At 66.3% G+C, this 115,343-nt stretch carries 96 protein-coding genes and 4 tRNA genes (2 of these 100 cut by a window edge); 31 read left to right on the plus strand and 69 right to left on the minus strand.

Going from position 1 to position 115,343, the window contains the following annotated elements:
* The 21 genes from nusA to tpiA form a co-directional block, all read right to left on the minus strand.
* Nucleotides 1–700, minus strand: partial view of a transcription termination factor NusA gene (gene nusA, locus V3B41_RS12955; RefSeq protein ID WP_006458580.1) — the 5' end (the start) only. 812 nt of this gene lie to the left of the window's left edge; 700 of the gene's 1,512 nt are visible here — the first part of the coding sequence; the start codon lies at nt 698–700; its stop codon lies beyond the left edge, outside the window.
* A 4-nt stretch (nt 701–704) separates the two neighbouring features.
* The gene (rimP, locus tag V3B41_RS12960; protein ID WP_005410450.1) at nt 705–1,295 is read right to left on the minus strand and encodes a ribosome maturation factor RimP; all 591 of its coding nucleotides are present in this window, start codon (nt 1,293–1,295) and stop codon (nt 705–707) included.
* 365 nt (nt 1,296–1,660) lie between these two features.
* Nucleotides 1,661–1,737: transfer RNA gene (locus V3B41_RS12965), tRNA-Met, on the minus strand.
* Between the two features lie 84 nt (nt 1,738–1,821).
* Nucleotides 1,822–1,898: transfer RNA gene (locus tag V3B41_RS12970), tRNA-Met, on the minus strand.
* A gap of 127 nt (nt 1,899–2,025) precedes the next feature.
* Nucleotides 2,026–3,486 (minus strand): NADH-quinone oxidoreductase subunit NuoN, encoded by a 1,461-nt coding sequence (gene nuoN / locus V3B41_RS12975; protein ID WP_005410451.1) that lies wholly within the window; start codon nt 3,484–3,486, stop codon nt 2,026–2,028.
* Between the two features lie 15 nt (nt 3,487–3,501).
* Nucleotides 3,502–5,010, minus strand: coding sequence for an NADH-quinone oxidoreductase subunit M (locus tag V3B41_RS12980; RefSeq protein WP_005410452.1), 1,509 nt, complete (start codon nt 5,008–5,010; stop codon nt 3,502–3,504).
* A gap of 23 nt (nt 5,011–5,033) precedes the next feature.
* Nucleotides 5,034–7,193: an NADH-quinone oxidoreductase subunit L gene (gene nuoL / locus V3B41_RS12985; RefSeq protein WP_049429538.1), complete on the minus strand. Its 2,160-nt coding sequence runs from the start codon at nt 7,191–7,193 to the stop codon at nt 5,034–5,036.
* Between the two features lie 7 nt (nt 7,194–7,200).
* Nucleotides 7,201–7,506: an NADH-quinone oxidoreductase subunit NuoK gene (gene nuoK / locus V3B41_RS12990; RefSeq protein ID WP_005417921.1), complete on the minus strand. Its 306-nt coding sequence runs from the start codon at nt 7,504–7,506 to the stop codon at nt 7,201–7,203.
* The gene (locus tag V3B41_RS12995; RefSeq protein WP_049429537.1) at nt 7,503–8,159 is read right to left on the minus strand and encodes an NADH-quinone oxidoreductase subunit J; all 657 of its coding nucleotides are present in this window, start codon (nt 8,157–8,159) and stop codon (nt 7,503–7,505) included. Before V3B41_RS12995 ends, nuoK begins: the two co-directional genes overlap by 4 nt.
* 9 nt (nt 8,160–8,168) lie before the next feature.
* Nucleotides 8,169–8,657 (minus strand): NADH-quinone oxidoreductase subunit NuoI, encoded by a 489-nt coding sequence (gene nuoI, locus V3B41_RS13000; protein ID WP_005410456.1) that lies wholly within the window; start codon nt 8,655–8,657, stop codon nt 8,169–8,171.
* A 3-nt stretch (nt 8,658–8,660) separates the two neighbouring features.
* A complete protein-coding gene (nuoH, locus tag V3B41_RS13005) occupies nt 8,661–9,755 on the minus strand; it encodes an NADH-quinone oxidoreductase subunit NuoH (RefSeq protein ID WP_049429536.1) in 1,095 nt (364 codons plus the stop codon).
* A complete protein-coding gene (gene nuoG, locus V3B41_RS13010) occupies nt 9,752–11,986 on the minus strand; it encodes an NADH-quinone oxidoreductase subunit NuoG (protein ID WP_049429535.1) in 2,235 nt (744 codons plus the stop codon). Before nuoG ends, nuoH begins: the two co-directional genes overlap by 4 nt.
* Complete coding sequence (nuoF, locus tag V3B41_RS13015) at nt 11,983–13,323, minus strand: NADH-quinone oxidoreductase subunit NuoF (RefSeq protein ID WP_005410459.1); 1,341 nt, start codon at nt 13,321–13,323, stop codon at nt 11,983–11,985. The genes nuoG and nuoF overlap by 4 nt, the downstream gene beginning before the upstream one ends.
* A gap of 4 nt (nt 13,324–13,327) precedes the next feature.
* Nucleotides 13,328–13,855 (minus strand): NADH-quinone oxidoreductase subunit NuoE, encoded by a 528-nt coding sequence (gene nuoE / locus V3B41_RS13020; protein ID WP_006381132.1) that lies wholly within the window; start codon nt 13,853–13,855, stop codon nt 13,328–13,330.
* A gap of 97 nt (nt 13,856–13,952) precedes the next feature.
* Nucleotides 13,953–15,260 (minus strand): NADH-quinone oxidoreductase subunit D, encoded by a 1,308-nt coding sequence (locus V3B41_RS13025; protein WP_049429534.1) that lies wholly within the window; start codon nt 15,258–15,260, stop codon nt 13,953–13,955.
* Entirely contained in the window at nt 15,257–16,006 is a 750-nt protein-coding gene (locus tag V3B41_RS13030) for an NADH-quinone oxidoreductase subunit C (protein ID WP_049429533.1), read from the minus strand. The genes V3B41_RS13025 and V3B41_RS13030 overlap by 4 nt, the downstream gene beginning before the upstream one ends.
* Nucleotides 16,007–16,039: 33 nt before the next feature.
* Entirely contained in the window at nt 16,040–16,594 is a 555-nt protein-coding gene (locus V3B41_RS13035; RefSeq protein WP_005410463.1) for an NADH-quinone oxidoreductase subunit B, read from the minus strand.
* Nucleotides 16,585–16,941: an NADH-quinone oxidoreductase subunit A gene (locus V3B41_RS13040; RefSeq protein ID WP_008265012.1), complete on the minus strand. Its 357-nt coding sequence runs from the start codon at nt 16,939–16,941 to the stop codon at nt 16,585–16,587. The genes V3B41_RS13035 and V3B41_RS13040 overlap by 10 nt, the downstream gene beginning before the upstream one ends.
* A 111-nt stretch (nt 16,942–17,052) precedes the next feature.
* Nucleotides 17,053–17,137 (minus strand) — tRNA-Leu (locus V3B41_RS13045).
* A 51-nt stretch (nt 17,138–17,188) separates the two neighbouring features.
* The gene (gene secG / locus V3B41_RS13050) at nt 17,189–17,626 is read right to left on the minus strand and encodes a preprotein translocase subunit SecG (protein ID WP_049429531.1); all 438 of its coding nucleotides are present in this window, start codon (nt 17,624–17,626) and stop codon (nt 17,189–17,191) included.
* 31 nt (nt 17,627–17,657) lie between these two features.
* Nucleotides 17,658–18,413, minus strand: coding sequence for a triose-phosphate isomerase (gene tpiA, locus V3B41_RS13055; RefSeq protein WP_197620720.1), 756 nt, complete (start codon nt 18,411–18,413; stop codon nt 17,658–17,660).
* 428 nt (nt 18,414–18,841) lie between these two features.
* Here tpiA and V3B41_RS13060 point away from each other — a divergent pair, with 428 nt between their 5' ends.
* Entirely contained in the window at nt 18,842–19,066 is a 225-nt protein-coding gene (locus tag V3B41_RS13060; protein ID WP_152906583.1) for a hypothetical protein, read from the plus strand.
* Here the strand turns inward: V3B41_RS13060 and V3B41_RS13065 are convergent.
* Complete coding sequence (locus tag V3B41_RS13065) at nt 19,053–20,033, minus strand: 2-oxoglutarate and iron-dependent oxygenase domain-containing protein (RefSeq protein ID WP_049429529.1); 981 nt, start codon at nt 20,031–20,033, stop codon at nt 19,053–19,055. The genes V3B41_RS13060 and V3B41_RS13065 overlap by 14 nt on opposite strands.
* A gap of 146 nt (nt 20,034–20,179) precedes the next feature.
* Here V3B41_RS13065 and V3B41_RS13070 point away from each other — a divergent pair, with 146 nt between their 5' ends.
* From V3B41_RS13070 to V3B41_RS13080, 3 genes are read left to right on the plus strand one after another with little or no spacing between them, the layout of a single operon-like run.
* A complete protein-coding gene (locus V3B41_RS13070) occupies nt 20,180–22,057 on the plus strand; it encodes a sulfatase-like hydrolase/transferase (RefSeq protein ID WP_197620073.1) in 1,878 nt (625 codons plus the stop codon).
* Nucleotides 22,058–22,077: 20 nt separating this feature from the next.
* Nucleotides 22,078–23,223: a glycosyltransferase family 4 protein gene (locus tag V3B41_RS13075; RefSeq protein WP_049429527.1), complete on the plus strand. Its 1,146-nt coding sequence runs from the start codon at nt 22,078–22,080 to the stop codon at nt 23,221–23,223.
* Nucleotides 23,216–24,073 carry a polysaccharide deacetylase family protein gene (locus tag V3B41_RS13080; protein ID WP_049429526.1) on the plus strand — a complete coding sequence of 286 codons (858 nt, stop codon included), beginning with the start codon at nt 23,216–23,218 and terminating at the stop codon, nt 24,071–24,073. The genes V3B41_RS13075 and V3B41_RS13080 overlap by 8 nt, the downstream gene beginning before the upstream one ends.
* Nucleotides 24,074–24,153: 80 nt before the next feature.
* Here V3B41_RS13080 and glmM read toward each other — a convergent pair whose 3' ends face one another.
* The 5 genes from glmM to trpB form a co-directional block, all read right to left on the minus strand.
* A complete protein-coding gene (gene glmM, locus V3B41_RS13085) occupies nt 24,154–25,515 on the minus strand; it encodes a phosphoglucosamine mutase (protein ID WP_049429525.1) in 1,362 nt (453 codons plus the stop codon).
* On the minus strand, nt 25,515–26,390 hold the full coding sequence (gene accD / locus V3B41_RS13090) for an acetyl-CoA carboxylase, carboxyltransferase subunit beta (RefSeq protein ID WP_295549140.1): 876 nt from the start codon (nt 26,388–26,390) through the stop codon (nt 25,515–25,517). The genes glmM and accD overlap by 1 nt, the downstream gene beginning before the upstream one ends.
* A 207-nt stretch (nt 26,391–26,597) precedes the next feature.
* Entirely contained in the window at nt 26,598–27,407 is an 810-nt protein-coding gene (trpA, locus tag V3B41_RS13095) for a tryptophan synthase subunit alpha (RefSeq protein ID WP_197633544.1), read from the minus strand.
* 1 nt (nt 27,408) lies between these two features.
* Entirely contained in the window at nt 27,409–28,089 is a 681-nt protein-coding gene (locus V3B41_RS13100; protein ID WP_295549142.1) for a hypothetical protein, read from the minus strand.
* Nucleotides 28,086–29,303, minus strand: coding sequence for a tryptophan synthase subunit beta (gene trpB / locus V3B41_RS13105; protein ID WP_049429522.1), 1,218 nt, complete (start codon nt 29,301–29,303; stop codon nt 28,086–28,088). The genes V3B41_RS13100 and trpB overlap by 4 nt, the downstream gene beginning before the upstream one ends.
* A gap of 96 nt (nt 29,304–29,399) precedes the next feature.
* On the opposite strand from trpB, the gene V3B41_RS13110 reads away from it, so the two are divergent.
* Nucleotides 29,400–30,287, plus strand: a complete 888-nt coding sequence (locus tag V3B41_RS13110) for a LysR family transcriptional regulator (protein ID WP_197620070.1) — start codon at nt 29,400–29,402, stop codon at nt 30,285–30,287.
* A 71-nt stretch (nt 30,288–30,358) separates the two neighbouring features.
* Here the strand turns inward: V3B41_RS13110 and V3B41_RS13115 are convergent, their stop codons facing one another.
* From V3B41_RS13115 to prmB, 13 genes are all read right to left on the minus strand, one after another.
* On the minus strand, nt 30,359–31,468 hold the full coding sequence (locus tag V3B41_RS13115) for a toxic anion resistance protein (protein ID WP_049429520.1): 1,110 nt from the start codon (nt 31,466–31,468) through the stop codon (nt 30,359–30,361).
* 44 nt (nt 31,469–31,512) lie between these two features.
* A complete protein-coding gene (locus V3B41_RS13120) occupies nt 31,513–32,220 on the minus strand; it encodes a hypothetical protein (protein WP_049429519.1) in 708 nt (235 codons plus the stop codon).
* On the minus strand, nt 32,217–37,604 hold the full coding sequence (locus tag V3B41_RS13125; protein WP_329861343.1) for a DNA repair ATPase: 5,388 nt from the start codon (nt 37,602–37,604) through the stop codon (nt 32,217–32,219). The genes V3B41_RS13120 and V3B41_RS13125 overlap by 4 nt, the downstream gene beginning before the upstream one ends.
* 84 nt (nt 37,605–37,688) lie before the next feature.
* Nucleotides 37,689–39,707: a hypothetical protein gene (locus V3B41_RS13130; RefSeq protein WP_180852598.1), complete on the minus strand. Its 2,019-nt coding sequence runs from the start codon at nt 39,705–39,707 to the stop codon at nt 37,689–37,691.
* Nucleotides 39,707–40,378, minus strand: coding sequence for a hypothetical protein (locus V3B41_RS13135; RefSeq protein ID WP_329861345.1), 672 nt, complete (start codon nt 40,376–40,378; stop codon nt 39,707–39,709). Before V3B41_RS13135 ends, V3B41_RS13130 begins: the two co-directional genes overlap by 1 nt.
* A gap of 168 nt (nt 40,379–40,546) precedes the next feature.
* Nucleotides 40,547–41,203, minus strand: coding sequence for a phosphoribosylanthranilate isomerase (locus V3B41_RS13140; protein ID WP_049429515.1), 657 nt, complete (start codon nt 41,201–41,203; stop codon nt 40,547–40,549).
* Nucleotides 41,200–41,970 (minus strand): tRNA pseudouridine(38-40) synthase TruA, encoded by a 771-nt coding sequence (gene truA / locus V3B41_RS13145; protein WP_049429514.1) that lies wholly within the window; start codon nt 41,968–41,970, stop codon nt 41,200–41,202. The genes V3B41_RS13140 and truA overlap by 4 nt, the downstream gene beginning before the upstream one ends.
* 32 nt (nt 41,971–42,002) lie before the next feature.
* Nucleotides 42,003–42,365 (minus strand): VOC family protein, encoded by a 363-nt coding sequence (locus V3B41_RS13150; RefSeq protein ID WP_049429540.1) that lies wholly within the window; start codon nt 42,363–42,365, stop codon nt 42,003–42,005.
* Nucleotides 42,366–42,391: 26 nt separating this feature from the next.
* A complete protein-coding gene (locus tag V3B41_RS13155) occupies nt 42,392–44,434 on the minus strand; it encodes a FimV/HubP family polar landmark protein (protein WP_329861347.1) in 2,043 nt (680 codons plus the stop codon).
* 130 nt (nt 44,435–44,564) lie between these two features.
* Nucleotides 44,565–45,593, minus strand: a complete 1,029-nt coding sequence (locus tag V3B41_RS13160; RefSeq protein WP_012511725.1) for an aspartate-semialdehyde dehydrogenase — start codon at nt 45,591–45,593, stop codon at nt 44,565–44,567.
* A 93-nt stretch (nt 45,594–45,686) separates the two neighbouring features.
* Nucleotides 45,687–46,724 (minus strand): D-glycerate dehydrogenase, encoded by a 1,038-nt coding sequence (locus V3B41_RS13165; RefSeq protein ID WP_049432384.1) that lies wholly within the window; start codon nt 46,722–46,724, stop codon nt 45,687–45,689.
* The gene (gene aroC, locus V3B41_RS13170; protein ID WP_049432386.1) at nt 46,717–47,820 is read right to left on the minus strand and encodes a chorismate synthase; all 1,104 of its coding nucleotides are present in this window, start codon (nt 47,818–47,820) and stop codon (nt 46,717–46,719) included. Before aroC ends, V3B41_RS13165 begins: the two co-directional genes overlap by 8 nt.
* Nucleotides 47,817–48,746, minus strand: coding sequence for a 50S ribosomal protein L3 N(5)-glutamine methyltransferase (gene prmB / locus V3B41_RS13175; RefSeq protein ID WP_005410487.1), 930 nt, complete (start codon nt 48,744–48,746; stop codon nt 47,817–47,819). Before prmB ends, aroC begins: the two co-directional genes overlap by 4 nt.
* Before the next feature lie 122 nt (nt 48,747–48,868).
* Between prmB and V3B41_RS13180 the strand changes: the two genes are divergently transcribed.
* The gene (locus V3B41_RS13180; RefSeq protein WP_049432390.1) at nt 48,869–49,519 is read left to right on the plus strand and encodes an SCO family protein; all 651 of its coding nucleotides are present in this window, start codon (nt 48,869–48,871) and stop codon (nt 49,517–49,519) included.
* Nucleotides 49,516–50,358, plus strand: coding sequence for an archaetidylserine decarboxylase (gene asd, locus V3B41_RS13185; protein ID WP_049432393.1), 843 nt, complete (start codon nt 49,516–49,518; stop codon nt 50,356–50,358). Before V3B41_RS13180 ends, asd begins: the two co-directional genes overlap by 4 nt.
* Nucleotides 50,359–50,499: 141 nt before the next feature.
* Here asd and V3B41_RS13190 read toward each other — a convergent pair whose 3' ends face one another.
* Nucleotides 50,500–50,847, minus strand: a complete 348-nt coding sequence (locus tag V3B41_RS13190; protein WP_049432396.1) for a ribonuclease E inhibitor RraB — start codon at nt 50,845–50,847, stop codon at nt 50,500–50,502.
* 24 nt (nt 50,848–50,871) lie between these two features.
* Nucleotides 50,872–52,476, minus strand: coding sequence for a transglycosylase SLT domain-containing protein (locus V3B41_RS13195; protein ID WP_100443789.1), 1,605 nt, complete (start codon nt 52,474–52,476; stop codon nt 50,872–50,874).
* A gap of 122 nt (nt 52,477–52,598) precedes the next feature.
* Between V3B41_RS13195 and V3B41_RS13200 the strand changes: the two genes are divergently transcribed.
* Both V3B41_RS13200 and greB read left to right on the plus strand, forming a co-directional pair.
* Complete coding sequence (locus tag V3B41_RS13200; protein ID WP_049432398.1) at nt 52,599–54,104, plus strand: helicase HerA-like domain-containing protein; 1,506 nt, start codon at nt 52,599–52,601, stop codon at nt 54,102–54,104.
* A 117-nt stretch (nt 54,105–54,221) separates the two neighbouring features.
* Complete coding sequence (gene greB, locus V3B41_RS13205; RefSeq protein ID WP_049432400.1) at nt 54,222–54,728, plus strand: transcription elongation factor GreB; 507 nt, start codon at nt 54,222–54,224, stop codon at nt 54,726–54,728.
* Nucleotides 54,729–54,815: 87 nt separating this feature from the next.
* Here greB and V3B41_RS13210 read toward each other — a convergent pair whose 3' ends face one another.
* Both V3B41_RS13210 and rimO read right to left on the minus strand, forming a co-directional pair.
* Nucleotides 54,816–55,655, minus strand: coding sequence for a DUF3025 domain-containing protein (locus tag V3B41_RS13210; protein WP_049432402.1), 840 nt, complete (start codon nt 55,653–55,655; stop codon nt 54,816–54,818).
* The gene (rimO, locus tag V3B41_RS13215; RefSeq protein WP_164137232.1) at nt 55,652–57,013 is read right to left on the minus strand and encodes a 30S ribosomal protein S12 methylthiotransferase RimO; all 1,362 of its coding nucleotides are present in this window, start codon (nt 57,011–57,013) and stop codon (nt 55,652–55,654) included. Before rimO ends, V3B41_RS13210 begins: the two co-directional genes overlap by 4 nt.
* 205 nt (nt 57,014–57,218) lie before the next feature.
* Between rimO and V3B41_RS13220 the strand changes: the two genes are divergently transcribed.
* Genes V3B41_RS13220 through V3B41_RS13230 form a run of 3 tightly spaced genes read left to right on the plus strand, consistent with a single transcriptional unit; the run spans nt 57,219 to nt 58,492 of the window.
* The gene (locus tag V3B41_RS13220; RefSeq protein WP_049427120.1) at nt 57,219–57,890 is read left to right on the plus strand and encodes a dienelactone hydrolase family protein; all 672 of its coding nucleotides are present in this window, start codon (nt 57,219–57,221) and stop codon (nt 57,888–57,890) included.
* The gene (locus tag V3B41_RS13225) at nt 57,887–58,309 is read left to right on the plus strand and encodes an HIT family protein (protein ID WP_049427102.1); all 423 of its coding nucleotides are present in this window, start codon (nt 57,887–57,889) and stop codon (nt 58,307–58,309) included. Before V3B41_RS13220 ends, V3B41_RS13225 begins: the two co-directional genes overlap by 4 nt.
* A gap of 15 nt (nt 58,310–58,324) precedes the next feature.
* Nucleotides 58,325–58,492: a DUF5668 domain-containing protein gene (locus V3B41_RS13230; RefSeq protein ID WP_005410498.1), complete on the plus strand. Its 168-nt coding sequence runs from the start codon at nt 58,325–58,327 to the stop codon at nt 58,490–58,492.
* Between the two features lie 86 nt (nt 58,493–58,578).
* Here V3B41_RS13230 and dcd read toward each other — a convergent pair whose 3' ends face one another.
* On the minus strand, nt 58,579–59,151 hold the full coding sequence (gene dcd, locus V3B41_RS13235) for a dCTP deaminase (RefSeq protein WP_005410499.1): 573 nt from the start codon (nt 59,149–59,151) through the stop codon (nt 58,579–58,581).
* A gap of 78 nt (nt 59,152–59,229) precedes the next feature.
* Nucleotides 59,230–60,084 (minus strand): iron-sulfur cluster carrier protein ApbC, encoded by an 855-nt coding sequence (gene apbC / locus V3B41_RS13240; protein WP_005414099.1) that lies wholly within the window; start codon nt 60,082–60,084, stop codon nt 59,230–59,232.
* A gap of 212 nt (nt 60,085–60,296) precedes the next feature.
* Between apbC and V3B41_RS13245 the strand changes: the two genes are divergently transcribed.
* The 5 genes from V3B41_RS13245 to V3B41_RS13265 all read left to right on the plus strand — a co-directional run bounded on the left by V3B41_RS13245 (nt 60,297) and on the right by V3B41_RS13265 (nt 73,084).
* Nucleotides 60,297–63,104 (plus strand): TonB-dependent receptor, encoded by a 2,808-nt coding sequence (locus tag V3B41_RS13245; protein ID WP_049427103.1) that lies wholly within the window; start codon nt 60,297–60,299, stop codon nt 63,102–63,104.
* 383 nt (nt 63,105–63,487) lie between these two features.
* Nucleotides 63,488–66,460 (plus strand): TonB-dependent receptor, encoded by a 2,973-nt coding sequence (locus V3B41_RS13250; RefSeq protein ID WP_049427105.1) that lies wholly within the window; start codon nt 63,488–63,490, stop codon nt 66,458–66,460.
* Between the two features lie 91 nt (nt 66,461–66,551).
* Nucleotides 66,552–68,579, plus strand: coding sequence for a prolyl oligopeptidase family serine peptidase (locus tag V3B41_RS13255; RefSeq protein WP_049427108.1), 2,028 nt, complete (start codon nt 66,552–66,554; stop codon nt 68,577–68,579).
* 170 nt (nt 68,580–68,749) lie between these two features.
* Nucleotides 68,750–70,852, plus strand: coding sequence for a M13-type metalloendopeptidase (locus tag V3B41_RS13260; protein WP_100443862.1), 2,103 nt, complete (start codon nt 68,750–68,752; stop codon nt 70,850–70,852).
* 222 nt (nt 70,853–71,074) lie between these two features.
* Nucleotides 71,075–73,084, plus strand: coding sequence for a M13 family metallopeptidase (locus V3B41_RS13265; protein WP_049430122.1), 2,010 nt, complete (start codon nt 71,075–71,077; stop codon nt 73,082–73,084).
* Nucleotides 73,085–73,215: 131 nt separating this feature from the next.
* Here the strand turns inward: V3B41_RS13265 and V3B41_RS13270 are convergent, their stop codons facing one another.
* The gene (locus V3B41_RS13270) at nt 73,216–76,239 is read right to left on the minus strand and encodes a TonB-dependent receptor (protein ID WP_049430121.1); all 3,024 of its coding nucleotides are present in this window, start codon (nt 76,237–76,239) and stop codon (nt 73,216–73,218) included.
* Between the two features lie 317 nt (nt 76,240–76,556).
* On the opposite strand from V3B41_RS13270, the gene V3B41_RS13275 reads away from it, so the two are divergent.
* Both V3B41_RS13275 and V3B41_RS13280 read left to right on the plus strand, forming a co-directional pair.
* Nucleotides 76,557–77,051: a VOC family protein gene (locus V3B41_RS13275; RefSeq protein ID WP_049430120.1), complete on the plus strand. Its 495-nt coding sequence runs from the start codon at nt 76,557–76,559 to the stop codon at nt 77,049–77,051.
* A 77-nt stretch (nt 77,052–77,128) separates the two neighbouring features.
* The gene (locus tag V3B41_RS13280; protein WP_329861357.1) at nt 77,129–78,712 is read left to right on the plus strand and encodes an NAD(P)/FAD-dependent oxidoreductase; all 1,584 of its coding nucleotides are present in this window, start codon (nt 77,129–77,131) and stop codon (nt 78,710–78,712) included.
* Nucleotides 78,713–78,891: 179 nt separating this feature from the next.
* On the opposite strand, the gene V3B41_RS13285 is transcribed toward V3B41_RS13280, so the two are convergent.
* From V3B41_RS13285 to V3B41_RS13315, 7 genes are all read right to left on the minus strand, one after another.
* Nucleotides 78,892–79,566 carry a rhomboid family intramembrane serine protease gene (locus V3B41_RS13285; RefSeq protein WP_032128229.1) on the minus strand — a complete coding sequence of 225 codons (675 nt, stop codon included), beginning with the start codon at nt 79,564–79,566 and terminating at the stop codon, nt 78,892–78,894.
* A gap of 93 nt (nt 79,567–79,659) precedes the next feature.
* On the minus strand, nt 79,660–79,998 hold the full coding sequence (locus V3B41_RS13290; RefSeq protein ID WP_224329410.1) for an MGMT family protein: 339 nt from the start codon (nt 79,996–79,998) through the stop codon (nt 79,660–79,662).
* Nucleotides 79,995–80,915: a DMT family transporter gene (locus V3B41_RS13295; RefSeq protein WP_049430127.1), complete on the minus strand. Its 921-nt coding sequence runs from the start codon at nt 80,913–80,915 to the stop codon at nt 79,995–79,997. The genes V3B41_RS13290 and V3B41_RS13295 overlap by 4 nt, the downstream gene beginning before the upstream one ends.
* Before the next feature lie 159 nt (nt 80,916–81,074).
* The gene (gene gorA, locus V3B41_RS13300) at nt 81,075–82,433 is read right to left on the minus strand and encodes a glutathione-disulfide reductase (protein ID WP_329861359.1); all 1,359 of its coding nucleotides are present in this window, start codon (nt 82,431–82,433) and stop codon (nt 81,075–81,077) included.
* Complete coding sequence (locus V3B41_RS13305) at nt 82,430–83,680, minus strand: FAD-dependent oxidoreductase (protein ID WP_049430115.1); 1,251 nt, start codon at nt 83,678–83,680, stop codon at nt 82,430–82,432. The genes gorA and V3B41_RS13305 overlap by 4 nt, the downstream gene beginning before the upstream one ends.
* Nucleotides 83,681–83,683: 3 nt before the next feature.
* Nucleotides 83,684–84,928: a DUF418 domain-containing protein gene (locus V3B41_RS13310; protein WP_049430113.1), complete on the minus strand. Its 1,245-nt coding sequence runs from the start codon at nt 84,926–84,928 to the stop codon at nt 83,684–83,686.
* A gap of 99 nt (nt 84,929–85,027) precedes the next feature.
* Nucleotides 85,028–85,510, minus strand: a complete 483-nt coding sequence (locus V3B41_RS13315) for a peptidylprolyl isomerase (protein WP_049430126.1) — start codon at nt 85,508–85,510, stop codon at nt 85,028–85,030.
* Nucleotides 85,511–85,621: 111 nt separating this feature from the next.
* Between V3B41_RS13315 and V3B41_RS13320 the strand changes: the two genes are divergently transcribed.
* A complete protein-coding gene (locus tag V3B41_RS13320; protein WP_049430125.1) occupies nt 85,622–86,161 on the plus strand; it encodes a C40 family peptidase in 540 nt (179 codons plus the stop codon).
* A 131-nt stretch (nt 86,162–86,292) separates the two neighbouring features.
* Entirely contained in the window at nt 86,293–87,066 is a 774-nt protein-coding gene (locus V3B41_RS13325; RefSeq protein WP_053091939.1) for a C40 family peptidase, read from the plus strand.
* Between the two features lie 224 nt (nt 87,067–87,290).
* Here the strand turns inward: V3B41_RS13325 and V3B41_RS13330 are convergent, their stop codons facing one another.
* On the minus strand, nt 87,291–88,625 hold the full coding sequence (locus V3B41_RS13330) for a dicarboxylate/amino acid:cation symporter (protein ID WP_049430111.1): 1,335 nt from the start codon (nt 88,623–88,625) through the stop codon (nt 87,291–87,293).
* A 153-nt stretch (nt 88,626–88,778) separates the two neighbouring features.
* On the opposite strand from V3B41_RS13330, the gene V3B41_RS13335 reads away from it, so the two are divergent.
* The 5 genes from V3B41_RS13335 to V3B41_RS13355 all read left to right on the plus strand — a co-directional run bounded on the left by V3B41_RS13335 (nt 88,779) and on the right by V3B41_RS13355 (nt 94,027).
* A complete protein-coding gene (locus V3B41_RS13335; protein ID WP_329861363.1) occupies nt 88,779–90,485 on the plus strand; it encodes an alkaline phosphatase in 1,707 nt (568 codons plus the stop codon).
* Entirely contained in the window at nt 90,482–91,027 is a 546-nt protein-coding gene (locus V3B41_RS13340) for a WG repeat-containing protein (RefSeq protein WP_197633351.1), read from the plus strand. The genes V3B41_RS13335 and V3B41_RS13340 overlap by 4 nt, the downstream gene beginning before the upstream one ends.
* A 548-nt stretch (nt 91,028–91,575) precedes the next feature.
* Nucleotides 91,576–92,862 (plus strand): tRNA lysidine(34) synthetase TilS, encoded by a 1,287-nt coding sequence (gene tilS, locus V3B41_RS13345; RefSeq protein ID WP_329861365.1) that lies wholly within the window; start codon nt 91,576–91,578, stop codon nt 92,860–92,862.
* Nucleotides 92,863–92,898: 36 nt separating this feature from the next.
* The gene (locus V3B41_RS13350; RefSeq protein ID WP_197633651.1) at nt 92,899–93,159 is read left to right on the plus strand and encodes an exodeoxyribonuclease VII small subunit; all 261 of its coding nucleotides are present in this window, start codon (nt 92,899–92,901) and stop codon (nt 93,157–93,159) included.
* Nucleotides 93,149–94,027, plus strand: coding sequence for a farnesyl diphosphate synthase (locus V3B41_RS13355; RefSeq protein ID WP_049428319.1), 879 nt, complete (start codon nt 93,149–93,151; stop codon nt 94,025–94,027). The genes V3B41_RS13350 and V3B41_RS13355 overlap by 11 nt, the downstream gene beginning before the upstream one ends.
* A gap of 81 nt (nt 94,028–94,108) precedes the next feature.
* On the opposite strand, the gene V3B41_RS13360 is transcribed toward V3B41_RS13355, so the two are convergent.
* Together V3B41_RS13360 and pmbA are read right to left on the minus strand one after the other, a co-directional pair.
* The gene (locus V3B41_RS13360; RefSeq protein ID WP_049428316.1) at nt 94,109–94,480 is read right to left on the minus strand and encodes a DUF4870 domain-containing protein; all 372 of its coding nucleotides are present in this window, start codon (nt 94,478–94,480) and stop codon (nt 94,109–94,111) included.
* An 87-nt stretch (nt 94,481–94,567) separates the two neighbouring features.
* Complete coding sequence (gene pmbA / locus V3B41_RS13365) at nt 94,568–95,935, minus strand: metalloprotease PmbA (protein WP_049428314.1); 1,368 nt, start codon at nt 95,933–95,935, stop codon at nt 94,568–94,570.
* A 68-nt stretch (nt 95,936–96,003) separates the two neighbouring features.
* Here pmbA and yjgA point away from each other — a divergent pair, with 68 nt between their 5' ends.
* Nucleotides 96,004–96,591 (plus strand): ribosome biogenesis factor YjgA, encoded by a 588-nt coding sequence (gene yjgA, locus V3B41_RS13370; protein WP_049428313.1) that lies wholly within the window; start codon nt 96,004–96,006, stop codon nt 96,589–96,591.
* Between the two features lie 41 nt (nt 96,592–96,632).
* On the opposite strand, the gene tldD is transcribed toward yjgA, so the two are convergent.
* Genes tldD through V3B41_RS13390 form a run of 4 tightly spaced genes read right to left on the minus strand, consistent with a single transcriptional unit; the run spans nt 96,633 to nt 104,111 of the window.
* Nucleotides 96,633–98,078, minus strand: a complete 1,446-nt coding sequence (tldD, locus tag V3B41_RS13375) for a metalloprotease TldD (RefSeq protein WP_295548201.1) — start codon at nt 98,076–98,078, stop codon at nt 96,633–96,635.
* 59 nt (nt 98,079–98,137) lie between these two features.
* Complete coding sequence (locus V3B41_RS13380) at nt 98,138–101,992, minus strand: YhdP family protein (protein WP_197620119.1); 3,855 nt, start codon at nt 101,990–101,992, stop codon at nt 98,138–98,140.
* Between the two features lie 30 nt (nt 101,993–102,022).
* Nucleotides 102,023–103,510: a ribonuclease G gene (gene rng / locus V3B41_RS13385; protein WP_049428958.1), complete on the minus strand. Its 1,488-nt coding sequence runs from the start codon at nt 103,508–103,510 to the stop codon at nt 102,023–102,025.
* A complete protein-coding gene (locus V3B41_RS13390; RefSeq protein WP_049428957.1) occupies nt 103,503–104,111 on the minus strand; it encodes a Maf family nucleotide pyrophosphatase in 609 nt (202 codons plus the stop codon). Before V3B41_RS13390 ends, rng begins: the two co-directional genes overlap by 8 nt.
* Nucleotides 104,112–104,240: 129 nt before the next feature.
* On the opposite strand from V3B41_RS13390, the gene V3B41_RS13395 reads away from it, so the two are divergent.
* From V3B41_RS13395 to V3B41_RS13410, 4 genes are all read left to right on the plus strand, one after another.
* Nucleotides 104,241–104,978, plus strand: a complete 738-nt coding sequence (locus V3B41_RS13395) for an SIMPL domain-containing protein (RefSeq protein ID WP_049428956.1) — start codon at nt 104,241–104,243, stop codon at nt 104,976–104,978.
* A gap of 216 nt (nt 104,979–105,194) precedes the next feature.
* A complete protein-coding gene (locus V3B41_RS13400) occupies nt 105,195–105,845 on the plus strand; it encodes an energy transducer TonB (protein ID WP_049428955.1) in 651 nt (216 codons plus the stop codon).
* 197 nt (nt 105,846–106,042) lie between these two features.
* Nucleotides 106,043–108,856 carry a TonB-dependent receptor gene (locus tag V3B41_RS13405; RefSeq protein WP_049428954.1) on the plus strand — a complete coding sequence of 938 codons (2,814 nt, stop codon included), beginning with the start codon at nt 106,043–106,045 and terminating at the stop codon, nt 108,854–108,856.
* A gap of 129 nt (nt 108,857–108,985) precedes the next feature.
* Nucleotides 108,986–110,407 (plus strand): basic amino acid/polyamine antiporter, encoded by a 1,422-nt coding sequence (locus V3B41_RS13410; protein ID WP_049428959.1) that lies wholly within the window; start codon nt 108,986–108,988, stop codon nt 110,405–110,407.
* 49 nt (nt 110,408–110,456) lie between these two features.
* On the opposite strand, the gene V3B41_RS13415 is transcribed toward V3B41_RS13410, so the two are convergent.
* From V3B41_RS13415 to leuS, 8 genes are all read right to left on the minus strand, one after another.
* Nucleotides 110,457–111,431 (minus strand): alpha/beta hydrolase, encoded by a 975-nt coding sequence (locus tag V3B41_RS13415; protein ID WP_049428953.1) that lies wholly within the window; start codon nt 111,429–111,431, stop codon nt 110,457–110,459.
* Between the two features lie 130 nt (nt 111,432–111,561).
* Nucleotides 111,562–111,638 (minus strand) — tRNA-Asn (locus V3B41_RS13420).
* Between the two features lie 22 nt (nt 111,639–111,660).
* The gene (gene rlmH, locus V3B41_RS13425) at nt 111,661–112,131 is read right to left on the minus strand and encodes a 23S rRNA (pseudouridine(1915)-N(3))-methyltransferase RlmH (protein ID WP_049427744.1); all 471 of its coding nucleotides are present in this window, start codon (nt 112,129–112,131) and stop codon (nt 111,661–111,663) included.
* Between the two features lie 64 nt (nt 112,132–112,195).
* Entirely contained in the window at nt 112,196–112,606 is a 411-nt protein-coding gene (gene rsfS / locus V3B41_RS13430) for a ribosome silencing factor (RefSeq protein WP_005410536.1), read from the minus strand.
* A gap of 58 nt (nt 112,607–112,664) precedes the next feature.
* Nucleotides 112,665–113,333, minus strand: coding sequence for a nicotinate-nucleotide adenylyltransferase (nadD, locus tag V3B41_RS13435; protein ID WP_180848985.1), 669 nt, complete (start codon nt 113,331–113,333; stop codon nt 112,665–112,667).
* On the minus strand, nt 113,334–114,371 hold the full coding sequence (gene holA / locus V3B41_RS13440) for a DNA polymerase III subunit delta (protein WP_197650647.1): 1,038 nt from the start codon (nt 114,369–114,371) through the stop codon (nt 113,334–113,336). It lies immediately after the preceding gene.
* 9 nt (nt 114,372–114,380) lie between these two features.
* Nucleotides 114,381–114,965 (minus strand): LPS assembly lipoprotein LptE, encoded by a 585-nt coding sequence (gene lptE / locus V3B41_RS13445; RefSeq protein WP_049427736.1) that lies wholly within the window; start codon nt 114,963–114,965, stop codon nt 114,381–114,383.
* 136 nt (nt 114,966–115,101) lie between these two features.
* A protein-coding gene (leuS, locus tag V3B41_RS13450; protein ID WP_197633447.1) for a leucine--tRNA ligase crosses the window boundary here: on the minus strand, nt 115,102–115,343 show its 3' end. It continues 2,401 nt past the right edge of the window; 242 of the gene's 2,643 nt are visible here — the last part of the coding sequence; the start codon falls outside the window, past its right edge — the gene reads right to left on this strand; the stop codon is at nt 115,102–115,104.

A 115,343-nucleotide genomic window follows, 5' to 3' on the forward strand; every position in this document is an offset into this window, starting at 1 on the left:
GATCGCGGGCACAGGCCTTGATTTCCACCAGGCCCTGGCCGACTTCCGGCACTTCCAGCTTGAACAGCTCGATCATGAATTCCGGGGCGGCGCGGCTGATGAACAGCTGCGGACCACGCGGTTCCGAACGGACTTCTGCCAGGTAGCCGCGCACGCGGTCGCCGGCGCGCAGCACGTCGCGCGGAATGCCCTTGTCCTTCGGGATGAAGCCTTCGGCGTTGCCACCGAGGTCGACGTAGATGTTGCCGCGCTCGGCACGCTTGACCACACCGGTGATCAGTTCGCCGACGCGATCCTTCCACGCATCCACGACCTGCTGGCGCTCGGCTTCGCGCACGCGCTGGACGATGACCTGCTTGGCGGCCTGGGCGGCGATGCGGCCGAAGTCCGGGTTCTCGATCTGCTCTTCGATGTAGTCGCCGACGTCCACGCCTTCGGCTTCATCGACGGCATCCATCAGGCGGATCTGGCGGTCCGGCGATTCCATGACCACGTCATCGGCCACCACTTCCCAGCGGCGGTAGGTTTCGTAGCTGCCATCCTTGTGGTCGATGACCACACGGGTCAGCACTTCCTCGTCGGGATAGCGCTTCTTCGCTGCCGAGGCCAGGGCGGCCTCGATGGCATCGAAGATCACTTCACGCGGCACGCCCTTCTCGTTGGCGACCGCGTCGACTACCAGCAACAGTTCCTTGCTCATTGGCTCACTCCGCGCGCGGCTTCTTTGCCGCCGGCTCGTTGGAAGAAGAATTCGTGTTCGGCTTCGGACGCTTCGGTGCCGGACCGGTCGGCTTGCTCGGGGCCAGCCCCAGCGCCACCCAGTCGGGCATGATCCGTGCCTTGTCGATGTTGTCGGCCGACACCACCACTTCGGTCTTGTCGACGATGAAGGTGATGGTGCCTGCGGCCTCGTCGGTCGCCTCGATACGGCCCTGCAGGCGACGACGGTTGTCCTGCGGCAGCTTCAGCGTGACCTTGGCCGATTCACCCTGGTGGCGAGCGAACTGCTCCAGGTTGAACAGCGGGCGATCCACGCCCGGCGAGGACACTTCCAGCGTGTAATTGCCGCTGATCGGGTCTTCGACGTCCAGCTGCGCCGACACTTCGCGGCTGACCCGCTCGCAGTCGTCGACATTGATGATGCGCTCGGGCTGTTCAGCCAGCGGCACGTCGATGTAAAGGCGCAGGGTCGCACCGCCGGGGGCCGGCAGATACTCAACGCCCAGCAGCTCCAGGCCCAGCGACACAACGGTCGGGGCGAGCAGATTCGCGATGTCGGTTGCCTTGTCGCTCACAGCCTGCCTTAATCTCTTGGTTGGGTGCCGGCCTTGGCCGGCGTGAAAACATGACGCCCCGGAAACGACAAAGGGCCCGCTGGGCCCCTTTTCCGGAAAGACTCCGGTGACTGGATTCCGGTTGCAACCTGCAGTGCCTGCCGGTTGCGGCCCTCCTTCCGGGTCCGGACTCCCGCCGGGAGGCCGCCTTCAGGGGTACTGCTAGGCCGCTGATGATAGCGGCTGCACCGCGCTGGTGCAAGGTGCGGGCCAGGGGTCAGATCCCTTTTCCTCTGGAAAAGGGATCTGACCCCTGGCCAGCGAAAACGACGCAGACCCAAAGAAAAACGCCCTCGAAGCAGGACTTCGAAGGCGATCTCTTTACTTGGTAGCGGGGGCAGGATTTGAACCTGCGACCTTCGGGTTATGAGCCCGACGAGCTGCCAGACTGCTCCACCCCGCATCAGAAGCGGAATTATGAGGCATAACTTCAAAACCTGCAAGCTTTTCCTCATTCATCGAACTGGTTGGCGCCGATTCGATGTGTTGGTAGCGGGGGCAGGATTTGAACCTGCGACCTTCGGGTTATGAGCCCGACGAGCTGCCAGACTGCTCCACCCCGCACCGGAAGTGTTTGAACTGCTGCCCTGCTCTTTCGAGGAGGGCTACCGCAACGATGTTCTGGCTGAACCGCTGCAGTGACAACTCAGGCTGCGCATATTACACGAATCGCGCAGCTTTGTGTCAACTTTTATGCAAGATGCGCAAATGCCTGCTGGCACCAGACCATGATCGGGTTCCAGGCCAGGCCCAGCGCCAGCAGCGCCAGCGCGTTCACGCCCAGCACCAGGCCCAGCACGCGGTCGTTGCTGCGCGGCATGGCCTCGCCCACCGGCTCATCGAAGTACATGACCTTGATGACGCGCAGGTAGTAGAAGCAGCCGACCACGGCGCACAGCACGCCGAGGATGGCCAGCCACAGCAGGCCGCCGTTGACGGCCGCGCCCAGCACCGCCAGCTTGGTCCAGAAGCCCAGGAACGGCGGGATGCCGGCCAGCGACGCCATGATGCACAGCACCAGGCCGGCCATCCATGGGTTGCGGGCATTGAGGCCCTTGAAGTCCTCGATGTTCTCGGCTTCAAAGCCGGCACGCGACAGCGCGATGATCGCGCCGAAGGCGGCGGTGGACATGATGGCGTAGGCCAGTGCGTAGAACAGCGCTGCTGCATAGCCCTGCGCGCCACCACCGGCGATGCCCATCAGCAGGAAGCCGATGTGCGAGACGGTGGAGAACGCCAGCATGCGCTTGAGGTTGCTCTGCGCGATGGCCATCAGGTTGCCGATGACCAGCGAGACCGCGGCCAGGCCGGCGATCAGCAGCTGCAGTTCGGTCGACAGCGGGCCCACGCCCATTTCCAGCAGGCGGTAGGCCATGCCGAAGGCGGCCAGCTTCGGTGCCGAGCTGATGAACAGCGCGATCGGCGCCGGGGCACCCTGGTACACGTCGGGCAGCCACATGTGGAACGGCGCGGCACCCAGCTTGAAGGCAACGCCGGCGATCATGAACACCGCACCGGTGATCAGCAGCACGCGCTCTTCCGAGTGCGGGATGGCGTCACGGATCACGTCCAGGTGCAGGCTGCCGGTGGCGCCGTAGATCAGCGACATGCCGTACAGCAGCAGGCCCGAGGCCAGCGAGCCGAGCACGATGTACTTCATCGCCGCTTCCGAGGCCAGGCCGTTTTCACGGTTGCTGGCGACCAGGGCGTAGGAGCACAGCGCCAGCAGTTCCAGGCCCAGGTAGACCATCAGCAGGCTGCCGGCCGAGACCAGGATCATCATGCCGGCAGTGCCGAACAGGATCAGCACCGGGATCTCGCCCTGGAACAGATTGCGGTCGCGCAGATAGCGCCAGCCGTAGACCAGGGTCAGGCCGCTGAGCAGCACGATCCCGGTCTTCATCACGTCCGCGGCGGTATCGCGCACGAACATGCCATGGAAGACCTCCCCCTGCCCGCCCACGCCGGTGGCCAGCATGAACAGCACCACGGCCAGCGCAGCGAGCGAGAACAGGTGGGTGACGATCTTGTTCCGGTTGCTGACGAACAGGTCGAGGATCATCAGGGCGAAGGCGCTGCCGATCAGCACCAGCTCGGGAGCGAGCGGTGGCAGGTCAGCGGCGGTCAATGGCAGCAGCGGCGAGGTGGTCATCATCAAATCCTGGAATTACAGCAGCTTGCTGGATGCGATCTGCATCGCCAGCTTCGCGATCGAGGGCTCCATCAGGTCGGTCAGCGGCTTGGGGTAGATGCCCAGGGCCAGCACGCCGATGGCGAACACGCCCAGCACCAGCCATTCGCGGCCGTTGATGTCCTTCAGTTCGGCCACGTGGCTGTTGGCCACTTCGCCGAAGAAGATGCGCTTGTACAGCCACAGGGTGTAGGCGGCGCCGATGATCAGGGTGGTGGCCGCGCCCAGTGCGATCCACGGATTACGCTGGAAGGCCGACAGGATGACCATGAACTCGCCGACGAAACCGCTGGTGCCCGGCAGGCCCGCGTTGGCCATGAAGAACAGCATGGCGAAGGTGGCGAACCACGGCATCACGTTGACCACGCCGCCGTAATCGGCGATGCGGCGGCTGTGCATGCGGTCGTACAGCACGCCGACGCAGGAGAACATCGCGCCGGACACGAAGCCATGCGAGATCATCTGCACCATGGCGCCCTGCAGGCCCAGGCGGGCGGCGTCGGCGTTGCCGGCTTCACGCACCAGCCACAGGGCGATGAAGGTGCCCAGGGTGACGAAGCCCATGTGCGCGATCGACGAATAGGCGATCAGCTTCTTCATGTCGTCCTGCACCAGGGCGACCAGGCCGACGTAGATCACCGCGATCAGCGACAGCGCGATCACCAGCCACGCCCATTCCTGCGAGGCGTCCGGAACGATCGGCAGGTTGAAACGCAGGAAACCGTAGCCACCGATCTTCAGCGCGATGGCGGCCAGGATCACCGAACCGGCGGTCGGCGCTTCCACGTGGGCGTCCGGCAGCCAGGTGTGGACCGGGAACATCGGCACCTTGACCGCGAAGGCGATCAGGAAGGCGAAGAAGATCCAGGTCTGTTCCTTGGCCGACAGCGGCAGTGCGTACAGGTCGGCCAGCTGGAAGCTGCCGCCCTTCATGTACAGGTAGATCAGCGCCACCAGCATCAGCACCGAGCCGAGGAAGGTGTACAGGAAGAACTTCAGCGCAGCGTAGATGCGGCGCGGGCCGCCCCAGACACCGATGATCAGGAACATCGGGATCAGCATGGCTTCGAAGAACACGTAGAACAGCATCGCGTCCGTCGCGGCGAAGATGCCGACGGTGACGCCTTCCAGGATCAGGAAGGCCGCCACGTACTGATTCACGCGCTTGTCGATGGCGCTCCAGGCGCCGATCAGGGCAAGCACGCTGACCAGGGTGGTCAGCAGGATCAGCGCCACGGCAATGCCGTCCACGCCCAGGTTGTAGCCGATCTTGTACGCCGGGATCCAGGCATGGGTCTCGACGAACTGCAGACCGTCGATGCCCGCGTTGTAGCCGCTCAGCAGCGAGAGGCTTGCAACGAAGGTGAGCACCGCGACGCCCAGCGACGCCCAGCGGGCAGTCTGTGCATCACGGATCGCAAGGATCAGGGCGCCACCGATGATCGGCAGCCAGATGAGGACACTGAGTAGAGGCCAGTTCGACACGTCTTCTTATTCCGTACAGGTCATCAACGCAGGTAATGCATCAGCACGCCCAGCAGGGCAATCAGGCCGATGATCATCGCGAAGGCGTAGTGATAGAGGAAACCGGATTGGGTACGACGCAGCACGCCGGCTGCAACGTCCACAACACGTGCCGAGAGATTGACCACGCCGTCGACGATGTTGCTGTCGATCCAGCGCGAGACCTTGCCCAGCTTGACGCTGCCGCCGGCAAAGCCATCGATCCACAGCTTGTCGAAGCCGTACTTGTTTTCCAGCACCGAAACGATCGGGGCGAAGGTCTTGCGTGCCTTGCCCGACAGGTCCGGCTTCCACAGGTAGAACAGCGCAGCCAGCAGGAAGCCCGCCAGGGTCAGCCAGAACGGCGGCAGCATCATGCCGTGCAGCGCGAACGCGACCGGGCCATGGAACTCTTCACCCAGGAACGCCACGGTGTTCTTGGCCGGATCGTAGAAATCGACGATGCCGGTGAAGAACGTCTGTGCCTGGCCCTTGATCGCCTCGTGGGCATGGTGGCCAGCCCAGTCGGTGCCGTGCAGCATCGGACCGATGCTGAAGAAACCGATGGCGATCGACGGGATGGCCAGCAGGACCAGCGGCAGGGTCACCACCCACGGAGTTTCATGCGGCTCATGCGGACCGTGGCCATGGCCGTGGTCGTCATGGGCATCGCCATGGTGGGCGTCGGCGGCGTGGTGATCGTCATGGCCATGGCCATGATCGTCATGCGCGTCGCGGAAGCGTTCCTTGCCATGGAAGGTCATGAACAGCAGGCGGAAGCTGTAGAAGCTGGTCACCAGCACGCCACCCAGCACCGCCCAGTAGCCATAGGTGGCCACCCAGCTGTTCTGCATGTGGGCATGGATCTCGGCCGCCTCGATGATGGTGTCCTTCGAGTAGAAGCCGGAGAAGAACGGCGTGCCGACCAGTGCCAGCGTACCGATCCACATGGTGATGAAGGTGATCGGCATGTACTTGCGCAACCCGCCCATCTTGCGCATGTCCTGCTCATGGTGCATCGCGATGATGACCGAGCCGGCGCCCAGGAACAGCAGGGCCTTGAAGAAGGCGTGGGTCATCAGGTGGAACACGGCGGCCGAGTAGGCCGACACGCCCAGGGCGACGGTCATGTAGCCCAGCTGCGACAGCGTGGAGTACGCGACGACGCGCTTGATGTCGTTCTGCACGATGCCGATCAGGCCGGTGAAGAACGCGGTGGTGGCACCGATGAACAGCACGAAGTTCAGCGCGGTCTGCGACAGCTCGAACAGCGGCGACATGCGGGTGACCATGAAGATACCGGCGGTCACCATCGTCGCGGCGTGGATCAGTGCCGAGATCGGGGTCGGGCCTTCCATCGAGTCCGGCAGCCACACATGCAGCGGGACCTGGGCCGACTTGCCCATGGCGCCGATGAACAGGCAGATGCAGATGACGGTGGCGATCGACCAGATCACCGGCTCGTTCAGCAGCTGCATGCCCAGGATCGTGCCGTCCCAGATCTGCAGCTGGGCGCGCGGGTCAGCCAGCATGCCGGCCTGCGAGAACACCTGCGAGTAGTCCAGGGTGCCGAACACCCACAGCACGCCGGCGATGCCCAGCAGGAAGCCGAAGTCGCCAACGCGGTTGACCAGGAACGCCTTCATGTTGGCGAAGATCGCGGTCGGGCGCTTGAACCAGAAGCCGATCAGCAGGTACGACACCAGACCCACCGCTTCCCAGCCGAAGAACAGCTGCAGGAAGTTGTTGCTCATCACCAGGGTGAGCATCGAGAAGGTGAACAGCGAGATGTAGCTGAAGAACCGCTGGTAGCCCGGATCGTCCTGCATGTAGCCGATCGTGTAGATGTGGACCAGCAGCGACACGAAGGTCACCACCACCATCATCATCGCGGTCAGCTTGTCGACCATGAAGCCGACGTGGGCCGAGTACTGGCCAACCTCGAAGAACGTGTAGATGTTCTGGTTGAACGGCTGCGCGCCGCCCCACATCAGCTGGTAGAACGTGTACATCGACAGGCCGCAGGCTACCGCGACGCCGAGGATGGTGATGGTCTGCGCGCCGAAGCGCTTGACCTGGCGACCGAACAGGCCGGCGATGATGCTGCCGAACAGCGGTGCAAGCACCACTGCGATCAACAGACTCTTGGAGAGAGTGATTTCCATCTGTGGATCAGCCCTTCAGCGAATCGACTTCGCCGACATTGATCGTGCGGCGGGTACGGAACAGGGTCACCAGGATCGCCAGGCCGATGGCGGCTTCCGCGGCGGCGACGGTCAGGATGAAGAACACGAACAGCTGGCCGGACGGATCGCCCAGCTGACGCGAGAAGCCGACGAAATTGATGTTCACCGACAGCAGCATCAGTTCGATCGACATCAGCAGGACGATGACGTTCTTCCGGTTGAGGAAGATGCCGGCCAGGCTGATGGCGAACAGCACCGCGCCAAGCGCAAGGATGTGGCCAAGGGTAATCACGGCTGGGTCTCCTCGCCGGTGGCCGGCTTGCTGTTGCTGTGCACGACCGGTGCTTCGGCACCCATCTTGACCATGCGCAGGCGCTGGCCGGCCTTGACCATGGTCTGCTCGCCCGGGTTCTGGCTCTTCACGCCGGTACGGCGGCGCAGGGTCAGCATCACGGCGGCAACCACGGCCACGGTCAGGATGACGGCGGCGAACTCGAACGGCAGCAGGTACTCGGTGAACAGCGTGCGTGCCAGCCAGGTGATGTTGGAGCTGTCGGCAGCGACCGCAGCGGCGTTGTCGGCCGGGAACGGGTTGACCGCCCTGCCCTTCACGCCGATCAGGATCAGCATCTGCACCAGCATCGCCACCGCCACGATCAGACCGACCGGCAGGTAGCGCACCCAGCCTTCACGCATCTTGGTGGGATCGATGTCCAGCATCATCACCACGAACAGGAACAGCACCATCACCGCGCCGACGTAGACCAGCACCAGCGCCACGCCGAGGAACTCGGCGCCCACCAGCAGCCACACGCAGGCAATGGAGAAGAAGGTCAGCACCAGGCACAGCACTGCATGCACCGGGTTGCGCACGCTGATCACCGCACCGGCCGAAACCGTTGCCGCGATGGCGAACACCCAGAAAGCGATATTTACCCAATCCATCTCTCGACCTCAGCGGTAAGCGGCATCGGCGGCACGACGCTCGGCGATCTCGTTTTCGAGACGATCGCCAAGGGCCAGCAGCTGCGGCTTGGTAACGATGTTTTCGCCACGGTTCTCGAAGTGGTACTCGAGGATGTGGGTTTCGACGATCGAGTCCACCGGGCAGCTTTCTTCGCAGAAGCCGCAGAAGATGCACTTGAACAGGTCGATGTCGTAGCGGGTGGTGCGGCGGGTGCCGTCCTCGCGCTTGGCCGAGTCGATGGTGATGGCCAGGGCCGGGCACACCGCTTCGCACAGCTTGCAGGCAATGCAGCGCTCTTCGCCGTTGGGATAACGGCGAAGTGCGTGCAGGCCACGGAAGCGCGGCGACTGCGGGAACTTCTCCATCGGGTACATCATCGTGTACTTCGGCTTGAAGCTGTACTTCAGCGTCAGCCAAAGGCCGGCCAGCAGTTCGAGCAGCAGCAGGCTCTTGAAGTAATGGGTAATCCTGTTCATCACTTAGACGCCCTTTTGAATCACGCCGAAGAACACCATGACGGCGGTAACCGCGATCCACAGAATGGCCAGCGGGATGAAGACCTTCCAGCCCAGGCGCATGATCTGGTCATAGCGGAAGCGCGGGAAGCTGGCACGGAACCAGATGTAGGCACTGGCGAAGAAGAACACCTTGACGAACAGCCACGGTGCACCGCCCTTCCAGATCCAGTCGACCAGCGGCGAGACATCGCCGAAGTTGACCCAGCCCTGGACCGGGCTCAGCCAGCCGCCGAGGAAGAAGATCGAGATCAGGAAGCTGATCAGGATCATGTTCGCGTATTCGGCCAGGAAGAACAGGGCGAAGGCACCGCCGGAGTACTCAACCATGTGGCCGGCGACGATTTCCGACTCGCCTTCCACCACGTCGAACGGCGCGCGGTTGGTTTCAGCCACGCCCGACACCCAGTAGATGACGAACAGCGGGAACAGCGGCAGCAGGAACCAGTCGAAGAAACCGGAATTGCCGGCCTGCGCCATCACGATGTTGCTCAGGTTCAGGCTGCCAGCGGCGATCATCACGCCGACCAGGGCGAAGCCCATGGCGATTTCGTAGCTGATCATCTGCGCCGAGGCGCGCATCGCACCCAGGAAAGCGTACTTCGAGTTGGACGCCCAACCGGCCAGGATGATGCCGTAGATGCCCAGCGAGGTCATCGCCAGCAGGTACAGCAGGCCGGCGTTGGCGTTGGACAGCACGATCTGCGAATCGAAGGGCACCACCGACCAGGCCGCGAAAGCCGGGGCCAGGGTGATCAGCGGCGCCAGCAGGTAGATCGCCTTGTTGGCGCTGCTCGGCTGGACCACTTCCTTGAACAGCAGCTTGAAGACGTCGGCGAAGGCCTGGAAGATGCCCATGCCCACGTACATCGGGCCGTGGCGGACGTGCATCCAGCCGATCAGCTTGCGTTCCCAGACCACGTAGAAGGCCACCGAGACGATCACCGGTACGGTGATCACCAGGATCTTCAGGATGATCCAGATCAGCGCGCCGATGTCACCGAGGCCAAGCAGCCACTGGTGCAGCGGGTCTACCGCGTTCAACAGCAATTCGTTCATGCAGCCACCACCGATACGCGAGCGGCACCCAGCGGCGCGGTCGCGCCGTGGCCCGATTCAATCCAGACCGAACCCGCAGCGACGCGGGCGTCGACCACCACCGGCAGGGTAGCCTTGCCGGCATCGGTGCCGACCTTGGCCATCTGCCCTTCCTGCAGCTGCAGGCGCGCGGCATCGTCAGCGTTCAGCACGATGCGCGGGGCGTTGTTGAGCGGATGCGACTGCAGCGCCGGGGCGCGGCGGACCACCGCATCGGTGCGGTAGATCGCGGCGGTCGAAGCCACTTCCAGGCCTTCACCGGCAACCACCGGCTGCGCCGAAGCGGCAACGGTGACCGACACCGGGGCCAGGCTGGCGCGCAGGCCGGCCAGGTCGGTGAAGTCGAAACCGGCCAGCGCCATGTCGCCGCCCAGGGCGCGCAGCACGCGCCAGCCTTCACGGGCCTCGCCCGGCAGCTTGCCGCCGGCACGCGCCGACTGCTCGCGACCATCGAGGTTGGTCAGGGTGGCATCGATTTCCGGCAGCGCACCGATCGGCAGGATCACGTCGGCAACGTCGCGGGTGGACACGCAGGCGAACTGGCTGAAGGCCACCACCTGGGCGCCGGCCAGCGCCTTGCGCGCGGACGGGGCATCGGCGAAGTCCAGGCCCGGCTCCAGGCCGTAGACCACGTAGGCCTGGCGCGGCTGCGCCAGCATCGCGGCGACGTCCTTGCCGGCCGGCAGCACGCCGGCGCGGGTCAGACCCACGGCATTGGCGCCCTGCGGGATGCGGCACAGCTTGGCACCGGTGGCGGCAGCGAACTCACGCGCAGCGGCGCGGATCGCGGCAGCCTGCGGGTGGTTCTCGGCGATGCCACCGACGATCAGCACGGTGTTGTTGCCGCCCTGCACGGCCGAACGCAGCTCGGCGTTGGCCAGCGCGTCGACGAACTTCGACGGGGCAACGATCTGCTTGCCGGCGATGCTGAAGGCAAAGTCGAAGTCCACCGGGTTGACGACGTGGATCTTCGCGCCCTTGGTGGTCTGCGCCTTGCGCAGGCGGGCGTGCAGCAGCGGCAGTTCGTGGCGGATGTTGCTGCCCAGAACGACGATACGGTCGGCGCCTTCGATCTCGGCCAGCGGCAGGCCGAACACTTCGGCGGTTGCGGCGTCGGAGAAATCGCGGTTGTTGATGCGGTGGTCGATGTTGCTCGAGCCCAGCCCATTGGCCAGGCGGGCCAGCAGCGCGCCTTCCTCGTTCGAGGTGGACGGATGCACCAGCACGCCCAGGTTGTCGCCCTGGTTCGCCTTGAGGATCTCGGCGGCCGCGGCCAGGCCTTCGGCCCAGCTCACTTCCTTCCACTCGCCATTGACCTTGCGCAGCGGCTTGACCGCACGGTCTTCGCTGTACAGGCCCTGGTGCGAGTAGCGGTCACGGTCGGACAGCCAGCACTCGTTCACCGCTTCGTTGTCGCGCGGCACGGTGCGCAGCACTTCGCCGCGACGCACGTGCAGGAACAGGTTCGAACCCATCGCGTCGTGGTAACCCAGCGACTCGCGCGCGGTCAGTTCCCACGGGCGGGCGCGGAACTGGAACACCTTGTTGGTCAGCGCGCCGACCGGGCAGACGTCGACGACGTTGCCGGACAGTTCGGTGGTCAGCGGCTTGCCGTCGAAGGTACCGATCTGCAGGTTCTCACCGCGGTACATGCCACCCAGTTCGTAGGTACCGGCAACGTCGGCGGTGAAGCGGACGCAGCGGGTGCACTGGATGCAGCGGGTCATCTCGGTGGCGACCAGCGGGCCCATGTCTTCGTCGGGCACCACGCGCTTGCGCTCGTTGAAGCGGCTGACCGAACGGCCATAGCCCAGCGACACGTCCTGCAGCTCGCACTCGCCGCCCTGATCGCAGATCGGGCAGTCCAGCGGGTGGTTGATGAGCAGGAACTCCATCACCGAGCGCTGGAACTTCAGTGCCTTCTCGCTGCGGGTGGCGACTTTCATGCCATCCATGACCGGAGTGGCGCAGGCCGGCGCCGGCTTCGGCGACTTCTCCACGTCCACCAGGCACATGCGGCAGTTGGCGGCGATCGGCAGCTTCTCGTGGTAGCAGAAGCGCGGAATGGAGATGCCGGCCTTGTCGGCGGCCTGGATGATCATCGAGCCCTTGGGCACGACCAGCGACTTGCCATCGATCTCGATGGTGACGTGATCGGGTGGGACGCTCGGATTTACGGGTTGCGCGCTCATGCAGCGGCTGCCTCCACCTTCTTGCCGTCAACCATCGAATGACCGTTGACGATGTAGTACTCGAACTCGTCCCAGAACTGGCGCAGGAAGCCCTGGATGGGCCATGCAGCCGCTTCGCCGAACGCACAGATGGTGTGGCCTTCGATCTGGCCGGCCACTGCCTTCAGCTGGTGCAGGTCTTCCATCGTGGCCTTGCCGGCGACGATGCGCTCCAGCACGCGGTGCATCCAGCCGGTACCTTCACGGCACGGGGTGCACTGGCCACAGGATTCCTTGTGGAAGAACTGGCTGATGCGGCAGGCGAACTTGACGCAGCAGACGCTGTCGTCGAGCACCACGATCGCACCCGAACCCAGGCCGGAGCCCAGTGCACGGATGGTGTCGTAGTCCATCGGCAGGTCCTTCAGCTCGGCCGCGGTCAGCACCGGCATCGACACACCGCCCGGGATCGCGCCCTTCAGGGTACGGCCCGGACGCAGGCCACCGGCCATTTCCAGCAGATCGTGGAATTTGGTGCCGAGCGGCACTTCGAAGTTGCCGCCGTTCTGCACGCAGCCGGACACCGAGAAGCACTTCGGGCCGCCGTTGGCGGTCAGGCTCAGGCCCTTGAACCACTCCGGACCGTTGCGGATGATCGCCGGCACCGAACCGTAGGTTTCGGTGTTGTTGATCGTCGACGGCTTGCCGTACAGGCCGAAGTTGGCCGGGAACGGCGGCTTGTAGCGCGGCTGGCCCTTCTTGCCTTCCAGCGATTCCATCAGCGCGGTTTCTTCGCCGCAGATGTATGCGCCGGCGCCCAGCGCACCGTAGATGTCGATGTCCACGCCCGAGCCCATCACGTTCTTGCCCAGCCAGCCGTTCGCATAAGCGTCGGCCAGGGCCTGCTCGAAGTGCTCGAACGGCTCGTGGTGGAACTCACCGCGCAGGTAGTTGTAGCCCACGGTCGAACCGGTGGCGTAGCAGGCGATCGCCATGCCTTCCACCACCGAATGCGGGTTGTAGCGCAGGATGTCACGGTCCTTGCAGGTGCCCGGCTCGGATTCGTCCGAGTTGCAGAGGATGTACTTCTGCATGTTGCCCTTGGGCATGAAGGACCACTTCAGGCCGGTCGGGAAGCCAGCGCCACCGCGGCCACGCAGGCCCGAGGCCTTGACCATCTCGATGACCTGCTCCGGCGGGATCTTCTCTTCGAGGATCTTGCGCAGGGCGGCGTAGCCACCGGTCTTGAGGTAGCTTTCGTACGACCACGGGGTGTCGTAATGCAGGGTGGTGTAGACCACCTGGTGCGGCAGCGGCGCGGGGCCCACCGGACCCTTGGATTCGTGGTGATGTGCCATGCCCTTACTCCAGCCCGTCCAGCAGCTCGTCGACCTTTTCCAGGGTCAGACGCTCATGGTAGTGACCGTTGATGACCATCATCGGCGCGCCACCACAGCCGGCCAGGCACTCTTCCTCGCGCTTGAGGTAGACGCGGCCGTCCGGGGTCGATTCACCGTGCTTGATGCCCAGTTTCTTCTCGCAATGACGCACGATGTCTTCGGCGCCATTGAGCCAGCAGCTGATGTTGGTGCAGATGGCCACGTTGTTGCGGCCCACCTTCTCGGTCTCGAACATCGAGTAGAAGCTGGCCACTTCGTAGGCCCACACCGGCGGCAGGTCCAGGTACTTGGCCACGCCGGCGATCAGCTCGTCGGTCAGCCAGCCCTCGTTCTGCTCCTGGGCCGCATGCAGGCCCTGCAGCACGGCAGAGCGCTTGCGGTCCGGCGGGAACTTGGACAGCCAGTGATCGATGTGAGCGCGGGTCTTGTCGCTCAGCACCACCATCGGGTCGACGTCGCGCGCCGCCTCGAAATTACCTGTCGCCTTCATCGGCCGACCTCAGCGAAATGCATAACGTGAAATTGCAGAAACTGCGGCGCCGGCTTGCGCCGGCTGCCTGCAGCGGGCGTTGGCGTGGCGGACGGCATTACCGGTCAACCTCGCCGAACACCAGATCGTAGGTACCGATCATGGCCACCACGTCGGCCAGCATGTGGCCGCGCACGATCGAATCGATCGAGGACAGGTGGGCAAAGCCCGGTGCACGCAGGTGCACGCGGAACGGCTTGTTGGCGCCATCGGAGACCAGGTAGCAGCCGAACTCACCCTTCGGGGCTTCCACCGCCGAGTAGGTCTCGCCGGCCGGCACGCAGTAGCCTTCGCTGAACAGCTTGAAGTGGTGGATCAGCGCTTCCATGTCGTCCTTCATGTCCTCGCGCTTGGGCGGAGCGACCTTGAAGTTCTTCACCATCACCGGGCCAGGGTTGGCCTTCAGCCAGGCCACGCACTGCTTGATGATGCGGTTGGATTCGCGCATTTCGGCAACGCGGACCAGGTAACGGTCGTAGCAGTCGCCTTCCTTGCCCAGCGGGATGTCGAAATCGACGGCATCGTACTTTGCGTACGGACGCTTCTTGCGCAGGTCCCAGGCAACGCCCGAGCCGCGCAGCATCACGCCGGTCATGCCCCACTGGTGGGCCAGTTCCGGGCTGACCACGCCGATGCCGACCGTACGCTGCTTCCAGATACGGTTGTCGGTCAGCAGGGTTTCGTATTCATCAATGCGCTTGGGGAACTCGACGGTGAAGTTCTCCAGGAAGTCCAGCAACGAGCCTTCGCGCGAAGCATTGAGCTGCTTCAGCGCCTTGCCCTTGTGCCAGCGCGATTCCTTGTACTTCGGCATGTGGTCCGGCAGGTCGCGGTAGACACCGCCCGGACGGTAGTACGCCGCGTGCATGCGCGCGCCGGAGACCGCTTCATAGCAGTCCATCAGTTCTTCACGCTCGCGGAAGGCGTACAGCATCACCGCCATCGCACCCAGGTCGAGTGCGTTGGAGCCCAGCCACATCAGGTGGTTGAGGATGCGGGTGATTTCGTCGTACATGGTGCGGATGTACTGCGCACGCTCCGGCGCTTCGATACCCATCAGGGTCTCGATCGCGCGCACGTAGGCGTGCTCGTTGCACATCATCGACACGTAATCCAGGCGATCCATGTAGCCGATCGACTGGTTGAACGGCTTGGATTCGGCCAGCTTTTCGGTACCACGGTGCAGCAGACCCACGTGCGGGTCGGCGCGCATGATGGTTTCGCCGTCCATTTCCAGGATCAGGCGCAGCACACCGTGCGCGGCCGGATGCTGCGGGCCGAAGTTCATGGTGTAGTTGCGGATTTCCTGCCGTGCTTCGGCCGGATTGCTCGCGAACGCTTCGCGGGCCTGGTGGAACTCGCTCACTTCACTGCCTCCTGCGCGCGCTCACCTTCTGCGGTCTGCAGACGGGCGTCGTCACGGATCACGCGCGGCACGCCGACGCGCGGCTCCACCGAGGTGACCGGTTCGTAGATCACGCGCTTCTTTTCTTCGTCGTAGCGGACTTCGACATTGCCGATCAGCGGGAAGTCCTTGCGGAACGGATGACCGACGAAACCGTAGTCGGTCAGGATCCGGCGCAGGTCCGGGTGGCCTTCGAAGATCACGCCATACAGGTCGAACGCTTCGCGCTCGAACCAGTTCAGGCCCGGCCAGATGCCGGTCAGCGAGGACACCACCGGCAATGCTTCGTCAGGGGCGAAGCAGCGCAGGTGCATCATCAGGTTGTGCTGGTACGAACGCAGCTGGGCGACCACGGCAAAACGCTGGGTCGGCATGTGCTGCGGGCGGGCGCCCTCGGCACCGCTTTCCTCGGTGGGGAATTCACCCCACGCGAAACGGCCCTGGGCCTTGCCTTCGACACCGCGGCTGAAGCCCTGCGAGGACACGTCAGCGGTGTCCCATTCGTCGGAGCCATAGCCCAGGTAATCGACGCCGCAGAGATCCACGGCCTGTTCGAAACCAAACTCGTCACGCAGCGCCAGGGCGGTGGCGTGCCACTCGGCGGCAGGCACTTCCAGCGTCACTTCGCCGCGGGGTTCGACCACGATGACCTTCGCACCTGCGAAACGTGCGGAGAGTCGGTCGATGAAGGATGCTTGCTCTGCCATGGGGGCTTGGCGCGCTCTTGTCAGGTGAAGGGGTCAGCGGGCGATGGTCTGTGTACGCCAGATCTTCTTCTGCAGCTGCAGGATCCCGTACACCAGCGCCTCGGCGGTCGGCGGGCAGCCCGGGACGTAGACGTCCACCGGCACCACGCGATCACAGCCGCGCACGACAGAATAGGAGTAGTGGTAATAGCCACCGCCGTTGGCGCAGCTACCCATGGAGATGACCCACTTCGGGTCCGGCATCTGGTCGTAGACCTTGCGCAGCGCCGGGGCCATCTTGTTGACCAGGGTACCGGCCACGATCATCACGTCGGACTGACGCGGCGACGGGCGGAACACCACGCCGTAGCGGTCGAGGTCCAGGCGCGCGGCGCCTGCGTGCATCATCTCGACCGCGCAGCAGGCCAGGCCGAAGGTCATCGGCCACATCGAGCCGGTGCGCGCCCAGTTCAGCAGTGCATCGACGCTGGTGGTGACGAAGCCCTTCTCCAGCAGCGGGTTGTCGCCTTCCGGCCGCAGGATGTCATCAACCCGACCTTCCGGCGTGGGGTTGTTCATGAGGCCATCGAGAGTCTGAATCACTCCCATTCCAGCGCTCCCTTCTTCCAGACGTAAATGAAACCGAGGAACAGCATGCCGACGAACAGGCCCATGGTGATGAGCGAACGGGCGCCCAGCTCCATGAAGACCTGGGTCCACGGCACGATGAAGATGATTTCCAGGTCGAAGACGATGAACTGGATCGCGATCAGGTAGTAGCGCACGTCGAACTTCATGCGCGCGTCTTCGAAGGCCTCGAAGCCGCACTCATACGGCGACAGCTTTTCCAGATCGGGGCGGCGGGGACCGAGGAATCGACCAACCAGCATCAGCGTAATGCCGATACCGGTGGCAACGATCAGAAACAGCAGAGACGGCAAATATTCGGCCAGCACAGCGATTCTCTCTTGCCTCTGCCGCTGCGCCTGCAGGCGCTTTGGCATGGGGGAGTGGACGGGAATCTACCTGGCGCCTTGCGCGCCAGGCGAACCCGCTTTACTTACAAATGGTGCCCAAGAGGGGACTCGAACCCCTACGACCTAAGTCGCTACCACCTCAAGGTAGTGCGTCTACCAATTCCGCCACCTGGGCAAACGATCACATCAGACTATCTTCCCGATGCGCCGCGTATTGTAACCGGCTTCAGTGTTTCTGGGAGCCTTCCGAAGGCTTTTCTTCACCAGAAACCGAAGATTCCGCCTGAGCCGGCACATTCGCGGCCGGAACCGGGGCTGCCGGGACCGCATCGGCCTTCGGAACGGCCGGCAATTCGCCTGCCGGAGCCGCCGGAGCAGTCACCGCCGGGGCGGACATCAAGCCCAGATCCTGGTCGGCCGCCGGACGGCTGCCATGACCGGCATACCAGGCCATGAAGAGACTGATGCCGAAGAACACGACAGCCAGCCACTTGGTCGACTTGGACAGGAAGTTCGAGGCGCCACGCGCACCGAACACCGTACCCGAGGCGCCGGCACCAAAGCCCGAACCCGCCGCCGCACCCGAGCCACGCTGCATCAGGATCAGCGCGATCATGGCCACAGCGACCAGCACGTAGACGACATTGAGGATCAACATCAGCATTGGAAACCGCCCTCGGACAATACTTCTAGGATTAGTTCGCGGCCGCCGCCCTTGCGATGGCCAGGAAGTCCGCGGCCACCAGGGAGGCGCCGCCGACCAGCCCACCATCGACATCCGGCTGCGCGAACAGTTCCCCGGCATTGTCGGGCTTCACGCTACCGCCGTAAACAATGGGCAGTGAATCAGCGATTCTAGCATCGATGCGCGCGACTTCGCCACGGATGAACGCGTGCACCTGCTGTGCCTGCTCCTTGCTGGCGGTACGGCCGGTACCGATGGCCCAGACCGGCTCATAGGCAACCACCGCCTGGGCAAAGCCGGCGGCACCCACCAGCTCCAGCACCGGTGCCAGCTGGCTGGCGATGACCGCCTCGGTCTGCCCCGCTTCGCGCTGCTCCAGGGTCTCACCCACGCACAGCACCGGCACCAGGCCGGCATGCAGGGCCGCGGCGAACTTGCGTGCGACCAGTTCGCTGCTTTCATGGTGGTACTGGCGGCGCTCGGAGTGGCCGACCAGGCCATAGCGGGCCCCGACCTCGTGCAGCATGGCGGCACAGACCTCGCCGGTGTAGGCGCCCTTCTCGTTGCTGCTCACGTCCTGGGCACCGAACACCAGGCCGGTGTCACCAAAGTCCTCGACCAGTTCACCCAGATACGGCAGCGGCGGCAGGATCACCACGTCCACCCCGTCCAGCGGCAGCCCGGCGGCCACCTGCCCCAGCAGTTCATTGGCGAATTGACGGCTGCCATGCAGCTTCCAGTTTCCGGCGACGATCTTGCGGCGCATGAGCGGGTGGCTCCTGTGTGAAGTCAGCCGGTCATGATACCCGTTACGGCAAAAATCCGTTTCCGTGTAAGCGGTTACATGGATTTTCAGCCAACGGCGCAGCCCTTCGTGGCGGGGTGGGGTTGGTCGAGGAGAGCCCCGGTTGGATTGGTGGGCTTGGCCGGGGGGGGGGGGGGGGGGGGGGGGGGGGGGGGGGGGCGCCCGCCGGGGGGGGGGGGGGGGGGGCGCGCCCCCCCCCCCCCCCCCCCCCCCCCCCCCCCCCCCCCCCCCCCCCCCCGGCCCCTGACACATTCCGGCGGTTCCGCCCGCCACGGAAAGAAAAAGAAGATCAAAAGCAAAAGCGGCATTCCGGGTGGCTGCCGGGTTGGACCAGCCCCCTACCCCGCTTCGATCTGACAGATCTCAACCACGCATGGCGTGGATCTACCGTGCCGACCAAGGTCGACACCTACCGGAAATCACGATTTGCCAACCGTCACCGGGAAACTGTCGAAGGCGCAGAAATCCAGAGCCGCTTTGGCTTTGGCTTTGGCCTCTGCGGGTGCAGGGTGCAACCCTGCCGAACACCCTCCGCTGCGCTCGCCGGGCATGGCCCTGCGCTACCCGTAATGAAAAAGCCGCCTTTCGGCGGCTTCTTCATTATTTCAGCTTGATCTCGCGCAGGCGTTCCTCGAGGAAGCCGTGGGCGGTGATCGGCTCCGGGTACCGGCTCGGGTTCTCCGGGGTGATGCAGGACGGCAGCACGTCGATCAGGAAATCCGGGTTCGGGTGCAGGAAGAACGGCACCGAGTAGCGCGGCTGGCGGGCCAGCTCGCCCGGGGGGTTGACCACGCGGTGGATGGTCGACGGGTACACATGGTTGGTCAGGCGCTGCAGCATGTCGCCGATGTTGACCACGATGGTGTCCGCGTCCGAGGTGAACGGCACCCACTCACCATCATGCGACTGCACTTCCAGGCCCGCGGCACTGGCACCGACCAGCAGAGTGATGAAGTTGATGTCGCCATGGGCGCCGGCACGCACGTTCGGAATGTCGTCGGTGGTGATCGGCGGGTAATGGATCGGGCGCAGGATCGAATTACCGAAGTTGGTCTTGTCGGCGAAGAAGTCCTCCGGCAGGCCAATGTGCAGGGCCAGCGCCGACAGCACGCGCGAGCCCAGGTTGTCCAGCGCCTGGTACAGGCCGTAGCCGCGCTCACGGAAGCCCTCGACCTCGGTCGGCCACAGGTTCGGCGCCATCACGTCACGGTACTTGGAGTCATCGGCGATCTCGCGACCGATGTGCCAGAACTCCTTCAGGTCGAAGTGCTTGGAGCCCTTGGCGGTTTCCACGCCGAACGGGGTGTAGCCGCGGGCGCCGCCGCTGCCAGCCACGTGGTACTTGCGCTTGACCTCGTCCGGCAGGGCGAAGAAGGCCTTGAAGACATCGTAGGCCGCGTCGATGTCGGCCTGCGGGATGCCGTGGTTGCGGATGCCCGCGAATCCCCATTGGCGGTAGGCCGCGCCCAGCTCGGCCACGAAGGCCTCGCGGTCGCTGTCGAAACGGGTGATGTCGAGGGTGGGGATCTGGCTCACAGCGATTCCTGGCTTGTCATTGGGTCTGGGGGCCCGCGTATTCATGGCCCGCCTGAACATTGTGCCAGATCGCCCGGGGGACGCCACTCGATACGAAGAAACAAACCGATACAATGCGCGACCCGCGCGCGGATTAACGCTTCCGTCACGTTGGGCCCGACCCTTTGCCCGCTCCTTGAATCCGCCCCGCCATGTCCGCAGCCGCCCCTGCCGCACCCGCCCTTGAAGGTTCCACCCGGCGTTGGCGCCGGCTGGCCTGGTGGTCGCTGTTCGTCGCCGGCAATGCGGCCCTGGCTGCGGCGATCACACTGGGCAACGTGCCGCTGCGGGACAATCCAGGCGGCAGCGCGGGCCTGGCCTACCTCGCGATCGCCCTGCCCGGCCACCTGCTCGCGTTCGGCGCGCTGGCCGGCCTGCTGCCGTTGCTGCTGGGGCTGTGGCCACGCACTGCCCGTACGCTGAGCATCAGCGCCGTTCTCCTGCAGGGCCTGTGGCTGTGCCTGCTGCTGGTCGACGCCAAGGTGTTCACCCTGTACCGCTTCCACCTCAACGCCATGGTCATCAATATGGTGTTCGGCGGCGCCCTGCAGGACCAGGTCGCCCTGTCCTGGAAGACCTGGCTGCAGGTCGCGCTGCTGGTCGCCGCGGTCTTTGCCGCCGAAGGCCTGCTGGCCTGGGCGTGCTGGAAGCTGCTGCCGGCAGCGCCGCGCCGGCGACGGGTGCTGCAGACGTGGGCAGCGGTCGCGCTTCTGATGGCTGGCGGCCAGGTCGCCACCGCCTACTACGACGCCCGCGGCGACCGCGATGTGATCGGGCAGTGGAACTACCTGCCGTGGGCGCAACCGATCACCGCCAAGAGCTTCATGCGGCGCCTGGGCGTGGTCAGCCAGCAGCAGGCCGGCCTGCCCGACCCGCGGCATGCGCAGCTGCAGTACCCACTGCACCCGCTGCGCTGCCAGAACCCGCATCGTCCCAATGTGCTGATGGTGGTGCTGGAATCGCTGCGCCAGGACGTGCTGACACCGCAGCTGATGCCCAACACGTCGGCGCTGGCGCAGGACGCGCGCGTGTTCGACCACCACTTCAGCACCGGCAATGCCACCCGCTACGGCCTGTTCGGGCTGCTGTACGGCCTGCCCGGTGGTTACTGGCCAAGCATGCTCGACGAGCAGCGCGGCTCGCAGCTGTTCCAGGTGCTGGGCCAGCAGGGCTACGACCTGCACCTGTACGGCAGTGCGCCGTTGTACAGCCCGGAATTCGATCGCACGGCATTCGCCGATGTGCGCGACCAGCTGCACCAGGGGCCATCGGCACTGAAGTCCGACGGCCGCGACCGCGCGATCATCAGTGCACTGCAGCAGGACATCCGCGCCAGCCAGGCGGCGCAGCGCCCGTGGTTCGGCTTCGTGTTCCTCGACTCCACCCACGCGCCCTACCACATGCCCGACGGTTACCCGCCAGTGGCGACGCCGATGGCCGCGGACATCGACTTCCTCAAATTCGGCCCGGAGCATGACCCTACGCCGGAACTCAACCGCTACCGCACCGCGGTGCACTACGCAGACAGCCTGATCGGCTCGCTGCTGGACGACCTGCGCGCACAGGGCCTGGCCGAGGACACCATCGTGCTGGTCACCGGCGACCATGCCGAAGAGTTCAACGACCTCAAGCTGAACTATTGGGGCCACAACGGCAACTTCTCCGACTACCAGCTGCAGGTCCCGTTCGTGCTGCACTGGCCCGGCCAGGGCAGCGGCCGCGAAGCACGCATCAGTTCGCATGAGGACTGGGTACCGACCCTGATGCGCCATGCCCTGGGCTGCGAGAACGCACTGGGCGACTTCAGCACCGGCCAGGATCTGCTGGCCGAACCGCAGGGCCCGCGTGCCCTGGTGGTCGAAAGCTGGTCGCAGCGCGCGATACGCCATGGCGAGGCGATCTACGTGTTCGACAAGTTCGGCAACGCCACAGCCCTGGACCGGCACTACCTCCCGCTGCCCCAGCAGGCCCCTGATGCGGCTGCCGTACGCACTGCATGGGAAGCGTTGACCCGCTTCCGCAACCGCTGACCTTCAAGGATCGATCCCGCATGAACCGTCCGCTGCGCATCCTGCACACCGAAGCCGCCAAGGGAATGGGCGGACAGGAGATCTACATCTTTCGCCACATGCAGGTGATGCGCGCGCGTGGCCATGAGGTGGCGCTGCTGTGCCAGCCCGAAGCGCGACTGGCCAAGCTGGCCCGCGACGACGGTTTCACCGTGCACACCCTGCGCATGGGCGGCCTGCTGCGCCTGCTGCGCGGCATCTGGTCAGTCTCGCGCCTGGTGCGGCGCGAGCGCTACGATGTGGTCAACACCACCAGCCGCCGTGACACGTTGATCGCCGCCGCCGGCGCACGCCTGGGCGGCACGCCGCTGGTAGTACGCTCGCGCCACCTGATGAGCCCGGTCAACTCGCTGCTGACCTATACCGGCCTGCCGCACCGGGTGCTGACCGTCAGCAGCTTCGTCAAGCAGCTGCTGGCCGAGCGCGGCATTGCGGCCGAGCACATCGGCATCGTGCCGCCAATGGCAGTCCCGCCGCGCTGGAGCGAGATCCGCAAGGCCGATCCCTGGCAATGCCTGCAGGAGGTGCGCGCGGAAGTGCGCGCCGAGCTCGGCTTCGGCGAACAGGACATCGTGGTCGGCTGCGTGGCGGTGCTGCGCGAACCCAAGGGTCATGCCGACCTCCTGCAGGCGATGGTGCCGCTGTGCAGGACGCATCCGAACCTGCATCTGGTGGTGATCGGCGATGGCCAGCCGGTCATGGATCGGCTGCAGGCGCTGCGCGACGAGCACGGGCTGCAGCAGCAGGTCCACCTGCTCGGCTATCGTGACGGCGCGTGCCGGCTGATGGCCGGCTTCGACATCTTCGCGCTGGCTTCGCACAAGGAAGCGGCCGGCACCGTGTTCCTGGAGGCCGCCTATGTCGGGGTGCCGATCGTGGCCACGCGCGTGGGTGGCGTGCCGGAGATGGTGGTCGATGGCAGCAATGCCATCCTCACCCGATTGGGCGACAATGCAGCCCTGACAGGCGCACTGCGCCTGCTGGTGGAAGATCCGGAACGGCGGCGGCAGATGGGCCGCGCCGGGTGGGACTGGATGCACGGCGCGCACCGGTTCACCCCCGATGGCCACGGTGAGACCACCGAACACTACTACCGCCAGTGGCTGAGGGAGCTGGGACATGGCTGATGCCCGAACCGTACCGGTGCTCATGCACCACCACGTCAGTCCGTCGCCGGGCATGATCACCGTGTCACCGGAGAATTTCGAAAGCCAGATCGCCTGGTTGGCCGGCAACGGCTGGACTTCGCTGACACTGGACCAGTACGCCGGCTTCCTGGCCGGCAAGCCGGTGCCGCGCAAGTCGATCGTGATCACCTTCGACGATGGCTACCTGGACAACTGGGTATATGCGCACCCGATCCTGCAGAAGTACGGCATGCACGCAGTGGTGTTCGTGGTCACCGGCTGGATGGGCGAAGGCTCGGAGCGGCCCCATGCGGGGCTTGCTGGGGCAGTGCTGCCTGCCACGCCGGACCACCGCGGCTGCGAAGCGGCGATCTACGAGCATAACCGCAGCGACGACGTGATGATGCGCTGGAGCGAAGCGCGCGCGGCCATCGCCGCCGGCACCTTCGAAGTGCATTGCCACACCCATACCCACACCCGCTGGCTGCGCCGCGATGACCTGGACCGCGCACAGCGCCGTGCGGGCCTGAGCCACGATCTGGCAGTCTCGCGCGAAGTCCTGCGGGACAAGCTCGGCGAGGTGTCCGATACGTTGTGCTGGCCTTATGGCGATTTCGACCAGGACCACATCGAGGTGGCACGCGAGCACGGCTTCCGCTACCTGCACACCACCCACCCGTTCGGCCGCAACGTTGTGGGCGGCGATCCGGAACGCATCTACCGCTTCGCGATCCGCAACCGCCCTGCGAGCTGGTTGCGCAAGCGCATCGCCCAGAGCTACAGCCCCCTGATCGCGCCGCTGTTCAATGGTTTCAAGGCGCGGCAGAAGAAGATGGTGCCGGGGCCGTGAGCCTCGCGCAGCCCTGCCGCCTGAACGAAAAACGCCCCGACTTTACGGGGCGTTCTTGTTTGGGCCAATGCACAGCTGCCTCAGGCAGCGGCTTCGCGCACCGCTGCAGACAGCCGATCCAGCGTTTCCTGCATCAGCGTGGCGTCATCGGCCTCCACGGTAACCCGCACCACCGGCTCGGTACCGGACGGGCGCAGGAACGCGCGACCGCGACCGGCCACCGACTGCTGCGCGGCCGCCAGCGCGGCCTGCACGCTGTCGGCCTGCACCGTGGCCTTGGCCGAGACATTGCCCAACCGCACGTTGACCGTCTTCTGTGGTACCCGCTCCAGTCCCTTCAGCGCCTGGCGCAGGGTCTGGCCGCTGTTGCGCAGTGCCACCAGCAACTGCAGCGCGCTCACGATGCCATCCCCCGTGGTGGCCCGGTCCAGGCACAGCAGGTGGCCGGAGGCTTCGCCACCAAGCACCCCACCACCTTCCACCAGCGCCTGGTGCACGTAACGATCACCAACGTTGCTGCGCACGAACGGTATCTGCAGGTCGGCGAACGCCTTCTCCACGCCGTAATTGCTCATCAGCGTACCGACCACCGGGCCGCGCAGGCGGCCTTCGGCCTTCCACGCACGGGCCAGGATGTACAGCAGGTCATCGCCGTCCACCGGGTTGCCCTGGTCGTCAGCCATCAGCACGCGATCGCCATCACCGTCGAACGCGATGCCGAGATCGGCACGCGTCTCGCGGACCTTGGCCGCCAGGTTGTCGATATGGGTGGAACCGACGCCGGCGTTGATGTTCACGCCATTGGGCTCGGCACCGATGCCGATCACCTCGGCACCCAGTTCGCGGAACAGCAGCGGCGCGATCTGGTAGGTGGCACCGTGCGCGCAATCCAGCACCAGGCGCAGGCCACGCAGGTCGAATGTGCGCGGCACGCTGGCCTTGCAGAACTCGATGTAGCGGCCGACCGCCTCGCGCGCGCGCGATGCCTTGCCCAGTTTTTCCGACTCAACGGTGGTGAACGGAACGTCCAGTGCCGCTTCCAGGGCCAGTTCGGTGGCATCGTCGAGCTTCTCGCCCTGGGCGGAGAAGAACTTGATGCCGTTGTCGTAATGCGGATTGTGCGAGGCACTGATGACGATGCCGGCGTCCACGCCCAGCGTGCGGGTCAGGAACGCCACTGCCGGCGTCGGCATCGGTCCCAGCAGCTGCACATCGGCACCGGCAGCGACCAGGCCGGCCTCCAGCGCCGCCTCGAACATGTAGCCGGAAATGCGGGTGTCCTTGCCGATCACCACGATCGGTCGGCGCCCGTCCTGGCCGCGCTGGGCCACCAGGACACGGCCCAGGGCATTGCCCAGCCGCAGCACGAAGTCCGCCGAGATCACGCCCTGGCCGACCCGTCCGCGGATGCCGTCAGTACCGAAGTACTTGCGGCCTCCCATCAAGCCACCTCCGGCGCCGGCTGGCGACCCAGCATGGCCAGCAGATCGGACAGGCGGTCACGCATCTCGCGGCGGTCGCAGATCTGGTCGATGGCACCGTGCTCCAGCAGGAACTCCGAACGCTGGAAGCCTTCCGGCAGCTTCTCGCGCACGGTCTGCTCGATCACGCGCGGGCCGGCAAAGCCGATCAGCGCCTGCGGTTCGGCGATGTTGATGTCGCCCAGCATTGCGAAGGAGGCCGACACGCCACCGGTGGTCGGGTGGGTCAGCACCGAGATGTACGGCAGGCCAGCTTCGCGCAGCTTGCCCAGCGCGGCCGAGGTCTTGGCCATCTGCATCAGCGAGAACAGGCCTTCCTGCATGCGCGCGCCGCCGCTCTGCGAGAAGCACACGTAAGGCGCACCGATCTCCACTGCGATTTCAGCAGCCAGCGCGAAACGCTCACCCACCACCGAGCCCATCGAGCCGCCCATGAAGGCGAAATCGAACGACGAGGCGACCAACGCACGGCCCTTGAGCAGGCCGCGCATGGCGATCAGCGCGTCGTACTCACCCGTGTTCTTCTGCGCGATCTTGATGCGCTCGCTGTACTTCTTCTGGTCCTTGAACTTGAGCAGGTCAGTCGGCCCCAGGCGCGCACCGATCTCGGTGGTGCTGTCGGCGTCGAACAGGGCGGCCAGGCGCGCGCGCGCGCGGATCGCCATGTGATGGCCGCACTTCGGGCAGACCTCCAGGTTTTCTTCCAGTTCCGGACGGTACAACGCGCTGCCGCAGTTGCTGCACTTTTCCCACAGGCCCTCGGGGACACTGCGCTTCTTGCTGGGGGTGTTGTCGGTGCGGATGCCGGACGGCATCAACTTGCTGAGCCAACTCATGCGGGAGGACACTTCCGTTCAGGGCGGCCCGGGGGCCGCAAAGGCGGACAGTCTAGCTCCGCTTTCCCTGCCCGTGCACCCCCTTGCCGGGCATGGGGGTGCTGGAAAAAACCATGCTGGGACGTACGTTTAGGTGCTGGGTAGCACCGGGCCATGCCCGGCGGATGTCCCGCCTGCCGCACCGCCGGGCGTGGCCCGGCGCTACCATTACGCGTCCAGCGCCTGGCGCAACGGGGCCAGGAAGGTCCGAGCGCGCAGGGCTGCGTCTTCGGCCGAATCCGCTTCGGCCAGCGCCGCCACCAGCGCGCTGCCCACCACCACGCCGTCGGCCTGGCGGGCCATGGCCGCGGCACTGTCGGCATCCTTGATGCCGAAGCCGGCCACCACCGGCACCGAGGCGCGCGCGCGCAGCGCCTGCAGACGGGCACTGGCGGCATCACTGTCCAGGCGCTCGGAAGCGCCGGTGACACCGGCAAAGCTGACGTAATAGAGATAGCCACGCGCCAGCGCCAGCAGCTTGTCGGCACGCGCCTCGCTGGTGGTCGGCGAGGCCAGCAGCACCAGCGCCAGGCCGGCTGCATCGAAGGCCTGCTGCGCTTCACCGGCTTCTTCCGGTGGCAGGTCGACCAGCAGCACACCATCCACACCGGCCTCCACGGCCGCCTTGGCGAAGGCCGCGTAGCCGTGGATCTCCACCGGGTTCAGGTAGCCCATCAGTACCACCGGCGTGTGCGCGTCACGCTCGCGGAACTGCGCCACGGCCTGCAGCACGTAGCGGCTGCCGGCTCCCCGCGCCAGCGCGCGTTCGGAGCTGCGCTGGATGGTCGGGCCGTCGGCCATGGGATCAGAGAACGGCACGCCCAGCTCGATCACATCGGCACCGGCCTCGACCAGCGCATGCATGACCGGCACAGTGGCCTCCAAGGAGGGATCACCGGCGGTGACGAAGGGGATAAGTGCCTTGCGCTGCTGCTCGCGCAGGCGCTGGAAACAGGCATCGAGTCGGGATACAGGCATCTCAGGCACATCCTTCAATCAGTTCAATCGCATCACTGGTCCCCCAGTACATCCGGGTGACCTTCCCTTCATACAGTTCCAGGCGGATGCCCAGGTCCGAACCCGGATCCTGCCAGGTGAGGTACTCAGCCTGGTCACCGTCGTAGGCATGCGGGCTGGATACCGGCGGCTTCGGGAACAGGGCCATGGCCTGGGCACGGGTCATGCCGATGCGCAGGCCGAACGGACCGGGCTGTTCAACCGGCAGCTCCGGGTCGTCGCCCGGCTTCAGGTCAAAACGGACCACGCGGTCGTCGTTGGTCATCATCGACACGCCCGGCGGCAGCCCCCTGCCGTCGTAGTACTCGCAGTCGCCTTCGAAGAACTCTTTCGCGCCCTGTGCCTGCCAAGGTCCCAGTGACTTCAGGTCCCCCATATGCTGGCCAACCAGCACGTCACCGGCGTGGTCCAGCGCCACCGACGCCACCGCCGGCGCGTCATCGCTGTTCGTCTCCTCTTCGGAGGGCGGATCGACGATCGGCGTACGCGCCATCGGATCCAGGTCATCATTGGCGGCCGGCTGCTGTGCGGGCTGCGTGGTGGCCTTGGCAGCCGGCGCAAGCACTGGTGGTTCCGGCGGCTGGCACGCGGCCAGGCCCAGTGCCAGCAGAAGCACGCCGCTGTTCCGCAGCAGCGCGCTCACAGTACCAGCCCTTCGCGCGCGGCAATTGTATGCACGTCCTTGTCACCACGGCCGGACAGATTGCAGAGAACGATCTGGTCGTGCGGACGCTCACGCGCCAGCTTGATCGCCTGCGCCAGCGCGTGGCTGGACTCCAGCGCCGGCAGGATGCCTTCGGTGTGGGCCAGCAGATGGAATGCCTGCAGCGCTTCCTCGTCAGTGATGCCGAGATAGCGTGCGCGACCGGTATCGGCCAGGAACGCGTGCTCCGGACCGACGCCAGGATAGTCCAGGCCTGCCGACACCGAATGGGTCTCGATGATCTGGCCGTCGTCATCGCACAGCACATAGGTGCGGTTGCCGTGCAGCACGCCCGGGCGACCGGCAGCGATCGAGGCGGCGTGACGGCCGGTGCTGATGCCATCACCTGCCGCTTCAGCGCCGACGATCTCGACCTGGCGGTCGTTGAGGAAGGCATGGAACAGGCCGATCGCGTTGCTGCCGCCGCCCACGCAGGCGGTGATCGCATCCGGCAGGCGGCCGTACTCGGCCAGCATCTGCTCGCGCGCTTCACGACCGACGATGGCATTGAAGTCACGGACCATGCGCGGATACGGATCCGGGCCGGCCACGGTGCCGATGATGTAGAACGTGTCCTGCACGTTGGTCACCCAGTCGCGCATGGCTTCGTTGAGCGCGTCCTTCAGGGTGGCCGAGCCGGAGGTGACCGGCACCACCGTCGCGCCCAGCAGCTTCATGCGGTAGACGTTGATCTTCTGCCGCTCGATGTCGGTGGCGCCCATGTACACCACGCATTCGAGGCCCAGCCGCGCTGCGACCGTGGCGCTGGCCACGCCATGCTGGCCGGCGCCGGTCTCGGCAATGATGCGCTTCTTGCCCATCCGCGCCGCCAGCAGGGCCTGGCCGATGGTGTTGTTGATCTTGTGCGCGCCGGTGTGGTTCAGGTCCTCGCGCTTGAGCAGGATCTGCGCGCCGCCGACGTGATCGCTCAGGCGCTGGGCGTGATAGATCGGGCTTGGCCGGCCCACGTAATGGGCCAGGTCGCGGTCGTAGGCCAGCTGGAATGCGGGATCCTGGCGCGCCTGGTCATAGGCCTGGGCCAGTTCCTGCAGCGGGCCGACCAGGGTTTCGGCAACGAAACTGCCGCCGTAGCGGCCGAAGTGGCCCTGGGCATCCGGGAAAGCGTGATAGTCGGCAATGGGGGAGGCAGACATGGATACGACCGGTGGTTCAGACAGGTGGATACTCTAGCGCACGGGTCGTGACCGGAAAATGGATATTATCTGGCGCATATCGTCAGGAAATCTCACGTGAGCCGTTCCCTGCTGCCTCCACTCAATGCACTGCGCGCGTTCGAGGCCACGGCCCGTCTCGGCGGCGTTGGTCGCGCCGCGCAGGACCTGCACGTCACCCATGGTGCGGTCAGTCGGCAATTGAAGCTGCTGGAGGATCACCTTGGCCTGGCCTTGTTCCAGCGGGCCGGTCGTGGCCTGCGCCTGACCGCTGCGGGCACGCGGCTGCAGGCAGCGTGCAGCGAGGCCTTCGGCGGCATCGAAGACTGCGTGCGCGAACTGCGGCGGCCGGCGGCGGCCCCGGCGCTGGTACTGGGCTGCAGCGGCAGCGTGCTGGCGCGCTGGATGATCCCGCGCCTGCCTGCGCTGCAGGCCGCCCTGCCCGGCGTGCGCCTGCAGTGGTCAGCGCTGGATGGCAGCTTCACCGAAGCACAGGCGGCACTGGATGCGGTATTGCTGCTGGCGCAGGGGCCGTGGCCGCGCGGCTGGCAGGTGCGTGAGCTGGCCCCGGAACGGGTCGGCGTGGTGGTGGCCCCCTCGCATCCGGCCGCGCAGCGCCTGCGGCATGTACCGCCCGCAGCGCTGCTTCAGGAGACGCTGCTGCACACCAGCTCGCGGCCGCAGGCGTGGCCGGCGTGGGCGCAGGCGCACGCTCTGGACCCCGCGAAGCTGCAGCTGGGGACGGCCTTCGAGCATCTGTACTACCTGCTGGAGGCAGCGGTGGCCGGGCTGGGCCCGGCGATCGCACCCGAGCCACTGGTGGCCGAGGATCTGGCCGCCGGGCGACTGGTCGCGCCGTGGGGGTTTGCCGCCACCGGTGGTTTCTGGGTGCTGGCGCGACCGGACGGACCACCTGATGCGCGCGTGGATGCGCTCGCCGACTGGCTGGGCCAGCAACTCCGCTGACAAAAAAAAGGGGACGGAGGGAATTAAGTCGCAAGTGGCACAAACGACTTAATTCCCTCCGTCCCCTTTTTTCAGCTGGCGGTCGGTGTGGCCAGGCGCTGCTGCAGGTCTTCGCGCAGGCGCGACAGCTCGACTTCGGCCTGCTGCCGCTGCTGCATCCCTTCGCGGTGGATGCTGCGCACTTCTTCCACCGTGGCGATCAGCTGGTCGTGCACATGGCGCAGCGTGGCCACGTCGATCACGCCGCGCTGGTTGCTGCGCGCGGTATCCACCGAGGCCTGGCGAAGCAGGTCGGCATTGCGACGCATCAATTCGTTGGTGGCGTCATCGATGGCCGTGGACAGTTCGACCGCAGCCTTCTGTTCGCCCAGCGAGAGCTGGATGGCGAACTGGCGCTTCCACGACGGAATGGTGATGTCGCGGACGGTGTTGAACTTCTCGATCAGCTGCAGCGCGTTGGCCTGGATCAGGCGGATCATCGGCAGCGACTGGTCGGCGGCGTGCTGCATCAGCAGCAGGTCGGACACGCGCTTCTCGATCAACCGGATCGCATTGTCGATCTCGCCCTGGCGGATGCGCTGCTGGGGGTCCTCACTGCCCTGCCCGGCCAGCTGTTCGGCCTGCAGTTCGGCCAGCCGCTGCTTGCCCGCTGCCGCATACAGGCCGAGCGCACGACGTTCTTCGCGGACGATATCGTGCATGCGGTCGAACTCCCCCACGCGCTTGCCCATCAACGCCTGCTGCACGCCGACGTCGGCCAGCAGCTGTTCGATCTGCGCGTTGGTGTCGCTGAACTTCTGCACCAGCTCGCCCTTGGAGGCGCGTATGCGGTCGATCAGACCACCTATCACCGGCACCTTCGAACGCTGGGCGAAGCCGTCCAGCTTCAGGCTGCGCGCGATGCGCACCACCTCGCCCAGCTTCTCGCCACTGGCATCCAGGTCACGATTGCGGACCTGGTCCAGCAACTGGCTGGAGAACGCGGCGGTGCGCGTGGCCGCCTCGCGGCCGAACACCTGCAGGTTGCCCGGGCGCAGATCGTCCAGTTCCAGACGGATCTCGGCGATGCGCGGCAGATCCTCGCGTACCAGTCCCAGCGCCTGCAGCGCACCTTCATCGAGCGCAGTGGCGGTGGTCGTGCCGGGTACGAGGGCACCGGGGGTCTGGCTGTCCTGGGTCATCGGGCAGTCTCCTTGCAGTTGGGTAAGCGGCAGCGGCGGCCGGCTCAAGGCAGTCTAGCCTGAGCCGCGGCCACCTCGTCATCGATCTGTGCGTGCAACGTGGCAGCCTTGCCAGCCAACGCAGCGCCCGCAGCGGCCTGGCTCGCCAGTACAGCCTGCCGCCAGGCCGGCAGCAGCACGTCATGGATGCGCGCGAAGCGTTGCAGCAGCATGTTGTCCTGGTCCTGCAGCAGCTGCGATTGGCCGGCTTCCAGGCGGTGCAGCGAGGCCAGCCGGCGAAGATGGTCCAGCCGATGCGACAGCGCGGCCTGACCGGCGCTATCCAGCGTCGTCAGCCGCGACGCAGCCAGTTCGGCCCAGCCGTCCAGCGCCGCGGCTGCGGCGGAATGCTCAACGATCGCCATGGCCCGCAGCTGCATGTGCTGCTGCAGGTGCTGAGCCTGCTCACGCGCCTGCAGGGCCAGTACGCCCAGCTGAGACTGCAGCGCGTGCCCTTCTGCTTCGCGAGCGACATCGCGCCCCAGCAGTCGCCCCCACCAGCCTTCCTGCTGCCGGATCTGCGTCGGGTTGCCGGCCTGCAAGGCCAGCGCGATGCGCGCAAGCGCAGCCACCAGGCGCTCGCCCGCATCCGGTGGCAACGGCGTTTCGCGCCGCGCCAGCGCCTGCAGCAACGGCGCACCATAGTCGGCCAGCGCAGCGACATCGACCGTATCCGGCAGCATCGGTGGCGGCAGTGGCACGCGCGTGGTCACGGCAGCGGCGGCGGCTGCGGCGTGGATGCCGGCATGCCATCGCCGTCTTCCGGTGGCAATGACTCGCCGTAGAAGTGGCGCATCAGCGCCTCATCCAGCGCCCGCTCCTCCGGCGTCGCGGCGCGGCGCACGCGCGCGCGCTGCGCCACCACAGCGCTCGGCGTGCCCCGCTCGACCTGCTGTCGCGCCCAGCCGGCGAACGCGGCCAGGGTCTGCGACACCTGCACCTGCTGCGCCTGCGATGCCGCCAGCAGCTCCACCAGTGGCGCCAGGCCCGCCTGGAGGTCTTCGGCCAGGGCCGTGGCCGGCACGCTGGGGGCTGCCGCGACCGGCGGCGGCGCAGCGGCGGGACGCGCCTCTGAAAGGCGATGCAGGGCCTCCAGCAGCGCCGGCCACGGCGCCGGGTCCGCAACGGCGATCGCTTCCGGCGCGGGCGGCGGCAACTGCAACGCGCTGGCGATGTCCGCCAACTGCGCGACCACGCGTCCACCGACATCGCTGTCGTCGGCGCCCATGGCCTTGTTGCGCAGGAAATCGCGCTTGATCTGGGCCCAGCGCTGCGACTGCACCTCATCCAGCACGCCGCGCAGTTCGGCCAGCTTCAGCAGGTTCTCCTCGGCGCCGGTGGTCAGCAGCTGCGCCTCGCCCAGGTAGTGGTCGGAGATCAGCTGCTGCAGCTCATCCTCGTTCATCACCGGCGAGATCTTCTCCGCCAGCTTGTTCATGTTGCGGTAGCTGCCCTGCAGCCGGAACGGCGGCTCGGTACGGTAACGATCGTCCTGCGCGGCACTGGCGATGTACTGCTGGTTGACCCGGTAGACCACGTCGCGAACGCGCAGCATGCGCTGCAGGGTGGCGGTGATCTCGTTGATCTCGGCACTGCTGTAGGCGTGGCTGAGGCCATTGGTGGATACGTCCTTGCCCATCGCGCGATCGACCAGCACGTACAGGTCGGCCATGTCACGCGTGGCCAGCGGCGCCAGTACCGGGTTGGAGGTCAGGCTGTTCTCGATGTAGCTGAGGGTGAACGCCGCTTCCATGCCTCCCAGCACATCGCCGAGGTTGTAGATGTCGGCGCGGTTGGCCAGCATGTCCGGAATCTTGAACACCTCACCGGACTCGGTGTACGGGTTGCCGGCCATGACCACGCAGAACTTCTTGCCACGCATGTCGTAGGTGCGGGTGCGGCCACGCCACACGCCTTCGATGCGGCGCGTGCCGTCGCACAGCGAAATGAACTTCTGCAGGAACTCGGGATGGGTGTGCTGGATGTCGTCGACATACAGCATGGTGTTGTTGCCCATCTCCAGCGCCAGGTTGAGCTTTTCCAGTTCCTGCCGCGAGGTGGCATCGGGCGCCTGTGCCGGGTCCAGCGAACGCACCTCGTGACCCAGCGCCGGGCCGTTGATCTTCATGAAGACCAGGCCCAGCCGGTGCGCCACGTATTCCATCAGCGTGGTTTTGCCGTAACCCGGGGGCGAGATCATCATCAGCAGGCCCATCAGGTCGCTGCGCTTGTTCTCGCCGACCGTGCCCATCTGCTTGGCCAGGTTGTCGCCGATCACGCCCAGGTAGACGTCGTTGATCAGCTTGTTGCGGACGAACGAAGACAGCGGCCGCGCCTTGAATTCGGACAGGCGCAGAGTCTGCCGCTCGCGGTTGATGATGCCCTGGCGCACGGTCTGGTAGGCGTGGAAATCCGGCACGAAGCGCTTGAGATGATGCTGCAGGCGCGCCAGGAAGTCATCCAGCGACAACGACAGCGAGCCGTTGTGGATGCGCGGGTGTTCGCCAAGCAGGCCCGGTACGTCCACGCGCAGCGGCGCATCGCTGGCCCGCGTGCGCAGCTGGCGCTGCACCAACAGCAGTGCAGCGGCCTCGTCCGCATAACCGGCATGCGCGGCCTGTGCAGGCAGGCCGGCCAGCGCGCGCAGCCATTGCCCGGCCAGTGCCCAGCGCGCGGCCAGCGGATCCTGCGTACGCTGCAGGGCGCGCTCCAGTGCTTCGCGCTGCCCGGCCTGGTCCAGCTGATGGGCCAGGGCCTCCAGCAGGGCCTGGGCATGCTTGCTGGTGCTGAACACGGGTTCGCCGTTGACCAGTTCTTCGCCCAGATAGGCGGCCGCCGCATCGGCGGCTTCTTCGTCGAAGGGCAATGACTGCGACTGCGAGAACGCACTCAGCGCAGCAGCCATTTCCGCGCGCAGGGCGTCACGCCCTTCGTCGGAGCCGAACAGGCGAGCGATGGTTTCCGCTCCGGCCTGGCGGCTGGGCCATTGCAGTACCGCTTCTTCGCGCTGCTGCGCCGCCCAGAACAGCAGGGCCAGCGCACGCACCTGCGGGGCGTGACGCAGCGTGCCGGCAGACCGCTGCAAGGGCAGCAGCGCGCGCAGGATCAGCGCGGCGTCGTGGTCGTGGATGCCGCGCTCGTAGCCTTCGCGATAGCGCGGCGCAGCGAAGGCACGAACGCGCTGATCCAGTGCTTCGGGTGTGGCGACATCGTGCTGCAGCTGGGCCAGGTCCAGCCCATCGTGGCCTTGCTGTGCGGCCAGCAGCAGACTGCCGGCCAGGTATTCGCCGCGGTAGATCGCATCGGATTCCGAATCCAACGTCACCGGCCAGAACGGCTTGAGTGCCTCCAGTTCCGGGTCGTGCAGGGTTTCCAGGAAGTCAGTGCCGGTCAGGTGGATGGCCAGCGTGTCGCCGCGCGGCAACAGGGTCAGGTCCAGGGCCTGGGTGTTGACGCTGAAGCGGTGGCGCGGGCCAAGCCGGACCACGTTGCCACCGGCTTCGTACAGGTCGCTGCGGTCGCGCAGCTGGCGCACGGCCTGGTCGCGCACGCCCTTCAGGCGCGCCTCGATGTCATCGGCCTTGACGTTGTCGCGCAGCGTGCGCAGCCGCTCGGCCAGCTCGCGCAGCTTGAGGATCAACGGATCGCCGGCGAAGAACGCATTGAGTTCATCGGCGGTGGCGAAACGCTCGGTGCGCTTGGCCAGTCCATCGAGGATGCGGTTGGCAGCATCCAGTACCGAACGCGCCTTGCGCTGGCGGTCGTCCAGCAGCGCCTGCTTGTGCGTTTCGAAGGCCTCGACCAGTTCTTCGCGCTTGCTGAGGATGTCGCCGAGGAACTGCTCATGCTCGCCGAACTGGCTTTCCAGTTCTTCCAGCTGCACCAGCAGGCGTGACAGCTGTTCGTCGGCCCTTTCCGGATCGTTGGCCATCGCCAGCGCGCTGGTGATGGACTGCGAGAACAACGCGAACTGGGCAGCGAACTGCGCCACGGCCTCGGCCGAACCGTGGGTACGGCGGCGCTGTTCGGCGCGGGTGCGCGCCTGGTTCAGCCGCCCGTACAGCGCGGAAATGGATTCGACCACGCGGGTGCGCGCGGTGGCATCGTCCACCTTCAGCCCGGCCATCAGTTCGGACAGCATGTCCAGGTCGGCGGCCATGGCGCGCATGCCGTCCAGCTGCTCGTCCAGCTGGCGCGCGCTGCTGGCCTGCTGGGCGGCTTCGTCCAGCGCCTGCAGGCGGCTGCCCAGTGGTGCCAGTGCGGCATCGCCGGCCAGGAATTCACCGGTTGCCGCACCGACGCGGTCCTGGGCCTGCACCAGTTCGGCAGCCATGGCCTCGATGCGCGTGGTATCGATATAGCGCAGCTCGCGGATGGTCAGCAGCCGCCCGCGCAGCGCGGTGATTTCGTTCAGCGCCTCGACGAAGGCCTGCACCTCGTTCCAGTTCTGCGGCTGCAGGCGGCCCAGCAGGGCCTTGTGCCTGGCCTCGGCGTCAACCATCGCCTGCGCCGACTGCTGGCGGATCGACTGCACCTTCTCGTATTCGTCCAGCACCGATTCGCCGGTGGCGCTGATCTGCCGCAGCAGCGCCTCGGCACCATCGCAGGCATCGTCGCCCAGCCAGTGGTGGGTGTCGAACAGGCGGCGGGTATCGGCGACCAGGCGCTGGTAGCGCTGCACCGACACGTGCTGGCCGTCGATCTCGCGCGCCAGGTTGAACAGGTTGGAGATGCCGCGCACCAGTTCGGCATTGCCGATGCGGCCCATGAAGGTATTGCCGGGCGGTCGGCTGGCAGCGAATTCGTCGCTGCTGAACGGCGTCTGCCACACCTGCATCGGATGGATGCGGGTCGGTTCGGCGCCCTCGGCATGGAACAACACCATGCGCCCATCCTGCAGGAAGGCATAGCCGTGGCCGAACACGGGGTTCTGCAGCACGCGCTGGATGGTGTTGTACACGAACAGCGCCGAGCGACCGCCCTCGCGTTCGTAGAAGATGTACAGCACGTCCTCGCCGTTGGGCGAGCGGATGCTGCGCTTGAACTGCATGCCGGCCATCGAGGCGTCGAACGCCTTGTGCTCGCCGCCCTGCAGGTAATAGCCGCCCGGGAAGATCACGCCGTGGTCTTCGGGCAGCTGCACGCAGGCCTGCACGATCGCATCGTTGCGCACGATGTCGCCGGTGATCGTGTTGTAGATCAGCCCGCGCCAGACGGTTTCGCGATAGGGCAGCACCTTCAACAGCAGCAGCGAACCGACGCGGGCGAACTCGAACTGGGCATCGTCCAGCGACTGCGTGCTGTCCTCTACCGGTTCGCTGTAGATGCCCTGCCCGGTCTCGGTGTTGTTCTCCACCTTGATGGTGAGGTCACCGCCGGTGGTTTCCACGAAAAGGGTGTCGAGGATGTTCAGGTGCGAATGGCGGCCGCTGACCGCCAGGTCACGCGTGGCCCGGGTCCATTCAAAATCGAACGGTGGCGGTAGCGCGATATCGCGTTCGCCGCGCGCGTCGAGGTAGGTCAGCTCGCCTTCGCGCGACAGCGCCCAGCGGAACACGCGTACGTCGCTGCTGCGCTCGCCGATCTGGAACGAGGCCAGCAGTTTGTCGCCGACCACGATCAGCTGCAGCAGGCGCGCGTGCTTGTAGTAGGCGTACAGCTCATTGAAGTCGTGCACGAAGCCGGGCTGGTCGAGGAAGCTGCCCTTCAGCTCCAGCGCAGCGACGTCGTAGCCGTCACTGCCCTGCACCAGCCGGTACAGGCCGAACACATCCTCGATGCGGGTCTGGGTTTTCAGACCGATGAAGACGTTGTAGCCGAACAGCAGGCGGTCCGGGCCCACCTGCACGATGTCGCGGCCGACGCAGTTGTTCTCGCTGCGGATGCGGAAACGCCCGACCACTTCCAGCCGGCTGTCGCCGAACTCGGCCAGGCGCTGGCGGTTGAGCACTTCGGCCAGGGCCTGCAGGCGCTGGCCCTGCTCGGCCAGGCGGCGGCGCAGGACTTCATAGGCGCCGCCCTGGGCGACGGCCTGGTCGACGGTGTTGCCGCCGGCCTCCGCTGCGGTGGTTTCGGCGGACGGATGGGTTTCAGACATCAGCAGGCTTCCGGCTCACGGGCGAACGGCCGCATCTGCGGCCGGCGCGGGCGGGCGATGGCGGCGTGGCCATCGCCCGATGCATCAACGGGCGCTGTCGACCACGGTGGCCGACACGGTGGGCACCGCTTCGGCGTCCTCGGCGATCTGGCGCGGTGCCGGCTCGGCCACGGCCACGCCCAGGTAGCGCTGCATCAGTTCCTGCACGATCGGGCTCTTGCCAGCAAAACCCTCGATCGACTTGCCCAGCGACACCGCCTTGACCAGGTTCTCGAACATGCCGCCGTCGCCACCGACCAGGTCGATGTCGGCATTACGCAGCGCGCTGGCGATGACGTTGGCGTTCTCGCGCGAGACTTCCTTGCCGGCTTCGATCGAGGCCAGCGCCTGCTTCAGGCTGTTGTCCAGCATCATGCGGAACTCTTCGTGGCCGCGCGCCTGGTCGCTCAGCGAAGCGATCGCCTCGAACTTGCGCACCAGGCCCTCGGCCTCGGCCAGCAGCTTCTTCTGCACCACGCCGGCTTCGGCGTTGCCCAGCGATTCGGTGGCGGTGGCACGCGCCAGGCCCATCTTTTCTTCGCCCTGGGCCTGCGCCTGCAGTGTCTCGGCCAGCACCCGGGCCTCGTTGCTGCCCTGCTTCAGGCTGGCTTCGGCCTTGGCCTCGATCACGCGGGCCTCGGCAATACCGACCTTCTCGATGGCCAGCGCGGACGCTTCGCGTACCTGCGCCTCGGCCAGGCCCGGCGCCGCCTGTTCGGCCCGCAGCGCGTCGGCCAGCAGGCGCTTGGCTTCAGCCTGCTTGCCGGCCGCTTCGTGCTCGGCCTGGGCCAGCGTGGTCAGTTCAACGGCACGGTGCTTCGACGCCGTTTCGCGCGCCTGTGCTTCCTTCACTTCGCGCACCAGCGATTCCTGCGCCTTGGCCTCGGCTTCCAGGATCAGCACCTGCTTCTGGCGGTCCGCCTCGGAGACCTCGCGCACTTCCTTGATGCGCTCTTCTTCCTGGGCCACGGTCTTGTCGATGGAGATGCGTTCGCGGGTGATGTTGGCCACGTCCATCTTGCCCTGCTCGACCACCTTGTCACGTTCCACGCCCTGCAGCTGCACTTCACGGTCGGTAGTGACCTGCTCCAGCTGGCGTGCGCGCTCGACGCGCTCGGCTTCGATGGCCACCGCACGCTGGCGGTTCTGCTCGGCCACTTCCACTTCGCGCAGGCGGTTCTGGTCGCGGATCTCGATCAGCTGCTGCGCTTCGATGCGGGCGTTCTCGGACAGCTGGCGCTGCTCTTCCTGCACCTTGGCGGTCTCGGCCTCCTCGCGCGCGCGGATGGTCTCGATCTCGCGCTTCTGGCGGGCTTCCGCTTCAGCCTGCTGGCGTTCCAGCGCCAGCAGCGCCTCACGCGCTTCCACGTTCTTCTTGGTGATGGCGAGCTTCTCGTTCTGCTCCAGCTCGTTGGTCACCACGTTCTGCGCGGCGGTCAGCTCGGTGATCTTGCGGATGCCCTGCGCGTCGAGGATGTTGAACTGGTCCAGCAGCGACTTCGGCGTCTGTTCCAGATAGTCGATCGCCACGTCCTCCAGCACATAGCCGTTCAGATCGTTGCCGATGACCGCGATGATCTCGTCGCGGAACTCCTGGCGCTTCTCGAACAGCTCGGTGAAGTCGAACTTCTTGCCCACCGTCTTCAGCGCTTCGGAGAACTTGGCGTTGAACAGTTCGTCCACCGCGTGCTTGTCCGAGGCGCGGTCGGCACCGATGGCCTTGGCCACGCGCAACACGTCGGCCTGGGTCTCATTGACCCGCAGGTAGAAGGCCACGGCGATATCGGCACGCATGTTGTCGCGGCAGATCAGGCCTTCCTTGCCGCGGCGGTCGATCTGCAGGGTGATCAGGCTGATGCGCATCAGCTCGGCGCGGTACAGCACCGGGATGATCAGCGCACCGGTAAAGTGCACCTTGGGCGTGGAACTCATGTCGTTGACGATCAGGGCCACGCCCTGGTCGACCTTGCGGTAGAAGGCCTTGAACAGGCCGGCCAGGCCGAGCAGCCCGACCAGCAGGACGGCGACGCCGATCAGGAAGGGGGCCATGGTTGCCAACGTCATCAGTGATTCTCCTTGTTGCCCGGAAGCAGGTTGTCCTGGAAGTCGAGGGCGACCGCATCGGCGCGGACCACCCGGTAATGGTGTTGTGCGGCCACGTGCTCGACCAGCACGATGCGCTCGCCACGCTGCAGTTCGATGTCGCTGCGCACCTGCAGCACCAGCCCGGCGCCACCGTCATCGAAGGTGGCGTGGCCGCTGCGGGCATCCACTTTCGGCGAGGCGACCACACCGATGCGCCCCAGCAACGAGGCCTGGGCCACCGGCCGCAGGCGCAGCAGGAACCGACGGATGGGGTGCAGCAGAAGCGCGGTGACCGGCACCGCAGGCAGGGGAGCCAGCACGGCCACGACCGCGCCGATCGTCCAGCGCAGCAGGTCCGGCAACGGCAGCAGCACGAAAAGATGGATGAAATAGGTCAGCGCCCAGCCGAAGAAGCCCAGCAGCGTGACCACGACCATGACCGGCACTTCACCCAGGCCGAAGCGCTGCAGCAGGGCCGACAGGCCGCTGAGATCGTTGCCGCCGTCCAGGGCGCCATCGGCGCCAAGATCGCCGAAGCCATCGTCGACCAGGCCAAATGCGGCAAGCCCCCAATAGATCAGCGATACCGCCAGCACGATGCTGTACGGCAGGGTCGGAAAACCGAACACAACGCTGAGGAACTCCTGCATCGCTTGCCTTCCTGGGCTGTGGGCGGCGATCGCCCGTTCGGAACGCGCAGAGCGCGCCCCGTGGATCCCCGCGCCGGCCCTCATGGCTGGCGCGCTTGGGTCCATCCTATGTGAAGAATACGTGCAGGCTCAAATCCAGGTCCAGATCACGGCAAATGGTGACGCAAATCACTCCAGGACCGTGCAGTCCGCGCGGCGCACTTCCTCGACGAAGGTACGCATCTTGTAGCCGTCCTTGATGCCCGGCTCCAGTTCGATGCCGCTGGACACGTCCACGCCCCACGGCAGGGTAGCCAGCACGGCATCGTAGACGTTTTCCGGGTTCAGGCCACCGGCCAGCAGGAACGGCCGATGCAGGCCGGTCGGGATACGGCCCCAATCGAAGGCCACGCCGGTACCGCCACCGCCACCAGGGGCGTGGCTGTCGAACAGGAACCCCGCCGCGCTGGGGTAACGCAGCTGCAACGTGCGCGCATTGACCTCTTCCCGGCCCCCCATGGCAATCGCCTTCAGGTAGGGCATGTTGAAGCTGCGGCAGAAGCTCTCGTCTTCCTCGCCATGGAACTGCAGCAGGGTCGGCCGCACCGTGCGCAGCACCTCGCGCACCTCTTCCTTGCTGTTGTTGCGGAACAGGGCCACCACATCGACCATCGGCGCGATCGCCTGGCGCATCGCGCGTGCTTCGGCAGGAGCAACCCGGCGGCTGCTCTCGCGGGCAAAGATGAAACCCACTGCGTCCACGCCCAGCTCACCGGCCAGGCGGACATCGCCTGCACGGGTCATGCCACAGAACTTGATGCGCGTGCGGTAGTAGGAGCGGCTCATAGCGTGACCTCGGCGGGCAGATGCCAGTTGTCGGGGTACAGGGGCCCAAGGAACACCAGGCCCTGCGGCGGTGCGGTGGGACCGGCTACGGTGCGATCGCGCCCGGCCAGCAGTTCGGCGATCCAGTCCACCGGTTTTTCGCCGCTGCCCACCAGGATCAACGATCCGACGATATTGCGGACCATGTGATGAAGGAATGCATTGCCCTGCACGGCCACTTCAATCACCTCGCCCTGGCGGCTGACCTGCAGCGACTGCAGCTCACGCCGCGCATGCAGCGCCTGGCATTGCACGGAGCGGAATGCGCTGAAGTCGTTCTCGCCGATCAGGGCCTGGCCGGCGGCGTGCATCAGGGTCTCGTCCAGCGCCCGGCGCTCCCAGCTGAGGGTCTGCCGGTCCAGCGCTGGCCGCACCTCGCGGTTGAGCAGGCGGTAGCGGTAGCGGCGTGCGCGTGCCGAGAAGCGGGCGTGGAAGTCATCGGCCACCGGCACGCACCAGCGCACCGCGATCGAGCGCGGCAGGCGGGTGGTGGTGCCCAGCATCCAGGCGCGCGGATCGCGCACCACGTCGGTATCGAAATGCACGACCTGGCACTGGCCATGCACGCCGGCATCGGTGCGGCCGGCGCAGACCACCTGCAGCGGCGCATCGGCCACCGACGACAGGGCCTGCTCAAGGCTGGCCTGCACGCTGGGACCGCCCTCGCCCAGGTTCTGCCAGCCCCTGAAATCGCTGCCGTCGTACTCGACGCCAAGCGCGTAACGCATGTGCTACCTCGATATTGCGTATGGGGCGGCGCTCAGGCCGGATCGCGTTCGGACCAGACCGCCAGTTCGTTGCCACCGGGCTCGACGAACTGGAAGCGGCTGCCGCCGGGAAAGGAAAACACCGGCCGCACGATCTCACCGCCAGCGTTGCGCACCGCCGCTTCGACCGGCACCAGCTGGTCGGCATACAGCACCAGCAGCGGTGCGCCACTGTCGCTGGCCCGCTGGGGCTGGCCGCGGAAGAAGCCCCCTTGCAGGCGGCCATCGTCGAACGCGGTGTAGTCGCTGCCATAGTCGACGAACGACCAGCCGAACACCTTCTCGAAGAAGGCACGGCTGGCGGCCGGGTCGCTGGAGGCGAATTCAACGTAGTCGATGCGGCGCTCGCGGCTCATGGCAGGGTCCTTGTCGGCAGGTTCGGTCACGGCAGGCGGGCCAGCAGTTCGCGGGCCTGGGCCTGGCTGTGCGGATCGCCGCCTTCGGCGACCTCCAGCAGCAGGGTACGCGCGGTCTGCGCGTCGCCCAGGTCCAGGTATGCGATGGCAAGCTCGAGGCGCTCCTGGCCGGCACGCGGCAGCCAGCCGGCATCGCCGTTGTCCGCAGCCGCGCTCGCCGCAGTCTCCTCGGGATGCGACGTGCCGATACCGTCGATTCCGTCATGGTGCCTGGCATCAACCGGGAACGCGTTCTGATGCGCTTCGGCCGGCAGATCGAACACGCCGCGGAACTGCGGCTGCTGTTCGGCATGCAGCGCGTAGTCCGGCACCGCCACTTCAGATGGCGTCCCTGGTGCGGCCGGCTCATCCTGTACCGGCGCCTCGACAACATCTTCGCGTGCGGTCGCGGGCTCGTCCCAGCGCGGCAGATCGGTCACCGCCTCGGGCAGTACGACCACGTCTTCGTCGCGCAGCATGTCAGCCTTCCAGTCGGCCTGCACCGCGTGGTCGGCGATCGGATCGACCGCTGCTTCGGCATGGCCCTCGGGCTCGCTCGCCCAGGCTGGCATCGCCGGTTCCTGGCGGCCGCCATCGGCCACCGCCGACGACCATGAAGACTGTTCGGCCAGCGTGTCCAGCGCCGCACCCGCAGGAACCGCAGCGGCCAGCCCGGCGGCGTCACCCTCTTCGCGCAGCGGGGGCAGCGGCGAAGGCTTGCGACGGCGCAGCAACCAGGCTGCGCCTGCTGCCAGCAGCAGCACCGGCAGGCCCAGCCAGTACCACGGCGTCACTGCATCACGGGAACCCGGCGCCTGTGCCAGACGCTGCTGCGCGGCAGCCAGGTCGTTGTCCTTCATCGCGATCAACGACTGCTGCTGCTCCTTCAGCTTCTCCAGATCGGCCACGCGCTGCTTCAGTTCACCGATCTCGGCATCGCGGGTGGCGATGTCCTCACGCGCCTGGCGCAGTTGTTCGTTGCCCAGCATGTCACCCTCGCTGCCGGCAGCGGTGCCGGTGGTTGTGCCCGCGTGCGCGGCGTCGGACGCCAGCGCCGGAGCGATCTCAAGTCGTGCCCCGTTGGCGGCAGCCGGGGAAGAAGCATTCGCGGTTGCCGCCCTTGCGGCCGGTGCCACTGCACCCGCCGGTTGCGGCACGGTACGCGCCTGCTGCCATTGCGCGGCGTGCTCGCGCACCAGCGCGGCGGCTTCGGCTACATCGATAGCAGCAAGCGCATCGCTGCCCGGCATGCGCAGCACCGCGCCCTGCTTGAGCAGATTGACGTTGCCACGGATGAAGGCTTCGGGATTGGCGCGCAGCAGGGCGATCATCGCGCGGTCGCGGCTGACCTGGTTGCCACGCGCCACCGCGCTGGCGATCTGCGACAGGGTCTGACCGCGCTGCACGGTGATGCTGCCGTCGGCCGGCGCTGCCGCAACCGGTGCGGGTTCCGCACGCGGCCGAGCCGGCGTGGCTGCAGGTGCCGCAGCAGGCGCCCGCGGTGGCACATCGGGCACCGTTGCAGCAGGCGCGGGTGCCAGCTCGCGCGCGATGGTGTTGGACAGGGTACCGGCCGGCGCCACGATCTCGGGCTCGGTGACGGCCAGCGCGCTGGACGGTGCATCGACCAGTGCCGAGTACTCGCGCACCAGACGGCCCTGGCCCCAGTCGGCTTCGATCAGGAAGCTCAGCGACGGGGTCTCGACCGGCGCCTGCGAGGTCACCCGCACCACCGCCCTGCCCTGCGCATTGCGGGTCAGCTCGAACTGCAGCTCGCTGACCAGCCCGGTCGGCCGCTGCAGGCCGACGCGCTCGAAGGTAACCGGCGAGGCCAGTGCGACGCGCAGGTTCTCCAGCTCGGACGGGTCAGCCGACACCACCGGGATTTCGGCCAGCAACGGTTGCCCCGGCTTGGACAGGACACGGATGTCCCCCAGGCCCAATGCGAGTGCCGAACTGCTGGCCAGGGCCAGCAGCGCGGTGGAAAGATAGAGGAGCGGGCGCTTTGCGCCCCTGGCCCGTTTATTCATGGGCGACACTATAAAGCGTGCGGACCGGGGTCCGCACCCATGTAGAGCCGAGCCCATGCCCGGCTGCATGGCCTGAGCCGAGCGTGGGCCCGGCCCTGCAGAAAAGGCCGGGCATTGCCCGGCCTCTCCATCAGCGCTGCTCGGCGGCGACCAGCTCGGCCAGCTGCACGGCATTCAACGCCGCGCCCTTGCGCACGTTGTCCGACACGATCCACAGGTTCAGGCCGCGCGGATGCGACAGGTCCTCACGGATACGGCCGACGTACACCGCATCGGTGCCCGAGGCATGGGTGACCGGAGTCGGATAACCACCGGCTTCATGGCGGTCCACCACTTCAATGCCCGGCGACTGCTCCAGCAGCGCGCGCGCTTCGGCCACGGTGACCTTGTCGCGGGTCTCGATCGCCACCGACTCGGAGTGGCCGTAGAACACCGGCACACGCACCGCGGTCGGGTTCACCAGGATGCTGTCGTCGCCGAGGATCTTGCGGGTCTCCCAGATCAGCTTCATCTCTTCCTTGGTGAAACCGTTGTCCTGGAAGTCATCGATGTGCGGGATCAGGTTGAAGGCGATCTGCACCGGGAAGCGCTGCGGATCGATTTCCTGGAAGCTGAGCAGCTGGCCAGTCTGCTTGCCCAGCTCTTCGGTGGCCGAACGACCACCGCCGGACACCGACTGGTAGGTGGAGACGTTGATGCGCTCGATGCCGTACTTGCGGTGCAGCGGCGCCAGCGCCACCAGCATCTGCATGGTCGAGCAGTTCGGGTTGGCGATGATGCCGCGCGGACGGTTGGCCACCTGTTCCGGATTGACCTCGGACACCACCAGCGGCACGTCATCGTCGTAACGGAAGGCCGAGGAGTTGTCGATCACCACCGCACCGGCAGCGGCGAACTTCGGTGCGTACTCCTTGGACACGCTGCCACCGGCCGAGAACAGCGCGATCTCGACACCGCTCGGATCGAAGGTGGCCAGGTCCTGCACCTTGACCTTCTGGCCGTTGAACTCGATCTCGCCGCCGGCCGAACGTTCCGAAGCGAGGACGCTCAGGGTGCCGACCGGGAAATCACGCTCGGCCAGGATCGACAACATGGTCTCGCCGACCGCACCGGTGGCACCGACGACGGCAACGTGGAAACTGCGCTGTGCATTGCTCATGGGGGAAAACTCTCACGAAAACGGGAATGGGGAAGAAACACGCACGACAGCTGGGTTCGGGGAACCTCCTCAGGCGGGGCGCGCGGAGGTTCCCTATCGTTTCCCGGTTTTTTTGCCCAGGGTCACACGCGCAGCCATGGCCGCGTCAGCGTTGATCGCGCTCGGCATGCACGAGGGTGCGCCATCCAGGCCGAGCCCGGCAACCAGATTATCGACGGCCAGCTGTACCATCGCCGTGCGCGTGGCCAGCGAGGCACTGCCGATATGCGGGGTCAGCACCACATTGCGCAGCGCCAGCAGCTCCGGACGCACCGTCGGCTCGCCCTCGTAGACATCCAGGCCGGCAGCGGCCAGCCGGCCGTGGGCCAGTGCGTCAGCCAGCGCCAGTTCGTCGACGATGCCGCCGCGGGCGATGTTCACCAGGGTGGCTGACGGCTTCATCTTCGCCAGTGCCGCCGCATCGATGATGTGATGCGAGGCCGGCGTGTAGGGCAGTACCGTGACCAGGTGGTCGGACTGCGCCAGCAGCGTGTCCAGGTCCACGTAGGTCGCGCCAAGCGCCGCCTCGGTATCGGCCGGCAACCGCGAACGGTTGTGGTACAGCACCTTCATGCTGAACCCGTGTGCACCGCGGCGTGCGATGCCCTGGCCGATGCGGCCCATGCCGAGGATGCCCAGCGTGCTGCCATGGACATCCGCGCCCAGCATGGTCTGGAACGACCACTGCTGCCACTGGCCTTCGCGCAGCCAGCGCTCGGACTCGGTGATCCGGCGCGCAGTGGCCATCAGCAACGCGAAGCCGAGATCGGCAGTGGTCTCGGTCAGGACGTCCGGCGTGTTGCTGGCGAGGATGCCGGCCGCAGTGAGCGCGTCGACATCCAGATTGTTGTAGCCGACGCCGACATTGGCGATCACCTGCAGCTGCGCGGCGCCGGCCACCTGGGCCGCACCGATGCGCTCGTTGAGGGTGATGATCGCGCCGTCGGCGCGGGCCAGCTGTTCGGCGATCTGCGCGGGCGTCCAGGCGGTGACGGAGTCGGTGCTGCGCAGCTGTACGCGATCGCGCAACGGCGCGATGGCCGCGTCGATCAGCGGCTGGCTCACCCACACGGTCGGCCGCGTGTCAGCCATCGATCTGCCCGGGAATGCGCGGGGTGATCGTGCCGACATCGCCGCACTGCGCACGATGGCGCAGCGCCTGGTCCATCAGCACCAGCGCCACCATCGCCTCGGCGATCGGGGTGGCGCGGATGCCGACACAGGGATCGTGGCGACCAGTGGTGACCACCTCGACCACGTTGCCGGCCGTGTCCAGCGACGGGCCCGGCAGGCGCAGGCTGGAAGTCGGCTTCAGGGCAATCGACGCAACTACCGGCTGGCCGGTGGAGATGCCACCGAGGATGCCGCCGGCATGGTTGCTGGCGAAGCCCTGCGGCGTCAGCAGGTCGCGGTGCTCGGTGCCCTTCTGCGCGGCACTGAGAAAACCATCGCCGATCTCCACGCCCTTCACCGCGTTGATGCTCATCAGGGCAGCGGCCAGTTCACCATCGAGCTTGCCGTAGATCGGCTCGCCCCAGCCCGGCGGCACGTTGTCGGCCACCACGTCCACACGCGCCCCGACCGAATCACCGGACTTGCGCAGCGCATCCATGTACGCCTCCAGCTCGGGCACCTGCTCGGCGTGCGGCCAGAAGAACGGATTGTCTTCCACCGCCGACCAGTCGAAACCGACCGGGGTGACGTCGCCCAGTTGTGACAGGTAGCCACGCACGGTCACGCCGAAGCGCTCGGCCAGCCACTTCTTGGCGACCACGCCGGCGGCAACGCGCATGGTGGTCTCGCGCGCCGAGGAACGGCCGCCACCGCGCGGGTCACGGATGCCGTACTTGTGCCAGTAGCTGTAGTCGGCATGACCCGGCCGGAACTGCTGGCCGATGTTGGCGTAGTCCTTGCTGCGCTGGTCGGTGTTACGGATCAGCAGCGCGATCGGGGTGCCGGTGGTCAGGCCCTCGTATACGCCGGAGAGGATCTCGACCTCATCGGCCTCTCGCCGCGCAGAGGTGTGCCGGCTCTTGCCGGTAGCGCGACGCTGCAGGTCGTGGGCGAATTCGGCCGCGTCCAGCGCCAGCCCCGGAGGGCAGCCATCGATCACGCAGCCGATGGCCGGCCCGTGCGACTCGCCGAACGTGGTGACGGTGAACAGCTTGCCGAACGAATTGGAGCTCACGGGCGCTGCGCCGCCAGTTCGGTGATGCGCGCGCTGTGGGCGATCAGCTCGCGGCACTCGACCGCGAAGATGCCCATCTGGCCGACCTTGAACTCGATCCAGGCGAAATCGACTTCCGGCAGCAGCTTGATCAGGTGCTGCTCGGATTCACCCACTTCGCAGATCAGCAGGCCGTCCTCGCTCAGGTGCAGCGGGGCGTCGCGCAGGATCTTCAGCACCAGGTCCAGGCCGTCGTCGCCGGCACGCAGGCCCATTTCCGGCTCGTAGGAGTATTCCTGCGGCAGGGCATCGGTCTCGTCGTTGGTGACGTACGGCGGATTGGTGACGATCAGGTCGTAATGGCGGCCGGTCAGGCCGTTGAACAGATCCGACTTGAGCAGGGTGACATTGTGCGCCTGCAGGCGTTCCTTGTTCTCTTCAGCCAGCGACAGTGCGTCGTCACTGAGGTCGACGCCATCCACTTCCCAGTTCGGGTAGTAGTGGCCCATGGCGATGGCGATGCAGCCCGAACCGGTGCACAGGTCCAGCGCACGGCTGACATCGCGGCCGGCCAGCCACGGCTCGAAACCACATTCGATCAGTTCAGCGATCGGCGAGCGCGGCACCAGGGCGCGCTTGTCGCTCTTGAAACTCAGGCCGGCGAACCAGGCCTCGCCGGTCAGGTAGGCGGCCGGGATGCGTTCGTCGATGCGGCGCTGGAACAGTTCCAGCACGCGCAGCTTCTCGGCCTGCAGCAGGCGCGCCTGGCCGTACGCCGGGCCGAGGTCGTGCGGCAGGTGCAGGCTGTGCAGCACCAGCTGGGTGGCCTCGTCCAGCGCATTGTCGTAGCTGTGGCCGAAGGTCAGCCCGGCTTCGTTGAAACGGCTGGTGCCGTAGCGGATCAGATCGATGATCGTGTGGAGTTCGGCGGCCGTTTCAGCGGTCATGGCGGTACTGCGGGCAAAGTGGCCCCCGATTATAGGGGCTGGCGCCCGCGGCGGCATCCGTTGCGGCGGAAACGATCGGGCCGCAGCCGGTATGATGGAGCCCACTTCGCGCGGGGGCACCCATGTTCAATCGCAACGCCGGCATCATCCTGCTGATCGCCCTGGCGGCGGGCCTGGGCCTGCTGGCCGCCCAGCAGGTGTTTGCGCCGAAGCCGCCGGCCAACGCCCCGGCCACCGAAGCGGTCACGCTGTACCCGCAGCCGCGTGAACTGCCCGACTTCAATCTGGCCCAGTCCGACGGCACCCGCCTGATCCCGGGCGAACTGAAGGGCCACTGGACCCTGGTGTTCCTGGGCTTCACCTTCTGCCCGGACGTGTGCCCGACCACCCTGGCCGAACTGGCCGGCGCGCAGAACCAGTGGGAAGCGCTGCCTGACACGCTGCGCCCGCGGGTGCTGTTCATCTCGGTCGACCCCGACCGCGACAGCGCCACGCGGCTGGGCGAGTACGTGCACGGCTTCCACAAGGACACCCTGGCCGCCACCGCCGATGTGCCCTCGCTGGAACGCTTCGCCACCTCGCTGGGCTTCGTGTTCCAGAAGGTGCCGGGCAAGCACTTCGACGAAAACCCCGAGGACTACACCGTCGAGCATTCGGCCAGCCTGGCCGTGCTCGATCCGCAGGGCCGCCTTGCCGGCCTGGTGCGCCCCCCGTTCAATGCGCCGGCCATTGCCCGCGACCTGCAGAAGCTGACCGAGAAAACCGCCCCATGAGCCTCACCACCGCCCTGACGTACGCCCTGCCCCACCGCCTGCTGTCTTCGATGGCGCGTTCGCTGGCGTACTCGGACGATCCGCGCGTATCGCGCTGGCTGATCGACACGGTCACCCGCAAGTTCAACGTCAACCTGGACGAAGCGGCCAACCCGGACCCGCGCAGCTACGCCACCTTCAACCAGTTCTTCACCCGTGCGCTGAAGCCGGGCGCGCGCGTGGCCGACGCCGATCCGCGCAGCCTGGTGATGCCGGCCGACGGCCGCATCAGCCAGCTGGGGAAGATCGAGGCCGGCCGCATCTTCCAGGCCAAGGGGCAGTCGTTCACCGCCGCCGAGCTGCTGGGCAGCGACGAGGACGCCAAGCCGTACAACGATGGCCTGTACGCCACCGTGTACCTGTCGCCGCGCGACTACCACCGCGTGCACATGCCGTGGACCGGCACCCTGCGCGAGACCGTGCACGTGCCGGGCCGCCTGTTCAGCGTCGGCCCGGCCGCGGTGAACGGCGTGCCGCGCCTGTTTGCCCGCAACGAGCGCCTGGTCTGCCACTTCGACACCAGCTTCGGCCCGATGGTCAGCGTGATGGTCGGTGCGCTGCTGGTGTCCGGCGTGGAAACGGTGTGGAGCGGCGAGGAGATCCCGGCCTACGGTGACCGCATCACCCGCAAGGATTACCGTGGCCAGGGCATCGTGCTGGAGCGCTTCGCCGAGATGGCGCGCTTCAACTATGGCTCGACCGTGATCGTGCTGCTGCCGCCGGGCGTGGCTGAGTTCGCCCCGCAGCTGGGCGCCGAAAGCCCGGTGCAGCTGGGCCAGGCGCTGGCGAAGCTGCGCTGACCGTAGATCCACGCCATGCGTGGATGGATTCAACGGAATGACGGCCAGCGGCCGGCACTACCGGGTCTGTAGAGCCGAGCCCATGCTCGGCTGCCGGCAAAAACAGCCGAGCATGGGCTCGGCTCTACAGCCAGAAACGCGTTACTGCAGGGCCGGGGCCGGGCCGACGTCCATGCCGTCGTAGTCTTCCACGCCCTTCTCCGCGGCCAGCGCGGCGAACTCCTGGTTGCGACGGTCCAGCGAGGCTTCGTCGTGAATCTCCACGCGCTCCACATGCAGCACGTGGAACGGCGCGTCGCCCTCTTCCGGCTCCTGCTCGAACAGTTCCACGAAGGTGTAGCCCTGCGCCTGCAGATGGTCAGCCAGCGCCCGCAGTGGCTCAGCGGTGGAATGGACGAAGAAATACCCCCACAGCAACGGGCCGGTGATGTCCCAGTCGGTGTTTTCGCGGAGGTTGGCGAACAGGTTGCGGGTGTCTTCGAGGTCCATGCGGATTCCAGGGGTCGTGGGGGATTACTTGTCGCAGCCCTGCAGCTTCAGCGTCTGGCCGTGGCGCAGGCTGTAGGCCGGGGCTTTCAGGCCATTGGCGCGGGCCAGGGTCGGCACGTCGCACTGGAACTTCGCCGCAATGGCACCCAGGGTCTCGCCCTTGCCCACCTTGTGGCTGCGCACCGGCTTCGGCCGCGCCGCCGGGCGCGGGGCCGCCACCGGAGCGACCGGCGTGGTCGGCACGCTGGTGGATGCAGCAGCGTCCGCCACCGGCACCACGCCACCCACGGCCACGCTGCCGGTGTAGCTGGCGGCGGTCGGGCGGACGATGGCTGCGTTCAGATCGGCGGTGATCAGGGTGCGGGCCAGGTCCGCACGCGGGCCGCTGACGCAGTTGCGCTGGTACAGGCCGGCGATGCGGGTGGTGGCGTTGATCAACGTGCCGGCCGGAATCCAGCCGTCGGCTTCATAGCGCGGGTTGAGGTTGCGCAGCGCGCGCATGTAGCCATCGCGGGTGCCGTGGCTGCCCAGGCAGATGGTCAGTTCATAGATGGTGGTGGACTTGGCCAGGCGCAGCGTGGCCGGCTGCGCACTGATCTTCGGGAATTCGACGCCGTACTGCTGCGGGTGCAGGAAGATCCACGCCGCGGCGATCACCATCGGCACGTAGTCCTTGGTCTCGCCGGGGAACTGGTTGTAGACGCTGTCGGTCCAGAAGCTCTGCCCGCCGCTCTGCTTGAACACGCGCGCGGCGCGGCCTTCGCCACCGTTGTAGGCGGCCACCGACATTTCCACGTTGTTGTTCAGTTCGCGCAGGCGTTCGTTGAGATAGCTGGCGCTGGCCTCGGCGGCGCTGCGTGCATCGAAGCGCGTATCGAAGCCGGTGCCGTCCGGGCCGAGGCCGAAGCGGCGGCCGGTGGCCGGCATGAACTGCATCAGGCCGGCGGCGCCCGCGCGCGAGGAGGCATGCACGCGGCCGTTGGATTCCTTGGCCATGATGCCGAACAGCAGCGCCTCGGGCAGGCCGCGCTTTTCCCACTCCGGCCACATCACCGCGCGCAGGTTCTGGTAGTTCTCGTAGCTGGTCAGCAACGCCGGGCGCATGTCGGTCAGCCAGCGGCGGATGCCGGCCTGCACGGCCGGGTTGTACTCGACCATGGTGTCGAAGGCGTGCCGCTTGTCGTTGAGCAGCGCGGCGGCGCGGGCGGCCTCGGGCACATCGGCGGTGAGCGGGCCGATATGGTCGGGGTCGGCTTCCAGGCGGTCACCACTCTCGTCGGTCACCTCATCGCTGCCCGCCGCATCGGCGTCGTGCTTGAGCAGGCGCTTGTAGCTGGCCAGCAGGGTGCCCATCTGGCAGCCCTTCTGCTTCACGCAGTCGTTGAGGACGTCTTCCATGTCTTCCAGCGCGGCATCGGCCTCGTTGCTGCCCTTCGGGTCGGAATTGGCGACCAGCAACAGGGCGTCGCTGTAGCGCTTCTCGGCGGCGGTCATGCGCTGCTGCAGCGCATCCACCTTCACCTTGTCCCGGGCCGAAACCCGCTGCGCATGGGCGTCGGGCGCCAGGGAAACCAGGCCGGCCAGGGCCAGCAGCGGCCAACCACGGGAAATCAGGACAGGAACGGGCATTGATGGCACTGTGTGCGAAACAGGCAGGCAGAGTAGCGGCGCCGCCAAGGTCCGGGCAAGCCGACCTTCGGCCCGTCACCGCCGGCGGTTAACATTGGGCTATTCACCACAAGGGCTGGACCATGGATCCGATTCTGCTCGGCAAAGGCATTACCGACGATGTTGCCGTCACCCTGCTGCCGAAACTCGGCAACCGCCACGGCCTGGTGGCCGGCGCCACCGGTACCGGCAAGACGGTGACCCTGATGACCCTGGCCGAGGGCTTCTCGCGGTTGGGCGTTCCGGTGTTCCTGGCCGATGTGAAGGGCGATGTGTCCGGCCTGGCCGTGCCCGGCACCGGCGCCGAGAACCTGCTGCAGCGCGCCGCCGAGATCGGCGTGGTGGATTATGCGCCGGCCGCCAGCCCGACCATCTTCTGGGATCTGTACGGCAAGCTCGGCCACCCGGTGCGCACCACGGTCAGCGAGATGGGCCCGACCCTGCTGTCGCGCATCCTCGAATTGAACGACACCCAGGCCGGGGTGCTCGACATCGTGTTCAAGCTGGCCGACGACCGTGGCCTGCTGCTGCTGGACATGGACGATCTGCGTGCCCTGCTCGGCCTGGTGGCCGAGGAGCGCAAGGACATCTCCACCGAGTACGGCCTGGTCAGCGCGCAGTCGATCGCCGCGATCCAGCGCTCGGTGCTGCGCCTGGCACAGGACGGCGGCGAGAATTTCTTCGGCGAACCGGCACTGGAACTGGCCGACATCATGCGGGTCAATCATGACGGCCGCGGCATGATCGGCATCCTTGCCGCCGACCAGCTGGTGCTCAAGCCCAAGCTGTATTCGACCTTCCTGCTGTGGCTGCTGTCGGAACTGTTCGAGCAGCTGCCGGAAGTGGGCGACCTGGACAAGCCGAAGCTGGTCTTCATCTTCGACGAAGCGCACCTGTTGTTCGACGACGCGCCCGCGTCGCTGGTGCAGCGCATCGAGCAGGTGGTTCGGCTGATCCGCTCCAAGGGCGTTGGCGTGTACTTCTGCTCGCAGTTCCCCGATGACGTGCCGGGCAACATCCTCGGCCAGCTGGGCAACCGCGTGCAGCACGCGCTGCGTGCCTTCACCCCGCGCGACCAGAAGGCGGTAAAGACCGCTGCCGAGACGTTCGTACCAAACCCGAAGCTGGACGTCGCCAAGGTGCTCAGCCAGCTCGGCACCGGCGAGGCGCTGGTGTCCACGCTGCAGGACAAGGGCGTGCCGATGCCGGTGCAGCAGACGATGATCGCGCCGCCACGCTGCCGGATGGGACCGATCACCGAGGCCGAGCGCGCGCAGGTGCGCGCCGGCAGCCCGGTCGGCAGCCGCTACGACACCGCGATCAACCGCGAGTCCGCCGCCGAACTTCTGGCCCAGCGTGCGCAGAAGGCGGCCGAGAAGGCCGAGGCACCTGCCGCCCGCAGCCGTGAGCAGGACGAGGCGCAGGAGGGAGGCTTCGGCCAGTCCATCAAGGATGCGATCTTCGGCACCAAGCGCCGCCAGGGCATGATCGAGACCATGGCCAAGCAGACCACGCGTACCGTCGGCACCAAGCTGGGCAACCAGATCGTGCGCGGCATCCTGGGTGGCATTTTCGGCGGCAAGCGCTGAAATCGCTTCGTGGAGTCAGAGCCCTTTCCGTGGGAAAGGGATCTGACCCCGGGGTCGGCTCCCTTCCGGATGGAAGGGCTCTGCCCCCTTCGTTCCCCTGAAAAGAAAGCGTACCGCATGTCCCGTTGGCGTCCGCCCGCAGAAAAAAGCACCGCCCTGATCACCGCCTCCGGCCATGCGCGCCTGAAGGCCGAGCTGGATGAACTCTGGCGGGTACGACGGCCGGAGGTGGTCAAGGCGTTGTCCGCCGCGGCCGCGGAAGGCGATCGTTCCGAGAACGCCGAATACACCTACCGCAAGAAGCAGTTGGGCGAGATCGACCGCCGCGTGCGCTACCTGACCAAGCGGCTGGAATCGCTGCGCGTGGTCGATACCACGCCAACCGATCCGCAGGCGGTGTTCTTCGGTGCGTGGGTGGAGCTGGAGAACGTGGACAGCGGCGACACCAGCCGCTACCGCATTGTCGGGCCGGATGAGACCGATGCGGGCCTGGGCTGGATCAGCATCGATTCGCCGCTGGCGCGTGCGCTGCTGAAGAAGCGGCTGGATGACGAGTTTTCAGTGGAGCTGCCCGGCGGCCAGTTCACCTTCGCGGTGATCAGCGTGGAATACCCGCCTGTGTAGCGTCGAGCCATGTTCGACGGCGCTGCCCATGTAGAGCCGAGCCCATGCTCGGCTGATGGGCAAACGCAGCCGAGCATGGGCTCGGCTCTACAACGGCAACCGCAGCAACGGTGGCGGGTACGCGCGTCCTGCTCGCAGCGGGCGAAAATAGTCGGCATTGCGATAGAAGGCGCAATCCTGCACGGCGTGCCAGCCGGGAGTACCGGCCAATGGCAGGGGCCGCAGCTGCAGCGGATCAGTCACTGCCCTGCCCTCGGCAATGGCCGCGGTCACCGCGTCAACACAGGCGGCATCGACATCGCCCTGCACCACCACGCACTTGCCGACCAGCAATCGCCCCGGCAGCAGTGCCTGCTCCATCAGCGCATGCCCGAACACCACAGCGATGGCGATGTCACCGCTCTGCCAGCATGACGGCTCGAACAATGCAGGCCAGTCATGCCGGTCCCACGCGCGCAGCACCGCCTCATCGCGCACGCGCACGATGACGCCGGTTTCATCAAACTGGGTCAGCGCCGCCTGTGCGCGATTGCGCTGGCCGGGCGGCATGGCATCGATATGCCGGCATTGCTGCGCGTTCAATGCACGCTTCAGCTGCGGATGGGAGGCCCACACCAGCGCATTGAACAGGTCATGCCAGTTGCCGGCACGGGTGGCGATATGCCCCTGCGCGATGCGCGCTTCGTAATGCAGGCCGTCGGCCAGCAGCGCGGCATCCTGTTCCACCAGGCGCTTGCCGGGCAACGCGAGCCGCGCATCAAGCGCAGCAATGGACGGCCATGCCGCACCGTCCAGCAGATCACGGAAGTCCTGCAAGCCGGCAAACAGCGGATGTTCAAACACCTGCAGATCGACCGCCGCACGCGGCGGCGGCACGAAGCGCCGGGAACCGCCGCCGTCGCCAGCGGCGGTCGTCGTTGCGGTCACAGCACCTTGAGGTCGAACGCCGGGCGGCCCGCAGCCGCCAGCGCATCGCCGTACAGGTCGTGCTCGTCGCTCTCGGTGATCTCCACGTCGACGAACTCGCCCACGCGCAGCGGCACCTGATCGGCGTTCTGGATGTGCACCAGACCGTCGATCTCAGGCGCATCGGCCTTGGAACGGGCAACCGCGATGTCACCTTCGATGGCATCAACCAGGCACTGCTGCACGGTACCGATCCTGGCTTCCAGGCGCGCGGCGGAAATCTGCGCCTGTTTCTCCATGAAGCGGGCCAGGCGTTCCTGCTTCACTTCTTCCGGCACGGCATCGGGCAGGTCGTTGGCGGTCGCGCCCTCGACCGGCGAGTAGGCGAACGCACCTACGCGATCCAGCTGTGCTTCGTCCAGGAACGACAGCAGTTCTTCGAACTCGGCCTCGGTCTCGCCCGGGAAGCCGACGATGAAGGTCGAACGCACGGTGATGTCCGGCGCGATGCGGCGCCAGTTCTGCACGCGCTCCAGGGTCTTCTCGACCGCGCCGGGGCGCTTCATCAGGCGCAGGATGCGTGGGCTGGCGTGCTGGAACGGAATGTCCAGGTACGGCAGGATGCGGTTCTCGGCCATCAGCGGCACCACCTCGTCCACGTGCGGGTACGGGTAGACGTAATGCATGCGCACCCACGCATCGAGTTCGGACAGGCCTTCGCACAATGCCTTCAGTCGGGTCTGGTAGGCCTTGTTGCGCCACATCTTCTCGGCGTACTTCACGTCCACGCCGTAGGCCGAGGTGTCCTGCGACACCACCAGCAGCTCGCGCACACCGCCACGCACCAAGCGCTCGGCCTCACGCAGCACCTCATCGACCGGGCGCGAGACCAGCTTGCCGCGCATGGACGGAATGATGCAGAAGCTGCACTTGTGGTTGCAGCCTTCGGAAATCTTCAAGTAGGCGTAGTGGCGCGGGGTCAGCTTGATGCCGTAGTCGGGCACCAGGTCCACGAACGGATCGTGCTTGGGCGGCAGCGCTTCGTGCACCGCCTCCATCACGCTCTGGTAGTCCTGCGGACCGGACACCGCCAGCACGTTCGGGTACGCCTCGCGGATCTGCTCGGGGCGCTTGCCCAGGCAGCCGGTGACGATGACCTTGCCGTTCTGGTTCATCGCCTCGCCGATCGCGTCCAGCGACTCGGTCACCGCCGAATCGATGAAACCACAGGTGTTGACCACCACCACATCGGCCGAATCGTAGGACGGGACGATGTCGTAGCCTTCCGAGCGGAGCTGGGTGAGGATGCGCTCGGAATCGACAAGGGCCTTCGGGCAGCCAAGGCTGACGAAGCCGACTTTGGGGTTCAGCTGGGACATGGAATCGCGGGACTCTGGGGGCCTGGGCCCCTGCCGGCATGGCAGGGGTTCCTGGGGGCCGGGGCCTGAAAGAGCGCCAGTATACCGGGGTTGGCGGCCTCGCTCTGAACGGCCAGCCGCCCGATCACGCACAGCCGCTGACACCGCGCTAACCCGCGCAGCACCGACAATGCAGCCCTGTCCCCTGCAACGAGAGTAGATGACGATGGCCGAGTGGATCACCCTGGATACGCACCACGGCGCGGTACGGGCCTGGCAGGCACTCCCCGAGGGCACCCCGCGCGGCGGGCTGGTGGTGGTGCAGGAAATCTTCGGCGCCAACCCGCATATCCGCAGCGTGGCCGAGCGCTTCGCCGCCGAAGGCTATGCGGTGCTGGCACCTTCGTTCTTCGACCTGGTCGATGGACCCGAGGCCGATCCGGATGCCCTGCCCTACGACGCCGACGGCGTGAAGCAGGGGCTGGAACGGGTAGCCGCGCTGGGCATGGAACGGGCGCTGGAAGTGGTCCGCGCGGCGGCCACCCGCCTGGCCCCCTACGGCAAGGTCGGCACCGTCGGCTATTGCTGGGGCGGTACGGTGGCGATGCTGTCCGCAGTGCGCCTGGGCCTGCCTTCTGTCAGCTACTACGGTGCGCGCAACGTCCAGTTCCTCGATGAGACGCCGAAGGCGCCGGTGATCTTCCACTTCGGCGCCCAGGACAGGAGCATCCCGCCGGAGGCCGTCCAGGCCCACCGCGAAAAGCTGCCGCGGATGGCCACCTTCGTCTATCCGGCCGACCACGCCTTCAACCGGGAGGTCGGACATGCGTATGATCCAGACAGCGCCGCCCTGGCGCTGCAACGCACCCTGGACTTCTTCTCGGAGCATCTTGGATGAGCGAATTCGAACTCGATTCACGCCTGGCCACCGATAGCGTGCTGGTGGCCGAAGGACCGTTGTCGCAAGTGCGGCTGATGAACGACGAACGATTCCCGTGGCTGGTACTGGTACCGCGCCTGGCCGGGGTCACCGAGTGGATCGAGCTGGACGGCGAGCAGCAGGACAAGCTGCGCACCGAGCTCAACCGCGCCTGCAAGGCCCTGAAGGGCTCCGACGGGGTGGAGAAGATCAACATCGGCGCGCTGGGCAACATCGTGCGCCAGCTGCACTTCCACGTGATCGGCCGCCATGACGGAGATCCGGCCTGGCCGGGCCCGGTCTGGGGCAGCGGTCCCGCGCACCGCTACGAGCCAGGCACGCTGGACCAGCATGTCGCCTACTGGAAGGAACGGCTAGGATATCCGGCCCACTCCTGAGCCTTCGCCGACCCGATGCGATTCAACCTCGTTGCCGCCATCCTGCTGATCCTGATCGGCCTGTTCATGCTCGCCAGCAATCTCGGCTGGACGCACCTGAACCTGTCCAAGCTGCTGCTGACCTGGTGGCCGGTGGCGCTGGTGGGTGTCGGCATCGCGATGCTGTTCGGGCGCGGGAAGTAAGGTAGCGCCCGGCCATGCCCGGGCGCGCGCTACAAACGAAAACGCCGGGCATGCCCGGCGTTTTCGTCGTGCGATGACGCGGGCGATCAGGTCCGCGGCAGGGTCACACCGGTCTGGCCCTGGTACTTGCCGCCACGATCGCGGTACGAGGTCTCGCAGATGTCATCGGCCGCGGCCTGGAAGAACAGCATCTGCGCGACGCCCTCATTGGCATAGATGCGCGCCGGCAGCGGCGTGGTGTTGCTGAACTCCAGGGTGACGTGGCCTTCCCATTCCGGTTCCAGCGGCGTCACGTTGACGATGATGCCGCAACGCGCGTAGGTGCTCTTGCCCAGGCACACCACCAGGGTGTCGCGGGGGATGCGGAAGTACTCCACGGTGCGCGCCAGCGCGAAGCTGTTGGGCGGGATGATGCACTCGTCGGCAGTGATGTCGACGAAGCTTCCCGAGTCGAAATGCTTGGGATCGACGATGGTCGAGTTGATGTTGGTGAACACCTTGAACTCACGCGAGCAGCGCACGTCGTAGCCGTAGCTGGAGGTGCCGTAGCTGACGATGCGCTCGCCGTTGGCCTGCTTGACCTGCCCTGCCTCGAACGGCTCGATCATGCCGTGCTGCTCGGACATGCGGCGGATCCAACGGTCACTCTTGATGCTCATGCTTTGTCCTGGGGGTACGAGGGGGCGCGAGGATTCTAGCAGGGGGCCGGGCGTCGCCGGCGGCCCCCGCCGAGGTGCTTACAGCAGCGACGACAGGATCGGGATCGAGGCCCGCGGGCGCTTGCCCACTTCCTCGATCAGGCGCTGTGCGGCATGGCGGTACGCCTGGGCCGGTACCGAATCGGGCTGCGCCACGGTGATCGGGGTACCACTATCGCCCTGCTCGCGGATGCCGATCTGCAGCGGCAACGAACCCAGCAGCGGTACGCCGTACTGGGCCGCCATGCGCTCACCGCCGCCTTCACCGAACAGGTGCTCGACATGCCCGCAGTTGCTGCAGGTATGCACCGCCATGTTCTCGACGATGCCCAGTACCGGCACCTCGACCTTCTCGAACATCTTCAACGCCTTCTTTGCGTCCAGCGTGGCGATGTCCTGCGGCGTGGTGACGATCACTGCACCGGCCAGCGGAATCTTCTGGGTCAGGGTCAGCTGGATGTCGCCGGTGCCCGGCGGCAGGTCGATCAGCAGAAAATCCAGGTCATCCCACAGCGTGTCGTTGAACAGCTGGGTCATTGCCGAGGTGGCCATCGGACCGCGCCAGATCATCGGCGTGTCCTCTTCGATCAGGTAGCCGATCGACATGGTGTCCACGCCGAACGCGCGAAGCGGTTCGATGCTCTTGTTGTCGGGGCTTTCCGGCCGCCCGGACAAGCCCAGCATGGCGGGCACGCTGGGGCCGTAGATGTCCGCGTCCAGCACGCCAACACGTGCGCCCAGCTGCTGCAGCGCGACGGCCAGATTGACCGCGGTGGTCGACTTGCCCACGCCGCCCTTGCCGGAGCCGACCGCGATGACATTGCGGATGCGGGCATGTGGCGTCAGTCCCTTCTGGACCTGGCTGGCATGGGGGCGGCGGGGGGAACTGTTCACAACGGGCACCAGCTGTATCAGGGGGAATAACCCAACATCATACAAGCTGGACGTAGCCTGACTGAAATTCAGGATTGCTACAGATTCGTGCACAGATTGTTAAGTTCATGTTACGTTCCTGAAGCACTGTTTTGGGCTGCGAAGCTGGTTCCCAGCGCGCACGATGGCGCATGCGCAGTGCCGTTTTTGTTTTTGCTCTCTATTGGAACTACATGAAATACGTAAGCAACACCGCACGTCGCAACACGCTCGCCGTCGCCCTGATTTCCGCCCTGATGGCCGCCGCCCCGGCAATGGCCCAGGACAAGGCGACCAACCTGGACAAGATCACCGTCACCGGTTCTCTGATCCCGCAGACCCAGGTTGAAACCCAGACCCCGGTGATGTCCATCACCGCCGAAGACATCCAGACCCGTGGCTTCAGCAGCGTTGCTGAAGTACTGCAGCAGTCGTCGCTGACCACTGGCGGCCTGCAGGGCGGCCAGACCTCGGGTTCGTTCACCCAGGGCGCCGAAGCGGCCGGCATGTTCGGCCTGAACCCGGGCTACACCAAGTATCTGATCAACGGCCGCCCGATGCTCTCGTATCCGGCGCTGTACAACGGTAGCGACACCTTCAACAACATCAGCGGCATTCCGATCGACATCGTCGAGCGCATCGAAGTGCTGCCGGGCGGCCAGTCCTCGCTGTACGGTTCGGATGCGATCGCCGGTGTGGTCAATATCATCCTGAAGGAGCGCATGGACGGCGGCACGATGACCGTCCGTGGCGGCACCTACACCGAAGGCGGCGGCAGCAACATCCGCTTCAGCGCAGCCAAGGGCTTCAACGCGTTCGACGATCGCTTCCATGCGCTGGTCAACGTGCAGATCGAAAACGGCAGCCCGATCTGGGGCTACCAGCGTGACATCACCAAGCAGAACAACCCGGTTGGCTATACCGCACAGGTGCCGTCGAACGACTTCGCAGTCATCACCAACGCAGACAACAAGCTGCTGATGATGGACCCGAGCCGCTGCGCCAACGTGGCAGGCCTGTACGACGGCACCACCGTCGTTGGCCAGCGCGCTTCGGGCGAGTCCTGCGGTTCGGTATACAGCGCTGGCTACAAGACCCTGAAGAACGGCAAGAACAGCGGCCAGTTCTACTCGTCGATGACCTTCGACGTGAACGACAACTTCCAGCTGTTCGCCGACGTGTTGTACAGCAAGGAAAAGACCGAGTTCACCTCCGGCTCCAGCGCCCTGTGGTGGGGCACCAAGTCAGTCATGGGTGGCTTCTACGACCAGGGCGCCGGCAAGGTCGTGAACCTGCAGCGCGCCTTCGCGCCGGAGGAGATCGGCGCGGGCGACTACAACAACATCCTGAACTCCGACGAGAGCCGCGCCTACCAGGTCACCCTGGGCGGCAAGGGCATGGTCGGCGACTGGGATTACAGCGCCAGCTTCACCCGTGGCGAGTACCGCCTGGACCAGAACCGCTTCGTGCGCTGGAAGGACAAGATCGAGGACTTCTTCGGCCAGACCGTGCTGGGCCCGCGCCTGGGCACCTACACCGATCCGAAGGACCCGACCGCCACGTTCGGCATCTACAACCCGAACTACGCTGCCTTCTACTCGCCGATCACCCCGGACCAGTTCGCCAGCTTCACCGGCTACGGTACCCACCGCAGCAAGACCTGGCAGAACCTGGGTCGCGTGCAGGTGACCAACGGCTCGCTGTTCAGCCTGCCGGGCGGTGACGCCGGCCTTGCCGTCGTCCTGGAAGGTGGCAGCGAAGGTTGGGACTACTCGCCGGACCAGGCCTTCGTCGACGGCAACGTGTGGGGCACCACCGCCGTCGCCGGCGCCGGCCACCGCAGCAACTACGCGGTCACCAGCGAACTGCGCATGCCGCTGCTCGAGAAGCTGACCGTCAGCGCCTCTGGCCGCTATGACGCGTTCAAGATCGCAGACAAGACCGTCGACAAGGCCACCTACAGCATCGGTCTGGAATTCCGCCCGATCGAGAGCCTGCTGCTGCGCGGCAAGTACGGCACCGCCTTCCGTGCACCGACCCTGTCCGATGCCTTCCAGGGCATGAGCGGCTCGTACTCGTCCGGCCAGAACGACTACTACCGTTGCAGCCAGCTGGGCTACGGCCTGCGCGACGAGAAGTGCGCGTTCTACAAGAACACCTCGGTGTACAGCGAAAAGTCCGGCAACCCGGACCTGAAGCCGATCACCGCCGACGTGTGGAGCGCAGGCGTGGTGTGGGCCCCGGTGAGTAACTTCTCGCTGTCGGCCGACTACTACAACTGGAAGATCAAGAACGAGGTCAAGACCCTTAGCACCGACCAGCTGCTGCTGGCCGAGTACCAGTGCCACAACGGCCTGCCGAACAATACCTCGGCCAGCTGCCAGAACGTCACCGACTGGGTGTCGCGCGATGCCGGCGGCAACCTGACCCGCGTGTACACGCCGAAGCTCAACGTCGCCAGCCAGAACCTGGAAGCGGTGACGGTGGCTGCCAAGTACCAGCAGGATATCGGTCGCTTCGGCTCGCTGATGTTCTCCGGCAACTACACGAACATGCTGAAGCGTGAAGTGCAGCCGATGCCGGGCGCCGCCAAGCTCGACCTGCTGAGCGATCCGTACAACATGTGGTACTACGACAACTTCGCCAAGGTCCGTGGCGATCTGTCGGTGGCCTGGAACATCGCCAAGTTCACCACCACCGTGTACGCCAACTACGTCGGCAGCACCCCGAACTACCTGGCCTACACCGGCCGCAGCTACGGCTATGTCCACTCTTCCGGCGCCAAGGCCGGCAAGTGGGGTTCGTACACCACGTACAACCTGAGCATGAACTACCAGGCACAGGACGATCTGGTCCTGTCGCTGATGGTCAACAACGTGTTCAACAAGCTGCCGGAAGGCCAGCGCTACAACTACCCGGGCAACGAATCGACCCCGTTCAATGACGGCTTCTACAGCGTCTACGGCCGCCAGATTTCGGCCCAGGTCAAGTACAACTTCTGATCCCGTCGTTTTCCGGACGTTGTATCTGGACCAGGCCCCGCTTCGGCGGGGCCTTTTTTTGCGGCCGCGTCGGGCCTGCAGGAATCATTCAGCATCCAGACATGTTACGCGCCTCTCGAGTAAAATAAATAAAATCAATAAGTTGCATGAATTTGGATCGAACTACACGGAGAGCGAGGAGGCTCCAGACCACAGCTTGATGACTCCCTTATGAACGTTTGACAGCATCAGTTAATGCCGTGTTAATCTCGAGTTACCGGCCCGTGAAGCCGGTGCAACCGGGGGCATAACCACTGCCAACACCGGGCAAGGGGCACACGGAGACGCCCGCGAGGCAATGTCCCCGGTGTACGACGCAATCATTGGATTCAAGGGGATTTCAGATGATCAATCGCAAGTCGCTCGGCAGGCATCCGCTGAGCTTTGCCCTCGCTTCTGCCGTGCTGCTCATCGCAGCCGCTCCGGCATTCGCCCAGGACGCGGGTTCGACGCAGACGGCCGAGGAAGCGGCCAAGTCGAAGGCAACCAATCTGGACACGGTGACCGTCACCGGCTCGCGCATCAGCCGCGACGTGTTCAACTCGGTGTCCCCGGTCCAGGTCGTGACCCGTGAGGAAACCACGCTGGCCGGCTTCAACTCGACCACCGCCGCACTGCAGAGCACCGCGGTGACCGCAGGTGCATCGCAGATCAACAACGCCTACGGTGGCTACGTCACCGACGGCGGCCCCGGCGCCAACACCCTGGGCCTGCGTGGCCTCGGCCCGACCCGTACCCTGATCCTGCTCAACGGCCGCCGCGTTTCGCCGGCCGGCTCGCGCGGCTCGGTCGGCTCGACCGACCTGAACGTGCTGCCGAACTCGATCGTCGACCGCGTCGAAATCCTGAAGGACGGCGCGTCCTCGATCTACGGCTCCGACGCGGTCGCGGGCGTGATCAACATCATCACCAAGAAGAAGGTCGACGGTGTCACCTTCGAAGGTCAGCACAACGCGACCGACGGCGGCGGCGGCGATGAGCGTCGCTATGCGCTGACCTTCGGCAGCACCGGCGAGCGCTCGCACTTCTCCGGTTCGTACGAGTACACGGTGCGCAACGCACTTAACCTCGGCGACCGCGACTGGACCCGCTGCGCCACCGACAAGTATCGCGACATCGAGGCCGGCGACTACTGGGGCAGCGGCGACTTCATCGATCCGCTGACCGGCAAGTCCAAGTGCTACACCCTCGACGGCGGCGGCGTGACCATCAACACGCTTGGCACCAACACCCGTACCGGCGTCGCCGCGCCGGGAGGCAGCGGCACCCGCTTCAACCGCTGGCGCCCGAATTCGTCGGTCACCACCGGCCTGGTCGGCTACGAAGGCGTGGGTGCGCTGAACCGCGACACCTTCGACCCGCAGATGCTCAATCAGTCGCTGATCTCCCCGGTCAAGACCCACACCGCCTACTTCCAGGGCGGCTTCGACCTGAACGCGCTGGGCGACGCTGAGCTGTACTACGAGTTCCTCGGCAACCACCGCAAGTCGACCCAGACCGGCTATCGCCAGCTGACCCTGGACTATGCAGTGGGCAATCCGCTTATCCCGGCCAACCTCCGCGACAGCGTTGCGGGCCCGGCCACCGACCAGACCAATGGCGTGCCGATGGGCGTACGTGCCTTCATTGGTTTCGGCAACGACCAGAGTAAGCAGAAGGTCGACTTCCTGCGCTTCAACGCTGGCCTTCGCGGCCACCTGAGCTCGGAATGGAATTACGACTTCAACATCATGCATTCGCGCAGCGATGCGGACTACACCTTCCAGAGCTTCCTGACCAGCCGCCTGGCGCAGAGCCTGGATGTGGTCTCCAACGGCGCCGGTGGCTTCGTCTGCCGTGATGCCTCCAACGGCTGCGTCGCCGCCCCCCCGGTGAACAACAACACGATCGGCGGCCGTCTGCCGCAGGACTGGAAGGACTGGGTGTTCGTCCCGGTCACCGGCAACACGCTGTACAAGGAAACCACGGTCAACTTCAACGTCAACGGCCCGCTGTTCGACATGCCTTATGGTTCGGCCGGTGGCGCGTTCGGTGTGGAGTACCGCAAGGCCCGCATCGACGACAGCCCGTCGCAGTACTCCATTGACCAGGACCTGTACAACCTGACCGCTTCCTCGCCGACCCGCGGCAGCGACTCGGTGTTCGAAGCCTACGGCGAATTGGAACTGCCGCTGCTGTCCGGCGTCACCGGCGCTGAGGAGCTGTCGGTCAACCTGTCCGGCCGCTATACCGACTACAAGTCCTATGGTTCCGACGAGACCTACAAGATCGGCACCCTGTGGACCCCGGTGAAGTGGCTGTCGTTCCGCGCATCCTACGGCACCTCGTACCGCGCACCCGCCCTGTTCGAACAGTTCCTGGGCGCCACCACCGGCTTCCTGCCGCAGTCGTCCGACCCCTGCGACAACTACATTGAGGCCCGCCCGGAATCGATGCGCTACCAGAACTGCGCGTCGCTGGGCCTGGATCCGGAGTTCACCCAGCTGCAGGGCATCACCGTCTACACCCAGGGCGGCGCGGAAAACAACCTGAAGGCTGAAACCTCCACCGCCAAAACCTTCGGCGTGGTCCTGCAGCCGGAATTTGGCCCGGCCTTCGGCGATCTGTCGCTGGCCCTGGACTACTTCGACATCAAGGTCGAGAACGGTGTGCAGGACGCAGGCGGCGCCGCCATCCTGCGCAACTGCTACGGCAGCTCCACCGCGGACTTCACTGCGGGCAACGGCCTGTGCCGCCTGATCCAGCGCAACCCGCAGACCAACCAGCTGACGGTCACCAACGGCTTCATCAACGTCTCCACCAACAAGGTCCGCGGCCTGGACTTCACCCTGCGCTATGTGCGTGACATCGGCCCGGGCGAGTTCCGTGCCACCCTGCAGGGCACGCACTACTTCGAGCAGACCAGCCAGCTGTTCTCGGACGATCCGAAGGTCGACTCGGCCGGCATGATCGGCTCGCCGGAAAATACCGCCACCCTGGACCTGAACTACAAGTGGAAGAACTGGCGAGTCCGTTACGGTCTGGACTGGATCGACAAGATGGACAGTTACGCCTACTACGAGGAGCGCAACCCGGGCCTGTTCGATCCGGCCACCAGCCAGTACAAAATGTACACCCCGAACTACTTCATCCAGGCAGCCTCGCTGCAGTATGAAGCGGACAAGTGGTCGGTCACCGGTGGCGTGCGCAACCTCGCCAACAAGAAGCCGCCTACCATTTCGCAGGGCGTGCTGAGCACGGTTGGCAACGCGCCCCTGTACAGCGGCTTCGATTACTTCGGCCGTACGTACTTCGTGAACATCACACGGTCATTCTGATCCAGTCGTTACCCACCGCCGCCCTTCGGGGCGGCGGTTTCGTTTCCGGCCCCGGCCTTGCGCCGGGATCGCCCTGAGATCGAGGCAAGCAATGAAGCGAACCCTGTTGCTGGCAGCCCTGGCCAGCATTTCCCCCTGGCTGCATGCCAAGCCTGTCGCCCCCACCATTGAACAGCTGGCGGCCTTCCCTGCCATCTCCAGCCTGTCACTGTCTCCGGATGGGCAGCACATCGCCGGCCTGCGCGCCAACGGCGAAGAACGCGTGATCGTGGTCTGGCGCACCGATGCGCTGGACAAGGCGCCCACGGTGATCGGTGCCAACCGGATGAAGTTCCAGAGCGTATCGTTCATCAAGAATGGGCAGCTCGCCGTGGTGCTATGGCAGCCTTTCGACCTGCGCGCCGACCGTGTCACCAAGACCTTCGTCAGCAAGTTCTTCATCACCGACATCGAGGGCAAGCAGTGGAAGGAGCCCATTACGCCGCCGCGTGCCAGCAGCCGCAGCGAGGAACTCGAGCAGGCGCTGTCCAACCCGACGGTGCTGGACACGCTCCCCAATGATCCGGACCACATCCTGGTGATCAACGGCAGCGGCGGCAGCTCCGGCGATGTCTACAAGGTCGACCTGCGCAGCTTCACCTCACAGCGCGTGCAGAAGACCGAAGAGCGTGTGGCCGGCTATGTCACCGACCTGGACAGCGAACTGCGTGCACGCCTGCGCCAGGACGTGGACGGAACCGGCGCCTACGTCGCTACCGAGTTCCGCAACACCGGCAGCGGTGCGTGGGAAGAGCACTTCCGCTCCTATGTGAAGAACCGCGACGTCAACCAGGTGATCGGCTTTGCCGATGACCCGAACATCGCCTTCGTGCTGAGCAACGTCGGCCGTGACAAGGCGATCGTGTACGAGTACGACATCGCCGCACGCAAGCAGAAGGAAGTGCTGTACGAACACAAGCTGTTCAACGCCAGCTCGATGTCGATCAACCGCTATCGCAACGGCGCGATTCCGTTCGGCGAGATCCTCGGCATCCGCTATGCGGGCCCGCGCGGTGACGACCTGCAGTGGACGTCGCCGCGGATGAAGGCGCTGGACCAGGGCCTTCGCCAGGCCCTGGGCATCCAGCAGCAACCGCTGGAAATGGTCGACACCGCCAATGGCCAGCGCTTCACCACCAATTACGACACTGGCCGCAGCTACCAGGTGGTGGACTACACCCCCGACCTGTCCACCGTGCTGGTGGCCACGTCGGGCCCGTCCAACCCGCCCGAGTACCACCTGCTGCGCAACGGCAAGCTGACCCTGCTGGCCAAGGCCTATCCGGACATCCAGCCTGCAGCCCTGGGCGACACCAAACTGGTCTATTACAAGGCCCGCGACGGGCTGGACATTCCGGCATTCCTGACCACGCCCAACACCGAACTGTGTGGTGCCGGTCCCTGGAAGGCGGTCGTGCACCCGCATGGCGGTCCGTGGGCCCGCGATGGCATGGACTTCGACGGCTCGATGTGGGTGCCGCTGATGGCATCGCGCTGCATGGCCGTACTGCGCCCGCAGTTCCGCGGCTCGGCCGACTGGGGCCGCAAGCTGTGGATGGCCGGTGACGCCGAGTGGGGCCAGAAGATGCAGGATGACAAGGACGACGGCGCGCAGTGGATGATCGACCAGAAGATCGCCCGCCCCGGCCACATCGCCATGTTCGGCTTCTCCTATGGCGGCTACTCGGCGTTTGCGGCCTCGGTGCGCCCGAACGGCCTGTACAAATGCGCCATTGCCGGTGCCGGCGTCTCGGACATCAAGAAGATCTGGTCGCGCTTCTATACCAATCCGTTCTTCCGCCAGGCACAGGCACCGACCGTGGCGGGCCTGAACCCGCTGGACAAGGCGAGAGAGATGAAGATTCCGCTGATGGTCTACCACGGTGACCGCGATCGTACGGTTCCCATCGAGCAGTCGGAGTGGTTCGTGAACAAGGCCAAGGGCTCGGGGCAGCCGGTCGAGTTCCACGCCATCGCCGACTATGCGCATGGGCCGGCCTGGACCCGCGCGATCATGGGCGACCAGCTCAGGTTGATCGACGACTACCTGGGCAAGGGCTGCGGCGGCGGCGGCCTGTAATCGATGCGTTACCCAGGCAAGGGCGCCCCACCGGGCGCCCTTGCTCGTTCTGGCCCTTGCGCCCGGCCATGACCTTCGACACCCTTGCAGGGCAGGCCGGCGGCGTATCGTTCGGCCCACGGCCGTCCCTGCGGCCCTTCCCTGACTCACTCGGCCTGGAGGCCATCAAAGTGACCCGTACTCCCAAGATCGTGCTGCTGACCCTGGCCGTTTCGGCCGCGCTGGTTGGCTGCGGCAAGAACGAAACCCCGGCCAAGGACGCCACCGCCTCCACGCCGGCTGCCGCCGAAGCCACCAATTACACCCTGGACGAGAGCAAGCTGCCGGCCTACAACGCCTTCCAGCCCAGCGACCTCGATACCAGCAAGGACGCCTGCGGCGCCTTCGGCGACTACGTCAACAGCAAGTGGCTGGCCGCCAATGAAATCCCGGGCGACCGCACCAGCTGGGGCGCCTTCACCATCCTCGACGAGCGCTCGGTGGCCGTGCAGCACCAGCTGGCCGAGCAGGTGGCACAGGTGAAGACCCCGAACCACATCGAGAAGATCGTCGGCGACCTGTGGGCCACCGGCATGGACGAGGCCAAGATCAACGCCCAGGGCATCGAGCCGCTGAAGGCCGACCTGACCGCGATCGATGGGCTGCAGGACAAGGCGGCCATTGCCAACTACCTGCGCACCAGCGCCGCCAAGGGTGACAACGTCCTGTTCGGCTTCGGCGCTGAAGCCGACTTCAAGAACTCGGCCGTCAACATGGCCTACGCCAGCCAGGGCGGCCTGGGCCTGCCGGACAGCACCTACTACACCGACGCCAAGAACGCCGACAAGCTGAAGGCCTACCAGGCACACGTCGCCAAGGTGCTGGAGCTGTCTGGTGTTGCCGCTGCCGACGCTGCCAAGCAGGCCGAGGAAGTGGTCAGGTTCGAGACCCGCCTGGCCAAGGCCTCCAAGTCGCGCGTCGAACTGTCGCGCAACGTCGAGCTGTACTACAACCCGGTCACCCTGGCCGACGCCGACAAGCTGACCCCGAACTTCAGCTGGACCGAGTTCTTCAAGTCGCAGGGCGTGGCCGCACCGGAGAAGTTCTCGCTGGCCATGCCGGCCTTCCATGAGGAAGTGAGCAAGGCGCTGGGCGACACCGATCCGTCTGTGTGGCGTGCCTACCTGCGCTTCCACACCGTGGACAGCGCCTCGCCGTACCTGGCCGACGCCTTCGTGCAGGAGAACTACGAGTTCTACGGCAAGACCCTCAACGGCCAGAAGGAACAGAAGCCGCGCTGGAAGCGCGTGCTGGGCACCATCGAGAACGACGCAGGTGAAGCCTTCGGCCAGCTGTACGTGAAGGTGGCCTTCTCGCCGGAAGCCAAGGCGAAGATGGAAGAACTGGTGAAGAACCTGGCCGCCTCGCTGAAGGAACGCATCCAGGGCCTGAGCTGGATGAGCGATGAAACCAAGGCCAAGGCCATCGCCAAGTGGGAAACCTTCACCCCGAAGATCGGCTATCCGGACAAGTGGCGTGACTGGTCGGGCCTGCAGACCCAGCGCGACAGCTTCCTGGGCAACGTGCGCGCGGCCAACGAGTTCAACTACAAGTTCAACCTGTCCAAGATCGGCAAGCCGGTGGACAAGACCGAGTGGGGCATGACCCCGCAGACGGTCAACGCCTACTACAACCCGCTGCAGAACGAGATCGTGTTCCCGGCCGCCATCCTGCAGCCGCCGTTCTTCGATCCGAAGGCCGACGACGCGCTGAACTACGGCGGCATCGGCGCGGTGATCGGCCACGAAATGACCCACGGTTACGACGACCAGGGTGCACGATTCGGGCCGACCGGCAACATGGAAGACTGGTGGACCGCCGCTGACAAGAAGAACTTCGAAGGCCTGACCGGCAAGCTGGTCAAGCAGTTCGACCAGTACAAGGTCGACGGCCAGGCGGTGAACGGCCACCTGACCCTGGGCGAGAACATCGCCGACCTGGGCGGCCTGGCCACCGCTTACGACGCACTGCAGAAGGCCAGCGCAGGCAAGGAAGACGCGAAGGTGGACGGCTTCACCCGCGACCAGCGCTTCTTCTTCAACTGGGCCACCGTGTGGCGCACCAAGTACACCCCGGAAAACGCCAAGGTCCGCCTGGCGACCGACCCGCACGCCCCGGCGCAGTTCCGCGCCATGGGTGCGCCGTCGAACCTGCCGACCTTCGCGGCCGCCTTCCAGTGCAAGGCCGGTTCGCCGATGGCCCGCAGCGGCGACCAGCAGGTGGTGATCTGGTAAGCCACGGCTGACGCTGTTGCAGACCTGCAGAGGCCCGGGAATTCCCGGGCCTTTGTTTTTCCGGGGTGCTTTTCATCCACGCATGGCGTGGATCCACTGATCTCGGCGCTCCCCGGTAGCGGCCGACCCTGGCCGGCGAAAGCAGCGTGATGCGTGCATGCCGCGTCCATGCCCGGCTTGCTATAGTGCGCGCGCCCTCAATCCATCACGGATTCGTTCCACATGCCCAATTTCCGTCCGCTTGCCATCGCCCTGGGCATCAGCCTGGCGACCCTGGTCCCGACCCACGATGCGTTCGCCGCCGCCAAGAAGAAGGCCGCCCGCGCCCCGGCTGTCAGTGCCCAGTGCAGCGACTTCTATGACGCCACCAACGCAGGCTGGCTGAAGGCCAATCCGGTGCCACAGACCGGTGCCACCACCGCGCTCGGCCAGCTGGTCGACCGCAGCCGTCAGCAGCAGCGTGAACTGCTCGACGCAGCGATGAAGGCGCCGCAGGGCAACGTGCAGAAACTACTGGGCGACTTCTGGGCCAGCGGCCTGGACGAAGCCGCCGTGGAAGCCGACGGTTCCAATCCGATCGCCCCGCTGCTGACCCGCATCAACGCCATCAAGAAAGCCAAGGACGTGCCGGCCTCGATCGCCGCGCTGCATCAGGTCGGCATCCCGGTGGCCTTCAACTTCGGCCCGGACGTGGACCTGAAGGCGCTGGACCGCCACATCGGCTACTTCATGCAGGGTGGCATGGGCCTGCCGGACCCGGCGTTCTATACCCGCACCGACGCCGACACCGTCGCGCTGATGGGCCGCTACCGCAATTACGTCAAGCAGATCCTGGCACTGACCGGCACTCCGGCCGCCAAGCTGGATGCCGAGTCGCAATCGGTGATCGCGCTGGAAACCGAACTGGCGCGCAACGCGCAGTCGCTGGCCGGCATCAACAACCCGTTCAACAACTACGCACCGATCTCCACCAAGGAGCTCAACAGCCGCTACCGCAACCTGCAGCTGGATGCCTTCCTGAAGGCCCAGGGCGTGGACGACGACCTGGTCTCGCTGGCCGACCCGGGCCTGTTCAAGCAGCTCGACGGCATGGTCACCAAGCTCAAGCCGGACCAGTGGAAGGCCTACCTGCGCTGGCGCGTGGGCGACTCGATGGCGCCGTATCTATCCAAGGCCTACCGCGACGCCGAGTTTGAATTCCGTGGCCGCGTGCTGCGTGGCGAAACGCTGCCGCCGCAGCGTTGGGAAGATGTGCTGGAGGCGATCAACGTGGCCGCCGGCCCGATGCTCGGCCGCGAATACGCCGCCCGTTACCTGTCGGCAGAAGATCGTCGCCAGGCCGCATGGATCGTCGACAAGGTGCGCGAAGTGCAGATCGAGGCGGTCAAGAACAGCAGCTGGATGAGTGCCGAAGCCAAGACCGAAGCGCAGGCCAAGCTGGCCGCGCTGAAGATCGAGATCGGCACCCCGCTGCGCGACCTGGACTACAGCGTGCAGCCGATGGGCCGTGGTTCCTTCGGCGGCAACATGCTGATTGCTTCGACCTGGCGCCATCGCGAGGAAATGAAGCGCATCGGCAAGGGCAACGCTGACCGTCGCTGGGACGTGCTGCCGCAGCAGCCGTCGCTGGCCTATGATCTGGCGCAGAACCGCCTGATCGTCACCGCTGCGATCCTGCAGGGCCCGGTGTTCAACGCCAAGGCCGACGCCGCCGACAAGTTCGGCAGCTTCGGTGGCCTGGTCGGCCATGAGCTGACCCGCGCGATCGATGCCAAGGGCGCGCTGGTCGACGCCAAGGGCGAACTGCGCAGCTGGTGGACTCCGGCAGACAAGACCGCTTGGACCCTGCTCGGCAATCGCGTGGCCGCGCAGTACAGCGCCTACGACTTCCCGGGCGTGAAGGGTGCCAAGGTCAACGGCACGCTCACCCAGGAAGAGAACCTGGCCGACATCGCCGGCCTGGAACTGGCCTGGGCCGCGTACACCGCGCAGGAGCCGAAAGCCAAGCAGGCACAGCAGCAGGGCTTCTTCCGCGCGTGGTCGGCGTTGTGGGCGCAGCAGCTGTCGCCGAACGAGGCCGTGCGTCGCCTGACCGCCGACATCCGTGCGCCGGGCCTGTGGCGCAGCAACGGCACGCTGGCCAACCTGCCGGCATTCGGTGCCACCTTCAGCTGCAAGGCCGGCCAGCCGATGCAGCGCAGCGAAGCCGAGCAGATCAAGGTCTGGCGCTGAGCTAGCTGCTGCAACGGGTAATGCAGAGGGCGCCTTCGGGCGCCCTTTTTTTCGCCTGGCGACCCAAAAAAGGAACCCCGGCATGGCCGGGGTCCAGGTCGTTTTCTGGAGAGATCGATCAGGTGCTGCGATCAGAAGTCGTAGGACGCACTGACACGAACCGAACGAGGTGCGCTGAAGTAGGTACCCATGCCGTAGGTGTTGGACACCGTATAGGGGCCATCTTCATAGACCGCGTCAGACTGCACGGCACGACGCTGGTTCAGCACATTGAAAACATCCAGGCTGAAAGCCAGCTTGTGATCGGCAAACGAAGGGCGATACATCACGCCCAGATCCAGGCGGGTCGTCCAGGGCTGCCGGCCTGCGTCACCCGGGCGCGACGGCTTGCCACCGCAATAGTGATAGGCAGCGTCGTAGCCCAGCGGATCACTCTCATCGGTGCCGTAGTAGCCCAGGCAGCTCTTCGGCGCTCCCGACATGATCCGCAGGGTGGCCGACGCCGACCACTCGTCGTTGAACATATAGGCGCCATAGCCCTTCAGCTGGTGACGACGGTCGTTCGCCAGATAGCCGCCCGCGTATTCCATCAGTGCCGCGGCATCCCAGTCCTGGGTCTTGGAGACGTCATCCTGGCCGATATCCGACTTCACCTGGCCTTCGGTATTGCCGAAGCTGCGCGACCAGGTGTAATCCAGACGTCCGTACCACTTGTCGCTCAGCGGGTGCTCGATGAACAGATCGACGGCGATGTAGTCACGCTTGGCCTTCTTGTTGCCGTAACCCCAGTCGGCGGAGCTCATCTGCACCGGCGTGTAACCCGAACCATCCGCGTGCCGGATCATGAAGGTATTGGTCTTGCCCGGATTGAAGATCACACAGCCCGGGACATCGAGATTGCTGTCGTCGACGCCCATCGCGGCAAGCTTGTCATGGATGCGATCGGAGTCACAGGTATCGTCGATGGCCGTCTGCAGGCGACGATAGGTGAACTTGGCACCGGAGCTCCAGCGCTCGCCCAGCGTCTTCTCGAAGCCAAGGATCAGCTCGTCCTGGTACTGCGACTTCAGGTCGGTCGGCGCAATCGACAACGGATCAGGGGTCTGGCCATATTCATTGTTGGCTGACACCGGGCCCGGGCCCAGAGCGGTCAACCCGGTCGGGTTGCCGTTGGCATCAATTCCGCTATAGGTGAAGTACTCGCGGGTGAACGTCGAGGCGGACGCACCACGAATGGCAACGCTGTTGGGCAACGCCAGGTAGTAACGGCCCAGGTTGGCGAACACCTTCAGCGACGAATCGCCAAACACGTCCCAGCTCGCGCCCAGACGCGGCGCCCACTGGTCACCGCTGTCGACGTAAGGCTTGGCCGCGCTGTTGTAGTTGGTGAACTTGTCATTGCGGATGCCGAGGGTCACCAACCAGTTCGGCGTGACCTGCCAACGGTCCTCCAGATAGTAGGCCTTCTGCTTGACCGACATGCTGGTGGTCGTGGAGAAGATGTACTTCTGCACGAAGTAGCCATTGCCGCCCGGCGGGGTGATGTCAAAGCCCGGATTCGGCGACGAGGCCGGATCGACACGGCCATAGATCCAGGCGTACCCCGGCCCGGTCATCGCCTGGCCTTCGTTATGCCCCTGGAAGTACATGTTGTCGATGCCACCAGTCAGCTCGTGGTTGCCGATACGGTACTGCAGGTCTACACGCAGACCTCGGGTCTTGCTGCCCGCATCGGACGACTTGGTATAGAGCGCCGACTGGTCATTGCGGATGGGGCGGCCACCGGTAATGGACGGATCCTGATTGCCCGGGCTGCTGAGATAGGGGTTGGCCGTATCCAGCGGATTCGACTCCAGATTGCTCTCCTTGCTACGACCCCATACCGCACTCAGGGTCAGGTCATCGTTCAGGTAGCCGGTGTACTTGAAGATGTCAAAGTCGTCCTTGAGCTTCGTGGTGTTCGGGAACGTGCCGGTGCGATCACCTTCGGCCAGGTCCTCGTAATCGAACGATCGGTAGTAGCCACCGTTGCGATCGGTGTTCTGCACACGGGTGTATTCCAGCGTGTTGCTATCGTTGATGTTCCAGTCGATCTTTCCATAGAACTTCGGCGCATCGATGGTGTAGTGGTTGCGCACCTGCTGCGTTGCTGCAGAGCTGTTCGTGGACACACCTTCGGTGCGGTCCTTTTCCGCAGCCAGGTGGATGAACAGGCGATCCTCGATCAGCGGGCCACTGGCGTAGCCACTGTAGGTGGTACGCGTGGCGACATCATCCTTGCGGTAGCGATAGAGCGAGCCAGGCAACGAGTCATCGGTGTAGCTGTATCCATTGGGCAGCTGGCGATTGGGATAGATGACAGTGGCCGCAGAAGCCGACAGCGAATCCGGCGCCCAGGTAGCCTGCACGCCGAAATGCCATTCATTGGTGCCGCGCTTGCCGAGCTGGTTGATCACGCCGCCGGTGGAGCGCCCGTATCCCGCTCCGTAACCGCCCATGAACGTTTCCTGCTGGTCGATCGACCCGTATGGCAGGCTGATACCACCCAGATTGCTGAGCGGATTGTTGGCCAGAAAGCCGTTCAGATAGTAGGCATTCTCAGTGACACTGGAGCCGCCGAAGGACAGCACCGAACGCGAGCCATTGCTGAACGCGCCACTGCCCGAGACAACACCTGGCGCCAGCAGTGCGATGGCTTCGGCACTGCGCCCCAAAGGCAACACGTCCAGCTGCTCGGATGTGATGACCGACTTGGATACTGTGTTGGTGACATCGATCTTCGGCACATTCGCTGCAACGACGTTCACTGCCTCCAGTGTGGTGGCGGCGCTGGCGCCACCGGCAAACGACACCTCGGTGCCAACGCCAACCTTCAACAGCACATTCTCGCGCTGCTCGACAGTCTGGCCGTCACGCTGCTGGATGATGGTGTACTTGCCCACCGGCAGCGAGCCGAGGTTGTAGCGGCCATTGCTGTCGACGGTCGCCGAGCGCTTCAGGCCCGTGTCGCTCTGAACCACGATGGTCGTACCGGCGGGCGCGCTGCCGTACAACGAACCGGTCGTGCTCTGAGCGGCGGCGGCGCCAATGAAAGAAGTCAGGACGACCGCCAAGGCGGTGCGCTTCAGCCTTGCGACGTGCTTGCTGCTGGTCATGGAGTTTCCTTGATTCGATGAAGATCAGGCTGCGATTGCAGAATTGCTGCATGGAAGCGACAGTTCCTTGCAGCTGAACCAAATATTAATTTCATCAATTCTTAATTTGCAATGGCAGCTGAACAAAAACAACCAATTGAAATTAAAGGAAAAATTTCGACACAAACATGAAGCTCATTCATGTTTTATTTAACAATCAGAGGCTTGCAGCCGCTTTCGGCCGGCTCCCCCACCCTGTCTCCGTTGGCCGTGATACAGATCCCGGGTTAACAGCGGCCGTGCTATCGCTGTGGCTTCGTCCAACGTAGAGCCCCGACATGGCACACAAGAACACGATCTGTGTCTGGTACGACAATGGCGCGCTCGAGGCCGCCACCTTCTATGCCAGCCTCCTGCCCGACAGCGCGGTCACCGCCGTGCATCACGCGCCGGGCGACTACCCCGACGGCAAGGAAGGCAACGTTCTGACCGTCGAATTCACTGTCTGCGGCGTTCCCTGCGTCGGCCTCAACGGCGGCAGCGCGTTCAAGCACAGCGAAGCGTTCTCCTTCCAGATCCAGACCGAGGATCAGGCCGAGACCGACCGCCTGTGGAACGCGATCGTCGGCAACGGGGGCCAGGAGAGCCAATGCGGCTGGTGCAAGGACCGTTGGGGCATCTCCTGGCAGATCAGCCCGCGCATGCTGATCGAAGCAGTGACCAGCAAGGACAAGGCACTGGCCAAGCGCGCCTTCAACGCGATGATGCCGATGAAGAAGATCGACATCGCCACCATCGAAGCCGCGATCCAAAAAGGGGGCGGAGGGAATTAAATCGCTTCCCGCACGGGTCTGTGATCAGATGCTGATTGCAACGCAATCCCCTCCGCCCGCTTTCTTCAGAGGTGCTGATGACCTGGGATGCACTCATCGTCGGCGGCGGCCACAACGGGTTGGTCTGTGCAGCCTATCTGGCACGCGCCGGCAAACAGGTGCTGGTGCTCGAACGGCGTGGCGTGCTCGGCGGCGCCGCGGTCACCGAGGAATTCCATCCCGGCTTCCGCAACTCGGTGGCGTCGTACACGGTGTCGTTGCTGCAGCCGAAGGTGATCGACGACCTGCAGTTGCAGGCGCATGGGCTGCGCATTGTCGCGCGCCCGGTCAACAACTTCCTGCCATTGCCGGACGGCCGCTACCTGTTGTCGGCGCCCGGCCGCACCCAGGCCGAGGTCGCGAAATTCTCCGAACGCGATGCGCAGGCGCTGCCAGCGTATGAAGCACGCCTGGAGATCTTCGCCGACGTGCTGCGTGCGTGGGCCCTGCGCGCCCCCCCGGACGTCGGCGTGGCCGGCGGCTGGCGTGCCCTGCCCGCGCTGTGGCAGATGGGCCGTCTCGGCCGCGAACTGGCAACGCTGGATGCTTCGCTGCGCCAGGAACTGCTGGACCTGTTCACGCTTTCAGCGGCTGAGTACCTGGACCGCTGGTTCGAGAGCGCGCCGATCAAGGCGCTGTTCGGCTTCGATGGCATCGTCGGCAACTATGCCAGCCCCTACACGCCCGGAAGCGCCTACGTGCTGCTGCACCACGTGTTCGGCCAGTGCAATGGCGTGAAGGGTGCCTGGGGCCATGCAATCGGCGGCATGGGCGCGATCAGCCAGGCGATTGCCAGCGCGGCGCGCGAGGCCGGAGCCGAACTGCGCGTGGATGCCGGCGTGCAACGGGTACTGACCGAACAGGGCCGCGTCGTGGGAGTGGAACTGGCCAACGGCGAAATCCTGCGCGCACGCGCCGTAGTCGCCAACGTCAACCCCAAGCTGCTGTACGAGCAGTTGCTGGAACCGGCGCAGGTACCGGCGGCGACGCGCGAGCGGATGGCACACTGGCGCTGCGGCTCCGGGACGTTCCGGATGAGCCTCGCGCTGTCGCGGCTGCCGGACTTCCGCGCCCTGCCCGGCCCCGGCGATCACCTCAGCGCCGGCATCATCATGGCGCCCAGCCTGGACTACATGGACCGCGCCTGGCTGGATGCGCGCCGCGATGGCTGGTCACGCGAGCCGATCGTGGAAATGCTGATTCCCAGCACGCTGGACGATTCGCTGGCGCCGCCCGGACAGCATGTGGCCAGCCTGTTCTGCCAGCACGTGGCGCCGGTGCTGCCCGACGGGCGTCACTGGGATGATCATCGTGAAGCAGTCGCCGATCTGATGATCGCTACCGTTGAACGGTATGCGCCGGGTTTCGCTGTCAGCATCCTCGGTCGGCAGGCGTTGTCGCCGCTTGATCTGGAGCGCACCTTCGGCCTGGTCGGTGGCGACATCTTCCACGGCGCACTGAGTGCCAACCAGTTGTTCTCGGCACGGCCGATGGTTGGCCAGGCCGGCTATCGCGGTGCCCTGCCCGGGTTGTACCTGTGTGGTTCGGGTACCCACCCCGGTGGTGGCGTCACGGGTGCGCCCGGGCACAATGCCGCGCAGGTGGTGTTACAGGATCTGTAGATCCACGCCGTGCGTGGATGCGCGCGTACCCGCCGCATGCATGACCTGCCGTTGGTGGGTACCAACCTTGGTTGGTACGAAACAACAGGGATGATTGCCAACCAAGGTTGGCACCTACCCGCGTGGGACAAGGCGTGCCAACCAAGGTTGGCACCTACCGCGTCAAATGATCCTTCGGATCATTTGACGCTGCGCAGATGGTTCGGGCGCTTCGGCGGGCCGGGCGGTCGGCGCTTGTTGAACGGCGATTGCCCTCGCCAGTAGCGGATCAGCAGCCAGCCGAACAGCATGCCGCCCAGATGCGCGAAGTGGGCCACGCCCGGCTGCCAGCCGGTCATGCCCAGCACCAGCTCACCCACGCCGAACAGGATCACGAAGGTTCGCGCCTTCATCGGGATCGGTGGGAACAGCAGCATCACCCGCTGGTTCGGGAACAGCATGCCGTAGGCCAGCAACAGGCCGAACACTCCGCCGGAAGCGCCCAGCACCGTGGCCGGATTCTCCAGCAACGTACCCACCAGCAACTGGCAGACACCGGCACCGGCCACGCAGACCAGGTAGTACAGCAGGAAGCGTTTCTCGCCCCAGGTCTGCTCCAGCGGCGCGCCGAACATGAAGACTGCCAGCATGTTGAAGAACAGGTGGCCGAAGCTGCCATGCAGGAAGCCATAGGTCAGCAGCTGCCACGGCTGGAAGTTGCCGCCCGGCGAGAACGCATCGAAGCCCTGCTGCAGCGGTTGCAGCATGAACGGCTCGAAGGTCTGCATGCCGAGCAGGAACGGCTGCTGCAGCAGGAACAGGATCGCGTTGGCGATCAGCAGGGCCTTGGTGACGGTAGGCAGTCGCGGGAACATGGGAGCACCGGCATGGAACGGCCTCCATCATAGCCGCAGCACCGTGTCTTGTTGGCGACCCGCAGGCGTGGCCTGTTCAGTCGCCAGCGGTGCTCAGCCCGGGCCCCACACGGCAGCATCCAGCGCCGCGGCTGGATCGGTGGCCGGCATCCGCACCCGGCCGTTCTCCACCACCACGCCCTCGGCGCGCAGCCGCTGTGACTGCTCGCGCCAGCCGGCCGACCCTTCTTCCATGGCAATTCGCCCATCCGAACGCAGCACGCGATGCCAGGGCAGGTCGGGATCGTCGTTCTGGCCGAGGATGCGTGCGGTCAAGCGCGCACGCCCCGGCAGGCCGGCACGCATCGCCACCTGGCCATAGCCCATCACCTGCCCCGCCGGGATCGCGCGGATCACCGCCAGGATGCGCGCACGCGCCTGCTCCGGCGTCAGCGCCGCAGGCGGGTCACCAGCAGTACGCCGATCAGCACCAGCACGGTGCCGGCGATCTGCGCCGGCCCCATCGGTTCGTCGAGCAGCCATAGGCTCATCACGATGGTGGAAACAGGGCCCAGCATACCGACCTGCGCGGCCAGCGACGAACCCACGCGCTGCACCGCCAGCATGATCGCCAGTACCGGCAGCACCGTGCACACGGTGGCATTGACCAGCGACAGCCACTGCACTGGCGCCGGCGCCTGCCACAGCAGCGGCAGTGGATGGGTCACCGCGAAGTGCAGCAGCACCAGCACGCTGGCCACGCAGCTGGCGTAGGCGGTCAGGCGTACCGCACCGATGCGCGCGACCACCTGCCCACTGCCGAACAGGTACAGCGCGTAGCTGAGCGCACTGCCCAGCACCAGCAGGCTGCCGACGATGATCTGCCCGCCCTCGCGCTGCAGGTCATGCCCGAAGGCCAGCAGCACGCCCAGATAGCTCAGCACCAACGCACCGATCTGCCAGCGTCCGGGCCGCTGGCGCGCCAGCAGCACATTGATCAGCAGCACCAGGGTAGGGTTCAAGTAAAGGATCAGCCGTTCAAGGGTCACGCTGATGTACTGCAAGCCCTGGAAATCGAGAAGGCTGGACAGGTAGTAGCCGGTGAAGCCCAGCCACAGCACGCGGGCGCGGTCGGCCCAGGACAGCGGCGTGGCCCGGCGCGCGGCCCACAGTGCCATCAGTACGAACAGCGGCAGCGCCATCAGCATGCGCAGCGCGAGCAGCGTGGTGGCATCGACGCCATGACGCAGGCCGAGCTTGACGATGATCGCCTTGCCGGAGGCGGTGATGGCACCGATCGCGGCCAGGCCGATTCCACTCAGCGCGATGCGGGGGGAAGCGGTTGCGATACGGGAAGTGGGGCTGGACATCAGGACGACGGCGGGCCGCATAGGGCGGCCCGGAAAGGCGTGGGGGCCGTCATTGTCGCATGGAGGCGCCCGGTGCCCTGTAGAGCCGAGCCTGCGCTCGGCTGCACCATGTCTGCACGGAATGCAGCCGAGCATAGGCTCGGCTCTACAACTGCGGGCTCAGCGCATCAGCACCACTTCCTCGGCCGAGGTCGGGTGGATCGCCACGGTATCGTCGAACTGGGCCTTGGTCGCGCCCATCTTCACCGCCACCGCGAAGCCCTGCAGGATCTCGTCGGCCGCTTCACCCAGCAGATGGATGCCTACCACCCGCTCTTCCGGGCCCACGCAGACCATCTTGAACAGGCTGCGCTGGGTACCGTTGGCAAGCGCCTGCAGCATCGGGCGGAAGCGGCTGTGGTACACGCTCACCTGGTCGAAACGGGCGCGTGCTTCTTCCTCGCTCATGCCCACCGCGCCCAGTGGCGGGTGCGAGAACACCACGCTGGCCACGTTCTCATAATCCATCTTCGACTGCGGGCGGCCGCCGAACAGGCGGTCCATCAGGCGCCGCGATGCGGCCACCGCCACCGGGGTCAGGCCGACTTTGCCGGCGATGTCGCCGACCGCATGCACGCTCGGCACGCTGGTGGTCTGCCATTCGTCCACCTCCACCTGCTGGTGCTCGCCGATGCCGATGCCCAGCGCTTCCAGGCCCAGGTCACGACTGTTGCCGCGCCGGCCGGTGGCGAAGAACACTGCATCAAACACGGTGTCGAGCGGGCCGTCATGGCCGAACGCACGCACGCGTTCGCCCTCGCGCTGCAGTTCGCGCAGGCGGTAGTCGAAATGGATGCGCACGCCCTGCTGTTTCAGGTTCTCGGCCAGCTGGTCGGTCAGCTCGTAATCGAAGCGTTCCAGCAAGCGCTTTCCGCGCACCAGCAGGCTCACCCTGCTGCCCAGCGCCTGCAGCAGGCCGGCCAGTTCCACTGCAATGTAGCCACCGCCGATGATCGCGACCTCGGCCGGTGCCGCGCGCAGATCGAAGAAGTCATCGGAAACCAGGCCCAGTTCGGCACCGGGAACATCCGGGCGCAGCGGGTGCGCGCCGGTGGCGATCAGGATGTGTTCGGCGCTGTAACGCACGCCATCGCTGCAGGCGACGGTATGCGCATCGAGCAGATGGCCGCGCGCCGGAATGCGCACCACGCCGGTTTCATCCAGGCGCATGTGGTAGCTGGTGTGGATGTTGCTGATGTAGGCCTGGCGATGGATCACCAGCTCCTTCCACGACAACGACGGGCGTGCCTCGACATCGAAGCCCATCGCATTGGCCAGGCCGATGCGCTCGTGCAGGTCGGCCGCCAGCCACATCGCCTTCTTCGGCACGCAGCCAACGTTGACACAGGTACCGCCCAGCTCGCCGGGCTCCAGCATCGCCACGCGCTTGCCATGCTGCGCCGCGCGGATCGCACCGGCCAGGCCGGCGGAGCCACCGCCAAGGACGATCAGGTCGTAATCATAGGGTGCAGTGCTCATCGGAATCGCTCGGGTCGGTAAGGGGCAGGATCGATCGCTGGTGTGCGGCCGCAGACGAGATCGGCAATCAGCTGGCCGGTGCCGGCGCTCATGCTGATGCCGAGCATGCCATGCCCCGCCGCAAGCCAGACGTGAGGATGCGCGGGTGCGCGGCCGATCAACGGCACGTCGTCCACGCTCATGGGGCGCCACCCGCACCACTGCTCCTGCAGCTGCGCACCGCGTGGCGCGCGCAGGTAGTGGTCGGCGGCCTGCTGCAAAGCCTGCAGGCGGGCCGTGCGCAGCTGCGGATCGGCACCGGCGAATTCCATGGTGCCGCCCAGCCGCAGCGCTTCGCGCCAGGCGATCACGAACACGGAATGGTCTTTCAGCACCACCGGACGCTGTGGCACCTGCGCCGGTCGCGACCAGGTCAGCGAGTAGCCTTTGCCGGGCTGGATCGGCACGCGCAGATCCAGTTGCCGTGCCCAGTCGCGCGACCACGGGCCGGTGGCCAGCACCAGCTCACGTGCCCGCAGGGCCTGCCCACCGACCTGCACGCGTACCCCGTGTGCATCGTCGCTGAAGCCCTGCACGTCCTTCTGCTCGTCGATCACCACGCCCTGCGCGCGCAGTACACGTGCCAGCTCCGCGGTGTAGCGGTCCGGCCGCAGCTGCGCATCACCGGGAAAGTGGATCGCGCCGGCCAGGCGGTCGTGGAAGGCCGGATTGGCACGTGCGTAGCCGGCCCCGTCGATGCAGGCCGTGGCGATACCCTGCCTGTTCAGTGCTTCGCACTCGGCCGCGTAGTGGTCGAAGTTGCGCGCATCGCCGAACACATAGTCCAGCCCGCGCGTATCGAACTCGCACTCCAGTGCATGCGCCTGCACCCAATCGGCCAGGCGCAGCCGCGAGTCGTTCAGCAATGCACCCCGTGCCCGCGTGGATTGCAGCCAGTCACGCGTGTTGCAGCGTGCACCGAACTGCAGCAACCAGCGCCACAGCACCGGATCCAGGCGGGTGCGCACATACAGCGGCGCACGCGGATCGAGCATCCAGCGCAATGCGCGCAGTGGCACGCCAGGCGCAGCCAGTGGAGGTGCATGGCTGGGAGTAACGGTGCCGCAGTTGCCGTGCGAGGTTGCCGCACCAATGCGGCCACGATCGATCACACGCACCTGCCGCCCCTGCGCACGCAGTGCGAGCGCGGCGGCCAGACCGATGGCACCGGCGCCCACCACGATCACATCCTCGCGCGCGCCCAGCATCGATCAGCCCTGCCCGGCTCCGCGCCGCATCGGCGGCCACTGCCGGTAGGTCATCGCGCGCCACAGCCATTCCATCGGCCCAAAGCGGAAGTGGCGCAGCCAAGCGTGCGAGATGCCCAGCTGCACGGTGAACAGCAGCAGCGCGAACAGCAGCTGCACGCTGCGTGGCATCATTTCGAACGCGCCCAGGCCGTAGTGATAGAACAACCAGGTGCACAGCAGGGACTGGCCGAGGTAATGGGTCAACGCCATGCGCCCGACCGGCGCCAGCCAGCCCAGCCGCGCGCGCCAGTGCACGATCCAGGCCAGGTAGCCCAGGCACATCGGCAGGCCGCCGATCGTCACCAGCGCCATCGCCGCCGTCACCGGCAGATCGTAGGCGCCCGGCGCCAGATACGGTTTCCAGGCAACACCCAGCAGCGTGACCAGCAGGCCGAGGGGCAGCGCCACCCAACGCAACACCGCGTACAACCGCGGGAAGCGCTCCGGTGTGGCCAACGCGCCGCTGCCGGCAAACCAGCTGCCGATCAGGAACATGCCAAGCACCTCCGGACCGGTGATCAGCAGCGCCCCCATCGACGCGCCGAACTCATTCACCCGCTGGACGGTGGCCTGCATCCAGCTGCCGTGCCCGTACACCTGGCGCTGCAGATCGATGCCCTGCTGCGCCTCGGTGAGCATTTCCCGCACCTCGTCCGCAGAGGCCATCGACACCATCGCGCCGACCAGCAGCATCATCGCCACGCCGCCGAGGTAGACCGTCGCGCCCATCCACGGCAGCCAGCTGCGCGGCGCCTCCCGGCAGGCCAGCAGCGGCAGCGAGATCAGCGCGTACAGCACCAGGATGTCGCCCGACCAGACCAGCACTGCATGGCACAGGCCGATCAGCAGCAGACCGGCACTGCGACGCAGGTAGAACGGGGTGAAATCACGCGCAGCCAGCTCGGCGCGTTGCGCCATCACCGCAAAGCCGGCGCCGAACAACAGCGAGAACAGCGTGAAGAACTTGCCCTGCACGAACACATAGACAAAGGCATCGGCCCAGTAGTCAATGCCATGCCAGTGCACGTCGATGCCGGTGAACGCCAGGTCCAGCGGCCCGCTGAAGGCCTCGATGTTCATCAGCAGGATGCCCAGCAGCGCGGCACCGCGCAGCACGTCCAGCACGGCGATGCGTTCGCCGGAGGCCATCGGCTGCAGGGAAGGAGAAGCGGCGTTCACGGGGCATCCGTCGGGCAGGTCCGTCATTATGCCGTCGGCCCGCACGCCGTGGATGGGCGCGCCGTGTTCCAGAAACGCAACGGCCCGCCGAAGCGGGCCGTTGCTGACATCACGATCGCGCTGCGATCAGTGGTGGTGACCACCGTCGCCGTGGACGTGGCCGTGATCGATCTCTTCCTGGCCGGCTTCGCGCACATCGACGATTTCCACGTCGAAGTGCAGGTCCTTGCCAGCCATCGGGTGGTTCAGGTCAACGTCGACGACGCTCATGCCGACCTTCTGCACGGTCACCGCACGCGGGCCGAAGTTGGTCTGCAGCACGACCTGCTGGCCCGGAGCCAGCCTGGTGTTGCCGAAGTGCTTCTTCGGCACGCGCTGGGACAGGCCCTCACGGCGCTCGCCGTAGGCGTCGGCAGCATTGACATCGACGCTGAAGGTCGCGCCGGCTTCCTTGTCCATCATGGCGTTTTCCAGGCCCGGGATGATGTTGCCGTGGCCGATCAGGATCGCCAGCGGCTCGCCGCGGTCCTTGGACGATTCGATCGGCTCCTGGCCGACTTCGGAAACGGTGTAGTGGAAGCGGACAACGCGGTCTTTTTCGATCTTCATGCGCAACTCTGTCTGGATCTGCCGGAGGCAGGCGGGTTGGGGCGGGTTGTCGCCCGGCGGGGACGCCGCCATCATGACGGCCAATCCAAGGTGGCGCATTATCCGGAGATCATGCACATCACGCCAGTTTCGTCCGGCCTCCGCCGGCTTCTCGCCCCGGCCCTGCTGCTGGCCCTGCCCCTGCTGATGACCGCCTGCGGCGGTGGCAAGGCCACCCGACCTGCACCTCCCCCGCCTACGGCGAACTGGCCGAAGACCGTGCCGGACAACCCGGAGGCGGCCAACTCGGTGCTGATGCGCGCCATCAGCCTGGTCGGCACCCCCTACCGCTATGGCGGCAACACCCCCGATTCGGGCTTCGACTGCAGCGGCCTGGTCGCCTATGTCTACCGCGAGATGCTGGACCTGAAGCTGCCACGTACTTCGCGCGATCTCGCGGCGGTACAGGGCCCGAAGATCGATCCGCAGCGCCTGGCCACCGGCGATCTGGTGTTCTTCGGCAGCCGCGGCAGCGTCACCCACGTTGGCATTTATGTAGGTGAAGGGCGTTTCGTGCACGCGCCGAGTACCGGTGGCACCGTGCGGCTGGACTCGCTCAGCGGTCCCTACTGGAAGGACCACTACACAGGCGCGAAACGTGTCCTTCGCTAAGATGAACAGGCGATATGTTCAAAACTGTGACGCACATCACCTTGAAACTAACGGATTACTAACGGAATTTTTAACTTATCCGCGCTTTTACAGGGCATGATGCCCCATCGTTTTTTTCCTGTGACCGACGCGTGACGACTGACGACCTGAAAAGCGAAGGCCAGACTTCCGTATCTTCACGCAGTGCCCGCCCGTTGTTGCTTGGCCTGGCACTGTGTCTGACCAGCCTCCCGGCCTGGTCGCAGACTGCTCCGAACCGTTCCGATGCAACCCCGGCCCCGGTGGCCGAGAGTACCGCCCGACCGGCCGCCAAGGCCGAGGCTGCCGCTCCGCAGCGCAGCCGCGTCGACGCCGCCGCCAGCGCTACCCTGGCCGCCCTGCTGCCGCACCTGGCCGCCAACGACACCATTCCGCTGATGGACCGCTCGGCCGTGGTGGCCGGTGACCTCAGCCGCCTCCTCGCCAACTACGACACCAGCAGCGCTGCCAATGGCAGCGTTGTCGGCACCGCGGCCGACAACGGCAAGGTGCAGTCGCTGCTGCGCCGTGCAATGACGCTGCTGGGCACCCCGTACCGTTGGGGTGGCAGCAACCCGGACAGCGGCTTCGACTGCAGTGGCCTGGTCGGTTACGTGTTCCGCTCGGCCCTGGGTATCGAGCTGCCGCGCGTCTCGCGCGAAATGGCGCACGACGACAACGCCGAACTGATCAACGACCGCACCGCGCTGGCCGCTGGTGACCTGGTGTTCTTCGGCCGCAAGGGCCGCGTCGACCACGTGGGCATCTATGTGGGCGATGGCCGCTTCCTGCACGCACCGAGCTCCGGCAAGGACGTCCGCGTGGACACCCTGCTCAGTGGCTACTGGGGCAACAAGTTCATGCAGGCCCGCCGGGTCGACCTCTGACCGGTTGGCGCCACCGAGCCGCCTGATGCGAGAAGCCGCTGCCCTGCAGCGGCTTTTTTGTTTGCGCCCCCGGTAGGTGCCGACCTTGGTCGGCACAGCGACATATGCCCTGGTGGGTGCCGACCTTGGTCGGCACCGCCACCATCCTCGCGTGGCGTGGATCTACCGGAACAAAACAAAAGGCCCGCCGGTCAGGGCGGGCCTTCCATCACCACCACGCAACCTCAGCCGCGTGGCGGTGTCGGGTCGGGATCATCCACGCCCACGTTGCTGGACGGGTTGTCATACACCGCCTGGTCGAGCAGCCCGGTCTCCTTGGCCACGATCACCGGCACCAGCATCTGGCCCGTCACGTTCGTCATCGTGCGCATCATGTCCAGGATGCGGTCGATGGCATACAGGTAGCCGATCGTCTCCAGCGGCAGGTTGGCCGCGCTCAGCACCACCGTAGCCATGATCACCGCGGTACCTGGCACGCCGGCCGTACCGAAGCTGCCCAGCACCGAGGCGATCAGCACCACCACGTACTGTTCCGGGGTCAGCGGCACACCGCTGTACTGCGCGATGAACACCGCGCACAGCGCCGGATAGATCGCACCACAGCCGTCCATCTTGATGCTGGCGCCCAGCGGCACCGCGAACGAACCGTAGTCCTTGTTAACGCCCAGGTTGTGGGTGATCGAACGCAGCGCCACCGGCATCGCGGCGAAGCTGGACGAGCTGACGAAGGCCACCTGCATGCCCGGCGCCGCGCCGCGAAAGAACTTCAGCGGATTCAGACCATGCGCCAGCAGCAGTGCGCTGTAGACCACCACGATGTGCAGGGCACAGGCCACGTACAGGGCCAGCACGAAATGACCCAGCGGCAGCAGCTTCTCGAACCCGTAGCTGCCGACCAGACCGGCGATCAGCCCGAAGGTACCGATCGGGGTGACTTCCAGCACGAAGCGGGTCACCTGGATCATGATGTCGCTCATCTGGCCGACCAGCTTGCGCGCCTCGGTCACCTTCTCGCCCAGCTTGACGATGGCGAAACCGACCAGGCCAGCAAAGAAGATCACCGGCAGGATCGAGCCACGGCCGGCGGCCAGCACGGTTTCACCCGCGGCATTGACCTTGGTGCCGATGCCGGACAGCGCATAGAAGACATTGGCCGGCACCACGTCCAGCAATACCTGTACCACGCTGGGCACTTCGCGCGGCACATAGTTGCTGGCCATCGCCAACTGCAGGCCACCCGCGCCGGGCTGCAGCACCGTGCCTACGGCCAGGCCAACGCACACCGCCAGCGCGGCGGTGATCACGAACCACAGGAAGGTGCGGCCACTGAGCGCGGCGATCGACTTCTGGCCGTGCAGCGACGAGATCGCATTGATGACCGCGAAGAACACCAGCGGCACCGCGATCATCTTGATCAGGGTGACGTACAGCTCGCCGAGCGGGCCGAACCACGTTTCCGCGGCCGGGCCGAGCGCCCAGCCGGCCAGCGCGCCGAGCACGAAGCCACCGACCACGCGCTGCCAGAATGGAATCCGCAGCCAGGCAGAGACCAGCTTCATAGGCAATCCAGAGGGAAGGAAGGGATGCTGGCACGATAGCCCAACAACGGCTGGGGAACGACCGCCCGGCCGGCAAATCAGTGTGTCATCGGCGTGCCTTGCGAGGGCGGGCATAATGAACGTCCCGTTACAGTTTGTGAGATCCCAGCGTCCATGCGCCGTTCCGTCTCCCTGTTGGCCGCCTGCGCCACCACCCTGCTGCTGGGCGCCTGCGCCAGCACCGCACCCGCGTCCGCTCCGGCCGGCCTGAAGGTCGCCGTCGATCCCGTCGCCCACCCGGCCGGCGAGACACCGCAGTGGTGGTACCGCAGCGGCGCCGCCCAGGCCGCCGCCAACGGCGCGATGTCCGGCAAGGCCAGGAACGTCATCCTGTTCCTCGGTGACGGCATGAGCCTGACCACCGTGGCCGCCTCGCGCATCTACGAAGGCCAGCAGAAGGGCGGCTCCGGCGAAGAGAACCTGCTGTCCTGGGAGCGCTTCCCGGCCACGGCGTTCAGCAAGACCTACAACACCGATTCGCAGACCCCCGATTCGGCCGGCACCATGACCGCCATCACCACCGGCGTGAAGACCCACATGGGTGCGATCGGCGTCAGTGCCGGCAGCCGCACCGACTGTGCCGACAGCCTGTCCAAGGGCCTGCTGACGTGGCTGCAGTTGGCCGACAGCGCCGGCCTGGCTACCGGCGTGGTATCCACCGCGCGCCTGACCCATGCCACCCCGGCCGCCACCTATGCGCACTCGCCCGAGCGAAACTGGGAAAACGACACCGACCTGACCGACGCGGCCAAGGCGGCAGGCTGCAAGGACATCGCCCAGCAGCTGCTGTCGACCTCGCGCTATGGGCGTGGCCCGCTGGTTGCCCTTGGCGGCGGCCGTGGTGAGTTCACCACGGTGGAAGAACGCGATCCGGAATACGACGACAAGGTCGGCCAGCGCCTGGATGGCCGCAGCCTGGTGCAGGAATGGCAGCAGGCGCACCCGCAGGGTGCCTACGTGTGGAACAGCAAGCAGCTGGCCGCCGCCGCGGATGCCCCGGCCATCCTTGGCCTGTTCGAACCGGACCACATGCGCTACGAGTACGAGCGCCCGCAGGATCCTGGCGGCGAGCCGAGCCTGGCCGAACTGACCGCAGCAGCGATCAAGAATCTGTCGAAGCACCAGGAAGGGTACGTGCTGATGATCGAAGGCGCGCGCATCGACCACGCCAACCACAGCGGCAATGCCTACCGTGCACTGACCGAGACCGTGGCCCTGTCCGACGCGGTGCGCGTGGCCAACGAGCTGACCTCGGCCGACGACACCCTGATCATCGTCACCGCCGACCACTCGCACACGCTGAACTTCGTCGGCTACCCGGCACGCGGCAATCCGATCCTGGGCAAGGTGAAGGACAAGGGCGGCGAAGATGGTGCCGGCAAGCTGGACTACGCGCTGGACGGCACCGGCCAGCCCTACACCACGTTGAGCTACGCCAATGGCCCGGGCCATACCGGCAGCAGCAACCAGCAGCCGGCCGGCCCGAAGCGCTACCCGCACAACCCGAGCAGCTTCGAACCGGCCAACGGCCGCCCGAACCTGCGCGAGGTCGACACCGAGCATCCGGACTACATGCAGGAAGCACTGGTGCCGATGAAGTCCGAATCGCATGGTGGTGAAGACGTCGGCATCTGGGCGCGTGGCCCGGGCAGCAAGGCGATCCGCGGCACGCTGGAACAGAACGCGATCTACCACATGATCGTGCAGGCCACCCCGGCCCTGCGCGAGCGCCTGTGCCAGGCCGGCACCTGCGATGACAAGGGCGTACCGGTGCAGCTGCCGGCACCGACGGCCTTCGAACGCAAGGCCGAGGCCAAGTGATCGTGCCGCAGGCCCGCCCTGCCCCCGCCCGCGGCCGTTTCGCGCGGTCGCTGGCCCTGCTCGGCGCGCTGGCCAGTTCCAGCGCGCTGGCGCAGGCACCGGCCTGCAAGCTGCTGACCGACGAACACGGGTTGTGGCCGCTGCCCAACTGCGAGGTGGTCGATCACCGGCCGAAGATCAGCGCCGATACGCTGAAGGACCTGAACTACGACGACCACGGCCTGGCCGTGGTATATGCCGATCAGGGCTTCCACTACATCGACCGCAAGGGCCGCAGCCTGCCGGTGCTGACCTGGGACAACGGCCCGGAGACACCGGAGGAAGGCCTGCTGCGCGGGCGCGTCGGCAATCGCGTGGGCTACTTCGATCTGACATTCCGCCAGGTAGTGCCGGGCACCTTCGATTTCGCCTGGCCATTCCGCGATGGCGTGGCCGAGGTCTGCAACGGCTGCCGTCGCGGCACGCCGGATGGCGATGGCCACACGCCGATGGAAGGCGGCGAGTGGTTCCGGATCGACCGCTCGGGTCGTCGGGTGAAGTAGGGTTTTCGGCAGGGCTGCGCCCTGCACCTGCAGACGCAACGGCAACGGCCGAAGCAACAGCAACAGCGTGCATTCCGTGGGATGGCGGGGCACTGTGGGTTTGCGGGGACGCCGTAAACCCATCCATGGGGGCTTGGTCGCCGCATCCATGCGGCTCACACCCCGCAAACCCACAGTGCCCCACCTTCGACAGTTGGCTGGTGGCCAGTGGATCCACGCCATGCGTGGATGAAATCTGTCAGATATCGAATTGAATCCGGGGTCAGATCCGTTTTCCTGCGGAAAACGGATCTGACCCCAAGAGCAATTCCGACAGTTCGCAGGAAACTGTCGAAGGCGGGGTGGGTCCGGTTGCGGGAGTGTCCGCGGCATGGATGCCGCGGCCAAGCCCCCAAGGATGGGTTTACGGCGTCTCCCGCAACCGGACCCACCCCGCCATCCCTCAGCTGACCAGCTGTTGCTGTTGCTGTTGCTGTTGCTGTTGCTCTGGCTCGTAGCGGGTGCAGGGCGCAGCCCTGCCAAGTAAACCCCACCCTATACTTGCCGCCGTGACTGCCTTCCCCGCCCTCGTTCCGCTGGATGCGCCGCTGCTGGTGGGTTACAGCGGCGGTGTCGACTCCACCGTGCTGCTGCACTGGCTGTGGCGCTGCGCCCAGGCCTCCGGCACTCCGCTGCGTGCGATGCACGTACACCACGGTCTGCAGCCAGCCGCCGACGACTGGGTACGGCATTGCCAGCAGCAGTGCGCGGCCCTCGGTATCGAGCTGGCCGTGCACCACGTACAGGTCGACGACACCACAGGCCTGGGCCTCGAAGGCGCGGCGCGCCAGGCACGACGTGCCGCCTTCGCGGCCGAGCTGCGCGAAGGTGAAACGCTGGCACTGGCGCAGCACCAGGACGACCAGGCCGAGACCTTCCTGCTGCGCGCGCTGCGCGGTTCGGGCGTCGATGGCCTTGCAGCGATGTCCGCACGCAGCCGTCTTGGCGAACATCACCTGTGGCGACCACTGCTGTCGACGCCGCGCACCGCGCTGCTCGACTACGCCCAGCAGCACGCGCTGCAATGGATCGAAGACCCCAGCAACGCCGAAGACCACGCCGATCGCAACTTCCTGCGCCTGCAGGTGTTGCCGTTGCTGCGCCAGCGCTGGCCGCATGCGGCTGCAGCATTGGTGGGCAGCGCGACGCATTGCCGGCAGACCCGCGAAATGCTGGACGAGGAAGACGCCGAGCTGATCGCGCATCTGGAAGTGGCACCGCGCGTGCTGTCACTGGAACTGCTGCGCCAGATGTCGCCGCGCCGCGCAGCACGCGTGCTGCGCGCGTGGGTGCTGGGCCATGATGCGGCACCGTTGCCGGCCTCGGTGTTGCAGCAGGCGCTGGAGGAGCTGTTGCCGGCCGACATCGACCGCCAGGCGCGTGTGCGCTGGCAGGATCACGTGATCCAGCAATGGCGTGACCATGCCTACCTGCTGCCGGCCCGGCTGCCCTCGCTGCCCCTCGACTGGCAGGCCGCCTGGGATGGCCGAGCACCGCTGCCATTGCCCGACGGTGGCCAGCTGAGCCTGCTTGGCGCCAGCGCTTTCGAACAACCACTGCAGGTCCGTGCACGCGTGGGCGGTGAGCGCATCCTGCTGCCGGGTCGCCAGCATTCGCATGCGCTGAAGGACTGCCTGCAACGCGAACATCTTGCCCCCTGGCGACGCGCCCAGCTGCCGTTGATCTTCGATGGCCCGCAGTTGCTGGCCGCCGCCGACGTGGTCATCGCCGCGCCCTTGCAGGCCTGGTTGCAGGCCAACGAGGCACAGCTCCAGTGGCGTCCCGGCGGCTGGTGAATTGACCCCCGCGCGCGGCCCGTCCACACTTGCCGCATGGCCAAGAAGTCCCCTGAAAACGCCTCCCCGGTCGCCCAGTTCGAGCAGTCGCTCGAATCGCTGGAGCAGCTGGTGGAGCAGATGGAAACCGGCGAGCTGAGCCTGGAAGCGTCGCTCAGTGCTTACGAACGTGGCGTCGGTCTGTACCGCCAGTGCCAGCAGGCACTGGAGCAGGCCGAACTGCGTGTACGCCTGCTCAGCGATCCGGCGCAGCCGGAAGCCTCCGAGCCTTTCGATCCGCCCAGCAATGACGGCTGAGGTTCTGTTCGAGCGCTGGCGCGACCGTATCGAAAGCCAGCTCGACGCTGCCCTGCCCTCGCCTGCCGAAGCACCGCAGCGCCTGCACCAGGCCATGCGCTATTCGGTGCTGGGCGGTGGCAAGCGCATGCGCCCGCTGCTGGTGTATGCCAGCGGGCACCTGTTCGGCGCGCAGCCTGAAAGCCTGGACGCAGCGGCCATGTCCGTCGAGCTGATCCACGCCTATTCACTGGTGCATGACGACCTGCCGGCAATGGACGACGATGCCTTGCGCCGCGGCAAGCCGACCACCCACATCGCCTTCGACGAAGCCACCGCGATCCTGGCCGGCGACGCACTGCAGACCCGTGCCTTCGGCCTGCTGGCCGATGCGCCACTGCCCGCCACGCTGCGCGTGGCCTGCCTGCAGACCCTGGCCCACGCGTCCGGTGCCTCCGGCATGTGCGGCGGCCAGGCGCTGGACATCGATGCCACCGGCCAGCAGCAGACACTGGCAGCATTGACCCGCATGCATGCCCTGAAGACCGGTGCGTTGATCCGGGCGGCGGTACGCATGGGCGCGCTGTGCGGCCAGGCCCACGGACCGCAGCTGGCCCAGCTGGACAGCTTCGCCGATGCGCTTGGCCTGGCCTTCCAGGTGCGCGATGACATCCTCGATGTCGAAGCCAGTTCCGAACAGCTGGGCAAGACCGCCGGCAAGGACCAGGCACAGGACAAGAGCACCTTCCCCGCCCTGCTCGGCATGGACGGTGCGAAGGCGCAGCTGCAGGAACTGGCGGCACGCATGCAGGCCCTGCTGGCCGGGTATGGCGACGAGGCCGATGCGCTGCGCGCACTGGCGACGCTGGCGGTGGAACGCGATCACTGATCGCTGCACGCGGCCCGGCATTTCCCGCACACGAAAACGCCCGGCAATGCCGGGCGTTTTCAGTTCCGCGTGCGGACGATCTTACTTGATCAGGCGCAGCGCGAACGGGTAGCGGTAGGCTTCGCCGTTGTTGGCCTTGACCGCAGCGATGATGCTGAACACCAGGCTGATGATGCCGACGATCGGCGCCAGGATGCCGCCGATGATCACGATCATCAGGATCATGCTGATGATCATGGCGATGGTCACGGTGATCTGGAAGTTCAGGGCTTCCTTGGCCTGGTCGGTCACGAAGGCCTTGCCCGCGTCATCCTTGTTGATCAGCCAGATGATCAGCGCGCCGATGAAGCCGGTGAAGATGCCCAGCAGGTGCGCGGCCAGGGCCATGGTGCGCTGGTCGGCCGGGACGTCGGTGGTGGCCGGCGGCGGCGGGACGTTATCGAATTCACTCACGACAAAACTCCTTTTCATTGGGTGGTCTTGACCAACCAGCACCCAGCTGATTGCGTCAGGCGCGCATAGCTTACGCCATCGACGGCATCAATCATTACCTGCGATGGTCATCCGCCCCAACAGGATCGAACCGGTCCGGATGTGCGAGCGGGGATCGACGTCGCTGCCGACCGCCTCGATGCTGCTGAACATCTCGCGCAGGTTGCCGGCGATGGTGATCCCGTCCACCGGGTACTGGATCTCGCCGTTCTCGACCCGGAAGCCACCCGCGCCACGCGAATAGTCGCCGGTCACGCCGTTCACGCCCTGCCCCATCAGCTCGGTCACCAGCAGGCCGTCGCCCATCTGCCGCGCGATGTCCTGCAGGGAGCCGGCGTTGGCCGCCAGCTGCAGGTTGTGCACGCCGCCGGCGTTGGCGGTGGTCTGCAGGCCCAGCTTGCGTGCCGAGTAGCTGCCCAGCACATAGCGCTGCAGCACGCCGTCGCGGACCAGCGCCGAGGCCCGGGTGGCGACGCCATCGCCGTCGAAGGCTGCCGAGCGCAGGCCGCGGCGCAGGTGCGGCAGCTCCTCGATCTGCATCCATTCCGGGAACAGGCGCTGGCCAACGCTGTCCAGCAGGAAGCTGGCCTGGCGGTACAGGGCACCACCGGACACCGCCGACAGCAGATGCCCGACCAGGCTGCGCGCCACTTCCGGGGCGAACAGCACCGGCATGCTGCCGGTGGCCAGCGATCGCGGCTGCAGGCGGGCGACAGTGCGCTCGGCGGCACGACGACCGACCAGGCCGACGTCCTCCAGGTCCTCGCGAGCCAGCGCACTGGTGTACCAGCCGTCACGCTGCATGCCATCGCCCTGCCCGGCGATCAGCGCACAACCGACCGAATGGTGGGTGCCGCGCTCACGGCCGATGAAGCCATGCGAATTGGCATAGACCGACAGGCTCTGCATGCTCGACACCGAGGCGCCGTCGGAATTGCGGATCTGCGCATCGGCCTCACGGCCTGCGGCTTCGCAGGCCAGGGCCAGGTCCACTGCCTCGTCGGCCTGCAGCGCCCACGGGTGCCAGCCATCCAGGTCCGGGAAGTGGGTGGCCATCAGGTCCGCCTCGGCCAGGCCGGCGGCCGGGTCGTCCTCGGTATGCCGGGCGATGGCGCAGGCCTGCTCGACCGTGGCCGCCAGGCTGGCCTCGTTCAGGTCGCCGGTGCTGGCGCTGCCCTTGCGTTGGCCGAAGTACACGGTGACGGCGATGCCGCGGTCGCGGGTGGACTGCACGGTTTCGACCTCGCCGAGGCGGACATTGACCTCCAGCCCACGGTCTTCGCTGCAGCTGACTTCGGCCTGGCTGGCGCCCAGCGCGCGGGCGCGGTCAAGCAGCTGCTGGGAGAGGTCGGCCAGCCGTTCCAGCCGGGCCGGGCTGTCGTCGCCGACAGCGGCTTCAGGGGCGATCACGTTCAATGCTTTATCCTGTACGGGTTGGGCCCGGCATCACGCCGGGCGACTTTTTTTGAAATCAGGTATGGACGATGCGCGGACGCGACGAAGAAACCGGTGAATTCCACGACAAGAGCCGCAGCCAGAACCGGCGCGACGCGCTCGACGTCCTGGCCCTGGGCGAAAAACTGGTGTCGCTGACACCGGCCCAGCTGGCGCGCCTGCCGATCCCGGAAGACCTGCTGCCGCACATCGCCGAGTGCAAGCGCATCACCGCCCACATCGCCCACAAGCGCCAGCTGGCGTTCCTGGCCAAGCACATGCGCCGCGAAGAAGACGCCACGCTGGATGCGATCCGCGATGCGCTGGATGCCAACAGCGAAACCGGCCGCCGCGAGGTGGCGATGATGCACCGCGTGGAAGACTGGCGCGAGCGCCTGCTGGCCGAAGGTGACAAGGCGCTGGCCGCCCTGCTGGACGACTACCCGCAGGCCGACCGCCAGCAGCTGCGCACGCTGGTGCGCAATGCGCAGGCCGAGAAGGCGAAGAACAAGCCGCCGCGTGCCTACCGCGAGATCTACCAGGTGCTGCGCGCACTGATGCTGCCGGCGGCGCTCGGCCTGAAGGCCAGCGCCGAAGACGCCGGCCACATCGAGACCGACGAAGCCGACGAGGACTGAGTCCGCGCCGGCGCGGGCGGTGGCGCTGGCCATCGCCCGGCTCAGGCCTGGGTACCGCCGACGGTGATGCCCTCGATCAACAGCGACGGCTGGCCGACACCCACCGGCACACTCTGCCCGTCCTTGCCACAGATACCCACGCCCTCATCCAGGGCCAGGTCGTTGCCGACCATGCGCACCTTCTGCATGGTCTCCGGACCGTTGCCGATCAGGGTCGCGCCCTTCACCGGCGCGGTGATGCGGCCATCCTCGATCAGGTAGGCCTCGGTGGCCGAGAACACGTACTTGCCGCTGGTGATGTCGACCTGGCCGCCGCCGAAGTTGACCGCATACAGGCCTTTCTTCACCGAACGGATCATTTCCTGCGGATCGTGCTGACCGGCACGCATGTAGGTATTGGTCATGCGCGGCATGGTCAGGTGCGCGAACGATTCGCGGCGCCCGTTGCCGGTCGGTGCCATGCCCATCAGGCGTGCATTGAGGCTGTCCTGCATGTAGCCGACCAGGACGCCGTCCTCGATCAGCGTGGTGCACTGGCTCGGGTGGCCTTCGTCGTCGATGTTGAGCGAACCGCGACGCCCGTCGAGGGTGCCATCGTCGACGATGGTCACGCCTGGTGCCGCCACGCGTTCGCCAATGCGGCCAGCGTAGACGCTGGTGCCCTTGCGGTTGAAATCGCCTTCCAGGCCATGGCCGACCGCCTCGTGCAGCAGCACGCCGGGCCAGCCCGGGCCCAGTACCACAGGCATCACGCCGGCCGGTGCCGGCACGGCGTCCAGGTTCACCAGCGCCTGGCGCAGGGCCTCGCGCGCGAACGCTTCCGGGCGGCCATCCGCGAACAGTTCCTCATAGCCATAGCGGCCACCGCCGCCGGCATAGCCCGACTCGCGGCGACCGTTGTGTTCGACGATCACCTGCACGTTCAGGCGCACCAGCGGGCGCACGTCAGCGCCCAGCACGCCGTCGCTACGGGCGATCAGCACCGTATCCACGCCACCGGACAGGCTGACCATCACCTGCTTCACGCGCGGGTCGGCGGCACGCAGGTAGCCGTCCAGGCGCTTGAGCACCTCGACCTTGGCCTCGTTGCCGACGCCATCGATGGGATCCAGCGCCGGGTACAGCGCGCGTGCATTGCCGCGCAGCAGCGAGCGCCCGGCCTGCGCGCCACCTTCGCGCGAGATCGCACGCGCCGACTGCGCCGCGGCCAGCAGCGCGTCGGCATGGATGTCATCGGAATAGGCGAAACCGGTCTTCTCGCCGGAAATCGCGCGGACACCCACGCCTTGCTCGATGGAGTGGGCACCGTCCTTGACGATGCCATCCTCCACGCTCCAGCTCTCGCGGCGAGCATGCTGGAAATAAAGGTCGCCGAAGTCGACTCCGGGGCCGAGCAACTGCCCGAAGGTGCGCTCCAGGCCAGCGGTATCCAGGCCACCGGGGCGCAGCAGGCGGTCTTGGGCAAGCGTCAGGGCGATATCAGTCATGGTCTCGATCTGGGGGTGCGGGGGCGCTCAGGCAAGCCCCGTGAACAGGAGGTCCACGCTCAGCGCGAGCGTGGCAGGTCGGTAACGGTCGGCGGAACGGCCGGGACCGGGCTCGGCACGGGCGCTGGCGGGGTCTTGTCGCGGCTGCGTTCAATCACTTCCACCTTCGGCTCCTTCCATGGGCCGGTCACCTTGTAGGTGCGGGCGCCGATCTCGCCGAGCGGCTTGGACAATACCGCATTGGTGGCCGCGCCGAGCGCCGCGCCCACCGGGCCACCTGCCACCGCGCCGACCACGGTCAGCAGGTTGCCGGCGCGCGGGTTGACATCGATGGTCTGGTCGAACTGCTGGTTGCGCAGGTCGGCCTGGCCACGGATGGTGATGTTCGCCGCCGGACCCTCGATCAGTACCTTGTCGGTGCGCGCCATGCCCTGCCCGAACTGCACGCTGCCATCCACCTGGTTGAACGCGAAGCCCTTGGAGAAGAAGTCGCGGAAGTCGAACATCAGGCGACGCGGCAGCTGGGCCACGCTGAGCAGGCCGAGCACGCGGCCAGCGCCGGGCTCCAGTTCCAGCAGCTGGCCGTTGCGTGCGTGCAGGTCCAGGCGCCCTTGCAGGTTGGCCAGCTGGAAGTCCGAGGGCCCCCCGCTCCACGACGCCTGCAGCTGTGCCTGGCCGGAACCGCCCCGCAGCTGGCCACCGTAGTCGAGGTTCTGCATCAGGCCCCCCAGGTCTTCACTGCGCACCTGCGCGGTCAGCTCGGTGCGGGCGCCACCGGTGCGGCCCAGCCAGCGGCCACTGATGTCAATCTCCTGGTCCGGTGCACGGAAGCGCAGCTCGTCCACGTTCAATCCGTTGGCCAGCGGCCGCGTGCGCAGCACCGCCTGGCCGAGCACGACCTTGCCGAACTGCAGGTCGGCGATGTCCAGCGCGAACGGCGGCAGCTTGGCCGGATCCATGTCATTGGCGCCCGCCTGCACCCGCACTGGCGCGGCCGCGCCCGGTGCCGGCGGCAGCGACTGCCAGTGCACGCGGTCGAGTTGGCCGCTGATGGTGCCCCCTTCGGCATTGGGTACGGTCAGGCGACCGGCCAGCGAAGGTCCGTCCAGCCGCACATCCAGTGCCTGCGGGCCCGGCTGCAACTGCAGGCGGGTCTGTTCGAAGACGCCACCGATCAGCATCAGCTTGCCAACCTGCACGTCCACCGCGCGCAGCGGCATGCCGTCATCGTCATTGCCACCACGGGCCAGGCCGATCCACTCCAGCGCATCCAGGGTCGGGCTGCGACCATTGACGGACAGTCCGCTCGGCGGCGGCTCGCGATCGGCATGGTCGCTGCCCAGGGTGACCTGCACACCGGTGCGGTTGTTGTGGCTGCGCGCGGCCAGGGCCAGGCGCTGGCCAAAGGCCACATCGATGCGACCAGCGCCCATCGGCAGCTGCGCGGCCACCGTGGTCGCCAGCGGCTCGGCGGCCGGCTTGTCCAAGGGCGCCGGCAGGTCCAGGCGGGTTCCCACCAGATCCGAACTCAGGCGCAGCTCGCTGGGCGGTGCGGGCGCTCCCGGTGCCACTTTGGGGAGGTTGACCGCAATGGTCCATGGCGAGGTACCGGCGATATAGGGCTTGAGCCACGCCATTTCCGGGGCGCGGTCAATCAGCACGCCGGCGTCGAGGTTGGCCGCCAGCTGCGACTCGAACGCCAGCCTACTGTCGTGCACGTAGCCGCCGGCGCGCAGGCTCAAGCGGCCGTCCTGACCAAGGTGGCGCACCGCCAGTTCCTCGGCACCGAAGCCGCCATTGCTGTAGCGCGCCTGCCCATGCATGTTGTCGAAGGCCAGCTGGAAGCGCTTGTCCACCAGCTTCACACCATTGAGGTCGACCGTGCCCTGCAGGTGACCGCCGCCTTCATCGTGGTGCAGCGGCTGCAGCAGGTCGAAGGTCACATGCGCCGGGCCGCTGGCGACCAGGTTGTCCAGGGTATCGCCATAGTCCTTGTGCAGCGGGCTCTGCCGCAGCATCGCAAGCAGCTTGCCCGCATCGCTGGGCGCATCCGCGCGCACATACAGCGGCTGCTGGCCGAAGTCCGGAATGCCCGCTTCGAATGCCTGTACCGCCACGCCGGCCAGATCGCCGCGCCCACGCATATCGAAGCCGGGGCCGATGAAGGCGATATCGGCATCGACCTGGCGCATCAGCGGCCAATCGTGCTGGAAGCGGATCTCGCCGTTGGTGATGTGTCCGGTGGCCTCGAAGCGGCCATCATGGTTGTCGAACGGCCAGTCATCCAGGTCACCACTGACCAGGCCGACACCGTTGCGCACCTGCCCACCGGCCAGTGCCATGTCCAGCCAGTCGGTAGCACCTTTGCTCATCTTGGAATGGATCCAGAACCGCTTGGCCGCGGTCATCGGCACATCGTCCAGCTTGGCCGCCAGCTGCAGCCACGGCCGCGTGCCGTCACCCTGGAACCAGACGCCGCCACGCACATCGGCCGCGTAATCGGTCCCTTCCACCCGCATCGCCGCAGTGCCGATGCGCCAGCCACCGGCCTCGTCGCGCCAGCCCACCACCTGCCCGGCCAGATGCAGGTCGTGGCGCACGCCGAAGCCCGTCGGCCAATCGAACTGCAGCTGACGTTGCGGCTGCAGCTGCAGGCTGAAGCCATCGGCATCGCCCTCGAAGCGTCCCCCCAGGCCACGCAGGCCCGGCGAGTGACCCACGCTGGCGAAGCCCAGCGACTGCAGCTCACCCTGGACCCACAACGGGCCATCACGTTCGCCGGCCAGCTGCAGCTCACGCACATCCAGCTGCGGTTTGGACAGGAACAGCCAATGGCGCAGGCCGGGGTCGAGGCGATCACTCAGCGCCAGGGCGCGCAGCGCGGTACCGGCCTGTACCTCGCCGGAACCAACCCGCAACTGCTTGCCGACCTGCAGGTGCAGGCCATCGAGCTGTTGTTCACCGTCCGCCGACTTCAGGCGCAGGCGCGGCACCTGCAACGCCCAGCCATCGGCCTGGCGCTGCCAGCGCAGGCGGGCCTGCACGCGCTGCAGCTGCAGCTGCGGAGCAGCCACGTCGGGCATCGGTGCGCCATCGATGCGGACGTCACGCAGGTCCGAATCAGTGGTCAGGGCCACCGGCGCGAAATCGCGCAGGGTCAGCCACAGGTTCAGTTCGCCCTTGCCCTCGCGCACGCGGATGCCCCCGGCCGCCAGCAGCGGCGACCAGGCGTGGAAATCAACGGGGTCTGCGCCAAGCCAGGCCTGGCCGTTGCCGCCTGCGCGGTCTACGTCCAGTACCGCGGTCAAAGGCAGCGCATCGGCCTGTGCCCATGCCCGTACGCCCACCCGCAGGCGCTGGCCGTTGACGCGCAGGCGGAGGTCGATGCGCGGCAGCGTGGTGTCGATGCCCAGGCCCGGCGCATGCACGCCCAGGCGGCCACCGATCACCTGCAGTTCGCCCAGCCGGCGCAACGCGTCCAGCGGATCGCCGCCGGTGTTGGACTGCGGCAGGCCACGCACCGACCAGCGGCCGTCCTCGCCCTGCTGCAGGTCCAGTGCCAGGCCACGCAGGCGCAGTTCGGTCAACGAGCGGCCGGGCAGCAGCCCGCTGTACATCGACACCAGCACCTCGGCCTCGCCGATGGCCAGGCCCTGGCCGGCGCCGATGCGCAGGCCCTTCAGCTGCAGCAGCGGACCGCGCCGGGTCCAGGCCGTCTGCAGCTGATCGAAATGCACCGGCTGGCCGGCGCGTTCACTCAACCAGGCGGCAATCCTGTCGGGATGGCGCTCGGCCAGCGGCAGCAGCTGGCTGAGAGTGCCCACCAGCAGTGCCAGCCCGACCAGGCCCACCGCGCAGGCGGCAATGAAATGACGGCGGATCCTTCGCAGTCGCAGGCGCGGCGGCGCGCTCATCGGCCACCGCCGGCCTGCGGCCGGCGAGGATCAGAGCAGAACGACATCGAATTGCTCCTGCAGGTACTGCTCGTCCGCCTGGAAGCGGATGCTCTTGCCGAGGAATTCCTCCAGCTCGGCCACCGCCGAGGATTCCTCGTCGGTGATGCGCGCGACCACCTTGGTCGAGGCGATCACCAGCAGGCGCGCGGCATCGAACTGGCGCACGGCACGGGTGATCTCGCGGAAGATCTCGTAGGTCACCGTTTCGGTGGTCTTGATGCTGCCACGGCCGCTGCACTGCGGGCAGGTTTCCGACAGCTGGCGCTCCAGGCTTTCGACCGTGCGCTTGCGGGTCATTTCCACCAGGCCCAGCGGCGAGAAGTCGTACACCGTGGTCTTGGCATGGTCGCGGGCCAGCGCCTTTTCCAGCGTGCGCAGCACCTGGCGGCGATGCTCGGCATCATCCATGTCGATGAAGTCGATGATGATGATGCCGCCCAGGTTGCGCAGCCGCAGCTGCCGCGCCACTGCCTGCGCCGCTTCCAGGTTGGTGCGGAACACGGTCTCTTCCAGGTTGCGCTGGCCGAGGAACGAACCGGTGTTGACGTCGATGGTGGTCATCGCCTCGGTCTGGTCGATCACCAGGTAGCCACCGGATTTCAGCGGCACCTGCTTGTCCAGCGCACGGCCGATCTCGTCCTCCACCCCGAACATGTCGAAGATCGGGCGATCACCGGCGTACAGCTCCAGCTTCTCGGCCAGCACCGGCATGTACTTGGCAACGAAGGCCTGCAGCTGGCCGAAGGTCTCCTTCGAATCCACCTTCACCTTGTCCACATCCTTGCGGATCAGGTCGCGCACCGAACGCAGCGGCAGGCTCAGGTCTTCATAGATGTTGCTGCACGAGGCCGCTTCGCGGCCGCGGCGCTCGACCACGTTCCAGACCCGCGACAGGTAAGCGATGTCCTCGGCGATGGCCTCGGCCGGCTGGCCTTCGGCGTTGGTACGCACGATGTAGCCGTAGCCGCCATGCTGCGCAGACAGCTCGGTCACCAGGGCCTTCAGGCGGGCGCGCTCGGCCTCATCCTCGATGCGCGCGGACACGCCCACGACCTTGGATTGCGGCAGCAGCACCATGTAGCGCGACGGAATGCTGATCTGCGTGGTCAGGCGTGCCCCCTTGGTGCCGATCGGGTCCTTCACCACCTGCACCACGATGTCCTGGCCGTCACGCAGCAGCTCGACGATGGGCACGCTGGCCGGCGGCGGCAGGGTCGTGTTCTCGGTGTCGGCGCTGGCTACCGGCGCCGGGCGCACCACGTCGTTGGCGTGCAGGAACGCGGCGCGCTCCAGCCCCACTTCGACGAACGCGGCCTGCATGCCGGGCATGACCCGCTGCACCTTGCCCTTGTAGATGTTGCCGACCACGCCACGGCGCCAGCCGCGCTCGATGTGCAGTTCCTGCAGCATGCCGTTTTCGATCACCGCGACCCGGGTTTCGCGCGGGGTCACATTGACCAGGATTTCCTCAGACATCGGCAGCCTCCCTGGCGGCATCAGCAGTTGGGGCCGGCACGCCGCAGCGCGCCAGCAGACGATCGGTGTGCAGCAGCGGCAGTCCCATCACGCCGGAGTAGCTGCCGGAAAGATGTTCGATCCAGCGTTCGGCCCCGCCCTGGATGGCGTAGGCGCCGGCCTTGTCCAGCGGCTCACCGGTGGCCACGTAGGCGGCGATGTCGGCGTCGGCGATAGGCGCGAAGGTCACTTCGGAAATGACCAGTTCGCTGTCCAGACCATCCGCACCGACCACCACCACGGCGGTCATTACCTGATGGGTGCGCCCGGCCAGTCGCGCCAGCATCGCGCGCGCGTCGGCGGCGTTGGCCGGCTTGCCGAACACTTCGCCGTCCAGCACCACCTCGGTGTCCGAACCGAGCACGCGCGCCTGCGGGTCTCCGGTCAGCACCCGGACCAACCCGGCGCGTGCCTTGTCGGCGGCGACCCGGCACACATACTGTTCGGCACTCTCGGTCGCGGCACGCTGCTCGACGACCTCCAGGTCCAGGGCCTGGAAGGGGCGTCCGAGTCGGGCCAGCAGCTGGTTGCGTCGGGGGGAGCGGGAAGCAAGATAGAGCATCGGCACAGCATAACCTGAGCCCGTCACCTGAATCGTCGGCAACCCGTTACGGAACGCGTACAACCCCGAACGGGCTCACAGCGCGTTCATCGCTGCGACACCACCCTCACCGCACAACAAGGAGATCCCATGCGCCTGACCGCCACCCCGCTGCTGCTCGCCCTGTCCCTCGCCCTTGGAACCTCGATGACCGCCCATGCCGCCCCGTCGTCGCCGTCGATCGCCGCCGCGGCCGAAGGCACCCTGCTGAACATCTCGGCCAACGCCGAGGCCACCCGCGTGCCGGATGTCGCCACCCTGTCGGCCGGTGTGGTCACCCAGGCCGCCGATGGCAACAGCGCCATGCGCCAGAACGCCCAGCAGATGGACAAGGTACTGGCCGCGATCAAGGCCGCCGGCATCGCCGAACGCGACGTGCAGACCAGCGGCGTCAGCCTCAACCCGCAATACCGCTATGCCGACAACGAAGCGCCGAAGATCACCGGCTACCAGGCCAGCAACACGGTCAGCCTGAAGGTCCGCGACATCGCCAAGCTCGGCAAGGTGCTGGACGCGCTGGCCGCGCAGGGTGCCAACCAGATCAACGGCCCCAGCTTCGAGATCGACCAGCCGGAACCGGTCTATGACGAAGCCCGGCTCGCCGCGCTGAAGAAGGCCCAGGCCCGTGCCCAGACCTATGCCAAGTCGCTGGGCCTGCAGGTGCGCCGCATCGTCAGCATTTCCGAGAACGCCGGCGGCGGCTACCGTCCGATGCCGATGATGCGGACCATGTCGGCCGGCGCGGCGATGGACAAGGCCACCCCGGTCGCACCGGGTGAATCGACCGTCTCGGTCAACCTGGACGTGGTGTTCGAACTGGGTCGCTGATCCCATCCCTTCCGTTGGACAGAGGCGGGTCCCGCAGGGGGCCCGCCTTTTTCATGTGAGCCGGGGCGGCTGGCTGAAGGCCAGCCCAACGATCCTGCCCCTGCCTCTAGGCAGTGGCCGGGCCCTGGCGTTAATGATTGACTGCCAGCCGCGTGCGGCAACCCCGCCACGGGCCCTGGTGCGTTGAGGACTTCGTCACTGGCATGGAGGTGGACCATGGTTCGTACGTATCCCGTTGCATCCCCGCACTTCGACCCCGCCCGCGTTGCCGCTTGGAGCGCGGCCATCGCCCTGCACCTGCTCGCGTTCCTGTTGCTGCTGATTCCGGCGACCTACCAGGCCGTGCAGGTCCCGCGTGACAAGACCACGGTCCGGCTGATCGAGAAGATCCCGCCCCCGCCGCCCCCGCCGGTGCTGCAGGAACCGAAGGAAGTCGCCCGGGTCGTGCCGAAACCACAGGCACAGCCGGCGACACCGCCACTGCCCGCCCCTACCGCGACCGCAGAAGAAACCCAGGGCATCGCGCTGCCGGCCGCCGAGCAGGCCGCGCCGCCACTCGCACCAAGCATCGACACCAGCACGCCGTTGGCCGGCGCCCAGCTGCAGTACCGCAGTGCACCGCCGCCGGCCTATCCGGTGCCGGCCCTGCGCAACCATGAGCAGGGCACGGTGCTGCTGCGGGTGGAGGTTGACAGCAGCGGTCAGCCGGTCGCGGTCAGCATCGAGCGCAGCAGTGGCTCGCGCCACCTGGACCAGGCCGCACGCCAGCAGGTGCTCAAGCGCTGGCGCTTTGAACCGGCCCAGCGTGATGGCATAGCGGTACCGGCCATCGGCCTGGTGCCGGTGCAGTTCTCGTTGCCGGACTGACGATCCGGGGCCGGTCCGACCGCCTGTCGGACCGGCCTCCGGAGTTGAAATGCCAAACTCGGCAAAGTTCAACCTCAAACGTTACGGATTAAGCAAAATTTCACGACTTCGTCACCCGTCGGAAACCTAGATTGGCCCGTCCCGGACACTCCGGAGACAGCCCTCAACGCTACGGTTTTCCAGTTAGGAGAGAAGCTGTGAAACACCTGATCCAACGGCCCGCCAGCCGCCGCCGCTGCACCCTGGCATCGTCCATCACCCACATCCTTACCGGCGGCACCCTGCTGCTGGTTGGCGCCGTGGCTCCCACCTCAGCGTTCGCGCAGGAAAAGGCCACCAACCTGGACCGCATCACGGTTACCGGTTCGAACATTCCGCGCACCAACACCGAAACACCGTCCCCGGTGCAGGTGGTGACCCGTCAGGAAATCGACCGCACCGGCAAGACCACGGTTGCCGAATACCTGCAGACCCTGACTGCTGATGGTTCCGGCTCCATTCCCAAGACCTTCGGCAACGGCTTCGCCGGCGGTGGTGCCGGCATTTCGCTGCGTGGCCTGGGCGCGGGATCGACCCTGGTCCTGTTGAACGGCCGCCGCATGGCCACCTACGGCCTGGCCGATGACGGCCAGAAGGTCTTCACCGACCTGAGCACCATTCCGCTTGACGCCGTTGAACGCGTGGAAGTGCTGAAGGATGGCGCCTCGGCGATCTATGGCTCCGATGCCATCGCCGGCGTGGTCAACATCATCCTGCGCAGTGACTTCCAGGGTGCGATCCTTCGCGGTTCCTACGGTGTCTCCGGCGACGGCGATGGCGACGCGAAGAAGGCGACCCTGACCGCGGGTACTGGCGACCTCGCAACCGACGGCTGGAATGCCTTCTTCAGCCTCGACGTCGGCAAGACCGACGCGATCAAGATCAGCGATCGCAAGAACCGCAAGTGGATCGGCACCGGCGACACCCGCCCGTGGGGCTACGGCAACAACGCGCAGTTCCTGGGCGGCGCCTTCCTCAGCGGCGGTACCCGCGGCGGCGTGGGTCCGAATGGTTCGGTGTACGACAGCACCGGCCACCTGGTCGCCCTGCCGGGCTGTGCCGGCCTGACCACCATTCCCGGCCAGAACGACGCGACCGCCCAGGCACAGGGCTGCCTCTGGGATCCGAACCAGCTGTACCGTGACCTGACCCCGGAAGAGAAGTACGTCAACGTGTTCGGTCGCGCCAGCTTCGCCTTCGGCGAAGGCGGCGAGATCTACACCGAGATCGGCTACTCGAAGAAGGACACCACCTTCAGCAACACGCCGTCCGGTGTTTCCGGTGGCTGGGGCTACCCCGGTGGCCCGATCAACGCCAACAGTGGCGATGGCGCCACAGTGCTGGGCCCGAACCATCCGGACAACCCAATCCCGGGCCAGGCCTCGCGCCTGCGCTACTCGGCCTGGGATGTCGGCCCGCGCGTGACCGACAACTCCAACGAGTTCACCCGCTTCCTGGTCGGCGTCAAGGGCAACTGGGGTGACTGGAGCTACGATACCGCCTACCTGCACTCCGGCACCGACCTGGTCAACAAGCGCACCGGCTTCCTCAACTACGACAACGTGCGTTGCGCCCTGGCCAATCCGAACTGTGCCGGTGGTGTGTGGCGCATCGGCGACAACGCCAACCTCAATTCGCAGGCGCTGTACGACTTCATCTCGCCGCGGATCAGTGCACGTGCCAAGTCGACCCTGGACATGTTCGACTTCACCGTGTCGCGCAGCCTGATGGACCTGAAGGGTGGTCCGCTGGGCCTGGCGATCGGTACCGAGTGGCGCAAGACCAGCAACAGCCTGACCCCGCAGACCTTCACCGACCAGGGCCAGATCATCGGCCTGGGCTATTCGGCCTACGACGGCACCCAGAACGTCTACGCCGGCTATGTGGAACTGTCGGCACCGGTACTGGAACAACTGGAACTGTCCGGCGCACTGCGTTACGACAAGTACGAAAGCGGCGAAGGCAAGGCGACGCCGAAGCTGGGCATCAAGTGGACACCGGCTGACTGGATCGCCCTGCGCGCCAGCTACGCCGAAGGCTTCCGCGCGCCCAACCCGGCCGAGAACGGCGATGGTGGACTGGCTGCCTTCTCCAATGCTGCCGACCCGGTGCGCTGCCCGGGCGGCAACCCTGCACCAGGCGCGACCCCCGACGATTGCGGCGCTCTGCCGGTCGCGATCATCACCCGTCCGAACAAGGACCTGAAGCCGGAAGAGTCGAAGAGCTACTCGGTGGGCATCGTGCTGCAGCCGACCTCCACCACCTCGCTGACCGTGGATGCATGGCAGATCAAGCGCACCAACGAAATCGCCCAGGGCGATACGGGTGCGGCGATCGCGGCGGGCAATGTGCTGCGTGACAACAACCTGCTCAACGGCGTCCCGGGCACCGGCAGCATCCTGGCCGTCAACACTGCGTACATCAATGCCGCATCGACTCGCGTCCGCGGTATCGATACCGATATCCGCCAGACCTTCGATATCGGCCCGGGCCAGCTGGAAATGGACCTGCAGTGGAGCCATGTGCTCAAGTTCGAGCGCACCGATGCCGACGTCACCCGCGACTACGCCGGCACCCACGGCAACTGTGACGTGACCAACTGCATCGGCACGCCGAGGGACCGCATCAACTTCGGCACCACCTGGAAGCAGGGTCCGTGGAGCGTGAGCGGCGTTGCCAACTACATCTCCAAGATGGAGAACAAGGATTTCCGTGGTCCGGAGGGCTCGTACCAGTTCTCGTACGCCGATGGTACCGACGTCACCAAGATCTCCTCGTTCACCACCTTCGACCTGTCCGGCCGCTGGAACATCACCGAAGCCTTCGAGCTGAATGCCTCGGTGCAGAACGTGTTTGATCGCATCGCTCCGCTCGACCCCACCACCTACGGTGGCGTGAACTACAACCCGCTGCACTTCAGCGGCGCCATCGGCCGTTACTTCACCGTCGGCGCCAAGTACACCTTCAAGTAATACCGTTCAACGCACCACCTTCGAAGGCCCGGGCACCTGCCCGGGCCTTCGTCGTTGCGGCCCCTTGCGTTCATGTTCACGCGCACACCGCTACCGTGGGGCAGCGGCATCACCGCCGCAGGGGACATCATGGCCGCGACCTCACAACGCCTCGGGCTGCCCGCGTTGACCGCACTGGTGGTCGGCTCGATGGTCGGCGCAGGCATCTTTTCATTGCCGCAGAACGTGGCGCGCAGCGCCGGGCCGGCGGCGGCGCTGCTCGGCTGGGCGGTCAGTGGCGCCGGCATGCTGATGCTGGCCTTCGTCTTCCAGGCCCTGGCAAACCGCCGGCCGGACCTCGATACCGGCATCTACGCATACGCGCGCGAAGGCTTCGGCAACTACATCGGCTTCTCCGCTGCGTGGGGCTACTGGGTTGCCTCGGTGCTCGGCAACGCCAGCTTCTTCGTGCTGATCTTCAGTGGCCTCGGCCACTTCATGCCGGTCTTCGGTGAAGGCAATACCCCGGCCGCCGTGGCCGCTTCGTCGCTACTCCTCTGGACCGTGCACCTGCTGGTGCTGCGCGGCCTGCGCACCGCCGCCATCGTCAACGGCCTGGTGACGGTGGCCAAGCTGCTGCCGATCACGTTGTTCCTGATCCTGGCCGCCGGCGCGTTCCGCATGGATGTGTTCCGTGCCGATTTCCTGGGCACCCCCGCACTTGGCGACCTCGGCCAGCAGCTGCGCGGCATGATGCTGGTGACCGTGTGGGTATTCATCGGCATCGAAGGTGCCAGCATCTACTCGCGGCGCGCGGCCCGTCGCGCCGATGTCGGCCGCGCCACGGTGATCGGCTTCCTCGGCGTCTGGCTGCTGCTGGTGCTGGTCAGCCTGCTGTCGATGGGCGTGCTGTCGCAGGCCGAACTGGCGGGGTTGCCCAATCCGTCGATGGCTTACGTGCTGCGCGCCATCGTTGGCGAGTGGGGCGCGACGGTGATCATCGTCGGCTCGATCATTTCGGTACTCGGCGCGCTGCTGGCCTGGGTGCTGCTGTGTGCCGAAGTGCTGTACGCCGCTGCGGGCGACGGCACCATGCCGGCCTTCCTGGGACGCGAGAATGCGCGCGGCGTGCCGGCCAACGCGCTCTGGCTCAGCAACGGGCTGATCCAGCTGTTCCTGCTGCTGGTGCTGGTCAACTCCGGCAGCTACACCGGCCTGGTGCTGCTGGCTGCGTCGATGAGCCTGGTGCCCTACTTCCTGTCGACCGCGTTCGGCGTGCAGCTGGCTTGGCGTGGCCAGGCCTATGCGGGTGAACCGGGTGTGCGCTGGCGCGATTTCGTCGTTGCCCTGCTGGCCAGTGCCTATGCATTGTGGCTGGTGTATGCCGGCGGCCTCGACAACCTGCTGCTGTCGGTCCTGCTCTATGTGCCCGGTGTGGTGGTGTTCGCACTGACCCGGCTCCAACGCGGTGAGCAGGTATTTACGCGTTGGGAATGGGTGCTGTTCGGTGCCATTCTGGTGGTGGCCATCGCTACGCTGGTGGCGTTCTCCAGAGGTGAGCTGGCACTGTAGAGCCGAGCCCACGCTCGGCTTGGCACGGGCAGCCAAGCATGGCTCGGCTCTACCGCTGGCGTTCCGGCAGCATGCCGATATCCTGCATCCAGCGCTCGGCCAGCCGCGGCCACGCAGTGACCGGTGCATCCTTCATGCGCAGCCCGAACGCGTGGCCTCCGCGGGCGAACAGATGCATTTCGACGGGCACGCCTGCATCGATCAGCGCCTGGTAGTAGGCGAGTGATTCGCGCACATCATCGGTGCGATCATCGGTGGCCTGCGCAATGAACGTCGGCGGCATCGCGTCATCCACGACGATGTCCCTGACCAGCGAGAGTCCCTTGCCATGCCCGGCCCACAGATGGCCGGAGTACATCACCATCGCGAAATCCGGACGGCTGGACTGCGAGTCGGCCGCGTCGACCGCTGTGTAGCTGCGACGTGCGTGCGTGCTCAATCCCGCCACCACGTGACCACCCGCCGAAAAACCGATCACCCCCACCCGCTTCGGGTCGATGTTCCAGCGCTGTGCCTGCGCGCGCAGCAGGCCCATGGCACGTTGCGCGTCCTGCAAGGCCATCGGCACCGTCGGGTTGTCGCGACAGTTGCAGTCGGGATCCCAATTCGGGCCGGACGCCGGCACGCGGTATTTCAGCAGCGCGCAGGTGATGCCCTGTGCGCTCAACCAATCGCAGATTTCGCTGCCTTCCAGGTCCATCGCCAGCACCCGGTAACCACCACCGGGCACCACCATCACCGCGGCGCCATTGGCCGGTCCCTTCGGCGGAAACACGGTGAGGGTCGGCACGGCCACGTTCTGCAGCATCGTCCAGCGTTCTCCGCTGGCCTTGGAAACTGCTTCGCCAACCTGCTCGGGACCTTTCAGTTTTGGCGGCGCCTTCACCGTGCCCTGCGGCCACAACGGCAGCTCGGTGGTGCCCTGCGGCGGATGCCAGGTTGGTGGGGCTGCGTTCGCTTCAGCGAACAGCAACATCGCAAGCAGCAGAGAACCCAGGGACAGGAGTGCGCGCACGATCAACATCCGTGGTTGGATGCAGCAGATTGTAGAGCCGAGCCCATGCTCGGCTACATTCTCGAAGCCGAGCATGGGCTCGGCTCTACAACACGGCAAAAAAAAAGACCTGCATCCTGCGATGCAGATCTCTTCAAGGTGGCGCCCGAAGTTGGACTCGAACCAACGACCCCCTGATTAACAGTCAAGTGCTCTAACCGGCTGAGCTATTCGGGCAGACGACTAGTATAACCACTCTTCACGCGCGATGGTAGGGGTGATTCGCAATCATTGCGGCGGCCCGGTACAACTGCTCGGCCACCACCAGACGCACCAGCATGTGGGGCAGCGTCAACGGTCCGATCGACCACTTCTCATCGGCCAGCGCGGAGACTTCCGGCGAATGCCCTTCCGGGCCGCCGATCAGGAAGGCAAGGTCCCTGCCCTGCCCGCGCCAATGCTCCAGGCGCTTTGCCAGCTGCTCGGAACTGAGCTGGCGGCCCGGCACATCCAGCGCGACCACGTAGGCATTCTTCGGCAGTGCGGCGATCACGCGCTTGCCTTCGTCTTCAGTGGCGCGGCGCGGATCACGGCCCTTGCCACGCAGGCCGGGCTCGATTTCCACCAGCTCGAACGGCAGCCAGTGCGACAGCCGCTTCTGGTACTCGGCGAAACCCTGCGCCACCCAGCTGGGTGCGCGTTCACCGGTAGCAATCAGGCGGGCTTTCATCAACGGTCCTCCAAAACGTCGACGGCGCCATCGGCGCCGTCGAAGGGATGCATCAACGTGAGGCTCAGGCCACTTCGTCGTCGCTGGACGGCGGCTGGTCGCCAACGGTCCACAGGCGCTCAAGTGCGTAGAACTCACGCACGCGCGGCAGCATCACATGCACGATCACGTCGCCCAGGTCGACCAGCACCCACTCGGCTTCGCGCTCGCCTTCAACACCCAGCGGCATCACGTCGAGATTCTTGGCGAAGCGCACGACTTCATCGGCGATCGACTTGACGTGGCGGGTCGAGGTGCCCGAAACGACGATCATGTAATCGGCAACGCTGGACCGGCCGCGCACGTCGATCTCGACCAGGTCCTTGGCCTTCAGGTCTTCGGTGGCTTGGCGGACGCTGGCCAGCAGTTCCGGCACGGAAGGCGGCGGGCTGGGCAGATCGACCTTGATGGTCTGGGGCTGGGTCTGGTTGCTCAAAGTGGATCGACTCGATAAACGTGGGGGCGATTATACGGGCAAGCCGGGGCGGCGGCATTCACGGCGTAGGGGAGCGGTACAGGCCATGCGCGGCCACGTAGTCGGCCACGGCCGGTGGCAGCAACGCCCGCCAGGGGCCACCGGCGGCGATCTGCGCACGCACGGCACTGGCCGATTCCTCGCGCAGCGGGTGATGCAGGCGCAGGATGCGCCCGGCCGGACTGGCAAACAGGGCCTGCTCGTTGTCGGCCCAGCGTCCTTCCAGCGCGCGGCCCAGTTCGCCATCCACCGAGGCCTGCAGGGGACTGCCCGGGCGCTCGGCCACCACGAAATGGGCCAGCCCGAACAGCGCCTCCCATTCGTGCCAGCGGGTCAGGCCCAGCAGGCTGTCGGCACCGACCAGCCAGGCCAGCGGCCGGCTGGGGCCCAGTTCACCGCGCAGCTCGCGCAGGGTGTCGACGGTGTAGGACGGGCGGCCCGGGAAACGCAGCGCCCGGTCCAGCTCGCGATGATCCAGCAGCAGGCCGGGTTCATCGCCGATGGCCAGCGAGAGCATGGTGAAGCGCTGGTCAGCGGTTGCACCCGGCACCGCGCGATGCGGCGGATCAGCCGCTGGCAGCATGCGTACAGCGACCTGCAGTTCGTCACGGGCAGCACGCGCGATGGCGAGGTGCCCGAGGTGCACCGGATCGAAGGTGCCCCCGTAATAGATCCGCAGGCTCATCACTCAGGCCCGCACCAGCAGGCGCACGGCACGCGGTTCGGCCACGGCTACCAGCAGGCGTTCCAGCGCCAGCCAGGCGTCGCCGTCGGCGCGCCCCTTGGCGATACGGTCGACCAGTCCGGCCTCGGCCACGAAACGTTCCCAGCGCTTGCCCTCGGGGTGCCGCTGCAGCGCACGCTTGTAGGGCGCTTGTCGCGATTCCCAGATGCCGCGCGATTTCATTTCGGCGGCCAGATTGCCGCCGCGCGCCTGTACCCGGGCCAGGCCGGCACCGGCCAACAGCTCGCGGATCACCATCGGCATCAGTGCGGCCACCGCCTCGCCTTCGCCACGCAGGCCGGCCAGCATGCGCAGCACCGCCGGCGGCTGGCCGGAGAACGTGGCCTCCAGCAGCCGGAAGACGTCATAGCGCGCGGCGTCGGCCACCAGCGCTTCCATCCGTTCCACGTCCAGTGGCTGGCCGTCGGCCAGCAGCGCCAGCTTGTCGATTTCCTGCGCGGCGGCCAGCAGGTTGCCTTCCACCCGCTCGGCCAACCGCTGCACCGCGGCAGGGTCGGCACGCAGGCCCTTGCCACGCAGGCGGCGCTCGATCCAGTCCGGCAGTTCGTGCGGCTTGATCGCCCAGGCCACCGACAGCACACCGATGCGATTGACCGCCTCGGCCCACTTGCCCTGGTGGACCTTGCTCCATTCGTTGGCGGTAATCATCAGCACCACGTCCGGTGCCGGGTTGGCGCAGAACTGGCTGATCACCTCGGCGCCATCCTTGCCCGGCTTGCCACTGGGCAGGCGTACCTCGACCAGGCGGCGGGCACTGAACAGGCTGGGCGCATTGAAACTGGCGTCGAGCTGGTTCCAGTCGAAATCGCGGCCATCGGCGTCGAACACCTCGCGCTCGCCGATACCGGCGGCGCGCGCGCGCGCACGGATGGCGTCGGCTGCCTCGAGCACGCGCAGGGTTTCCGGGCCGGCAATCAGGTAGACCGGCGCCAGCGGGGTGTCAGCGCCCTGGCTGGCCAGCTGCTCCGGACGCAGTTCCATCGTCGCGACTCAGTGCTTGGCTGCGGGAACCGGCTCGGCCGGCTCCGCGCCTTCAACCGGCTTGGCCTTCGGCGCCGTCAGGCTGCCGCCCTTCTCGATCTCGGCACGCACCACGCTGTCGATGCGGCGGATGATCGACGCGGACATTTCCCGTCGCAGCTCATCGGCCAGGATTTCGCGTTCGGTGGTGGTACCGGTGGCGTCGGTCGGCGGCGACACGTAGTCGCGCGACAGTTCGATCACCTGCTGCGGCACCAGCTCGCTGCCATCCTCGCGACGGAAGATGAAGATCACCGCATAGCGCAGGCTGTACTCCTGCGCACGGCCCTGCGAGTCGATGGCGATCGGCAGGTCACCCCAGCGTTCGGACAGCACCTGAAGCTGGGTGCTGGGCCCCTTGCTGTCCTCGGCGGCCAGCTTGGCACCGGATGCCAGCAGGCTGCGATTGAGCAGCTTGACCAGTTCACTGTAAGGCGCGGTGGAGACCACCTTCACCGGCGCCGTATCGGTCGGCAGCATCAGCTTGTTGCGCAGATGGAAACCGCAGCCGGCAAGGCCGAGGACAAGAACGAGGGCAAGCAGGATTCGGGTCATGGAGACAGTCTGGCGGAGCCGGGCGATCACGGCAACACACAGCCTGCCCGAAGCCGCGTGAATGCAGGGCCATCAAGTGCATGGCCCCGCACCGGGAAGGTACCGGCCACCGCGGGGGTGGCCGGCCCAGGATGCATCAGGCAGCGACGATGTTCACGATCTTGCCCGGCACGATGATGATCTTGCGCACCGTCAGGCCTTCCATGAACTTGGCCGCATTCGGTTCGGCCAGGGCCAGTGCTTCGACCTGCTCGCGTGCAGCATCGGCGGCCACCTCGATGGTGCCACGCAGCTTGCCGTTGACCTGCACGGCCAGGGTCAGCGCGTCGCGCACCAGCGCACCGGCGTCGGCCTGCGGGAACGGCTGGTCTTCCAGCA

The sequence above is a fragment of the Stenotrophomonas sp. SMYL89 genome (assembly GCF_036319985.1).
Lineage (GTDB): Bacteria > Pseudomonadota > Gammaproteobacteria > Xanthomonadales > Xanthomonadaceae > Stenotrophomonas > Stenotrophomonas maltophilia_Q.

Coding starts and splice junctions, on each gene's coding strand:
- V3B41_RS13135 (WP_329861345.1), bottom strand. CDS start 40,378: ATGCAGGAGTTCCTCAGCGTTGTGTTCGGTTTTCCGACCCTGCCGTAC.
- V3B41_RS13305 (WP_049430115.1), bottom strand. CDS start 83,680: ATGCTGGGCGCGCGCGAGGATGTGATCGTGGTGGGCGCCGGTGCCATC.
- V3B41_RS13160 (WP_012511725.1), bottom strand. CDS start 45,593: ATGAGCAATGCACAGCGCAGTTTCCACGTTGCCGTCGTCGGTGCCACC.
- yjgA (WP_049428313.1), top strand. CDS start 96,004: ATGCGCGGACGCGACGAAGAAACCGGTGAATTCCACGACAAGAGCCGC.
- tldD (WP_295548201.1), bottom strand. CDS start 98,078: ATGACTGATATCGCCCTGACGCTTGCCCAAGACCGCCTGCTGCGCCCC.
- V3B41_RS13225 (WP_049427102.1), top strand. CDS start 57,887: ATGAGCGAATTCGAACTCGATTCACGCCTGGCCACCGATAGCGTGCTG.
- nuoF (WP_005410459.1), bottom strand. CDS start 13,323: ATGGCACATCACCACGAATCCAAGGGTCCGGTGGGCCCCGCGCCGCTG.
- V3B41_RS13250 (WP_049427105.1), top strand. CDS start 63,488: ATGATCAATCGCAAGTCGCTCGGCAGGCATCCGCTGAGCTTTGCCCTC.
- V3B41_RS13400 (WP_049428955.1), top strand. CDS start 105,195: ATGGTTCGTACGTATCCCGTTGCATCCCCGCACTTCGACCCCGCCCGC.
- V3B41_RS13335 (WP_329861363.1), top strand. CDS start 88,779: ATGCGCCGTTCCGTCTCCCTGTTGGCCGCCTGCGCCACCACCCTGCTG.
- V3B41_RS13355 (WP_049428319.1), top strand. CDS start 93,149: ATGACGGCTGAGGTTCTGTTCGAGCGCTGGCGCGACCGTATCGAAAGC.
- truA (WP_049429514.1), bottom strand. CDS start 41,970: ATGCGTTACGCGCTTGGCGTCGAGTACGACGGCAGCGATTTCAGGGGC.
- V3B41_RS13220 (WP_049427120.1), top strand. CDS start 57,219: ATGGCCGAGTGGATCACCCTGGATACGCACCACGGCGCGGTACGGGCC.
- V3B41_RS12995 (WP_049429537.1), bottom strand. CDS start 8,159: ATGGATTGGGTAAATATCGCTTTCTGGGTGTTCGCCATCGCGGCAACG.
- V3B41_RS13265 (WP_049430122.1), top strand. CDS start 71,075: ATGCCCAATTTCCGTCCGCTTGCCATCGCCCTGGGCATCAGCCTGGCG.
- V3B41_RS13130 (WP_180852598.1), bottom strand. CDS start 39,707: ATGACGTTGGCAACCATGGCCCCCTTCCTGATCGGCGTCGCCGTCCTG.
- dcd (WP_005410499.1), bottom strand. CDS start 59,151: ATGAGCATCAAGAGTGACCGTTGGATCCGCCGCATGTCCGAGCAGCAC.
- V3B41_RS13195 (WP_100443789.1), bottom strand. CDS start 52,476: ATGCCCGTTCCTGTCCTGATTTCCCGTGGTTGGCCGCTGCTGGCCCTG.
- V3B41_RS13280 (WP_329861357.1), top strand. CDS start 77,129: ATGACCTGGGATGCACTCATCGTCGGCGGCGGCCACAACGGGTTGGTC.
- V3B41_RS13310 (WP_049430113.1), bottom strand. CDS start 84,928: ATGACGGACCTGCCCGACGGATGCCCCGTGAACGCCGCTTCTCCTTCC.
- V3B41_RS13200 (WP_049432398.1), top strand. CDS start 52,599: ATGGATCCGATTCTGCTCGGCAAAGGCATTACCGACGATGTTGCCGTC.
- V3B41_RS13380 (WP_197620119.1), bottom strand. CDS start 101,992: ATGAGCGCGCCGCCGCGCCTGCGACTGCGAAGGATCCGCCGTCATTTC.
- holA (WP_197650647.1), bottom strand. CDS start 114,371: ATGGAACTGCGTCCGGAGCAGCTGGCCAGCCAGGGCGCTGACACCCCG.
- secG (WP_049429531.1), bottom strand. CDS start 17,626: ATGCTGATGTTGATCCTCAATGTCGTCTACGTGCTGGTCGCTGTGGCC.
- V3B41_RS13395 (WP_049428956.1), top strand. CDS start 104,241: ATGCGCCTGACCGCCACCCCGCTGCTGCTCGCCCTGTCCCTCGCCCTT.
- V3B41_RS13150 (WP_049429540.1), bottom strand. CDS start 42,365: ATGAGCCGCGAGCGCCGCATCGACTACGTTGAATTCGCCTCCAGCGAC.
- V3B41_RS13030 (WP_049429533.1), bottom strand. CDS start 16,006: ATGGCAGAGCAAGCATCCTTCATCGACCGACTCTCCGCACGTTTCGCA.
- nuoN (WP_005410451.1), bottom strand. CDS start 3,486: ATGACCACCTCGCCGCTGCTGCCATTGACCGCCGCTGACCTGCCACCG.
- V3B41_RS13275 (WP_049430120.1), top strand. CDS start 76,557: ATGGCACACAAGAACACGATCTGTGTCTGGTACGACAATGGCGCGCTC.
- prmB (WP_005410487.1), bottom strand. CDS start 48,746: ATGACCGCTGAAACGGCCGCCGAACTCCACACGATCATCGATCTGATC.
- rlmH (WP_049427744.1), bottom strand. CDS start 112,131: ATGAAAGCCCGCCTGATTGCTACCGGTGAACGCGCACCCAGCTGGGTG.
- V3B41_RS13410 (WP_049428959.1), top strand. CDS start 108,986: ATGGCCGCGACCTCACAACGCCTCGGGCTGCCCGCGTTGACCGCACTG.
- rng (WP_049428958.1), bottom strand. CDS start 103,510: ATGTCTGAGGAAATCCTGGTCAATGTGACCCCGCGCGAAACCCGGGTC.
- V3B41_RS13320 (WP_049430125.1), top strand. CDS start 85,622: ATGCACATCACGCCAGTTTCGTCCGGCCTCCGCCGGCTTCTCGCCCCG.
- trpA (WP_197633544.1), bottom strand. CDS start 27,407: ATGCCTGTATCCCGACTCGATGCCTGTTTCCAGCGCCTGCGCGAGCAG.
- V3B41_RS13180 (WP_049432390.1), top strand. CDS start 48,869: ATGTTCAATCGCAACGCCGGCATCATCCTGCTGATCGCCCTGGCGGCG.
- V3B41_RS13080 (WP_049429526.1), top strand. CDS start 23,216: ATGGCTGATGCCCGAACCGTACCGGTGCTCATGCACCACCACGTCAGT.
- rimO (WP_164137232.1), bottom strand. CDS start 57,013: ATGTCCCAGCTGAACCCCAAAGTCGGCTTCGTCAGCCTTGGCTGCCCG.
- greB (WP_049432400.1), top strand. CDS start 54,222: ATGTCCCGTTGGCGTCCGCCCGCAGAAAAAAGCACCGCCCTGATCACC.
- nuoL (WP_049429538.1), bottom strand. CDS start 7,193: ATGGAAATCACTCTCTCCAAGAGTCTGTTGATCGCAGTGGTGCTTGCA.
- nuoI (WP_005410456.1), bottom strand. CDS start 8,657: ATGAACAGGATTACCCATTACTTCAAGAGCCTGCTGCTGCTCGAACTG.
- accD (WP_295549140.1), bottom strand. CDS start 26,390: ATGAGTTGGCTCAGCAAGTTGATGCCGTCCGGCATCCGCACCGACAAC.
- V3B41_RS13115 (WP_049429520.1), bottom strand. CDS start 31,468: ATGACCCAGGACAGCCAGACCCCCGGTGCCCTCGTACCCGGCACGACC.
- V3B41_RS13190 (WP_049432396.1), bottom strand. CDS start 50,847: ATGGACCTCGAAGACACCCGCAACCTGTTCGCCAACCTCCGCGAAAAC.
- V3B41_RS13165 (WP_049432384.1), bottom strand. CDS start 46,724: ATGGCTGACACGCGGCCGACCGTGTGGGTGAGCCAGCCGCTGATCGAC.
- V3B41_RS13070 (WP_197620073.1), top strand. CDS start 20,180: ATGTCCGCAGCCGCCCCTGCCGCACCCGCCCTTGAAGGTTCCACCCGG.
- V3B41_RS13075 (WP_049429527.1), top strand. CDS start 22,078: ATGAACCGTCCGCTGCGCATCCTGCACACCGAAGCCGCCAAGGGAATG.
- glmM (WP_049429525.1), bottom strand. CDS start 25,515: ATGGGAGGCCGCAAGTACTTCGGTACTGACGGCATCCGCGGACGGGTC.
- V3B41_RS13295 (WP_049430127.1), bottom strand. CDS start 80,915: ATGTCCAGCCCCACTTCCCGTATCGCAACCGCTTCCCCCCGCATCGCG.
- gorA (WP_329861359.1), bottom strand. CDS start 82,433: ATGAGCACTGCACCCTATGATTACGACCTGATCGTCCTTGGCGGTGGC.
- V3B41_RS13390 (WP_049428957.1), bottom strand. CDS start 104,111: ATGCTCTATCTTGCTTCCCGCTCCCCCCGACGCAACCAGCTGCTGGCC.
- trpB (WP_049429522.1), bottom strand. CDS start 29,303: ATGTCTGCCTCCCCCATTGCCGACTATCACGCTTTCCCGGATGCCCAG.
- V3B41_RS13065 (WP_049429529.1), bottom strand. CDS start 20,033: ATGAATACGCGGGCCCCCAGACCCAATGACAAGCCAGGAATCGCTGTG.
- V3B41_RS13140 (WP_049429515.1), bottom strand. CDS start 41,203: ATGAGCCGCTCCTACTACCGCACGCGCATCAAGTTCTGTGGCATGACC.
- V3B41_RS13415 (WP_049428953.1), bottom strand. CDS start 111,431: ATGTTGATCGTGCGCGCACTCCTGTCCCTGGGTTCTCTGCTGCTTGCG.
- V3B41_RS13285 (WP_032128229.1), bottom strand. CDS start 79,566: ATGTTCCCGCGACTGCCTACCGTCACCAAGGCCCTGCTGATCGCCAAC.
- V3B41_RS13125 (WP_329861343.1), bottom strand. CDS start 37,604: ATGTCTGAAACCCATCCGTCCGCCGAAACCACCGCAGCGGAGGCCGGC.
- nuoG (WP_049429535.1), bottom strand. CDS start 11,986: ATGAGCGCGCAACCCGTAAATCCGAGCGTCCCACCCGATCACGTCACC.
- lptE (WP_049427736.1), bottom strand. CDS start 114,965: ATGACCCGAATCCTGCTTGCCCTCGTTCTTGTCCTCGGCCTTGCCGGC.
- tpiA (WP_197620720.1), bottom strand. CDS start 18,413: ATGCGCCGCAAGATCGTCGCCGGAAACTGGAAGCTGCATGGCAGCCGT.
- V3B41_RS13035 (WP_005410463.1), bottom strand. CDS start 16,594: ATGGGAGTGATTCAGACTCTCGATGGCCTCATGAACAACCCCACGCCG.
- V3B41_RS13315 (WP_049430126.1), bottom strand. CDS start 85,510: ATGAAGATCGAAAAAGACCGCGTTGTCCGCTTCCACTACACCGTTTCC.
- nuoE (WP_006381132.1), bottom strand. CDS start 13,855: ATGAAGGCGACAGGTAATTTCGAGGCGGCGCGCGACGTCGACCCGATG.
- V3B41_RS13350 (WP_197633651.1), top strand. CDS start 92,899: ATGGCCAAGAAGTCCCCTGAAAACGCCTCCCCGGTCGCCCAGTTCGAG.
- V3B41_RS13155 (WP_329861347.1), bottom strand. CDS start 44,434: ATGAATAAACGGGCCAGGGGCGCAAAGCGCCCGCTCCTCTATCTTTCC.
- nuoH (WP_049429536.1), bottom strand. CDS start 9,755: ATGAACGAATTGCTGTTGAACGCGGTAGACCCGCTGCACCAGTGGCTG.
- V3B41_RS13270 (WP_049430121.1), bottom strand. CDS start 76,239: ATGACCAGCAGCAAGCACGTCGCAAGGCTGAAGCGCACCGCCTTGGCG.
- asd (WP_049432393.1), top strand. CDS start 49,516: ATGAGCCTCACCACCGCCCTGACGTACGCCCTGCCCCACCGCCTGCTG.
- V3B41_RS13330 (WP_049430111.1), bottom strand. CDS start 88,625: ATGAAGCTGGTCTCTGCCTGGCTGCGGATTCCATTCTGGCAGCGCGTG.
- V3B41_RS13230 (WP_005410498.1), top strand. CDS start 58,325: ATGCGATTCAACCTCGTTGCCGCCATCCTGCTGATCCTGATCGGCCTG.
- V3B41_RS13255 (WP_049427108.1), top strand. CDS start 66,552: ATGAAGCGAACCCTGTTGCTGGCAGCCCTGGCCAGCATTTCCCCCTGG.
- V3B41_RS13245 (WP_049427103.1), top strand. CDS start 60,297: ATGAAATACGTAAGCAACACCGCACGTCGCAACACGCTCGCCGTCGCC.